Source organism: Micromonospora sp. MP36 (assembly GCF_008119785.1).
Lineage (GTDB): Bacteria > Actinomycetota > Actinomycetes > Mycobacteriales > Micromonosporaceae > Micromonospora.
Map to the genome: position 1 here is coordinate 1 of NZ_VSFA01000012.1, position 113,633 is coordinate 113,633.

Below are 113,633 nucleotides of genomic sequence, written 5' to 3' on the forward strand. Positions count from 1 at the left end.
CTGATCATCGAAGACGACGACGGCACCGTCGAGATCACGGTCAGCAACTTCCGGACCAAGACCAAGGCCTGCGAGGCGTACCTGCCGGGGCCGAAGAACGGCATGTACCTGATCGCCGACGTGACCGCCGAGGTCACCAAGGGCACCGGCACGATCAACCCGTTCTACTTCAAGTGGATCGGCACGGACGGTAGCGAGGAGAGCGGGGTCGCGGGCGCCTTCTCCGGCTGCGGCAAGCTGCTCGGCTCGGGCAACGACCTGGCGACCGGCAGCAAGCGCACCGGTCAGCTGGTCTTCGACGTCAAGGACAAGAACGGCACCCTGGAGTACGAGCACCGGCTGAAGACGGCCGGCTCCTGGAAGCCCTGAGCCGCGACGCCCCGCACGGGGGCCGGTCCCGCCCGGGACCGGCCCCCGTCGGTTTTCCGCCGGAACGGGTGTCACCTGGCGCGTCTCCCAGGAGTCCCTTCCATGACATCCGCCGCTGGCAGGGAGTGCCATTGAACGGAGAACTCGACCTGCGCGACCTCTACGCCGCCACCGCCGGCCGGCTGGTCGCCCAGGTGTACGCGATGACCGGCGACTTCGCCGAAGCGCAGGACGTGGTGCAGGAGGCCTTCGCCAAGGTGCTGGCCCGCCCGAGCCTGCTGCGCCACGTGGACAGCCCGGAAGCTTGGCTCTGCCGGGTGGCCGTGAACGCCGCCCGGTCCCGACACCGCCGGCGGGCCCTCTTCGACCGGATCGCCCGCTCCGGCCGGCTCCGGCCCGCGGAGACCGTACCGCCGGTCTCCCCCGACCGGGTCGCGCTGGTCGCCGCGTTGCAACGGTTGCCACGGGCCACCCGGGAGGCCGTCGTGCTGCACCACCTCGCCGACCTGCCCGTCGCCGAGGTGGCTGCCACCCTCGGCTGCAGCGTGGAGACCGTCAAGACCCGCCTCGTGCGGGGCCGTCGCGCACTCGCCGAACACCTTCGCGACCAGGACAGGGAGAAGAGCTGTGTCTGACCCCCACCTGCGGGACGTCGACGTGACCGACCTCGACCTCCCCGGCCTCTCCCACGAGGTCAACCAGGCGTTCCGGCCCCACTTCGCCGACGTCGAGGCGCGGGCCCGCCGGATCCGACGTACCCGGGTGCTCGGCGCGGCCGCGGTCGCGGTCGGCGTGCTGCTGGCCGGCGGCACGGCGACCGTGGCCGCCCGTCACGACGCCGCGCCCACCCCCGCCACCAGGCCCAGCCCGAGCATCGGCCCGTGGACGGCGGACTGGCACGGCTCGTCCCGGACGCCGGCCCCGCAGCCCAGCTACGTCCAGGTCACCCCCGGCCACTACGACGTGGCCGAGCCGGACAAACCGCTGACCGGCATGTTCACCCGGATGATGGTCGGCGACCTGGATCACCTCTACCTGGAGTACCAGGACTGCCAGGGCGGCCGGTGCACCCGGATGCTCGCCGCGAGCGCGGACCGCGGCCGCACCTGGCGCAAGCTCCGGATGCCTGAGGGACTGATCGTCAACCCGAAGTACGGGACCATCGTGGCCGCGCACGGCACGACGCTGGTGGCGCGGGACAACATGCAAGCCCGGATGCGCCAGCTGCCCGAGGAGCAGCGGAAGACGTTGTTCCTGGAGCCGGACACCTACTGGGTCAGCATCGACGCTGGCGCCACCTGGCGGCGCCCCACGATCCGGACCGCCGACGCCCTTCCCGTTGGCTGGCCGCACCTGAACGCGGGAATGCAACCCCTCCACAAGCCGATGATGGTCGCCTTCGACCCGGCCACCGGTGACATCGCCCTGGCCGCACTGCCACGCGTGGCGCACGAGCCGCCACTGGAGCTGCCGCACGACCTCGGTCTGTGGATCGTCACCGACGAGGCCGAGCCGATCCCCAGCCCCCTGCCGTCGGGCGGATTCACGCGGAAGAGTTGGCCGATCGTGATGGTCAGCCGGGACGGTGGGCGTACCTGGGACAAGCGCCGGCTGCCGGAGGAGATCTCCGCCCCGCCACCCGCCGGCTGGGGCTTCCGCAGCGACTGGCTGCACACGGCCGACGGCCGGACCGTCTACGCGCTGGAGAAACGCGACAAGCGGGTACGGGTGCACGTGAGCACCGACGGCGCGGCCACCTGGCGTACCGGAGCCGAGGTCGACCTGGGCGGACCGCTGCTGACGGTGCTGCCTACCAGGGAGGGTTCGCTGATCCTGGCCAGCGACACGGCGACCTGGCGGAGCACCGACCAGGCAGCCAGCTTCACAAGGGTCGGCCCGTCGCTCGGCAGCGGGGCCTACGCCCTCCCGGGCGGCGGCTACGCGATCACGACCAACAACAACGAGTACAGCGTCTGGCTCTCGCCGGACGGGTCGAAGTGGTCGTACGTCGGGCGGCCCGAGGTGCCCTGACCGTCAACCACCGCCGGGCCGGGTCCCATCCGGAGGCTGGCGACGACGGCGCCCGTCCGGTCACGTGCCGGGCGGGCACCGTCCCATCCCGGGGAGCGGCCCTCGTCGCCCTGCTCACCGTGGCTCAGCCGGCCGGAATCAGGGCATCACAGTTCGCGGACCGGTACGCGCCCTCGTCGCTCTTCGCGCACACCTCGACCCCGTCCACCAGGATCCGGACGGTCCGGGGGCCGGACCAGTGCTCGTCGCGGCTGGCGCTCACCAGGACGAAGTCCACGGGTTGGCGCGGCAACGCGACCCGCCACGGGAGCCGCTGGGCCGGCAGCACCACCGAGGACGGCTGCGCGGGATCGCGGTAGATGATGTATGCCCTGCCCTGGCCGATCACCTCGTAGACCACGGCAGCGACGCGTACGGGCCGGCTCGGCGTGACCGACGGCGCCGACGGGCCGACGACCGGCGAGGCGACTCCGGCCGGCGTGGGCGCATCGCCCGCCACACCGACGTCCGAACCAGCGGAGGTCGCCGCGGGCGGACGGTCCCGGTACGGCCCGTCGGCCGCCACCAGGCCGCCGACGAGGAGGGCGAGCACCGCCCAGGTCACCGGTCGACGGCGGGGACGGGGCCGTTCGGGCTCGGCCACTGCTTGCTCGGCCAGGAACCGCGCGAGCCGCCGGCGGCCGTCCCGGTGCCACAGGTACTCGTCGGCGTCCACCCTGCCGTCGCCCCCGTGCCGGCGCAGCACGGCGATCACCTCTTCCGGCGGCAGCGTGAAGTCGTCGAGGCTGAGCAGCTGGTAGGTGCGGCGGCCGGCCCGCTCCGCACCCCACCGTCGCCGGAGCTTGAAGCCGGGGGCGAGGCGGATCTCCAGGACCGGGCTGGACCAGCTGTCGCCGGCCTTCCGCACGGTCACGGCCTCGACCGCCGCCCAGGGCAGCCTGGTCGTCGCACCGAGGCAGCGCACCGTCAGGCCGGAGCTGTCCACGTCGACGTGGAAGGTCCAGCTGAGCGCGACCAACCCGCAGACTGCCCAGATGAGCAAGCCGATGCCGCCGAGGTAGTAGAACGGCGGCCAGCCCCGGTCGGTGACCTCGGCGAGCCAGCCCGCGAAGACACAGAGGCCACCCCAGCAGAGCATGCCGAGGTGGAAGCGTAGGACCTTCGGGGTGTTCCGATGCAGCCTCAACCGTCCCGTCGCCCCTTCGTGCCGATGGCGCCGGGTCGCACCGTACCCACCACATGCCAGCGATCGGGGTGGTGCCTCCGGCCTAGCCGGTGCCGGTGAGTTCGGCCAGGTCAACTGCGGCGACGAGCTGGGCGAGCGCGGGTTCCCCGGCGAGGTCCAGCGGGAGCAGTTCGCCGGTCCGGGGTCGCGGGTTGAGCAGCAGCTCGCGGCTGGTGTCGTGGACGATCGCGGCGGCGTCGGCCGCCTGCCACTGCACCCCGCGCAGCGCGGTCCGGTCGAACGTCGCCGCGAGCAGGCAGGAGACCCGCGGCCGGCCGTACGCGTCCACGCCGTCGGTGCGCAGCACGGCCACCCGGACGGCGGCGACGCCGGGGGCGACGGCCAGCGCCTCCCGTACGGTGACCAGGACCTGGCCGCAGACGAACAGCTTGTGGTAGGCGGCGCGGTCGCGCTGGGGCAGCTTGCGCAGCGACAGGTTGCCGGCCTGCGTGGTGGTGGGCATCCGCTCGGGGACCACCTGGTCGACGCCGGGCACGAGCACCGCCAGGGAGACCTCGTCGCCGCTGACCCCGACCGCCGCACTGGGCGCCTCGTTGTCCTCGAACGCTTCCTCCAGGGTCTCCAGCACCACCTCGGGAACGTTGGCGCAGAGCTGCTGCCAGCGCTGGTCGAGGTACTGCTGCCAGGCGGCCTGCTGCTCGAGCCGGGTGGCCCACTGCCGGTGCACCTCGGCCTCGGTCCACTGCGCCGCCTGCTGCCTGGCCTGCGCCCGCCGGGCACGCTCGAAGAGCCCGATCCCGGCCAGGGTGTGGCTCTCGTAGTGCTTGCGGATGCTGTCCCGGTCGGGCGGCGCGGGCTCCGGCGCGATCGGCCGGGAGGCGGGCGGGAAGTCCACCCGGTGCAGCTCGAGGATGCGCTGGAAGGCCTGGGCGAGGCGATGCGCCTCCGCCGCCCGTTGCGCCTGCGCCGCCTGGCGCTGCTGCGCGGCGAGCTGCCGCTGGTAGCTCGCCGCCGAGGCGGTCCGGCCGCCACCGGACCGGCCGCGCCGGCCGCCGCCGAGCGAGGTGTAGAAGCCGACCGGCCCGACGCCGGTGGAGAAGCCGGTACGGCCGCCGCCGACGTGGATCCGGGCGGCGCGCGGACCGAGGCTGGTGCGGATCCCCCGCGACGAGGCCCGGATGCGCACCCCTGGCGCCAGCTTGATGGAGAACCCCACCGGCCGACCGTAGACCGGCTCGACCTGGCTCCTGGTCATCCCGCTGCCCGACCGGTACTCCGACACTCGGTCAGCCCGCCCAGCAATCCGGACATCACCCCGCGTCGAAGCGTCGACACAGATGGTGGCCGATTGGCCTCTGGCAATTGTTGAGCCCGCAAGCACACTGGTACGGGTGACGTACCAACCCCCGCAGGACCCCTGGCAGCCGGTGCCGCCTCCCCCGCCACCGCCTCCCTCGTCGTGGCAAACGCCGACCGCCCAGTTCGGACCGGTCCCGCCGTACCCGACGGCGCAGGTCCCGGCTGCCGGCCAGACCGAGGCGCACGGATGGGTAACCGTTCCGGTCGGGGTCGACGGCGGCAACGGTCCGAAGCGACGCATCACTCGCGGGCAGAAGATCGCCGGGGGGTTCCTCGGACTGCTCCTGCTCTGCTGCTGCGGCGGCGGCATCGCCGCCATCGGCAACCCGGGTGACGACAAGCCGGCCACCAAGGAGTCGGCAGCGGCGGCGCGGGCGCTGGCCGAACCGTCCGTCGCCCAGGACAGCCCCGCGCCGTCGAGCGAACCACCGACCGTGGCGCCCACGAGCGAGTCGCCGAGTCCCGCGGCCACGACCAGCCGGCCCAGCCCGGCGCCGAAGCCGACGCGGAGCAGCCCGAAGCCGACGCCGAAGCGCACCACCAGCGCCCCGCGCACCACCAAGCCGACGACGAGCAAGTGCGACCCCAACTACAGCGGCTGCGTGCCCATCGCCAGCGATGTGGACTGCGCGGGCGGCAGCGGCAACGGTCCGGCGTACGTTCAAGGACCCGTGCGGGTCATCGGCACGGACATCTACGACCTGGACCGCGACGGGGACGGCATCGCCTGCGACAAGTGACGGCAGACGCGGTGGCCGCCCCCATCCGGGGACGGCCACCCGTCGTGTCATCCGGCCGGCATGGCGGGCGGGAGGAAGAGGTGTCCGTGCCACGCGCCCCGCACGGCACGCGTCGCGACCGTCGCCAGGCGGCGAGCAGCAGCCCGTACAGCAGCACGGCAAGCGTGGTGAGCATGGCCGAGCCGGACCGGGCGGCCAGGCCGGTGACGCACCAGGGCCCGCGAATAGCGCCGGACACCGGTAGCGTGCGCATCGTGCGTGGGGAGACGGGCGGACGGCAGGTATCCGGTTCGTCCGGCGAGCCGGCGCTTGAACAGCTGAAGGACCTCTTCGCGAGGCGGGGCTACCGGCGTTTCGACCTGCTCGGCGAGGGGATGGAAGGTGTCGTCTTCGCCCTCGGCGACGGGCACGTCGGCAAGCTGTGGTTCCGCCGGCAGCCGGCCGAGCTGCGAGTCATCAAGGACTTCTACGAGCACCTCGGGTCGCAGGATCTCCCCTTCGCCGTACCCCGGATGGTCGACGTGGACGAGGTGCGCGGCCGTGGGGTGACGATCGAGCACGAGCTGCCCGGCCGGAACCTGCGGGACGCGGTGGCGGCGGGTGACATCTCGGTCGAGACGGCGGGCACGTGCATGCTCACGGTGGTCACGGCGCTCGCGCGGACGACGGGCAGCGAGTCGGCCCGCCGGCTGACCGTGCTCGACGAGCCCGCACCGATGTGGCAGGGCAGCGACACCTGGGCCGGCGCGCTACGTGCCCTGGTGGACCGACGGGTCGCTGCCTTCGGTCCGGTCCTGGCAAACGCGGTGGACAGGTTCGACGAGAAGGTCGCCCGCGTCCGCCACCTGGTCGACGGCCTCCGCCCGTGCCGGACCGTCACCATGCACGGAGACCTGGTGCCGGCGAACGTCCTGGTCACCCCGGCCGGCGAGCCGGCGACCCTGCTCGACTGGGGTTTCCTGTCCACCGAGGCGGATCCGGCCTTCGAGGCGAGCATCGCCGCGGGCGTCTTCGACATGTACGGGCCGGCCGCCCGCAGCCTGGACGACGAATGGGTCGAGACCCTGTGCCGGCTGTTCGGCCACACCCGCCACCAACTGCTCGTCTACCGCGCGGTCTACGCGCTGCTGACCAGCAACTCCTACGACGCGGAAGGGAAGGACGGGCACTTCGCCTGGTGTGCCGTGGCGCTCAACCGGCCGGACATCACCGAGGCGCTCTGGTCCGACTGCGGGGCGGCGTAGCACCGACGCCCTGGACCACCAGCGGTGACGGTTCACTGACACGCCGCTCGGATCCGCGTGCGGCATCGTCTGGTGCCTGACGCTTGGACGGTGACAGGACCTGTTCGGGGATCGGGAAGGGCAACACCGTTCGGCATGGAGCCCGACCCTTCGCGGGTCGTCGCGTTCAGCGATGCCGTCATCGCCATCGCCGTCACTCTGCTCGTCCTGGAGATCCGCCCGCCGCAGGACGCCCGGCACCTGTTCCACGACCTGGTCGCGCTCTGGCCGTCCTACCTGGCCTACACCGTCACCTTCATGTTGATCGGGCAGGTGTGGGCCAACCACCACGTCATGTTCGACCAGATCCGCACCGCCGACCGGACGGTGTTGTTCTTGAACACGGTGCTGCTGATGGACATCGCGTTCCTGCCGTTCGCCGCCTCCGTTCTGGCCGAGGCGCTTCGTGAGGGACAGGGGCAGCGGGTTGCCGTCGTCCTCCACGGCATCACGTTCGAACTGGCAGCCATTCTGTTCAACGCCATCTGGGCGTACGCCCGCCGTCACCCCCAGCTGCTGGTGACCACCCTCGACGCCGCCGGTGCGAGAGCCATCGGCCGGCGCTTCCGGCTCGCCCTCACCTGGATCGCCACCGGAACCCTGCTGGGCGCCCTGCTTCCCGCTCTTGGCGTGGCGGTGATCGCCGCGTTCATCCCCTTCTACTGGCTGCCGATCCGGGGCGAGATCGCCAGGGCGAGGCAGCGCCCTGGCAAGGGTGGCGGTCCCGCGTGAACGCGGGTGTCGAGAAGGCGGCCGGGCACCCAGGGTGTCCGGCCGCCTTCGGCATGTCGGTCAGTGGGCGTGGTGGTACTGGTGCACGACGGCGTGGCCCTTGCCCCGCGAGATCAACCACCGGTTGATCGGGGTGGTCAGCAGGAACGCGACCAGCAGCGACGCCGCCAGTGCGGTCCAGAACAGCCGGCTGGTCAGGCCGGCATCCATCGCGCCGGGCACGGCCAGCATGAACGCGTTGTCCAGCAGCTCCATGACGGCGATCGAGATCGTGTCGGCGGCCAGGGCAACCTTCAGCGCAGTACGGACGTCGACCCCGGCGCGCAGCACCCCGCGCATGGTCAGCCCGTAGCCGAACACGAACGCCAACGCGATCGACAGCACCACGGTGGCGCCGTTGTGCAGGCCAATGCCGGTGCCGATGACCATGCCGAGCACCTCACCGATCGCGCAGCCGGTGAGGCAGTGCAGCGTCGCCGCCGCAGCCATCGCCCACGTCGCCGTCGGCTTCTCGGCCTGACCGTGGTGGGCATGAGCGTCGCCCGCCGGCCCCACGACGTGCACGGCTGCCGAGTCGTGTTGCTGGTGATTGTGAAGATCCATGTCCGCACCTCCCTGCGTCGACCTCACCATACCCCTAGGGGGTATGGGTGTCTAGGCGTGCGCCGGCACTCATCGGGCCCGACTGCTGCCGTCAGGCAAGGCGCCGGAGGCGCACCTTGGGGCGTTCGTTCCACAGGTGCTGCGAATCAAGGGGATGACCGAACCCTGCCAGGCGTGGGCGTCTTCGTCGCCGAGTAGATCACCACACGCGTCACGGGAGCGCGTCACCTGTACCTGAGCTGCCTACCTACAGGTCGCCCGCGATCCCGCGAGCAGATCAGCTCCGGCCAACTCAAGGGCGACACAACAGAGCCTCGACACGGCCACCATACTCAACGAAAATGCTTTCATGGGACGCCGGTCGTGGTACCTGTGGGCGATAATTGCGGCGATTGGAACCGTAAGCCTGGTGGGCGCCTCTCTCGTCTGGGGCGGCCAAGCCATAGAGTTCGCGAGCTGGATAGCCGGCATCGGCAGCCTGGCGCTGGCGGCTGCCGCCTTGCTGGCCGGACGACCGGCCGAAAGCGCGGCGGCACCAACCTTGATTGTGTCCGGCATCGAGGATCAAACCGTCAACCCGGATGACGACGCCGTGAGCCTGCGCTACAAAGTTCGACACGACGACGCACGGCTGTTGATTGAGCCGCAGATTCCCTATATCAGCCGCGTACGTGACGGCGGCGAACTGACCCCCCTGGACTATTGGCACAGCCCTTGGGAAGGGTCGTTCCACTGGCCGATTCTTGACATCAAGATCGTCAACAACTCCAACAGGACGGTCCTGTGCCACCAGGCAGTGTTCCACGTCAGGGAGTCGCGACCAGATCTCCGCCCGATACCGGTGCTGCGCGGGGTGACCTATGGAACGTTTTTCACGCTCCTCAATCTGGGCTGGGGCCCCATGACCAACTGCTCTCTGCACTTCCAGCTGAGGCCACCGTCGGACCCCACGGACGGGAAAGGCTTCGAGACGTACTTCGAGGTTCCGGCGGGGGGACACGCTACCGTGCCATTAGAGGAGCAATTCCTTGCGGTGGGCGTCGATGTGCCGCTACTAACGGAGCTGAACCGGCGGGGAGGCGGGTACGGACGTTACGATGCCGAGTACGAGACGTTGCGACGTCGGGCTCTCGGGCCGTTTCCCCGCGGCTGGGTGGAGCTCATCGGGACTCTGCAGTACGATCAGATCGAGATTGATGGATCAAGCGTTCGCCGGGCCAATCCAATTCGATCCCTCATCTCCCTAAACGATCCGCTGGCCGGGGCGCCACTTCCGCCCTCGCACGAGTATCTCGTGCAACTCCGCAGCGATGGCCAGAATTATTCCGAGACTGTCCAGGTTTCCCATTCTTTGGCACCAGGCGAGAGTGACCGCTTCCTTATCAACATCGCGGCGGATCGGTCATCGATACATGAACTCAGTCTGCAATTGCGGTACAACGACGACGGCATGGTCGCCTCCGGTCCGATCAATCTGGCACTCTTCCGCTCGACCGCTGACCAGATGCCCGCCCGGCCGGTCGATCGAGAGCTGTCCGATGGGAAGTGGGACCCGATGCCCAGCTAGGCTCGATCGTCTCCTTACGGGAGGCAGCAGCCACCCGAACAAGCTTCGCTGCTCCCACGCCGCTGCGGGCGATGGCACCATTGGAGCACCTGGCTCGCATGCTTGAACAAAAGGCCGTCTCCGACTGACGGAAACGGCCTTTGAACTGGGGTGGAGCTGAGGGGATTTGAACCCCTTACACCCACAGTAGCGAGAGAACATCATCAATCGGACCGACCGGCGGTGCGACCAGGACAAAGGCTGCCGACACTTGCCAACACCTGTCGCCTGTGGTCGCTCTCCGTTGTAGTGGATTTGTACCCGATGACATCGCAGGGATCGTCCAGAGCCCCGACCCGGGCTCGGCACCACGGCCGCAAGAGCCAGATTGATGCGACGCAAGCTCAGCCGTCAGCGGCTCCGCCATCTGGTCCTGCCCTTCGATGTCCGAGATAGTGCTCAGATGGGCATTGAAGATCCTGTCGAACCGTCTCACGACCTCGCTGGGCCCCACGCCTCGCCCCAGGATCGGAGCTACCTTCTCGGCCAGGTGGTCTCTGAGGCGAGCGAGCTGGAGTACCACCTCCGCGGCCTTTGCTCAGCCCTGGTAGCGAGCAAGTATGGCGCCGTTATTTCAGCAGGCCAGGCCGCATCCTGGCTGATCGATACAAGTCTGGCCCTCGCTCGTGCACACGACGACATCGAAGACTACGCCTATGAAGAGTTGAGAGAGCTGATGGCCCGGTGCAGGGACGCTCTCCGCATGCGGAACCTTCTAGTGCACGGAACCTGGCTATATGGACCGGAAGGCTACCTCGTGTCCACTAGCCGTCTAAGGAACTTCGAGGAGGGCCTACATCCGATCAGCCTGGATGATATTGAAGACCTGGCGACCGAGCTGCGCTGGTGCCAGCACCACATTCATGAATGGATCCATGAGTGGCTGCCCGGCCATGAGGGCAACGAGGTTCAACTGCGATGGGAGACATACCTTCGCTCCTTGACTCCCGAGGAACGTGAAGAGCTCCTGGCTAGGAGAAAGGCAGATGAACTCGATCGCGCTGATTGACGCCAGCAAAGCCGAGAACTCAGAAATTCCGCCTGAAATCCTTCAAATTTGCGGGCGAATAGGCAATAATTAGGAGTCGGACACTTGAGGGAGGATTCGTGGCGGATCATAGCGCTATCGAGTGGACAGAGGCGACTTGGAACCCCACAACCGGGTGCGACCGCATAAGCAAGGGATGTGACAACTGCTATGCTCTTACCTTAGCAAAAAGACTTAAGGCCATGGGCTCGCCAAAGTATCAGGCTGACGGCGATCCTCGGACTTCCGGCCCCGGGTTTGGCGTCACGCTCCATCCCCACGAACTCACCCTTCCGCTTCGGTGGAAAGAGCCGCGCGTGGTATTCGTCAACTCCATGAGCGACCTTTTCCACGCACGTGTCCCGCTGTCCTTTGTTCGCGACGTATTTTCGGTCATAGCCAGTACACCGAGACACACCTATCAAGTTCTGACGAAGCGGGCAAGCCGGCTCGCCAAGCTGGCTCCCAGATTGGACTGGCCAGATAACCTCTGGATGGGGGTGAGCGTGGAGGATCGCACGTGTCTCGAACGCGTTGATCACCTTCGTGAGGTTCCGGCTGCTGTCAGGTTCTTGTCCGCTGAGCCGCTGCTCGGGCCGCTTGGCCGGTTTGACTTGGCAGGGATCCACTGGGTGATCGCTGGTGGCGAGTCAGGCCAAGGCTACCGACCGGTGCACAGGGACTGGATTCGCGAGCTTCGGGATCACTGCAACGAGAGCGGTGCAGCGTTCTTTTTTAAGCAATGGGGCGGGCGCACGCCAAAGGCCGGCGGACGCACCCTTGATGGGCGGACCTGGGATGAGATGCCCCGCGTGCGAGAGCTTCCGCCGCGCCTCATCTCTGTCTAGGCACAACCAACTCACGATAGTAGTGCGATCCGATACCCGAATTCTCGACGACGCCTGCCGCGTGAAGGTTCTTTATTGCTCGTTTGACGTGTTTCCCCCACGCCACGCCGAGGACGGTCCCATAGACCTCAACGACACGATCAGCCAGTCGGAAGGGCCCATCCTCAAGAAGGGTCCGTATATTGAGCTCGATGCAGCTCACCCACCCTGGCGCTCCAGCTCGCTCGTGATCCTCGGGCTGGAAGCGCCAGTCCGGTTTAGAGAATAGATCGAGGACTCCCTGGTTTCCGTCTCGCTGCAAGCGCCGCCCTTCATCTTCGGCTATCCATGCAGCATGCCAATCCAGGCTAGCCGAACCGAGAGTGTCCGCGAAGGCCCAAAGTCCTTCCGGGCTGCGGGTGAAGAGGGCAAGCACGTATTTCGGAAGCAGTTCCGGCCTTGGGCGTATGGGTATAGTAACCGCCCGAAAGCCAGTCTGCTCTCGTACGATTTGTGCGAAACGATCAGAAATCCGGATGGCGATAAGAGTCGCCCGCTCCTCGGTAACGTCTCCTGATTCGGACTTGAAGTATTCCCGCCACCACAGCCCGCCCAAGAACCGATCAACTCTAGTAACTTGCTTCTCTTCGGTCCCGGTGAGTGGTCTATCGCGGGCCTTCCGGAGGATCCCGCCCATCCGCGCCACTCCACTCGCGGTGAAATGCAGCAAAACTTCCGTGACTCCCGGCCTGCGCTGAAGAAGCTGCTGACGCAGGCTTGGGTACGCCAGAGCCGTGCCGAAGGGATCCAAAAACGCGAACAGCGGGGAACCGCCGCATTGCTGGAGGACGCTACCTAAATGGTCATCGAGGTCGCCGGGTATGACTGCATACTGCATTGCGGTCCCACTCTCGGCCAACACCTTCGCAAGCGCTGCGGCGTTCTCCTCGTCTCGCTCTACAAAAAAGCCACGAATTTGGCGACTACCCGCAAGGCCGTCGGCACTCCTAGCCAGTAGCAGCGGAGAGCCTGGCTCACCATCCTTGTATCGGCCGCGTCCGGCGTAGCCATCAAGGAAAATCACCTGGTTATCTCGTGAGGTACTGCCCAACTTTGCCGCAAACACCTTTGGGTAACGCGAGAGGATAGCGTGCTTGAAGGCGGCGGGTGCCTTGCGTTTTTGGAAGAAGTCTGCGCTCACCCAGGGCTCCGAGGGGAAGAGATGACGTGTCCGTGGCGCGTAGGTCGCAGCGTAGTTGATCCGTAGCTCTTTGTAAAAGCGCCAACCTCTCTCCTGTCGCAACATCTCCTTCCCCGCTCCCTCCCGGCTTCGGCGCTCCCTCGCATCCTTCGGCCATCCCGTCGGCCTTCGTCCGCACACTGTGGAGTGGGTGGGGCCTGCCCGGTCAAGGTGGAGCACCCAGCGGCTGAACGACCTTGACCGGGCAGGCCCCACCCACTCGGCTCTGCCCGGACGGAGGTTGTCGGGATGGCGCCACCATCCCGGAGTGCCTGAGGACCCCGCCGGAGGCAGAGCTCTTGTGCCCGATGAACATCAAAGCCCCGGATCTGCCATTGCTCATGGCGGCCCGGGGCTTCTTCGTATGTCGCGCCGCCGGCGGGCTGTCACCGTCGCGCTGGCGGCCGAAGGCCAGAGGCGCGGCGGCGGGCCATCGGCCCGGCCCAGGTTCGGCGGCGTGAGCGGCCTGCGAAGCGGGCCGCCTTGATCTCGTACAGAAACTTCTCACACGCTCGCAATTGGACGTGCGATCGGAGATGATCGCCTCCATGACTCAGCGACGAGGCTGGCGACTAGCCGCGCAGCTCGCGATCTTTGGAGCAGTTGGTGCTGCCTCCTTCGCACTGGCTCTCCGCCTCCACCTCCCTGACTATTTCGCACAACCCGGTCGAGCTGCGAAATTCTGGACATGGGTCGAGCGAGCGTCCTGGGGCCTTGCCTTGATATCGACGGCCCTCGCCTGGGTCTCTAACCGCCAGTCAAACCGCTTGGCCGAGCCACACACCCTTCAGCCTATGCAACCTGACGAGGCAAGACGTCCTGGATCCATCGAGATCCCGTCGGACAATCCAGACGGGAAAACGATTCGTGGGCGCGACAAGCTTGTGAAGGAGCTAGCGAAGCCATTCTCTTGGCGCTATCGACATCGAGAGAGAGTGCTAGTTCTGCACGGCCTAGGCGGTGGTGGGAAGACCGCAACTGCAGCCGTATTCGCCCACCTGATGCGAGACAAAGGCGCCCAGGTCTGGTGGGTGTCGGCGTCATCCGACGCACAGCTGCAATCTGGATTGCGCCAGGTGTTATACCACCTCGGAGCACCCCAGGCAGAGGTGGATAGAGCTTGGGCAGGCGTAACAAGCGCAAGCGATTTACTATGGAGGTGCCTCGCAGAGCAGAAGAGCAAATGGCTTCTTGTGCTGGACAACGTGGACGATCCCAGCATCCTCGCCAGCGCGGATGCCAAGGTGGCCGACGGAACCGGATGGTTAAGGAATCCTCCGACTAGAGATGGTCTCGTTCTTGTAACCAGCAGGGAGGGCAGCCCGCGGCGCTGGGCCCCTTGGTGCAGACTTCAACCTCTCAGCCGACTCAGCCTGTCAGACGCCACTGAGGTGTTGATCGACTACAGCGATGGCCAAGGCGGAAGCAGGCAGGATGCCGAACGGCTTGCCGATAGGCTCGGCCGCTTGCCTCTCGCGCTAAAGCTTGCTGGATCTTACATCAGTGACGCTGCAGAAACGCCCGTCGCCGGCGCAGTTGCTGGGTTCGGGTCTTATTGCGAAGCCCTGGATGCGGGACGCGTCGACATTCTGGACAATCAGGTTGATGGGACGGAATCCGAGGCCAGCAAATCCCGCGAGACGATTACCCAGACATGGAATCTTTCTATTGAGCTGCTGGAGAGGCGCGGCCTTGTCTACGTCCGCCGACTAATCCATTTGCTCGCCAAGTTCAGCGATGCTCCAGTTCCTTACTCTATGCTCCTGGAAGTGGAGGTATTGGCATACCATCCACTTTTTAAAGGGATCAATCCGGAAGATCTGGTCCGACACCTCAAATCACTCTCCCACGTCGGTCTAATCGATCTGGAGTCCGACAATTCCGGCAGCGGTGCGCAGAGCGTGGCGAGAATCAGCTTCTTGTACATGCACCCTCTCGTACGCGACGTCAGCCGGGCTGCGGACACGGACAACGAGAGGCTAACCGCACTTGCTGCGGGGCTCTTGGCAGTAGCGGCGAACAATGAAGGCTTTGACTCCGCTACCGACCCGGCTCAATGGCCAGTATGGCAGTTCCTTGCTCCCCATGCGATCTTCTTCGCAGTCGAGCTGGCCTCAACAGCCCAACCGGATCCGAGATTAGTCGCGGCACTGGGGCCGACTGCCTCGTTGACCGCCAAGGCATTAAGGGTGATTGGCCACCTCTGGGTTGCGGAAGTCCTCCTCTTGACCGCCCTTGAGTTCATGAAACATGGCACAACAAGCTTTGATCGGACCACAAAACTGGACCTCCGCCACGAGCTCGCCATAGTTCTAATCGACCAAGGCCGGGCAAACGAAGCTTCTGTGCACCTTGCCGAAATTCAACAGGAAGTGTCAGCCGGGGGCGCCGATGTCGCGTTCCTTCTCAGCGTACGGCACGAGGCGGCCATCGTCATGATCGACAGGGGTGACCTCGATAATGCAGAGCGCGAATTCAGAGGCATCCTTTCCGATGCGCGGCTCGCCGGACTGCCAGACGATGATCGGAATATTTTAGGCGTCCAACTGGAGCTTGCTCTAGTTCTGATAAAGAAGGAAGAATGGGGGCCAGCAGAAGCGCTACTGAAAAAGCTCATCGAACGGTCAACCAACGCATTCGGTGAAAACAGCGAGCTAACGGTTACGGCAAACTTGCGATTGGGTAGGCTATACCGCGAGACGGAAGATTTCATGAAGGCGTTGAAATATCTGGAGTCCTCCCTATCCGCGGCTCAAGCCGTATACCTTCCCGATAGTCCTCTTATGCTTGCCATACGACACGAGTATGCGATCACGCTTAAGGCAGCCGGCAGCAAGAGGGAGGCGAGATCGGAACTCGAAGACGTCGTGGAAGCTTGCATTCGCGTCCTAGGTGAAGATCACCCCAGCACCCAGGCATCGATTCGGGCCCTCAATGAGCTGAAGTGACCGGGTTGGATGCCTACCATCCTGTACTGAGCTAATCGGGTGCTGACGTGTAGGGCCGGCCGGCGAAGCTGGCCTAGACTGATGTTGTGGACGTGAGGACAGACCAGGCCCGTCAAACAGCTCAGCAGCTGCTGGCTCTGCAGCTGCCCCGAAGGTGGCGACATGTTCAAGCCGTGGCCGCAAAGGCGGAGGCCATCAAATTTGTCGCGGCAGAAGATGCAGAGCTATTAGTCTCGTCCGCTTGGCTTCACGACATTGGATACTCGCCCGCGCTGGTAGATACCGGGTTCCATTCTCTCGATGGCGCTCGTTGGCTACTAAGGAGAGGTTGCAGCTTTCGCCTGGCTGCACTTGTGGCTAATCATTCCTGCGCTTCGTACGAGGCGGCAGAGCGGGGCCTGTATGACGATCTCGTGTCGGCGTTCCCGCTGGAACAGTCAGCTGCCTCTGATGCCTTATGGTACGCAGACATGACGACGGGCCCTGACGGCCAAAACCTCACTGTTGAAGAGAGACTTGCCGAGATTCGACAGCGATACGGCCCTGACGACGTAGTAACGCGGTTCTGGCTGAGAGCTGAGCCGGTTCTTTTGGAGGTAGTGCGTCGAACGCAGGCCCGCATAGCGGCTCAACCAATGTAGGGTGCGACCAGATGCTCGAAGCCGTGCCGGATGCGAAGCCGCATCGACGGGTGGATCAATAAGGCTGCCAACTCGTCCTGCGCGATCCACCGTACGGCCGACGACTCATCACTAGTCGTTGGCTCTCCTCCGATGTAGCGCCCACGGAAGCAGATCGAGAACTGCTGCCGCACCTCGCCATCGCTGTACTCGACCACGTGGTTCGGGTTGGTGTAGATCCCGACCATGCCTGTCACCTCGACGTCGACGCCGGTCTCCTCCCGCGTCTCGCGCACGGCCGTCTCGGCGATGTACTCGCCGAAGTCCTGGGCGCCGCCCGGCAGCGCCCACAGGCCATTGTCGGTCCGCGGGCGAGGGAATGAGACTCGGGGAAGTCCTCGGCCTGGAGGACAGCACGCGGTGCATCGACCCGGAACGCCAGGAGGTCCACGTGGTTCAACAACTGCGGTTTCACAAGGCCACCTACGGCGGCTTCTACCTCGCCCCACCGAAGGCCGGCTCAGTCGGCGACGTGGACCTGGACGACCACGTCGCGGAGGTCTTCGCGGAACACGTCCGCAAGTACCCGCCCGTCCTGGTCGAGCTGCCCGACGTCACGGCCGGCACGCCAGACCCCGGCAAGGAACCCAAGCGACGCTTTGTCCCGCTGCTGTTCACCGACGACCAGGGCCGACCGATCCACGACCAACGCTGGTCCGACCTGTGGCAGATCTGGCGCAAGGCGGCCGGCTGGCCCGACGAAGGCACCTTCCACTCCCTGCGGCACTACTTCGCCACCCGCCTGATCACCTCGGGTGCCGATCCCACGGACGTACAGAACGCGCTACGGCACTCCAGCCTGCGGATCACGCTGGAGACCTACGTCCACTGGTGGCCCAAGAAAGACCGCCGCCGCAACATCATCAGCAGCGCGCTTCACGACGCGAACGCCAAGCGGCAGCGATCCTCGAAAAGCCAAGATCCGCGCTGATTTGTACCGGATATGTACCCGCTGATCTTGCTGGCAGCGTTTCCGCTGCTCATCTGTGTTACTGGTGGAGCTGAGGGGATTTGAACCCCTGACCCCCTCGATGCGAACGAGGTGCGCTACCGGTCTGCGCCACAGCCCCTCCGCTGGCGTACCAGCGTCGGTCCCACCCGGCTTGCACCGGGCGGGCCGGCGACAAGGCTAACAGGTCACCGGCCCCCGGTGCGAATCGCCCCACCGGACGAGGAGATCTTGGCAGGAAAAGGCCCCCAGAGGGGCCGAAATTTACCAAGATCTCCGAGCCACCACAGGTGAGGACGGGAGAGGGCACTAGGCCGGCGCGTATGCGAGGTTCAGTACGCCGCTCTTGAACGTCTCCTGGCTCAGCAGCCGCAGCGGGTACGTCGGCGTCTCCTCGAACAGCCGCTGCCCGCGCCCGACGGCGATCGGGTGGACCAGCAGCCGCAACTCGTCCAGCAACCCGTTTGCCAGCAGCCACCGGACCGTGGTGGCGCTGCCCGACATGGCGATCTCCCCGTCGGTCTGTTCCTTGACCTCCCGCAGCCGCGCCGCGACCTGCTCGGAGTCCCCGGACAGCAGGGTCGAGTTCTGCCAGGTCGCCTCGGTGAGCGTGTTGGACAGCACGTACTTCGGCACCGAGTTGATGAAGGTCGCGAAGTCGGCGTCGAAGCCGTCGCCGGTGTAGTTCGGCCAGTACTCGGCCCACTCCTGGTACTGCCGTCGCCCCATCAGGAACGCCCTCATCTGCTCCACTCCGCGGCTGACGGCGGCGCCCATGTCGTCGTCGAAGTAGGGGAAGTGCCACTGGTCAGGCCGCTCCACGACGCCGTCCAGCGAGATGAAGAAGTTCGACACGATCTTGGCCATGGTGCGCTCCTGTACGTCACTCGTGGCCGGCCCTGCGCCGGCCCTCATCAACGCGTCGCACGACCTCCGCCGGATCCGACACCCGGGTCCAAGACTTTCCGCTCCAGATCGGGGACGTTGCGGTGTCCCGGTCACTCGGACACCGCCACGTCAGCGATGTGGCGCCGGGACACCGCGACGCCGACCAACGCCGACCAGCGCCGGCCGGGTCAGGCCGAGTGTGAGCCGCGGCCGGCCTCGTAGGCGCGGCCGCGGAGGCCGCCCGCCCGGCGGTAGGAGACCGAGCCGCCGCTGGCCGCCGGCGGCAGGTCCGCCGGCCGGTCCAGCCCCATCGCCGTACGCCGGACCGCCTCGCGCTGGGCGGCCAGGCGCCGCTGCGCCTCCCGGCGGGCCGCGGCGCGCCGCGCCTGCTCCCGGCGTACCTCGGCCTGGCGGGCGGCCAGCCAGGCCGCCTCCCGGGCCTCCGCGCGCCGCCGCCGCCGATCGGCCAGGGCCAGCTTCCGCAGGTGTACGACGTACGTCACGAGCAGGGTGCCGGTCACCGAGAAGCTGATCCAGAACCCGGGGCCGACCGCCACCACGCCGATCAGCTCGACGAAGTTGAGCAGCAGCAGCGCGGCCAGCACCCGGCGGCGGCGGTAGATCGCCGGGGTGTGCCGGCGGCGCTTCGGGGGGTGCCGCCGGCGGGACTTCGCGGGGGCGGGCGGCACCGAGCGGAGGCGGCTCGACCGGCGCGGGGCCGGCGGGGCCGAGGTCGGGGAAGCGGAACGATCCGTATCCGCAGACTCACTGAACGTAATCACGAGGTGACGGGGCGGGCGCACCGGTCGCCGTCCGGGCACGGTGCGCTTCCGTCGGCGGCGCTGGAGCACCCGCGCCGTCGACTGCGCCCGCTCCGCCACCAGCCGCTCGGTGGCGTCGTACCGACGGACCAGCGCCGGCGCGAGAGCGAGCAGGCCGGCGGCGGCGAGGACGGCGAGGAGCACCGAGGTCGGCACCCTCACCCCTCCCGTCACCAGATTCGGGGCGAGCGCCACTCGACCGCACCTTGTTCCGCCGTACGTCGTTCACGACGCAGATCGTGCGAGGCCCGCCGCGCTTGCCCACAGCTTGCAGTTACTTGAGGTTACGGGCCGCCGACCGGGTTGACCGTGCGCCGCGCCGGGCGTGGCGGGTCGGACGCGTCACCCGCGGCTGTCACGTACGCGGTGCCAGCGGGCCAGCAGCCCGCCCTCGGCGGCCACTTCCTCGCTGGTCATCGCGTATCCGATGTGGTCCCGCCAGGCGCCGTCGATGTGCATGTAGCGGACGTGGTACGCCTCCTCGCGGAAGCCCAGCTTCTCCACCACCCGCCGGGACGGCGCGTTCTCCGGCCGGATGTTCACCTCGATCCGGTGCAGCCCGCCGGGCCCGAACGCGTGGTCCACGGCCAGCGCCACCGCGGTGGGGATCACGCCGCGACCGGCCACCCGGGAGTCCACCCAGTAGCCGACGTAGCCGGAGCAGAACGCGCGCCGGACGATGCTGCCCACGTTGAGGTGGCCGACCAGCCACTCCTGCCCCTCCTCGCGCAGGCAGACCGCGAACGGCATCCCCTCGCCGATCCGCGCCGAGCGGCGCTGGTCGGCGTGGACCAGGCGGAACGCGGCTGGCGAGTTCATCTCGTCCCATGTGCCCGGCAGGTGGGACTCCCAGGGGGACAGCCAGGCCTGGTTGGCGCGCCGGATCTCCGACCAGGCGGCCGCGTCGGAGCGCCGGTAGGGTCGCAGCACCACCGGACCGTCCACCAGCACCGCCGGCCACCCGGGCGACCGCCGAAACAGGCTCACCTGCGCCTGTCCAGCAGGAGCACGTCCACCGTGGAGCCGGCGGCGGCGGTGGTGACCCGCTCGCCGAGGACCAGCAGGCCGTTCGCCTCGGCCAGGCCGGAGAGGGTGAACGGCCCGCCGGCCAGCGGCTGCACCGTGTAGCCGCCGCCGCGCCGCTCGGCCACGTGCGCGGGGCGGAACTCGCGCAGCCCACCCGGGGACGAGACCGTCTCCAGCAGGTGGGCCCGGACGCTGGGCCGGAACACCGGCTCGGCGCCGGCGAGCAGCTGGATGGCCGGGCGGGCCAGCACCTCGAAGCCGATCAGCGCCGCGCCGGGCTCACCGGGAAGACAGACCACCGGCACCTCCTCGGCGCCGACCGTACCGAATCCGAGGGCCGTTCCGGGATAGAGGGCCACCTCTGTGAAGGTCACCGGTCCGGCGCGGCCGCCCTCCCGGCGGGACAGGATCCGTCGGACCATGTCGCCGGGGCCGGTGCCCGTGCCGCCGGTGGTGATGATCAGGTCGGCCCGCAGCGTCTGGTCCTCCAGCAGGCCGCGCAGCCCCTCCGGGTCGTCGTCGCAGATCCCCACCCGATACGCGAGCGCGCCCGCCTCGGCGGCGGCGGCGGTCAGCGCGTGCGAGTTGGTGTCCACCACCTGGCCGGGCTGGCTGCCCCGGCCGACGTCGACCAGCTCGTCGCCGGTGGCCACGATGACCACCCGCGGGCTGGGCCGGACCACCACGTGCCCGATGCCGGTCGCGGCGAAGACGGCGACCAGAGCCGGCGAGACGTACGTGCCGGCGCGGGCGAGCAGGGTGCCGGCCGGCAGTTCCTCACCGGCACGGCGGACGCCGTACCCGCGCTTGGGGGCGCGGAAGATCTCCACGGCCGCCATGCCCTGGTCGGTCCACTCCACCGGGACCACCACGTCGGCGCCGATGGGCAGCGGCGCGCCGGCCGCCACCGAGAAACACGCGCCAGGGGTGAGCCGGACCGGGCGCCAGCTCGCCGCGCCCAGGTCACCGACCACGTTCAGCCGGATGCTGCGCCCACCGCGCGTACCGGAGGGGGCCGGGACGTATCCCGGCCCCCGGCTCCCTCCGGAGATGTCCTCCCAGCGCGCGGCGTACCCGTCCACCGCCGCCTGGTCGAAGGCGGGGTACGAGTGCGGCGCGACCACGTCCTCGGCGAGGACGTTGCCGTACGCCTGGGTGAGGTCGAGGTCGAGCGGAGGCAGCGCGCGTAACCTGCGCAGCACGCTGCCCAGGTAGTCGGCGAGCGGCGTCAGCTCGTTCGCGGCCGCCTCGGCGTCGGCCGTCGCGGTCATGTATTGGGACCGCCCGACGCGTTGCGCACGCCCTCCAGGATCGCCGAGGTGACCGTCTCGTCGCCCCGGTTGACGAACTCGGCGAGCCACTTGCGGAACTCGGCGCCCAGGTCCTCCCGCTCGGCGGCGATCTGGACGACGGTCTGGAGGTAGCCGAGCGGCATGCCGGTGTCGTAGCGGGTGCCCCGGTAGATGATGGCGTGCACCGGCACCCCCTCGTTGCGCAGGATCTCCATGGCGTCGGTCAGCTGGATCTCCCCGCCGCTGCCCGGCTCGGTACGCCGGATCGCGTCGAAGATCCGCCCCGGGAGCACGTACCGGCCGAGGACGGCGAGGTTGCTCGGGGCGTCCTCCGGCTTCGGCTTCTCCACCATGCCGGTGACCTTGACGATGTCGGCGATGTCGTTGAACTCCGGCTCGGCCGGCTCGACCGAGGCGATGCCGTACCGCTTGGTGTCGGCCGGGTCGACCTCGAAGAACGCCAGCACGATGCCGCCGGTGCGGGCCTGCAGCTCCAGCATGGCCGGCAGCAGCGGCTCGTCCATCTTGACGAACTCGTCGCCGAGCAGCACCGCGAAGGGCTGGTCGCCGACGTGGGACTCGGCGTACCCGACGGCGTGGCCGAGGCCGAGCTGCTCGGGCTGCCGGCAGGTGTAGATCTCGGCCAGCTCTTCGGGGCGGCGTACCGCCTCCAGCAGCTCGGGCTTGCTCTCCAGCCGCGCCTCCAGGTCGGGCCGGCGGTCGAAGTGGTCCACCATCGACGTCTTGCCGCGCCCGGTGACCAGCAGCACGTCGGTGAGGCCGGCCTGGGCGGCCTCCTCGACGATGTACTGCAGCACCGGCCGGTCCACGACCGGCAGCAGCTCCTTCGGGACCGCCTTGGTGGCCGGCAGGAACCGGGTGGCCAGGCCGGCCGCCGGGATCACGGCCTTGACCGCACGGGCGCGACCGGTCGCGGCGGCCGCTGAGGGGTTCGCTGAGTGCTCCGACATGTCGCGAGACTATCGGCCACGGCTCTGCCGCGGCGGGTGAGGACCGGAAGACGCGCCGCCCTGACCCCCGACCGGGGCGTCGGGGGCACCGGCCCGGGGCAGCCCGTCGGGCGGGCTAACCGTGGCGACCACCACGGGGATCTCCCGGGTGGGCGGCGGGTCGGGCGGCTCGGCCAGCCGGTAGCCGTCCCGACCGGCGGCCTTGGCCGCGTAGAGGGCATCGTCGGCGGCGTCGAGCACCTGCTGCCCGCCGGCGGCGTGGTCGGGGTAGACGGCGATGCCGATGGAGACGGTCACCGCCACCCGGACCGGCTCGCCCCCGTGCCCGTCCACCAGCACCGGCTGGTCCCGGACCACCGCGCCGAGCCGCTCGGCGACGATGGTCGCGCCCCGCGCGTCGGTCTCGGGCAGCAGCACCACGAACTCCTCGCCGCCCTGCCGGAACGCCAGGTCCACCTCGCGGATCTCGCCGCGTACCCGGCGGGCGAACTCGACGAGGACGGCGTCCCCGGCGGCGTGCCCCCAGGTGTCGTTGACGTCCTTGAACCGGTCCAGGTCGAGGGCGAGGACGCTGAGCATGCGGCCGAACCGGTTGGCCCGTTCCACCTCCCGCCGGATCGACTCGCGCAGGTAGCGGTAGTTCCACAACCCGGTGAGCGGGTCGGTCAGCGAGAGCCGCTGGGTCTCCTCGTGCACCCGGACGTTCTCCACCGCCACCGCCGCGTGGGCGGCGAACGTCCGCAGGGTGAACAGGTCGTCGTCGTCGAACTCCTCGGCGCCGAGCCGGTCGTAGAGGGCCAGCACCCCCAGCGTGCCGGAGCCCGCCGGCGCCGGCTCGTCGTCGGCCGGCGGGTGCCCGGGCCGGTCCGGGTCGCCGCGCCCGGTCAGCTCCGCCGCCCTCGGCGCGGCGAACGGCACCGCGATGTACGTCTCGCAGGTCGGTTCCCCGGTCGGGGCGTCCGTCGGCTCCCACCGCCCGCACAGCGGCTCCCCGGTGGCGGCCACCGTGCCGACCACCCCGGTCCCGGCCGGCACCCGCAGCGTCGCCGCGTCGTCGCCGGACCAGCGGTCGTCCAGCCCCTCGACGCACTGGCCGACGAGCACCCCCTCGCCGTCGAGCAGCAGCACCGCACCGGCCCGCGCGCCGGTCGCGGCGATCGCGCTGTGCAGGATCACCCGCAGGATGCGTTGCAGGTCGTGGGTGCTGGCCAGGGTGTCGCCGAGCACCGCCAGGTGCCCACGCAACTGGTCCCGGCTGCTGGTCAGTGCGGCCACGTAGCTGCCGGTCTCCCGGGTCATCCGGTTGAACGCACCGGCCAGCCGCCCGATCTCGTCCCGGCTGCGCACCGGCACCCGGGCGGTCAGGTCGCCGTGCGTCACCCGGTCCACCGCGCCGGCCAGCTCCGCCAGGGGGCGCGTGGTCACCCGGGCCAGCCGCCACGCGGCCAGCACCGCCAGCAGGGCGGCCAGCAGCACGGCGCCGACCAGCGCGACGTGCAGGCCGGGCGGGCGCTCCCCCGGCACCGAGAGCACCAGCGGCAGCGGCTGCCCCGGGGACGGGCCGACCCGCCGCACGTACCGGCCGTCGACGGTCTCGGTGACCTGGTCCCCGTCGACCGTGCGGGCGGCGGCGAGCACCGCGGCGCGTACCTGCCGGGTCTCGGTGGTGTGGGTGACCCGGTCGGTGCCGGCGGGGTCGTCGAGGAGGGTGACCGCGACCCCGGTCACCGCGGCGAGCCGCGCCACGAAGGCCGGGTCGACGGGCTGCGCGGCGGCGACCGTGCCCAGGTCGGCGCCGGCCGGGTCGCGGAGCTGGACCTGCGCGGCGAGGGCGCGGACCGGGCCGGCGACGGGCGGCGCGCCGGAGCAGTCCTGCCAGGGCCGGCCCGGGCCGCCGGGAGTGGCGTAGCTGGTCCGGCCGGCGGCGTCGGTGACCAGCACGGCGGCGGCCAGGCCGCGGCCCACCACCTGGTCCGCCGCGCGGGGGCGGGCGGCGGGGTCGGTGACCAGCGCGACCGCGTCGGCCGCCGCGCGCAACTGCTGGCAGAGGGCGTCCACGGAGGTACGCACCCCGGCGGCGGCCAGGCCCAGCCGCTCGGCGGAGCGGCTGTGGTCGACCGCTGCCATCGTGGATCCGACGAAGAAGGCGCCGAGCAGGACGGGGCCGAGCACCACCGCGAGGAAGGCCGCCGTCAACCGCCCGCGTAGCGTCAAGCTTCCCCCTGGAAGTTCTGCGCCCCTTGCTGCGATGCTGACACAGAGCGACGGGGAGACAAGCGTTGCGTCAGGAGTGTTGCGTGCCGGAATTTACGGATGAAGCGGATGCGACGCATGCTGCGAAGCGGGAGTTGCGGGTCGCGCTGCTCGCCCACCGCCGGTCGCTGCCCGCGCCGTCCCGGGCGGCAGCGGCGGCGCGCGTCCAGGCCGAGCTGACCTCCCTGGTACGCCGGCTCCGCCCGGCCCGGATGACCGCGTACGTGCCGGTCGGCTCGGAGCCGGGCGGGAGCGACCTGCCGGCGGTGCTGCGCGCCGCGCTGCCGCCCGCGGGAGAGTTGCTGCTGCCGGTGCTCCGCGACGACCTGGACCTGGACTGGGCCGCGTACACCGACGCGGGGTCGCTGCGGGCCGCCGGTCGGGGCCTGCGCGAGCCGACCGGCCCCCTTCGCGGCCCGGACGTCGTGGCCGAGGCCGATCTGGTGATCGTGCCGGCCCTGGCGGTGGACCGCCGGGGGATCCGGCTGGGCCGGGGCGGCGGCTCGTACGACCGGGCGCTGGCCCGGGTGCCGGCGACGGCCCTGACCGTGGCGCTGCTGCACGACGGTGAACTGGTCGAGGTGGTGCCCGCGCAGCCGCACGACCGACCGGTCCGCGCCGTGATCACCCCCACCGACGGCCTGCGTACGCTGGCCCCGGCGACGGTTGTCTGACGGCACACTTCCGCTGGACGAATCCTCGCCGATGACGCACCATTGGCACTCGGAAGCGTCGAGTGCCAACCGGCCGTGCCAAGATCCGGAGGAGAACGTGCCCACGTACCAGTACGCCTGCACCGCGTGCGGCCACCAGCTCGAGGCGGTGCAGTCTTTCTCTGACGAGCCGCTGACCGAGTGCCCGGCGTGTGAGGGGCAGCTGCGCAAGCTCTTCAACTCGGTCGGCATCGTGTTCAAGGGCTCCGGCTTCTACCGCACCGACTCCCGCTCGTCCGGTTCCGACACCGCCACGAGCACCACGAACACGCCGGCGAAGTCCGAGTCGTCGTCCAGCGGCTCGTCGAGCACGTCCGGTTCGTCGAACGGCTCGACCAACTCGAGCAGCGGCTCGTCCACCAAGGCCCCGGCCGCCAGCACCTCCTCCTGAACCAGACCTATACGGCAGAGGGGTGGGCACCGCGAACGCGGGCCCACCCCTCTGCCGTGCTGGTGACTAGCGTGGCGCGGGGACCGGTGGCCCGCTGCGCGCCGCGGCCCGGCGGCCGGCGAGGAACAGAATCAGGCCGAGGGCCAGACCGAGCAGTCCGAGCCCGCCGCCGATGCCGCCGACGACCAGGTACGACGTGTCCCACGGCTGCCCGATACGCAGTGGGGTGCCGTCGTCGCCGGGGCCGAAGTGGCCGCCCACGCCCTCCTTGCCGACCGGCAGGGCAGCGCTGCCGGGCTTGAGGCGGGCGGCCGCCTTGAGCGCGGCTTCGGCGTCGACCACGCCGTACCCGGTCTGCGGGTTGTGCCCCTTGCGGTAGGTCGAGGCGGTCTGCTCGAGAAGCTGTTCGACCTGGCGCGGCGACAGATCGGGATACTTCGCCACGATCAGTGCCGCAACGCCCGCGGCGAGCGCAGTGGCCGACGAGGTGCCCTGGACCTTCTTGCGCCCGCCGTCGATATTGGCGGAGTAGATCTCCACCCCGGGCGTGACGACGTCGACGTAGTTGTGGACCTGGGAGAACTCCGCGCGCGTGCCCCGTGGGGTGGCCGCGCCGACGGCGATCACCCCCGGGTACGCCGCCGGGTAGGACAACTCGTTGAGCTCGTCACCCGCGTTGCCGGCGCCGGCGACCACCACCACGCCCTTCGACAGGGCGTACGCGATCGCCTCGGCTTCGCGGTGAACGTAGGCCCCGAGAGATGTCTCACTGCCGAGCGACAAGGAGATCACCTGCACGCCCTGGTCGGCTGCGGCACGGATCGCCCGCTCCACCGCCACCCCTTCGCGCGCCTCCTGCTCCGGGTTCTCGCCGTAGTACTCGATCCCCTCCAGCCAGGTCTTGTAGTCCGGATCCTCCCGGTCGCGGATGGCGCGGAAGCCCAGCACCTTGGCGGCCGGTGCCACATCCAGCACGCTGGATGCCATGGAGGTGCCGTGGCGGCCGTACCACGACTCCTTCTGGTCCGTTTCGGCGAGGAAGTCGATGCCCTCCGTGGCTCGGCCGCGCAGCGCCTTGTGATCCGTGCGGATCCCCGTGTCGATGACGGCGACCGTGACCCCTTCGCCCTTGCTGATCTTGTGCGCGGCCGATACGGAGAGCACCGCCAGTTCCCACCCGTTCGGCGCCGCGAGGGCCGGGCTCGGAGCGACGGCGACGACGCCGGCGGTCGCGGCGAGCACGGCCGGGACGGCGACCAACTGGCATACCCGTGACGAAAGCTTGCTCACTGACCCCGCCCCATGATCGTGCTGTCCAGCTCGTGGGCGAACCCTCGCAGCAGAATGTCGGACGTGTTCGAATAGCCTTGCGTCTCTTCCTCGCCGTCCAGCCGCCACTCCCCCGGCAGGACCCCGATGTCCCGGGTGCCGTCGGCCGGGCCGACCGAGATCGCCGCCACGTAGGGCAGATCACCCCCGACCCCGCTCGCGCCGCCGGCGAGGGCCCGCTCCTTGACCCACTTCGCGGCGAGCGTGCCGGGAACCGCTACGGGAAAGACCAGCGGTCCGGGGTCTTTGGCCCAGGAGAACTCCTCAGCGACGGCCTCGGCCTCGCCGGAGGAATCGAGCACGACGAGCGCGATGGTCGCCGCTACATCCCCGCCGATGTGCACGTACGTCGCACGCAGTGCCGTCTTGCAGCCCTTCGCCGCGACGGCTTTCGCGAAATCCTTCCGAAGCGCCTCGTTGCAGGACGCCTCCTTGGCGATCCCCTGTCGCGACCACGCGCGGGTCTCCTCGTCGCCACGTGGCCAGCCGAGGTAGTCGGGGAAGATCTGGTCGGCCTTCAGGTTGTGCCAGGCCACCGGGGCGAAGGCATCGTTCGAGACCTGGATCTGGTGGTTCTTGTAGGCCTGCAGGACGACGACACCGCCGAGCAGCAGGGGAAAGATACTGAGCGCCGCGAACACGATGCCGAAGACCTTGCGCTTCGTCCCCTTCCGCTTGACCGGCGGCGCCGGCAGGCGACCGGGCGGCATCCCGTACGGGGACGCTCCTGCCGGTGACGGTGGCATCGCGGGATAACCCGGTGGGGGCGGCGGCCCCGGAAACGACTGGGGTGGCTGAGGGTATGACAACGCGGTCCTTCCTGCACCGCCCGGCGTACGCCGGGCGCCCGGCCGGCTAGCTCAACCTGACACCTGGCGCGGGCGTTTGGGCAAGATCATGGCAAGCGCCGATTTCCCGTTTCGTCCGGCCCGCCCCGCTGTCGCAGACCCTGGGAACGCCCCGCACCGGCCGACCGGCTCAGACCCACCGCCGAGCAGCACGCCCCGCTGCCCATCCGTGATCAGCAGCTACCACGGGCCGGCGGCGGCCGGAGGTTGTCCACAGGCGGGCGGGTTTTCCACAGGGCGGCCTGCCGGGACAGCGCCACTTCACCCCGGATTCCTAGCCTGCTACCCGTCTGAGCGGATGTCGGGGCGGGAGGGACGCGGGTGGCGGGCGAGGGATCACTGCAGCCGGTGCGCTGGCGCGGGCTGCCGCGCGGCGGGACCCTGCTCCGGGTGGCGGTGGTCGCCGTGCTGCTCGGCCTGGCCGCCGCCGTCCTCCAGACACCCGCCGGCTGTCCGCCGAGCACGGCCCCGGCCGGCCCCACCCCGGCCACGAGTCCGGCGAGCCCTGGCCCCGGGCAGTCGACCGCCGCGCTGCCCCTGCCCAGCGGCTCGGTCGGCGTGCCGGTCCGGCTGGCCGAGCCGGCCGCGCTCGCCGTGCTCCGCCCGGGCGCCCGGGTCGACCTGCTGGTCGTACCGGCCGGTGCGGCCGGCAAGGAGGCGAGACTGCTCGCGCCGCGGGCGCTGGTGCTCGACGTGGTCGGCGGCGGGGCGGTCGACGGCTCCTCCGCGCTCTACCTGGCGCTCCGGCCCGAGCAGGCGCAGCAGGCCGTCGGCGTGCCCGAGGGCAGCCGCTTCGCGGTGGTGGTACGCGGATGACCGGCAGCAGTCACGCCAGATGACGCGACCCGTGGGCGGTCAGCCCCAGTGTGGCGGGCGCTCGGCGAGCAGCCAGTCGTCGTTGTTGCCGCTGGGTCGTTCACCCCAGCCATGGTCCGTGTCGTCGCTGGTCTGCTCGGGCAGCACCGCGAAGTCGTCGCTGAGGTCGACCACGCGGTCGTCGTCGCCGCGTGCGCCACGCATCCCGGGATCGTCCACGAGAGGCAAGGATACCGGCGAACGGCACCAGCTCGACCAGCCCGCGTGCCGGCTCGGCGTGGCTCGCCCGTCGCGTCCGGCGGGCCGTGCGGCCGGGGCGTTGGTAGCGTCGGACGGCGTGACGACGTCGAGCGATGGCAGCCCCGAGGACGAGTTCTGGCGACGCCCGACGCCGGACCAGGCGACCGGCCACGTCAACGGCGGCGGGCGGGCGGCCGAGGTAGTCGCCGCCGCAGCCGAGTCCGGCGGTCCGGCGTCGAGTTCCGGGCAGCCCGCCGCGGCCGACCCGTCCGAGTCCGGCAGTCCCCGGGCCGACGCATCGCCCGATTCCCGGTCCGGCATGAGCCAGGCCGACCGTTACTGGTCCGGCGCGTCGGAGAGTCCGTGGGCCCGGCCGGAGCCGACCAGCGCGCCCGGAGCCGGCCCGGGACCGGCCGACAGCAGCGGCCAGCCCGGCGCGGGCGGCTGGCCGGGCGCAGGCGGCCAGCCCGGTGCGGGCGGCTGGGCGGCGAGCAACGCGGCGGCCAGCGGCTACCCGGGGCCGCCGCCGACCACCCCACCCCCGCCCGGCTGGCGACCTCCGGTGCACGTGCAGCCCGCGCCGCCCCGGCGGTTGCCTCCCCAGGACATGGCCGCCATGGACCAGGCGGAGCAGCAGGCCCAGCGACTCACCTACGGCATCGGGGCGGTCGCCGGGGTGGTGCTGGTGATCCTGACGTGCCTGCTCTGCTCGCGGGTGATCTTCTGAGCCGGCCGTCCGGTGTCAGACCTGACCGCTCCACACCAGCTGGGCACCGCTGTCGCCGGTCAGGTAGACGTACACCAGCGCGAACACGGCGAGGACGACCACCACGCCGGTGAGGACGGGGGCCAGCCACCGGGGCAGGCTGCGGGCCCGAGGGTAGCCACCGGTCACCAGCAGGAGCAGGAGCGCCGCCACGGCCAGTCCGAGGACGAACCAGAGCAGGTTGTCGCCGTACTCGGAGTGCTGGTGGATCTTGTCGAGAAACTCGCCGCCGGCGCCCCTCTCCCGCTGGACCTCCTCGAACGCCTCGCCTGATTCGGTGGCCAGCCAGGTCGCGATCGGGGTCACCACGGCGAGCACGGCGACCGCCCAGCCGAAGCGGGACCGCCACCGTGGCAGCAGCCCGTAGGCGGAGGCCAGCAGCGCCAGCAGCGGTACGAACACCACGACGGCGTGCACGATCAGGACGTGGCCCGGTAGACCGTTGATTTCCTTGAACACCGACACCTCCGGCAGTGGATGCGCCTTCCGCGGCAGTCAGGGTACGTCGATGGCAGGCGCACGACGCAGCTGACGAACCAGTACCACGCGCAACATGTCCCGCCGGTTCAGTCCGCCCCGGCCACGCCCCGCCCGGCCTGTGGTCGGGGCCACCCTTACCAGGCGTCACTTGTCGGTCAACGGCGCCCGTGCTGTCATTGCTGCATGTCAAGCGGCGAGGAACTGCTCCGGTCGAAGGGCCTGCGGGTCACCCGACCGCGGCTCGCCGTGCTGGACGTGCTCGCCGCCGGCGGCCACCTGGAGGTCGACGAGATCACCCGTCGCGTCCGTGAGCGCCTCGACTCGGTCTCCACCCAAGCGGTGTACGACGTGCTCGGCGCGCTCTCCCGAGCCGGGCTCTCCCGCCGCATCGAGCCGGCCGGCAGCCCCGCCCGGTACGAGGCGCGGGCCGGGGACAACCACCACCACGTCGTGTGCCGGGGCTGCGGTGAGATCGCCGACGTCGACTGCGCGACCGGCGACGCGCCCTGCCTGGACCCGAACACCGCGCACGGCTTCGAGGTCGACGAGGCGGAAGTGACCTTCTGGGGTCTCTGCCCCGCCTGCCAAACCCGCCGCTCCGCCGACGACTGACTGCTCGGCGAAGTCGGGGACGCCGGCCCGTCGCCTCGGCGCGCCACGCCACGCCCGACCAGCCCGCCGGCGGCTGCCATCAGGGCACGCGAGGGCGGCCGGAGGCGTGGCACTCTTGGGCCGTGGACTCGGATGACCTCGGCCTCTTCGGTCCCGGATCGGTCACGTGGAAGGTGCACGAGGAGCCGGTCCTGATCGTCGCCGGCCTCCGCTCGCTCTACCTCCAGGCGCTGCACCCCAGGGCGATGGCCGGGGTCGCCCAGAACAGCAACTACCGCACCGACGCGTGGGGCCGGCTGGTGCGGACCGCCACCTACGTGGCGACGACGGTCTACGGCACCACGGCCCAGGCGGAAGCCGCCGGCCGCCGGCTGCGTACGCTGCACGCCCGGATGCGGGCCACCGACCCGGTGACCGGGGAGGAGTTCCGGATCGACGACCCGGAGCTGCTGCGCTGGGTGCACGTCGCCGAGGTCGAGTCCTTCGTGAGCACCGCCCGCCGGGCCGGGCTCGCCCTGACCGACGCCGAGATCGACGGCTACTACACCGAGCAGCGCCGGGCGGCGGCCCTGGTCGGGCTGGACCCGGCCGACGTGCCGGGCACCGCCGCCGAGGTGGCCGACTACTACCGGCGCATCCGTGCTGACCTGCGGATGACCAAGGAGGCGGCGGAGACCGCCCTCTTCCTGACCGCCCCGCCGATCCCGTGGAAGCTCAGCCTGCCGGTGAAGCTCGGCCTGCACCTCGGCCCGCCGCGCTGGGCGTACCTGGGGATCGCCGGCACCGCGCTGGCGCTGCTGCCGGCGTGGGCCCGGCGGCTGTACGGCGGCCTGGGCCTACCCACCACCGCGCTCTCCGCGGACCTCAGCGTCCGGGCACTGCGGCTCGCCCTGACGGCGGTGCCGCGCCGCTACCGGGAGGGGCCGTTGCAGCAGGCCGCGAAGGAGCGCGCCGCCCGTCTCGGCATCGCCGCCTAGACCGCTGGTCCGGCTGCGGCGAACCGCGCCATCCGGCCGCCCGGACAGCCCCGGATACCGCGTCCCGCAGCCCTGGCCGGGGCACCCACCCAAACCGACGTGCCCGGATCTTGGCAGATCGAAGTGCGTGCCACCGGCGACGCGGGGGGTTGGCCCAGGAACCGGGCGAGAAGGAGTCAGCCCAGGTCGGAGGCGGGTTCGGCGGGCCGGTCCATGGCCGCCCACGGGTCCTTGCCGGGGGTCTGCGCACCCGCCGGGCAGCTGCGCCGGTAGTCGCACCAGCCGCAGCGCGGCCCCGGGGTGGCCGGGAATTCCTCGTCCGGGTCGGCGCCGTCGGCGACCGCCCGCTCGGCGGCCACGATGTCCCGGGCGGTCTCCTCGGCCCGGGTCAGCTGCCGCTGCAGCGACTCGGTCGTGTGCTCGTGCGCGGCGACCGTGCCGGTGGGCAGGTGGTGCAGCTCGACCCGGCGGCACGGCCGGCGGAACACCCGCTCGGCCGCGTACGCATAGAGGGCCAGGGCCTGCGAGCCGCGGGCGTCGTCGGCGTCCAGCCCGGCGCGGCCGGTCTTGTAGTCGACGATGACCAGCTCGGGCCGCCCGTCGGGGCCCCGGCGGGAGTCGATCCGGTCGGCGCGGCCGTTCAGGGCGAGCACCGCGGTCTTCACGGCGACGACCCGCTCCACCCCGACCGGCTCGTCGGCCGGGTCGAGGCCGGCGACGTACGACTCCAGCCAGGCCAGCGCCCGGCGGAAGGCGTCCCGCTCCTGCTCCTCGTCGCGGTAGCCCTCGCGCACCCAGGTGCCCTTGAGCAGGGTGGCCAGCACCTCGGGGCGGCGACGGTCCGGCGCGAGCGCGTACCAGTTCTTCAGAGCGGTGTGGACGCTGGCGCCCAGCGAGTTGTGCGCCCACGGCGGACCCTTGGGCGGCGCGGGCCGGTCGACGTACGCGTAGCGGTAGCGCCGGGGGCAGTCCACATACGCCCCGAGCTTGCTGGGGGTGCAGACGAAGAGGCGTTCCGGCATGCCCTCGAAGCCGAGCTGCTCGGCCTGCTCGGCGCGAGGTCGGGGCGGGCGGCCACCGGTCGGTCGTCCGGTCGGGGAGGGTCGTCGCACGCCTGCGATCCTGCCACCCCGGTACGACAGCCCGCCGCCCGCGGGCCGACGACGCGGCCGGCAGCGAGGCGCCGGCGGGTCAGCGCATGGTGATGAAGTGGGTCACGAATGCGGCGATCGCGTCGGCGATGAGCTGCACCGCGATGGCGGCCAGCAGCAGGCCGGCGATCCGGGTGAGCACCTCGATGCCGCCGGGCCGCAGGATCTTGACGATCACGCCGGAGAAGCGCAGCGCCAGCCAGACCGTGACCATCACCGCGACGATCGCGAGGGCGATCGCGAGGTAGTCGGTGGGCCCGCCGGCCCGCTGCACGAAGAGCATGGTGGCGACGATGGCGCCCGGCCCGGCCAGCAGCGGGGTGCCCAGCGGCACCAGGGCGATGTTGGACGTGGTCGGCTGGCTCGGGTCGTCGGCCTTGCCGGTCAGCAGCTCCAACGCGACCAGCACCAGCAGCAGCCCGCCGGCGGCCTGCAACGCCGGCAGGGACACGTGCAGGTAGGCCAGGAGCGTCTGCCCGGCCACGGCGAACACCACGATCACCCCGAGCGCCAGCGCCACGGCCTGCCAGGCGGCCCGGTTCCGGTCCCGGGCGGGGAGCGGGCCGGTGAGCGCCAGGAAGATCGGCAACATGCCGGGCGGGTCGACGATCACCAGCAGGGTCACGAAGACCTCGCCGAAGAGCTTGAGATCCACCCGGACACGGTAGCCGCGCCGTCCGGAGGCTTCAGCCTGAAGCGACTGGGGTCACCCCGCTAGCCGCGGCCACGATCCGCTCGTACGCCCCGGGGTCGGTGGTGTGCGCGCCGAGCCGGAGCGTCTTGTGCGTCCCGTGGAAGTCCGACGACCCGGTGACCAGCAGGCCCAGCTCGGCGGCGAGCCCGCGGACGTGCGCGCGCTCGGCCGGCGTGTGGTCCTCGTGGTCGGCCTCCAGGCCGGCCAGGCCGGCCGCCGCCAGGTCGGCGATCAGCTCGTCCGGCACGATCCGGCCGCGCCGGCTGGCCCGGGGGTGGGCGAAGACCGGGACTCCGCCGGCCGCCCGGACCAGCGCCACCGCCCGAAACACGTCGATGTCCTCCTTCGGCAGCCGGTACCGCTCCCCCAGCCAGTCCGGCCCGAACGCCTCGCTCGTGGTGGCGACCAGCCCGGCCCGGATCAGTGCCTGCGCGATGTGCGGGCGGCCGACGGACCCGCCGGCCGCGCCGGCCAGGATCTCCCGCCAGCTCACCTTGATCCCGTCGGCCTGGAGCAGCCGGACGATCCGCTCGCCGCGCTCCTCCCGGGCGCGCCGGACCCGGGCCAGCTCCGCGACCAGCTCCGGCTCCGCCGGGTCGAAGAGGTACGCGAGCAGGTGCAGCGGCAGCGCCGGCTCGACGCCGTGCCACCGGCAGGAGAGCTCCGCGCCCCGGACCAGGGTGAGCCCGGACGGCAGCGCGCGGACCGCGGCGTCCCAGCCGGCCGTGGTGTCGTGATCGGTGATCGCCACGACGTCGAGACCGGCCCCGGCGGCGGCCCGGACCAGCTCGGCCGGGCTGAGGGTGCCGTCACTGGCGGTGGAGTGGGCGTGCAGGTCGATCCGGGCGGCCGAGGTCACCCCGCCGACGCTACCGCCCGGCCACGCCCCACGCCGGTGCGGGCGGCACGCCGGTCAGGAGCGGATGTCGGCCACCACCACCGGGCGCTCGCCCGGGTCGACCCCGTCGACCGGCGACCCGGTGGGACGCTCGCCGGCCAGCACCCGGTCCGGGCGGACCCGGACCAGTTGGCTGGCGGCGTCGACGTGCAGGGCGACCCCGCCGCGGCTCCAGGCCACCACACCGGTCACCGCCGGTCCGGCCGCTCGGGCCGCGACGGTCGCGCCCAGGGTGCCGAGGTCGACCAGGAGGGCGTTCTTCCGCGTGCCGTTCACCAGCAGCCACCGCCCGTCGCCGGAGACCCCGCCGAGGCCGTCGGTGGCGAGTTGCGGCCCGCAGCCGGTGCGGACGGTGGCGAGGGCGCGGGCCGGGTCGAGCAGGGCCAGGCAGGGGCGCCGGGGCGTGCCGGCGGAGACCTGGCCGACCACCCGGCCGTCGGGCAGCTCGCCGTAGACGTTGAGCACGTCCCGGTTCGCGGCGCCCGGCAACCCGCCCGCCGACCGACGCCAGACGCTGAACCCGCCCCGGCCGGGCTGCCGGATCAGGACCGCGTCGCCGGCGAAGCCGACCGGCACCGCCCCCTGCGGGGCCGCGGCCCGGGTGGTCGCGACGAGCTGGCCGCCGACCAGGCCGGCGGCGTGGAGTTCCGGCCCGTCGCGCCACGCCACCTGCCGCCCGTCCACCGCGACCGCGACGGCGTCCGCGCCGGCCAGCAGCACCTGGGGCGGGCTGCCGTTGGGCGGCACCCACCAGAGGGTACGGCCGGCCGTGGTGGCCGCCGAGGTGATCAACCAGCCGCCGTAGTCGGGGACGCGCTGCGCTCGTTCGATCGGGCCCGCACCGGCCAGCTCCCGGCGCTCGCCCCCACTGGTGTGCAGCCAGGAGCCGATGACCAGGTCCAGTTCGGCGCGGACCGGGTCCGGCATCGGCGACGGGGCGGTGGACGCGGTGGGCAGCGGGGAGGGCGTGAAGCCACGCGGATCGCCGAGCACCACGGTGGGGGTGCGCCCCTGGCCGGCCGGCCCGCCGAGCTGGGCCACGCCGGTGGTGACCAGCGCCGTGGCCATCCCGGCCAGGGCGAGGCCGGTCAGCGTCCGGCGCCGGCCGGTCCGCCGGGCCCGCCGGAGGGCCACCCCGGCCGGGTCGGCGGCGAGCGGGCGTGGCGTCTCGGCACGACGGGTGAACGTCTCCCGCAGCGCCCGCTCCAGCTCGTCCTCGGTCACAGGGAATGAACGCTCCGGGTCGCCCGTCCGGTTGTCGCAGGTATTCGGCGTGCGGCTCATGACGCCCCCCTCGCTGTGCTCGGGACCGCCATGAGGCACCAACGCATTGAGCTTGATGATCCGCTCGCTCATCGGGTCTCCACCGGGACGGTGGCGGCGCGGCGGACGGCGGCTGGGCCGCCGGAGAGGGCGGTCGGCCGGACCACCGGCGGTCGGCTGGCCGCCGGCGGCGCGACGGGTGGCGACGGCGGCGCCGGCGGGGCGGCGGCAGGCCGCGCGGGCCGGGCCGGCGCGGCCGCCGCCGGCTCGGCGGGCAGGCCGAGGGCGGCCTCGGAGCCCAGCCGGCGGCGCAGGGTGTTCAACGCGCGGGAGGTCTGGCTCTTCACGGTGCCGGGCGAGATCTCCAGCAGCGCGGCGGTCTGCGCCTCGGACATGTCCTCGTAGAACCGGAGCACCAGCACGGCCCGTTGCCGGGCCGGCAGCGCCTGCAGGTGTCGCCAGAGCGCGTCCCGGTCGAGCTGCTGCTCGATCTCGTCGACCCCGGCCCGTTCGGGCAGCACCTCGGTCGGGCGCTCACCGTGCCACCGCCGCCGCCACCAGCTCGTCGACGTGTTGACCATGACCCGGCGGGCGTACGGCTCGATGGCCTCGATCCCGCCGAGCCGCTTCCAGGCCAGGTACGTCTTGGTCAGCGCGGTCTGGAGCAGGTCCTCGGCCGTCGCCCAGTCCCCGGTCAGCAGGTACGCGGTGCGCAGCAGGGCCCCGGAGCGGGCCGCGACGAACTCGCGGAACTCCTCCTCCAGCGGGTCCCTGCTCGCCACCGCTCACCTCCGCGCCCCGTCCTGTTTCGCAGGTTGCCACGTGCCGGGGTGTCGGGTCGACGGCAAATGGTGTGCAGTTTCTCCGATGTTCGGACGAAAACCTTCAGGCGCCGTCGTCGGCCTTGGCCTCGTCCGCCTCCTTGCCCAACCGGGCCTCGACGGCCTGCGGCTCGTACATCTCCTCGACGACGCGCAGGTAGAGCTCGTTCGGGTTGGGCAGGCTCTTGATCTCGCGGAGCGCCTGCTCCTGACCGGCCGACTCCAGCACGAAGGTGCCGTAGTTAAGCGCCCGGCCGGCCGGCGACTGCTCGTATTTCATGTCGGTCACCCGGACGAGCGGCATCATGGCCACCCGTCGGGTGACGATGCCGTCCACCACCATCACCCGTTTGTTGGTGAGGATGAAGCGGTTGTACCACCATTCGGCGACCTGCCAGGCGACCCAGCCCATCACCAGGAACCACAGCAGGACGGCGACGGTGGTCAGCGCGCCGGTCTGCCGTCCGGCGAGGAAGCCGGAAAGGTAGCCGAGAATGAACGTCGCCAGGATGCCGATGATCAGCGGCTTGGCGATGTAGACCCAGTGCCGCTTCCACTCGCCCCGGAACCGCTCAGTGGGGAACAGGTAGCGCGCGGCCAGCGGGCTCGGCTCGTCCTCGAGCGGCAGCACCCGACGGGGCGTCCCGCCGGTGGCGTCGGCCCGCAGGCCGGCCAGCTCCTCCTCGCTGATCGGCGGCGGCTGGTAGCCGCCCTCGGGGTCGCGGATCCAGGCGCGGCCGGAGCGGCCCTCGCCGGCGTAGCCGGGGCCGTCACCGAAGGCGGCGTCGTCCGAAAGGGAGGGGCCGTCGCCGTAGCCGGCTCCGGCGGCGAAGCCGGGGCCCTCATCGGGCTCGATCCGGGGGATGGGCTCGGTGTCGCGCTCCCGGCGCTCGCGATCGGGGTCGTCGGGGTCGAACGGTGGACCGGAGGGGCTTCCCATCGGCGGCTAGGCGACCAGGCTGGTGAAGAAGTCGCCGAAGCCCTGCGCAATGTCCATGATGCCGCCGCCGAGAGACTTGAACACGTCGGCGGCGGAGTTCGGCCGGTACGCAACGAAGAAGATCAAGAATGCAATGCCGGCCCAGGTGAGGACCTTCTTGACCATAGCGGGCCATCCTCTCGCGCGGCGCCGGGTTTACCGCAGTGGCACCCAGAGTATCAGTATGGTGTCGTACAGTGAATATCTGCGCACGTTCCCCGACCCGTCCGTGCGGGCCGGTCAGGCCCGCCCGTGCAGGTACGGGGATGGTGCGCCGTACACGAGTTCGGGCGGAGTCCACTCGGTGAGGTCGTGCAGCACGACTTCTTCCGCGAGGAGGTGACCCGCACTCGCCGGCCAGGCTATCGCATGCAGCCACATTCCCCGAGCCTCGCCAGCGTACGCACTTCGATCCGCCGGTGAATTCACGAGCCACAGTGGAGTGGGGTGGCCGCCCACCCGGATCTTGGCGTGGGGCACCCGTTCGGGGTGACCCGGGCCGGGGTCCGTGAGCGCCTCCGCGACCTGCGGTCCCGGGTCGGGACCGGGCAGCCCGGCGAAGCGGGACCCGAGCCCGACGCCCGGCTCCTCGGCCACGAAGAGCAGGTCGGCCGGTCCACCGTCGAGGGGGGCCGGTCCGGCGCAGGCCACCGCGGTGGCGCGTACCCCGCTCCGGTCGTCCCCCGCCCAGGCCACCCCGGTCAGCGTCCACCCGGCGGGCAGCGGCCACGGGCACCACAGCGGCACGCCCCGCCGGTCGGGCGGCTCGGCGTCGGCGGCCACCCGCTCCACCACGCTGGTCAGGATCCCGGCACCGATGCGCTCGGGAACGTGCAGCGGCGGCACGGGACCGCAGCGCAGGCATCGGGACTCACCGTGCATCAGGTCCGGCTCCCGGACCGGGCCCGCGCACCTCGGACAACTCACCGCGACGCTCACGTTTCCACCGTCGCCCCGGGGCGGCGGGGCGTCAAGCGGAGCGGCGGGATCCGGGAAACCGGTCAGTCCGGCGGCGGCCCGGCGTACGACCGGATCCAGGCGTGCATGGCGATGCCGCTGGCCACCCCGGCGTTGATCGACCGGGTCGAGCCGTACTGGGCGATGGAGAAGAGCTGGTCACAGGCGGCGCGGGCGGCGTCGGACAGCCCCGGTCCCTCCTGGCCGAAGAGGAGGACGCAGCGGCGCGGCAGGGTGCTGGTCTCCAGCGGCTTCGAGCCGGGCAGGTTGTCGATGCCGACCACCGGCAGGCGCTGCGCCGCCGCCCAGGCGACGAACTCCTCGATCGTCGGGTGGTGCCGAACGTGCTGGTAGCGGTCGGTCACCATGGCCCCGCGCCGGTTCCACCGCCGCCGCCCGACGATGTGCACCTCGGCGGCGAGGAAGGCGTTGGCGTTGCGGACCACCGTGCCGATGTTGAAGTCGTGCTGCCAGTTCTCGATGGCCACGTGGAAGTCGTGCCGGCGCCGGTCCAGGTCGGCCACCACGGCCTCCCGGCGCCAGTAGCGGTAGCGGTCCACCACGTTGCGCCGGTCGCCCGCGGCGAGCAGCTCCGGGTCGTACCGCGGGTCGTCCGGCGGGTCGCCGGGCCACGGCCCCACACCCACGTCGAGCTGGTCGTCGGTCACGGTTTCCAGAGCGTACGGCCTGGTCCGCGCCGCCCGCGGCGAGGGTTCGGCGGGCCGGTGTCCGGTGTCCGTCACCGCACGGCCCCCCGAAGCGGTCTCCGGTCGCCTACGCTTCTCGGCCATCGACGGGGGTGCGGGATGAGGACACGGGTAGGGCGGACCGCGACGTCGCTGCTGCTCGCCGGCCTGGTGACGGCGGGCTGCGGCCCGACCAGCGGGACGGCCGCGCCGGGCGGCGCGACGCCGACAGCCCCCTCGTCAGGCTCGGGCACCGCCGGGCCGACTCCGGGACCGTGGCCGAATCCCAGCGCCCAGCCGGCGGACCGGGTGCTGCGCACCGGCATCCGGATCGGCGACGACGAGTTGGTGCTCAGCCCCGCCGCCAGCGGCCGCTTCATCGACATCGCCTGGTTCGACACGCGCACCGGCCACTATCTGCCCCGCATGCCCGAGGACGAGAACTTCCGTTCGGCCTACGGCGACACCCAGGCCCTGCCCTTCTTCGAGGTACGCGAGCGCCCCGCCCCGGACGGCCGGCTGATCACATACGGATTCGCCTCGACTCGAGTGGCCCGGGCGACCATCGCCCAGCCGGGCTACCCGACCGCCACCCTCACCCTGGCGCCCTGGGGCGGCGGCTCCGGCGACACGCTGTTCTGGACCGCACGGGCGGGCCGGCCCCTGACCGCGGACCTGCCCGCCGGGCGGCGCGGGGTCTGCACCCTCTATGACCAGTCCGGAAAGGTGATCGCCCGACTGGTGCTCGCCGAGCCGCGGTACGTGCCGAGGGACGGCTGACCGCCCGGCTCGGCGGCCGATCGGGCGGGGCTCCGGTCAGCGCAGGTCGAGCGCGCCGGCGAGCCGGTCGAGGAAGCGCCGGTCGCCGGGGCTCGCCCCGGCCTCCCCGGCCCGGCAGACCCGGGCCGCGACCGACTCCACCCACTGCCGGTAGGCGGCGGCGTCGGCGGGGTCGGCCCGCCGCCGGAGCACCCGGACCGCGGCCCGGCAGGCGGCGAGCAGGTCGACCAGGTCGGTGAGGCGTTCGTCCCGTTCGGTGGCGCCGTCGTGGCGGGCGTAGATCGCGGAGACCACGGCCCGGACCAGGTCGCTGTCGAAGGCCCGGCCGGCGGCTACGGCGTCCAGGCCGGCCAGCCCGGCGGCGACCCCGCGCGGCGGGCGTCCGGGCCCGGGCGAGGCGGCGGCGACGAGGACCCGACCCGGCAGGTCGGTCAACAGATCCCACTCCGCCGTGGAGTAGACGGCGGTGGTCAGGGGCGCGACGCGGCGTCCGGCAGGGGGCGGCTCCCCAGCGACGGAGGGTTTCATGCCGCCGCCCCGCTTCGCTCGGGGGTGGCATGAGGCATCGACGCGCTGAGCCTGATGATTCGCTCGCTCCGCTCGCTCATCGCGGGACCTCCGGCGTCAGCATATGCCGAGGAACAGAAAAAGGACCCCTTCCCCACGGATCGGAAAGGGGTCCTTCGCGCCCTGTGTGGGCAGGTCAGCGCGGCTCGGGGAAGCTGGGCCGCTCCGGGTCGACGCCCTCGGGCACGGCTGCGGCCGCGTACTCCTTCTTGGGGACCATGACCTTGCGGCGGAACACGCAGACCAGCGTGCCGTCCTGGTTGTAGCCCCGGGTCTCCACCGCGACCACGCCGCGGTCCGGCTTCGAGGAGGATTCCCGCTTGTCCAGCACCGTGGTCTCGCCGTAGATGGTGTCGCCGTGGAAGGTCGGGGCGACGTGCCGCAGCGACTCGATCTCCAGGTTGGCGATCGCCTTGCCGCTGATGTCCGGCACCGACATGCCCAGCAGCAGCGAGTAGATGTAGTTGCCGACCACCACGTTCCGCTTGAACTGGGTCGCCGACTCCGCGTAGTGGGCGTCCAGGTGCAGGGGATGGTGGTTCATGGTGAGCAGGCAGAAGAGGTGGTCGTCGTACTCGGTGACCGTCTTGCCCGGCCAGTGCCGGTAGACCGCACCGACCTCGAACTCCTCGTAGTAGCGGCCGAACTGCATCCTTGTCCCCTTCGACGGACGGCGATGGAGTTCGGCACAGCATGCCTTACCGCTTGTTAAGGCGGCGACAGGGGCGCTGGCGATGCGGAAATGTCACACCGGGGTCGATCCGGGTGGAGACGCAATGAGCGGCGGGGCCCTCCCCGGCACCCGCCGCCCACGCTCTGATGCCCATGATTCTGCCGCACGGCAACACCCCACCAACAGAGACGGACATCACATTTATCCTTTTGTAACAATACGGTGCGTGACCAACGCCCGCGCAGGAAGCGATCTCTGCACGTCGGATACCTCCTTGTCAAGCGTCAGATTGCTGATTCACCGGACTCGATCGTGTCGATCTCCTTGGAAGCGCTCCCATCACGGGCGGTCACGCAAATGCGACGTGCACTTGCGATCCGCACGCCTGATGAGACAGATTTCGCTCGATACCTCCCAGCGTCACCGCAGCACTGCGCTGCGTTTCGTCGCGTACGTCACGGGAATGGAAGGACGTCCGCCCTGGTTCCATCGGACGTAGGCAATCCGCGCTGATCGGAGAGAGCAATGGCAACGGTTGAGCTGACCACGGCCAACTTCGACGAGGTGACCGAGAAGGACGGCATCGTCCTGGTCGACTTCTGGGCCGACTGGTGCGGCCCGTGCAAGCGCTTCGCCCCGGTCTACGAGCGCTCGTCCGACAAACACCCGGGCATCGTCTTCGGCAAGGTCGACACCGAGGCGCAGCCGGAGCTGGGCGCCAAGTTCGACATCCGCTCGATCCCGACGATCATGGCGATCAGGGACGGCGTGATCGTCTTCGCCCAGCCGGGTGCCCTGCCCGAGTCCGCGCTGGAGAACCTGATCGAGCAGGTCGAGAAGCTGGACATGGACGAGGTCCGCAAGCAGCTGGCCGAGCACAAGCACTGACCCACTGACGACTCCGGTGACGGCCGGGTCCCCGCTCCGGGGGGCCGGCCGTCGTCGTCTCCCGGGCACCGGGCCGCGCCCAGCTCCGCCGCCCGGCCGGGCTCGCCCGCGGGCCGCGTCGGCTGCCGGCCGGCCGGCGGGACCAAGCGACACGGCCAGCGAGTACTGGACGACGGAAGGAGGCCGTGGGCAGGTCCCGATCCCGTATCGTGACCAGCCGATGGAGACCTTGACCACCCGCGGGCGCCGCGTCCGGCTGGGCGCCACCGTGCTCGGGTTGGCGCTGCTCCTCGCCGGCACCGTCCGAGGCACCGACGACGACTTCCCGTTCGGTCCGTTCCGGATGTACTCCACCTCCGACCCGCCGGACGCGCCCGCCCCGGACACCCGGGTCGAGGGTGTCGACCGCACCGGTGCGCTCGTCCCACTCGGCCAGGACGCCACCGGCATCCGCCGCGCCGAGATCGAGGGCCAGCAGGACCGCTACACCGCCGACCCGAGCCTGCTGCGCCGGGTCGCCGACGCGTACGCCGAGCGGCACCCCGCCGCCCCCGCGCTGGTCGAGGTCCGCATCGTGGTCCGCTGGTACGACATCCAGGGCGGCCGCCCGACCGGGCGCTGGACCGACCGGACCGCCGTACGCTGGCAGGCCACCCCGTGACCCGCTGGCTGACCGAGGCGGTCCCGCGCGGCCGGGTCGCCGCCTTCCGTACCCTCGTCTACCTCTTCGTCGCCGCCGACCTGGTCGTCTTCACCCCCTGGGTACGCACCCGGGTCGACGTGCCCGGCGACCTCTACCAGCCGCTGCTGGTCGGCCGGCTGCTCCCGCTGCCCACCCCCACCCCGGCCCTGGTCGGCGTGATCTTCTGGGTGCTGCTGGCGCTCTCCCTGCTCGCGGCGACCGGGCGGGCACCCCGGCTGCTCGGCTGGGCGGTCTTCGCCCTCTACTTCGAGTGGATGATCGTGGCGATGAGCTACGGCAAGGTCGACCACGACCGGTTCGGGCTCCTCGTCGCGCTGGCCGCCCTGCCCACCGCCGGCCGTGCCCGGCACGGCGACCCGACGCGTACCGAGGCGGGCGGCTGGGCACTGCGGGTCACCCAGATCGCGGTGATCTGCACCTACTTTCTGGCCGCCTGGGCCAAGTTCCGCTTCGGCGGCCTCGACTGGGCGACCGGCTCGGTGCTGGCCCGGGCGATCATCCGGCGCGGCACCGACCTGGCCGACCTGGTCGCCCAGGTGCCGCACCTGCTGATCGTCGCCCAGTTCGGCATCCTCGCCTTCGAGCTGCTCAGCCCGCTGGTCTTCGTGCTCCCGGAACGGTGGCGACTGGCCGCGGTCGGCTTCTTCTACTCCTTCCACCTGGTGACCATCGCGACGATCACCATCTCGTTCGCGCCGCACCTGGTGGCGATGACCAGCTTCCTGCCGCTGGAGCGGGTCCGCCCGGTCAGCCTGCTCCGCCGCCGGCGGTCACCGGCCGCCCTCGGCCAGCTCGGCGATCATCCCCTCGCAGCTGCGGGCGACGACCTGGGCGCCGCGCCGCTGGGCCAGCCGTAGCAGCGGGTCCTCCGCGCGGTTCCGCCACCGCCACTGCGCCTCGGCGGCGACCTCCCAGAGCCGCTGCACGGTCGCGTCGTGTTCGACGCCGAGCCGGGCCGCCAGGCCGACCCCGTCGCCACCGACCAGCCGCTGCGCCTCGGCCGCCAACTCCACGTCGAACCCGAGCCGGCTGGTGCGCAGCGCGGCGAGCAGGCGCAGCTCGCGGAACTCGTGCGCCCCGGCGAGGATCTGCTCGACCCGGCCGAGCAGCTCGTCCGTACCCCGGCCGGGCTCGGCCCGCAGCAGCGCCTCCACGGCGGCCAGCGCCGACCGCGCCTTCAGCGTGTCCCGGCGGTCGATCAGGCAGCGGGCCATCGACTCGCGCAGCTCGGTCAGGCCGCTGCGCCGGATCAGCTCGGCGGAGAGCTTCGCCCGGCTGTCGCAGCCGGTACGGATCAGCGTGGTGGCCAGCCGCAGCCCGAAGAGCCCGAGCCGGTCCAGCAGCGCGGCGCGTACCCCGGCGTCCAGCCGGACCGGCAGCTCGCCGCGGACGAAGCGGTCGGCGGAGAGCAGGTGCGGCTCCAGCTCCGGGCGGGGCACCCGGGCCAGCTCCGCGAGCACGGCGTAGTCCGACTCGCTGAGGATCCGGCCGGCCAGGCCGAGCTGGCCGGTGCACGGGACGACGAGCACGCTGAGCGCGTTCACCCGAGGGTCGCGCTGCAGTCGCCGGGCGAGCTGGCGGGCGGTGAGCAGGCCGTCGATCCGTCCGCCGCCGGTCTCGTCCACCCGCGACAGCACCATGACCACGTTCACCGCGGCGGCCTGCCCGACGGCGCTCTCCCGGCTGGTCTCCAGCACCCGCAGGTCGCTGTCGCGGCCGTCGCGGGTCAGGTAGAGCACCGCGTCCGCGTCCCGCAGCACCCGTTCCATCACCGGCGCCCGGCCCTGCTCGTCGAGGTTGGTGGCCGGCGTGTCGATCAGCGTCACCTGGCGCAGCGTGCGGGTCGGCCACTGCACCACGATGTCCCGCAGCTCGCCCGCCCGCCAGCCGACCAGGTCCACCCGCATCCCGGTCGCCGACTTGGCGATCGCCAGCTCCTGCGGCGGATGGCTGGTCGAGTACGCCGTGGCGCTCGGCTGCGGCCCGTCCTCGTACCAGGTGAAGACGCTGCTGCCGTCCACCCCGTCGACCGGCGCGACCTCCTCGCCCATGATCGCGTTCAGCAGGGTCGACTTGCCCGACCGCCACGGGCCGGCGACCGCGATCCGCAGCGGTTGCTCCAGCCGGGCCAACTGGTGCCGGAGACGGTCGGTGGCCCGCGGATTGTCCCGGTAGAGCTGGAGGGCCTGGTGCAGCAACCCCCACACCGCCTCGTCCAGCCGCAGCCCGACGGTCATGCCCGGGGCCCCAGCGACGCCGGGGCGGCCCGCCCGCCGGTCAGCTGCTGGGCCTGCTCGAAGAGCGCCGCCAGCCGGGTCATCTTCAGCCGGATCTCGCGCTGCCGCTGGTCGCGGACGGCCGCGTCGGTGTCGGCGGCCTGCTTGGCGCTGCGGAACGACCGGATGATGGCCTCCTGCAGCTCCTCGGTGAGCGCGGTGAAGTGGTCGCGGAGCATCCGCTGCACCTGCCGGGCGGTATCCCGGCGCTCCTTGGTCATCCGGACGAAGAAGTCGTCGACGTGCCGCTGGATCGCCGTCTTGACGGTCGCCTGCCGGCGGCGCAGCAGCTGCCTGCTCTCGTCGTGGATGCTCTTGCCACCGAACAGGGCGCCGACGCCGATCGAAAGCGGATTGATCATCGGCATCCCGGCCAGCGTCGTCGCCAGACCGACCATCAGCAGGCCGCCGTACGAGCCACGCATGCCGGTGATCAGCTTCTGGCTCGGGGTGAAGCGGTCGATCTGCGGCCGTTCGATCTCCGGCAGCCGGTCGTCGAGATCCGGCGGTGTCGTCAGCGACCACGGCGGCAGCACGTCATCGCCGTACCGGGCGAAGGTGTCGGCCACCCGGCGGGCGGCCCAGTCGCAGCGCTGGACCAGCCACTCGTGGTTCGCCGCCGCCGCCTCCAGCAGGCTGCGCTCCAGCCACTCCTGGAAGGCGTCCCAGCTGACCAGCGGGTCCGCCTCGTCGAACGCCTCCTCGACCTGGCGCAGGATCTGCCGGGCCCGGTCGCGCAGGTCGTACTCGATGTCGGAGAGCAGGTCGCCCATCTCGTCGGCCAGCGTGTTCTGCCACCGGGTGGAGCAGCGACGCAGCTCGTCGACCTCGCGCTGGGCCGCGTGCAACCGGGAGATCGGCCCGGACTGCTCCTCGGCCTCCTGGCTCGCCAACTCGGCGCGCAGCGGCGCGGCGAGCTGCTCCACCACGGTCCGCGCGATCACGCCGACCGCGGCCCGGGCCAGGCGGTCGGACTTGCCGGCGAGGTCCTGCTGCAACCGGGCGATCAGCACGGGGAAGCCGGATTCGGCGTTGAGCTCCCGGTCGTCGCCGACGGCCGCGCGCAGCCGCAGGACCGCCGAGACCGGGATGACCGGGGCGGGCACGCCTGCGTCGGCCAGGTGCTGCCGGTTGCGTTCGGCGACCGCGCGCCAGTCCGGTACGAGATCCGTCTTGGTCTGCACCACCACCACGTTCGGGTGCGACCGCGCCACGTGCAGCAGCATGGTCAGCTCGCCGGCCGAGAGTTCCCGGGTGGAGTCGGAGACCAGCAGCACGGTGTCCGCCCAGGCCGGCGCGGCGGTCGGGCCGGCCGCGCCGAGCGCGGCGACCTGGTCGGTGCCCGGGGTGTCCACCAGCACCAGTCCGGCGCCGAGCAGGCCGCGGGGCAGTCCGATCTCGACATGGGCGGGGCCACCGCCGGCCCGGCGGCCGAGCGCGCCGGCCACCCCCGCGGCGACCCGGTCCAGCGGTACCGGGATGCGCTCGGTGGTCACCGGGACGGCGCTGCCGGCGGACCGGGCCGGCGTCGCCGGCGGAGTCTGCACCACGGCGGCCGACGGCACCTCGGCGTGCTGCACCACGGTCGGCAGCATCGTGGTGTGGCCGTCGCCGACCGGGCAGGCCGGGGCGTTGATGATGGCGTTGATCAGTTGGCTCTTGCCCTGGTGCGACTCGCCGATGACCAGCACCCGCAACCTGGGGTCCAGCAGTTGGACCCGCTTCCGGCGCACCGTCTGAAGCAGGTCACCTCGCCCGTGTGCGCTGCACGTACGGGCGATCTCGTCGAGCACGTCCAGCCAGATCGCCGCGATCACTGCACCAAGTGTGCGGATTTCGGCTCAATTATCAAGAGGGCCCCGAAGCGGAACAGGAGCGGGAGGCCGTCGAGCCGGCCTCCCGCTCCTGTTTGGAACTCCGTCAGAGCAGGCCGCCCAGCAGGCCGCCGTCGGTGGAGGCGTGCACGTCGCCGTCGACCGAGGCGCTGCCGTGGACCCCGGAGTCGCCGGTCACCCCGGCGGTGAGACCGCCCACCGTGCCGGTCACCCCGTCGACCGTGCCGGTGACGCCGGACACGGCACCGTTCACGTGCTGCGTGACGCCGTCCACGGTGGCCGGCACGTGGACCGGCGGCACCACGCCGGCGGCGCCGTCACCCAGGCCGAGCCCGCCCAGGGTGTGGTCGACGCCGAGCGAACCGACCACGCCGTTGACCTGGGCCTGGGTGCCGGAGAGGAGGCCCAGGTCACCGCCGAGGGCACCGTCGCCGTGCAGCAGGCCGGTGCCGGCGTCGGTGGTGGTGCCGAGCGGGTCGCCGGCCGTACCGGCGAGGTCCCCGACGATCGGGTCGACGGCGTTGTCCACCGTGCCCACCACGTCGGAGTCGAGGGTGTGCGCGACGTCGTGCGCCCCGGTCAGGTCGGTCGCGAGGCCGCCCGGCCCGATGCCCAGGCCGATGCCCGGCAGCACGGCCGCCCCGGCGTACAGGCCGGCGGGGTCGACCGCGATGGCGCCCAGCGCGCCGGCCGAGGCGTCCACCCCGGCGTGGGAGCTGTTGACGCTGATCTGCTGCGGCACGGCGGCGAGCTGGCCGACCACGTCGCTGGTGTCGCTCGCCAGCGGGTCGAGCCCGAGCTGCCCGGCCACCGGGGCCAGCGGCGCGAGCCCCGCCCCGGGGGCGGCGTAGTCGACCACCAGCGGCACCACGTCCTGCACGTCGGCAGCCGTGACGTCGGTGAGCCCCGCGGCCTGCAGCGCGCCCTCGGGGTCGAGGTCGAAGGCCGACCGCGCGTCGGGGTCGGTGAGCAGGTTGAGCACGAAATCGTGCAGCGTCTGGGACGAATCCACCGACTGCTGCGAGTTGACGTGCAGGCTCTGTTGCGAATCCATGGGCCGGTTCTCCTCGAACGTAGCGTCAGCACCGTCGTGCCTCGACACTGACGCTATGGCCGGGGGCGCGCTGTGGTCATCGGGGAGCGACCCGCAACGAGCGGGAACGGATTAGGGCCTTCTCCCCCTCGTGCGTTAGGGGGAGAGGGGGAGGCGGTCCGGCTAGAGTTAGGGTACCGGGACGGGAGCCATCTCTGGTACGAAAGTAGGAGCTCACAGGGCTCGCCGGGGTGGGTCGCCACGGTGTCGACACCGTCGCCAGGGCCACTCTCGGTGGAGGAAGAAACACATGCCGTACGTCCTGGGAATGGACATCGGAAGCACCAGCACGGTCGCAGCCGTCGCCCGGCGGCGGGGCGAGACCTGGGCCCGCCCCGAGGTCGTCCCGCTGGACGCCGGGTCGCCCGCCGTACCGTCGGTGCTGCACCTGTTGCCCGACGGGTCGCTCACGGTCGGCGAGCCCACCACTGACGACCCCGGCCGCACCACCCGCGACTTCGTCCGCCGGGTCGGCGACGACGTGCCCCTGCTGCTCGGCGGCGAGCCGTGCCCGCCCGAGAACCTGGTCGCCGAACTAACGGCGTGGGTGGTGGAGCGGGTCTCCGCCCGGGAGGGCGAGTTCGCCGAGGCCATCGTGCTCAGCCACCCGGCCGCGTGGGGCGCACACCGACGCGATCTGCTGCACCGGGCACTGTGGCACCTCGACCTGCGCAACGTGACGCTGCTGCCCCGCCCGGTCACCGTCGCCGAGAGCCACGCGGCGCGCGGCTTCCCGGGCACCACGGCCGCCGTCTACGCGCTGGGTGGCAGCACCTTCGAGGCGGCGCTGGTCCGCCGCACCCCGCGGGGCACGTACGAGGCGTTCGGCCTGCCGCAGGGCCTGGACCCGCTCGGCGGCACCGACTTCGACGAGGCGCTCGCCGAGCACGTCCGTACCCTGCTGGGGCGGGAGCTCACCGGCACCGCACGACCGGAGACGTACCCGCTGCGCGGGCTGCTGCGGGAGTGCGACCGGGTCAAACGCGAGCTGAGCGTCGCCACGGAGACCGACGTCATGCTGACCCTGCCGACGGGGCCGGTCCGGGTGCCGCTGACCCGGACGCAGTTCGAGGACCTGATCCGGCCAGCCGTGCGGGCGACCGTCGACCTGCTGGTGCGGACCGTGCACTCCGCCGGCCTGACACCGGCGCAGCTCGACGGCGTCCTGCTCGCCGGCGGCTCCGCCCGGATCCCGCTGGTCACCGAACTGGTCGCCGCGGCGTTCCCCGTCCCCGTCGAGGTGGAGCCGGATCCCCAGCTGACCGCCGCCACCGGGGCGGCGCTCGCCGCCGGCCAGGTGGTGTCCCCGCGCCCCCGCCGGCCGGTGTCGGCGCCCCCGGCCACGCCGGTGAGCGGCGCCGGGGCGGCACCGGCCGTCCCGGCGCGGCACCACGAGCACCACCACGCCCGCCACGGCGAGCCACCACCCCGTCCCCCGGTCCGGATCAGTCCGCTGAACCTGCCGAAGGCGTCCCGCCTGGCGTTGGCCCGGGGGCGCGGGCGCGAAGGATGACCACCATGATCATGAGTAGCGTGGCGGAGGCCCGGCTCGTGCTGGGCAAGCGGTCGACGGCCCTGCTCGGGGCGGTCGCGGCAGACCCCGGTACGCCCCTCGCCGTCGGCGTGACGGGTCCCGGCGGCCACGGCAAGACGGCTCTGCTCACCGAGCTGGCGCGGGCCCACCAGCGAGCCGGGGCAACCGTGCTGGAGGGTGTCCCGAGCCGGGCGGGCCAGGTCGACCCCGAGGCGGTGCTGCTGGTCGACGACGCGCACCTGCTCGACGACGCGCGGCTGGAGACGCTGCGCCGGCTGGTGGACGCCCGCCGGTACCGGCTGCTCGTCGGCTACCGCCCGTGGCCCCGGTCGGCGGCGCTGGCCGAGCTGACCGACGCGTTGAAGCGGGACGGGCAGCAGGTGGTGCTCACCCCGTTCACCCCCGAGCAGACCGGCGCGTACCTCGCCGGCGTGCCCGAACTGGGCCGGCGGAACGACCTGGTCGCCTTCGTCCACGCGCAGACCGGCGGCGTCCCGCGCGACGTCGAGCGGCTGGTCCGCGGGCTGCGCGGGCAGGAGGAGCCGGTCACCGTCTCGACCGAACCGCCCCGGCCGGCCGTCCTCCAGTTCGGGCCGGACCTGGATGAGCTGGCATCCGGCGTCCGGCGGCTGCTGCTGGCCGTCGCCGCGGGCGTACCGCTGCCGGCGGACCTGCTCGGCGTGCTGCTCGACCGGACGCCCCACGCGGTGGAGGAGCTGGTCACCGCCACCCGGGCGGCCGGCCTGCTCGGCGCCGACGGCCGGCTCTCGCCGATCGTGCGACGGGCCGTCATCGCGCTCAGCCCGGCCACCGAACGCACCGCGGTCTGGCGCCGGCTCACCGAGCTGCAGCTCGGCCGCGGCGCCGCGGTGCTCCCGCTGGTCCTGTCGTTGCGCGCGGCCGGCGTACTGGGCGACTGCCCCGCCCCCGCGCTGCAGGCCGCAGCCGAGGAGGCGCTGAGCGGCGAGCCCACCCTCGCGGCCGAACTGTTCGCCGCGGCCACGGCGGCGGGACTGCCGGCCGGCGCCCGCCAGGCGGTCGCCGCGGCGCTCGCCGGCGACCTGGACGCCGCCCTGCGGCTGGCGGACCGGCTGCTCGCCGCCGCCGACCCGGAAGACCGGGTGGAGGCGGCGACGGTGGCCGCCACGGCGCTCGCGCACCGCGGCCAGGTGAGCCGCAGCGTCGAGCTGTACCAGTGGTCGGGCAGCCCCTCCGCCGCGGCGTTCGCCGCCGTCGGCGCGCTCGCCGTCGGCCGCCCGGCCGCCGCCGCGGACATGCCCGGCGACGACCGGGCCGGGGGACCGCCCACCCTGCACGCCAGCGCCGCCCGGCTGATGGCCGAGGGCGTACGGGAGAGCCTCACCGGCCCGCCGACCACCGCCCTCTCCACGCTCGTGCAGGCCGCCGCGCTGCTGGAGCCGGACGGGCGGGCGGTGCTCCTGCCGGACAGTCCGGCCGCGCTCGCCGCGTTGACCGCGATCCACTGTGCCGAGCTGGACATCGCCGAGGGGGTGCTGGACCGGGCCGTCTCGACCGGCATCGGCGGGCCGCTGATGGCCCGCCGACACCGGCTGTTGCAGGCCTGGATCCTGATGGTCCGGGGCCACACCGCCGCCGCCGAGGGGCTCGCCGCGGTGGCCGCCGACCAGCGCCCGCTGGAGTCCCGCGACCTGCTCCTGGCCAGTGCGCTCCGGCTGGGCATCGCCCGGCGCAACAGCGACCTCGGGGCGCTGCATCAGGGCTGGGGACCGGCGCTGGAGGCGGTGGTCCGGCACCCCGTCGACCTGTTCACGTTGCTGCCGCTGGGCGAACTCGCGGTCGTCGGCGCCCGGCTGGGCGACCTGGGCCGGCTGGAGCCGTACCTGCGGGAGGCCTGGCTGCTGCTGGACCGGCTCGGCGGCCCGGCACTGTGGAGCGCGCCGCTGCACTGGACCGGGCTGCACGCCGCGATCCTGGCCGAGGAACCGGCGGTCGCCGACGAACACGTCGCCGCCCTACTCGCCGCCGCCGACCACAGCCGGTACGCCGCGGTGGTCTCCGCCGCCGCCGCGAACTGGGTCGAGGTGCTGCGCGGCGTGGTCGACCCGGTCCGGGTGGAGGCCGCCGCCCGCGGACTCCACGACGCCGGGCTCTACTGGGACGCCGCCCGCCTCGCCGGGCAGGCCGCGATCCGCACCTCCGACCGACGGGCGATGACCAGCCTGTTGGAGTGTGCCCGGGTGCTCCAGGGCCGGCCCGCCACGGCCCGGGGCGGGCAGCCACCCACGGGCGACGGGACGGCACCGGTCGCCGACGCCGTCACCGACCCCGCGCAGCACCGGCTCAGCGACCGCGAGCACGAGGTGGCCGAGCTGGTGCTGGCCGGACTGACCTACCGGGAGATCGGCGACCGGCTCTTCATCTCGGCCAAGACGGTGGAGCACCACGTGGCGCGGATGCGGACCCGGCTGAACTGCGCCAACCGGGCGGAGCTGCTGGCGCTGCTGCGCACCGTCGTCGCCGACCGCTCGAGCAGCGCGGGCCGGCAGCCGTGGCCGGAACGGGCCGCACGGTGAGCCAGCCGGCGCCGGCGGACCGGCGGATCCGGCTCAAGCTCGCCACGCTGGCGACCGTGCTGCTGACCCTCTGGGCGTACGCGGCGTTCCTGACCGGTCGGGACGCCGCCGATCTGGTCCGGGTCCGGGCCCTGGCGGACACCCTCGGCCAGCCCACCGACCTGCTGATCCTCAACCTGCAGGCGGAGCGCCGGCTCACCGCCGAGGCGCTGGCCGTGGCCGGCCGGGCCCGCACCGAACTGGCCGCGGCGCGCGACCGGACCGACCGGGCGGCCGACCCGGTACGCGCGTTCCCCGAGGGCCGCGACCTGCGGCTGCTCACCGCCGGCGCGGTCCGGGACCGGGCCGGCGAACTCGTCCGCCGGTTGACCGGGCTGGCCACCCTCCGGGCTGCGGTGGACGACCGGCGGCTCGACCGGGCCGGCGCGGTGGCCGGGTACGACCAGCTGATCGACGCCGCCTTCGCCGTGTACGGCCCGGAGTGGGGCGGGCGCGAGACCACGCTGGCCGGCGAGACCAGCGCGGTGATCGCGCTGGCCCGCGCGCGGGAACTGCTCGCCCGGGAGGACACGCTGCTCACCGCCGCCCTGATCGGCGGCCGGATCAGCGCCGACGACCGCCATCGGCTGGCCGAGCTGGTGGCCAACCAGCGCTACGCCCGGACCACCGCGGCCGCGCAGCTGCCGGCCGCCGGCCAGGACCAGCACCGGCGGCTGGTGGAGGGTCCCCGGTTCGCTGGTCTGCGCGAACTGGAGGACCGGCTGCTCGGGACGGCCGGTGCCGCCACGACGGGGATCAGCGCGCAGAGTTGGCGGGCCGCCGTCGACCCGGCGCTGAGCGGACTGCGCGAACTGGTGATCACCACCGCGCGCACCAGCGTCGAGCGGGCCGCACCGGGGGCCGCCCTGGTGGTCGCGCGGACCGGCGCGGTGGTGGGGCTCGGGCTGGTCGCGGTGCTCGTCGTGCTGTTCGGCTGGTCCGGCACCGTGCGCCGGCTGGCCGGCGGGTCGGACCGGCCGGCCTCGCTCCCCTTCACCCAGGCCCCGACGATCCGGATGCGGCCGGTCGAAGCCGGGCCCGCCGGCGCTCCACCCGCCGGCCCCGGCGACCTGCCGGGTTCCGATGCCGCCGGCCGGCGCGACCCGGCGTCCGAGGCGGCCACCCGCGAGCTGTTCCTGCGGCTCACCCAGCGCAACCAGGCCCTGCTGCACGATCAGCTCAACCTGCTCGACGCCATGGAGCGGCGCGATCGCGCGGCGGAGGAGACCGCCGACCTGTTCCGGCTCGACCATCTTGCCACCCGGATCCGGCGTAACGTCGAGAAGCTGGTCACCCTCGCCGGCGCGACACCGGCCCGCCGCTGGCGACGGCCGGTGCCGCTGCTCGACGTGGTACGCGGGGCGGTCGCCGAGGTGCCGGACTACCACCGCGTCCTGGTCGCACCGCACTGGCCGTGGTCGCTCGCCGGGACCGCCGTCACGGACGTCGTCCACCTGCTGGCCGAGCTGATCGAGAACGGGCTGACCTGCTCACCGGAGCACACCAGCGTGCGGGTCGCCGGTGAGCCGGGGCCGCCCGGCTGCTCGGTGGTGATCGCCGACGACGGGCCCGGCCTGACCGCCGCCGCGCTGGCCGAGGCGAACGACCTGCTGGCCCACCCGCCACCGGACGGCCCGCCCGCCGGCCGGGCCGGGCTGTACGTCGCCGCCCTGCTCGCCGCCCGCTGCGGCGCCCGGGTCTCGCTGCGTCCGGGCCCCCGCGGCGGGACCGCGGCCGTCGTGCTGCTTCCGGTCGGCCTGGTCACCGGGACCGGGCCCGAGGATGGCACTCTTGCCGGGACGCGGCCTCGGGTGTCGGCCGGCGTACCGCACCCGCGGACGTCGGCCGAGGGTGTCCACGGGGGCGGGCTGCCCACCCGGGTGCGCCGCCCCGGGGTCGGCCGGCCCGCACCCGGCACCACCGGCCCCGACACCGCCGGGATCCCGCTCGGGGAACGCAGCGAGAGGACGAGATGACACATCCAGTGGCCACCGTGGACAGCCTGACCGCCGCCCTGGACGGCCTGGTCGACCGAGTGCCCGGGGCCGAGTTCGCCGTGATCCTCTCCCCCGACGGCCTGCTGCTCGCCCGGTCCCGACAGGTGACGGATGACATGGCCGAGCAGATCTCCAGCGTGGTCAGCGGCATGTACTCGTTGGGCCTGGCCGCCACCCGGGTGTGCGCCACCGGCGCGCTGCGGCAGGTGGTCATGCAGATGTCGCGCGCGTTCGTGTTCGTCGCCACCACCCGGGGCGGGGCCATCCTCACCGTCCGGATGGGCGGTGAGGCCGACGTCGGCGATATGGCGTACGAGGTGGCGCTCTTCGCGGCGCAGGCCGAGCGGGACCTGCCGGTGTACCTTCCGGCTCGGGCGGCGACAGTCGGGGGCAGCGGTGCGGACCACTGGCGGCCATGACGAGGCCTGGTACGACGACGACGCCGGACCGGTGGCCCGCCCGTACACGATGACGCGCGGGCGGACCGCGTCCGACCACGGCCAGCTGGACGTCATCTCCCTGGTGGTCGCCCGACGGGCGGTGCCCGACTCCGCGCAACTGTTTCCCGAACAGGCCCGGATCGTCGAGCGGTGCCGGCGTCCACTGTCGGTGGCGGAGGTAGCTGCCGGGCTGGACCTGCCGTTGGGTACCGTCCGGGTACTGCTCGGCGATCTGTTGGGGGCCGGGCTGATCGAGATGCACGAGCCGCCGACGCTGTCCGGGAGGCCGTCGCGGGAACTGCTCGAGGCGATCCTCGCCGGGCTCCGCGCGCTCTGAGCCAGCGGGACCGGAGGACGCGGACGCCGGTCCGAGGGACGATCTCAAAGGGGGAGGGCGCAGTGCCGGCACCACCGTCCCAGCCACGGCGGACCGTGGCGATCATCTTGTTGGACGGGATCGTCGCCGCGGCCCGGACCGCCCGGCGCGCCCTCGCCGGCCGGGGCGGGGGCTCGCGCCTCGCCCAGGTGGCCATCCTCGCCTCGCTGGGCGTGCTGCTGGCGACGGCGTACTCGGTCGTCACGGTGCTGCGTACGCCGGAACGGCTGACCCCGGTGGCCGTCGAGCCGCCACCGGACCTGGCGGTGGCCGACGCGCCGGCCACCGGAACGCCCGGCGAGCAGCCCGAACCGACCAGCGCCACGCCCCGGGCGTCCGCACACGCCACGACCACCGCTCCGCCCGCCGCACCGCCGGTCGGCCGGCCGTCGGGCAGCGCCCCGTCGGCGACCAGCGCCGCCCCGCCCACGCCGGTCGCGCTGCGCGCCGATTTCGCCGTTGAGAACACCGCCCTGCTCAGCTACGGCGCCGCGGTGACGATCACCAACCCGGGCGTGGCCGGGGCGACGGACTGGCAACTGGTCATCGTGCTGCCCCGGGAGTCGCTCGAGGTCAGCTCGGTCACCGGGGCCCGGGCCAGCCGGGACGGCGCGACGTGGACCTTCGTGCCGGAGGGGAGCGCCGGGGCGGTGCCCGGCCGCGGCGCGGCCCGGGTGACGTTCCGGGTGAACGGCGCGGCGATCAGCGCCACGCCCAGGTCGTGCACCATCGACGGCGTCGCCTGCACCGGCCTGCCGAACTGACCGGCCGGCCCGGCGCCGGGGGGCAGGTCCGCCCGGCGGCGGGCGCACGACCGGCGGTCCCGGTCGGCGGCGGGCTCGGCGACGTGGTCAGGGCCGGTCGGCGGACGGCACGGCGCAGGCCGCGGTGCCGCCGGGCAGGCGGTGGCGGTTGCGGGCCACCCAGCGGTACGCCGGCCAGGCGGCGGCCCGGACCGGAGGGAACCGCAGACCGGCCCCGGCGATCCGCCACAGCGGGCCGCTGTCGCCGAGCAGCCGGGCGATGGCATCCGGCCCCGCGGCGCGTACGCCGTCGGCGCCGACCCACTGGACCGCCTCCTCGCACTCCGCCTCGGTCAGGCCGAGCGCGTCGAGGTCGGCGAATTGCCAGGGCAGCACCCGGGCCCGGGTCGGGATCCGGCGCTCGATGAACTCGGCGCAGCGGGTGCAGAACGCGCAGTCGCCGTCGTAGACGAAGGTCGACGTCTCCATGCCCCCCATCCTGCACCCGCCGCCCCGCGTTCGGACCCGGGTGTCCGGCGAGTCACTTGCACTCTCCTCGTACACGTGTTCGAATAGTGCCCGTGCGCTGGGACAACCTTTCCGCTCCCCCGGATGAGGGGGTCCCCGGTCGGGCAGCGCCAGCGACTCCACCCCTGCCGCTGGCGCTACCCGGCGCGGTTGCCCGCACCTTCGACACCCCCGGCTTCGCCGGGATGACCTTCTACGAGGTGCAGGCGAAGTCAATCATCAACCGGGTGCCCGGCACGTCCCGCGTGCCGTTCGAGTGGACGATCAACCCATACCGTGGCTGCAGCCATGCGTGTGTTTACTGCATCTCCGGCGACACCCCGATTCTGATGGCGGACGGGCGGACGAAGCCGATCAGCGAGCTGGAGCCGGGCGACCGGATCTACGGCACCGAGCGGCGGGGCGCCTACCGGCGGTACGTCGTTACGACGGTTCTCGACAAGTGGTCGACGGTGAAGCGGGCCTACCGGGTGACCTTGGAGGACGGCACCACGCTGGCCGCCAGCGGCGATCACCGTTTCCTGTCCGACCGGGGCTGGAAGTACGTGACCGGCGCGATGAACGGTGGTGGACGACGTCCCTACCTGACCACCAACAACCGCCTGATCGGCACCGGCCGCTTCGCGACCCCGCCGAAGCACTCGGCCGACTACCGCCGGGGCTACCTGTGCGGAATGGTGCGGGGTGACGCCCACCTCGGTGCCCACTCGTACGCCCATGGGACGGTGCACCAATTCCGGTTGGCCCTCGTCAACGGCGAGGCGCTGGACCGCACGCAGCGATTCCTGACCGACGCGGGCGTCGAGACCGAGCGCTTCTCCTTCGCCCCTGCCAGTGCAACCCGGCGGGCGGTAACCGCCGTCCGGACGTCGGAGCAGCGCGACATCGAGGCCATCACGGAGCTGATCCGGTGGCCGGACGCTCCCGGTGACGACTGGCGGCTGGGCTTTCTCGCCGGCATCTTCGACGCCGAGGGCAGTTGCAGCCGGGGCATCTTCCGGATCAGCAACAGCGACGACCGGATCCTTGAGGAGACCGGCGCCGCCATGAACCACTTCGGGTTCACCTGGGTGCTCAAGGATCCTGGTCTGCCGAACCAAGTGCGGCAGATCCGGTTGACGGGCGGCTTGCCCGAGAGGCTGCGCTTCTTCCACCTGACCGACCCGGCCATCACCCGCAAGCGTTCCATCGAGGGGGCGGCGCTCAAGTGCCAGGCGGCGCTGCGGGTGGTGAGCATCGAGGACCTCGGGCTGGAGCTGCCGCTGTGGGACATCACCACGGGCACCGGCGACTTCATCGCCAACGGCGTGGTCAGCCACAACTGCTTCGCCCGCAACACCCACACCTACCTCGACCTCGATGCCGGCGCGGACTTCGACCGGAAGGTGATCGTCAAGGTCAACGCCGGCGAGCTGGTCCGTCGCGAGCTGGCCGCCCCGCGCTGGCGCGGCGCGCACCTCGCCATGGGCACCAATGTGGACTGCTACCAGCGGGCCGAGGGACGCTACCGGCTGATGCCGCCGATCCTCGAGGCGCTGCGCGACTTCGCGAACCCGTTCTCGATCCTGACCAAGGGCACCCTGATCCTGCGGGACCTGCCGCTGCTCCGCCAGGCCGCCGAGGTCACCCGGGTCGGGCTCTCCTACTCGGTGGGCTTCGTCGACGAGGCACTGTGGCGCGCGGTCGAGCCGGGCACTCCCAGCCCCCGCCGCCGGCTGGACGCCGTCCGGCAGCTCACCGACGCCGGGTTCGAGGTGGGGGTGCTGATGGCGCCGATCCTGCCGGGGCTCAGCGACGACGACGAGTCGATCGAGGCGACCGTTTCGGCGATCGCCGCGGCCGGGGCGGCCAGCGTGACGCCGCTCGCGCTGCACCTGCGCCCCGGCGCCCGCGAGTGGTACGCGCACTGGCTGGCCCGGGAGTTTCCCCAGCTGGTCCCCCGCTACCGCCAGCTCTACCGGGCCGGCGCGTACGCGCCGCAGGCGTACCAGCGGGAGCTGACCGCGCGGGTGCGGATCGCGGCCCGCAGGCACGGGCTGCACCGGGGCGAGCGGGGCGACAACCGCAGGCTGCCCGAGCCGCCGCCGGCCCCGGCGGAACAGTTGACGCTGCTCTGAGCAGCGGCCGGAGAACGACCGGGTTAGGCTCGCAGCGTGCGCTCAGCCCAGCAACTCCTCGCCGACTCCGCCGTGATCGCCGTCGTGGGCGCATCCCGTGATCCGCGCAAGGCCGCGCACCGCGTACCGGCCGAGATGCAGCGGTACGGCTGGCGGATCATCCCGGTGAACCCGACGGTGGAGGAGCTCTTCGGCGAGCGGGCGTACCCGTCGCTGGCCGACATCCCGCACCCGGTCGACCTGGTCAACGTGTTCCGTCCCGCCGAGGACGCGGTCGAGGTGGTCCGGCAGGCGGTGGCGATCGGCGCGCCAGCGGTCTGGTTGCAGCTCGGGATTGTCTCGGCGGAGGCACGGCGGATCGCCGAGGAGGCCGGCATCGACTACGTCGAGGACCGCTGCCTCATCGTGGAGCGGGCCGCGGCGGGGCTGACCCGGCTCGGCTGAACTGCCCGGTCAGGGCTTCGGCGGGCGCCGGGGCGGCACCGCACGACCGCGCTGGGCCGGCGGCGCAGCGCCGAGCAGCAGGTCCAACTGGGCGTCCAGCGCGGCGAGCGCCGTCTCCGGCGGGTAGTGGCCGCCGAGCAGATAGACGCCCAACCCTTCCATGACGGCGAGCAGCGCCACCGCAGCCCGGCCGGGGTCGACGCGGGCCTGCGCCGCACCGGCCGCCTGGGCGGCCCGGATCTGCCCGGCGATGAAGGCCAGCAGCTCGGCGGTCTCCCGGTGCAGCCCGGCGGCGACTTCGGGGCGTACCGCGGTGTAGGCGAGGAACGCCAACGCCACCCGGCCGTCCGCCTGGCGTGCCTCGTCGAGCGGCAGCAACTCGGCCAGCATGGTCCGCAGCAGCGTACGCGGGGACGGGTCGTCACCCAGCGCCGCGACGGCGCGGGTCACCCGGGCCTCGCTGCGCTCGCGTACCACGGCCAGCGCGAAGGTCATCATCTCGTCCTTGGTGCGGAAGTAGTGCTGCACCATCCCGGAGGAGACCCCGGCCTCCGCCGCCACGTGGCGCAGGCTGACCGCCTCCAGCCCGCGTTCGGCGGCCACCCGCATCAGCGCGTCGGCGATCAGTTTGCGCCGCTCCCCGTGATCGACCCGCTTCGGCATGCCCCCATGCTTTCATAATACGACTGCATTGACACATTCCCTGCCCAGCGTTTACGTTGCAACTGCAATGCAAACGGGGAAGGTGAGGTGACCCGTGCCGAAGCAGGCCGTCGCGATGCTGCGTCGCGTGATCGCGTACGAGGTGGGGATGTGGGTCAGCCTGGGCCGGTGGCTGCTCCGCCGGCCCCCGGCGCTGGAGCCCGGGGCGGCGGCGTTCAGCTACGTCGGCGTGGTGAAGCCCATCCTCATCGCCTTCATCGCGCTCTCCGCGATCGAGATCCCGATCTTCGACCTGATCCTTCGGCACACCTTGCCGTGGCCGTCGGTGCGGCACACCGTGCTCGCGCTCGGCATCTGGGGTCTGCTCTGGATGATCGGTCTCTTCGCCGCCCTGCGGATCCACCCGCACGCCGCCGACGCGGAGGGACTACGCGTCCGCAACGGCTTCTCGGTGGACTTCCGGCTGCCGTGGACGGCCGTCGCCCGGGTCGACGCCCGCTACCGCTCGCTGCCCTCTGGCCGCAGCGTGCAGCTCGAACCGGACGAGGCGGGCGTGGTGCTGAACGTCGCCACCGGCAAGCAGACCAGCGTCGACATCGTGCTGCGCGAGCCGCTGTCGGTCCGGCTGCCCAAGGGGCCGAGCGGGCCGGTGCACGAGATCCGCCTCTACGCCGACGACCCGGCCGCCCTGGTCGCCCGGGCCCGCGAGCACCTCGCGGCACGGCTGCCCGGCTCGAACGCCTGATCGCGAGCCGGGCAGCCTGGTGGGCGAGGCCGGCGCGGGCCCGGGTCAGGGCCGGACGGTGACGATCTGGTCCGACCACAGCCGTCGGGCCGCGACCACTCGGCCGTCCGGGTTGGCCGCGACGAGGAAGACGTCCCTGGGGGACAGCGGAGAAACCCCGCCGGCCCACGGCTCCACTGCGGTCAGCGGGATCTCGCGGGGTGCCAGGCACCGAAAGTCCGCGCAGACCCAGAGCACGGCACGGCGCGGCCCGGACACCTGGGATCCCACCTGAAGCCGGGCACCGGGCGGGCCGGGCATGACCGCCACGGCGTAGCTGCCCCCGCCGGGGCGAGCGGCGGTGGCGCTGACCGCGCTGGTGCACTGCTGGCAGGGATGGACCAGCCGGTCGAAGTGCAGGGCAGCCAGCTCCTCCTCGCTCGGCGTGGCCGGCTCCCCCTGAGGGCCAAGGCGGGCGCTGGTGCAGGCCGGCGATTCGCAGCTGGCGATCCACACCGTCGAGCCGCCCGCGGGGCGGTACGCCACGACCGGCCGGCCACTCCGGTCCACGACCACCAGCAGCTCCCGGTAGTAAGGGGAGGAGGGGCGAGCGAGATCCTCCTGCACCGTTCCGAGCCGGGTGACGGTCGGGTCTGCGCACCGAACGTCACGACAGCGGACGAGCCGCAACTCGCTGTCCTCCCGCACCGTGCCGTGCTGTTTCTCCGCGCCCGACCCGGGTACGGCGACCGCGATGAGGATCTGGCCGTTGGGCGCCAGGGCGATCGCACCCCTCGGCGGCCACGGGATGGCGTCGAGCCGATTCGGGGCCCGCTGGCAGACGCGCTGCGGGTCGCAGTACGCCAGCCGGTCGTCGGTCAGCAGGTAGACGGAACCGTCCGCCGCGACCGCAGCTCTTTCCGTTCCGGAGAGCATGACCGGCAGCTTTGTCCGCCTCGTCGTATGGCACTGGTCGTCGAGGCAGTCCTCCACGGCGGCCTGGGTGACCAGAACGGGGTGGCGCCCGGCCGGCCAGGCCAGCGCGACCAACGTGCCGTGCTCCGGCCGGGTTTGCACGGAGACCTCGGCGAGTTGCCCCGCCGCTGCCAGGCCGCCGGCGAACAGCATCGGCAGCAACAGGGTCAGTGGCGCGAGCGCCCGGGCCGCCCGGTGCCAGCCAGGCGCGGCACGGCGCGATACCGCGTGGGCCAGCGCCAATCGGGGCTGCGGAAGGTTGCGGTACACCCCGACGAAGGTCGCCGCCTGGAGGACGGCCAGCAGCACCAGAAGAGCATCCCGACCGAGCCAGAACGCGAGGCCCGGCAAGCGTCCCGCCACCAGCGCCTCACCCTGGACCACCGCCCAGGCGGTGAGCACCGCCGGGGCGAGTACACCGATCAGCAGCAGGATCGCGATGTGCACCAGGTGGCTACCCACGCCGGAGAACGCCCTTCGGCGGGCGGCCGCCCAGCGCAGGTCCTCGAACACGGCCAGGGGTAGCACGAGGGCCTGTCGGATCAGGAGCAGGACGACCGGCACGGCGAGCAGAACGCCGACGAACCAGACCAGCCCGACGTCCGCCGGCAGTACCTGCCCGAGCAGGAAGAGGGCGGCGAGCACCGTAGCGACGCCGGCGGCGAGCGCGGCACCGACGGTGGGGAGCAGCCGCAGGGCCCGCCGCAGCGGACGGTCGGCGCCGGCCAGAGCGGCCACTCCGGCGGTCACGGCCCAGGTCCACGCCACGGCGACAACCGCGACTTCCAGCCAGCCGGGCGGCGAGAGGACGAGCACTCCGTTGACCAGCCTCGGCGCGTCGGTGTCGGGCATCGGGAGCGACCGCCAGAGGATCTGGAGCAGCGCTAACGGCACGAGCACCAGCAGGATGGGCGGCAGCGGGGACCGGCGGGGCGGGATGGGCACGGGCGTACGGTACGGCGTCGGTGCCACCCCGTCGGCAGCCTTGCTCGCCGCTTGACGGCGCCCCACAAGGGTGGCGGCGGGTCGTACCCTGCGCAGATGCCCCTCCCCCTGCCCGGCCGGCGGCCCTCGCCCGGCGACGGCCTCTGGGCGCGCCGGTTGCTCGCCGCCGCGGCCGCCGCGGCCGTGGCGGCGCCGGTGGCCGCCGGGCTGTTCCGGCTGCCACCGGTCGACACGCTCGCGGCGAGTTGTGCCATCTGGCTGCCGGCCGGGGCGCGGTGGCTGACGAAGCGCTGGTGGCCCCGACGCGACGGCCGTCTGGTGTGGATGCCGCAGGTGGCGGGCCGTGCATCGGTCGAACCCGGCCTGGTGGCACGGCGGTCCCTCGCCGGCTGGGCCGACCTGACGGCCGAAACGGTGGCGATGGCCGCGATCGGGTCGGGACTGATCGGCACCCTTCCCGACGAGTCGGGGTGGGCCGGCCTGCTGCGGCCGCTGCTCGCGGTCGGCGTCGCCGCCGGCATCGGGCGGGTGGTCTACGAGGAGGTCCGGTTCACCGGGCGGCTGGCGCTCACCGCGACCGGCATCCGGCACGGCCGCCGGACGTACGGCTGGACGAACATCGACCTGGTCGTCCCGCACAAGCGGGACGGCCAGGTGGACGGGGTGCGGCTGCGTCCGGCGAGGTGGGTCTCGCTGGAGCCGGCGCCGGTGGTGGGTGGCCGGGACACGGCGGTGCCCGAGGAACGGCTGGTCGCCGCGATCGAGCACTTCCGGTCGCGGCCGGAGATGCTGGCGGTGGGCCTGCCGGTCACCGCGCCGGAGCCGGCCGGCGGGTGACCGGCGCACCGGTCAGAGCTTGTACTCCTTGAGCAGGCCGCGGGAGATGATGGTCTTCTGGATCTCGGAGGTGCCCTCCCCGATGAGCAGGAACGGGGCCTCCCGCATCAGCCGCTCGATCTCGTACTCCTTCGAGTAGCCGTAGCCGCCGTGGATGCGGAACGCCTCCTGGACGACCTCGGCGCAGTATTCCGAGGCGAGCAGCTTGGCCATCCCGGCCTCGACGTCGTTGCGCTGGCCGGCGTCCTTGAGTCGGGCAGCGTTGACCATGAGGGCGTGCGCGGCCTCGATCTTCGTACCCATCTCGGCGAGCTTGAAGGCGATGGCCTGGTGCTTGGCGAGGGGCTGGCCGAAGGTGCGGCGCTGCTGCGCGTACGCGACGGCCAACTCGAAGGCCCGGATGGAGATGCCGCAGGCGCGGGCGGCCACGTTGACCCGGCCGACCTCGATGCCGTCCATCATCTGGTAGAAGCCCCGGCCGACCTTCTCCTCGCCCCCGAGGACGGCGGAGGCGGGGACCGTGACGCCGTCGAGCACCATCTCGGTGGTCTCGACGCCCTTGTAGCCCATCTTGTCGATCTTGCCGGGGATGGTCAGGCCGGGCGCCGTCTCGCCGAAGCCGGGTTCCTTCTCGAGCAGGAAGGTGCTCATGTTGCCGTAGACCGAGTCGGCCCCGGTGTCGGTCTTGACCAGGGTGGCCACCACCGACGAGTACGCCCCGTTGGTCAGCCACATCTTCTGGCCGTTGAGGACGAAGTTGTCGCCGTCGCGGACCGCCTTGGACTTGATCGCCGACACGTCCGAGCCGCACTCCGGCTCCGACATCGAGAAGGCGCCGCGCACCTCGCCGGTGGCCATCCGCGGCAGCAGCCGGGCCTGCTGCTCCGCCGAGCCGTGCTGAGAGATCAGGTACGCGACGATGAAGTGGGTGTTGACGATGCCGGAGATCGACATCCACCCCCGGGACAGTTCCTCGACCACTAGGGCGTAGGTGAGCAGGGACTCGCCCAGCCCGCCGTACTCCTCGGCGATGGTGAGGCCGAACAGCCCCATCTCGCGCATCCCGTCGAGGATGTCGGTGGGGTACTCGTCGGCGTGCTCCAGCCGCTGGGCGTGCGGGATGATCTCCTTGTCGGCGAACTCCCGGACGGTCTCCAGGATCGACCGCTGCACATCGGTCAGGCCGGGCGTCTGGGCGAGTCGGGCCATCTCAGCCTCCGGGGGATCGGCGCATTACTCGTGGGTAACTGAACGCTCGGTCAGTATCGGTCCCGCGACCGGCGGGAGCCAAGGTGACCAGTCCACACAACCGCTGTGAAAAGGTTCACCGCTGCGGGTAGCGTCCGCAAGAGAGAGGGCAGTTCACCTGCGACGGAGGGGGCGAGCGGGCGTGAGCCAACCACCCGGTGAGCCGGACCAGCCGCCGTCGCCGTACGAGCCGCCGTCCTACGGGCAGCCGTACGGGCACCCGCAGCAGCCACCGTGGGGCCAACAGCCGCCGTACGCTCCGCAGCCCCCGTACGGGCAGTACGGGCCGCCCGGGCAGGGACCAACGCGACCGCGCGGCGGCGGGCCCAACGTGCTCGCCATCCTGTCGCTGGTCTTCGCCTTCGTCTTCGCGCCGGCCGGCATCGTCCTCGGTCACCTGGCCAAGCGGCAGATCCGGCAGACCGGCGAGGAGGGCGAGCAGCTCGCCACCTGGGGGCTGATCCTCAGCTACGTCTTCACTGCGCTCGGGGTGCTCGCCTGCTGCGGCTGGATCGGCCTGGCCATCTGGGCGAACTCCGACAACCACAGCTATCGCTGACGGTCAGCGGAACTGCGCCTCCCGGACGCTGTTGCCGCCGTCGACCACCAGCATCTGCCCGGTGATGTACGAGGCGGCCGGCGAGCAGAGGAAGGCGATGGCGGCGGCCACCTCGTCCGGCGTGCCGGGGCGGCCGACCGGGGTGCCCAGCCCCTGCTTGATCTCGGCCATGGTGGACGCCGCGGTGTGGATGATGCCGGGCGCGACCGCGTTCACCGTCACCCCGTCGGCGATCATCTCCATGGCCAGGGCCCTGGTCAGCCCCACCACGCCCGCCTTCGCCGCCGCGTACCCGGCCTCGGTGGGCAGCGCGTTGACCGGGCCGGCGGTGGCGGCGAGGTTGACGATCCGCCCCCAGCCCCGCTCGGCCATCCCGCCGATGAACGCGCGGCTGCACAGGAACGCGGTGGTCAGGTTGCGGTCGATCTCGCCGCGCCACTCGTCGTAGCTGAGCTGGGCCACCGGCCGCAGCACCTCCGGGCTGGCCCGGCTGGCCAGGCCCGCATTGTTGACCAGCACCTCGACGTCGCCGAGCTGCTCGGCCACCGCGTCGGCGAGCGCGCCCACCTCGGCCTCGTCGGTGAGGTCGGCGACGAACCCGGTCACGCCCAACTCGCCGGCGCGCTCGTGGATCCGCCGGGTGGTGGAGACGATCGCCACCCGGGCGCCCAGGTCGGCGAGGCGGTGTGCGGTCGCGTACCCGATGCCGTCCGGGCTGCCGGCGCCGGTGACCAGGGCGACCCGGCCGTCCAGGCGCATGGTGACCGGCTCGGCGAGCGGTGCCGGCTGATCCTGGTCGGCGGGCCCGGCCGGGGCGCTGCCGCGCTGCCGCCGCACCAGCCCTGGACGGCTCACGTCCCGTCGCGACCGACCGCCGCGCGCGTCAAGTGCCATGCCGAGATCCTGCCCGTTGTGGACGTTGCGGGCAACGCGGCACCCGGAAAGGGGGTCCTCGGTGCGGCGGGCCACTGACTACCCTGACCACACCACGTCTACGGAGATGATCCAGATGAGCTATCCCCCACCGTCCGGTGGTTGGCACGACCCGTCCCGGCCGGGTCCGCAGTCGAGCCCGCCGGCCGACCCGACGATGCCGATGGCCGGTAGCCCGATCCCGAGCCAGCCGAGCCCGGCCGACCCCTACGCGGCACCGCAGCCGCCGAGCGCCCCGCCGGCCGGCGACCCGTACGCGGCGCCCGGCTACCCGCCCGCCGGGGGCGACCCGTACGCGGCGCCCGGCTACCCGCCCGCCGGGGGCGACCCGTACGCGGCGCCCGGCTACCCGCCCACCGGGGGCGACCCGTACGCGGCGGGCGGCTACCCGCCGCCGGCCTACCCGCCGTACGGCCACCCGTCGAGCAAGACCAACACCCTGGCCATCGTGGCGCTGGTGCTGTCGCTGGTCGGCTTCGCCTCCTGCATCACCGCCCCGATCGGCGCGATCATGGGGCACGTGGCCCGCAAGCAGATCCGGGAGACCGGTGAGCAGGGCGAGGGCATGGCGAAGGCCGCGATCATCGTCGGGTGGATCCTCACCGCCCTGATGCTGGTGCTGATCGTGGTGTACGTCGGGGCGATCATCTTCGCGATCTCCAACGCCGACACGGGCGGCAGCACGCCCACCTTCTGACCGGCGCGGTGCCGCCCCGCTCCCCGGGGCGGCACACCGGCGGTCAGGCCGCGGGCGGGGTGAAGGACGAGGTACGGGCCATGCCGGCCGCGCGCCCCTTGGCGGCGATCACCAGGGCCATCTTCCGGGACGCCTCGTCGATCATCTCGTCGCCGAGCATCACCGCGCCGAGCTTGCCGCCCGCCTCCGAGGTGTACCAGTCGTACGCGTCGAGGATCAGCTCGGCGTGGTCGTAGTCGGCCTGCGCCGGCGAGTAGACCTCGTTGGCCGCGTCGATCTGGCCCGGGTGCAGCACCCACTTGCCGTCGAAGCCCAGCGCGGCCGAGCGCTTGGCCACCTCGCGGAACCCGTCCACGTCCCGGATCTGCAGGAACGGGCCGTCGATGGCCTGCTTGTCGTGCATCCGCGCGGCCATCAGGATGCGCATGAGGATGTAGTGGTAGGGGTCGCCCGGGTAGCCCGGGATGAGCGCGCCGACCGCCAGCGACTTCATGTTGATCGAGGCCATGAAGTCGGCCGGGCCGAAGATGATCGTCTCGACCCGGGGCGAGGCGGCCGCGATGGCGTCCACGTTGACCAGCCCGGCGGCGTTCTCGATCTGCGCCTCGATGCCGATCCGGCCGACCTCCAGGCCGAGGGTCTTCTCGATCTGGGTGAGGGTCAGGTCCAGCCACTGCACCTGGGCCGCGTCCTGCACCTTCGGCAGCATGATGCAGTCCAGGTTGGCGCCGGCTCCCTCGACGACCTCGATGACGTCCCGGTAGGTCCATGGCGTGGTCAGGTCGTTCACCCGGACCACCCGGGTCTTGCCCGCCCAGTCGCCCTCGTTCAGCGCGGCGACGATGTTCTTCCGGGCGTCCGGCTTGGCCAGCGGGGCGACCGCGTCCTCCAGGTCGAGGAAGACCTGGTCCGCCGGCAGGCCCTGGGCCTTGCCGAGCATCTTGACGCTGGAACCCGGCACGGCGAGGCAGGACCGGCGGGGGCGACCGACAGCGGCCATGGATGTGCTCCTTCCAGCGTGCGGCGGACGCGCCGACGCGACCAGACGGAAAACGGCGAACTTAACGATCCCAAAGGGCGTAGTGACGCCACGGTAACCTCGTGCCGTGACCGGGGTGAATGGACCTGTGGAAGATCTCACTGAGCGTCGGACCGTGGTGGTGACGGGCGCCAGCTCGGGCATCGGGCTGGCCGCGGCCGTGGACCTGGCGCGTCGCGGTGACCAGGTCGTGCTGGTCGGCCGGGACCCGGCCCGACTCCGGGCCGCCGGGGACCGGGTACGCGAGTGCTGCGGCGAGCGGCCCGAGCTCTTCCGCGCCGACTTCGCCGTGCTGGACGACGTACGCCGGCTCGCGGAGCAGCTGCGCGCCGCGTACGACCGGATCGACGTGCTCGCCAACAACGCCGGCGCGATCGTGCTTCAGCCGGTCACCACCGTCGACGGCTTCGAGCTGACCGTGCAGGCCAACCACCTCGCCCCGTTCCTGCTCAGCAACCTGCTGCGGGACCGGATCGGCCGGATGGTGGTGACCGCCTCCGGCGCCCACCGCAGCGGCGTCCTCGACCCGGACGACCTCAACGTGGCGCTGCGCCGCTACCGGCCCATGCGCGCCTACGGCACCAGCAAGCAGGCGAACATCCTCTTCGCCGCCGAGGCGGCCCGGCGCTGGCCGGAGGTGCCGGCGTACTCGTTCCACCCGGGGGTGGTGCGCACCCGGTTCGGCAACGAGAGCCCGCTGGTCGCCCTCGGCATGCGGCTGCTGCCGTTCCGCAGCCCGGAGCGGGGCGCGGAGACGCTGGTATGGCTGGCTAACCAGGACCCGTCCCGGCTGGTCGACGGCGGCTACTACCACGACCGGCGGCTCCGCCGGCCGCTGCCGAAGGCGGCCGACTCTGCGCTCGCCGCCCGGCTCTGGGCCGCCAGCGCGCGGGCCGTCGGCCTCCCGGACTGAGCGGCGCGAACGGGGATCGCCCCGGCGGGCTCAGGCGACACCACCGCGCATTCGGGTGGCGTGGGGCGGCGGCGTGCTGCCAGACTCCGCGCCATGACCACGGCGAAGGACACGGGCATCAGCGACACCGACCCTGCCGAGGGCGCCACTCTTCAGGTCGGTGGCGAGGACGCGGACCTGGAGGCCCGGATCGGGCGGGAGCTGACCGTGTTCAACAACGCGGCGACCGGCGCGGACGACGAGGCCGGCCTGTCGGTACGGGTGGTCGACCCGGACGGCGAGTTGGTCGGCGGGCTGACCGGCTGGACCTGGGGCGGCCGGGCCGGCATCAACACCGTGTGGGTGCGGGCGGACCGCCGCCACCAGGGCTGGGGCGGCCGGCTGCTGCGGGCCGCCGAGGAGGAGGCCCGCCGGCGCGGCTGCACCGAGATCTCGGTGGCGTCGTTCTCGTTCCAGGCGCCGGCGTTCTACCGGCGGCACGGCTACACCGACACCGGGATCCGGGACGGCATCCCGGGCGGCCACGTCGACCACCAGTTCTGGAAGTCGCTGGTCGACGACCCGGCGGGCGTGCTCCGAGTGGTCGCCCTGGTCGGCCTGGGCGCCGACGCCCAGGCCGGCCGGCGGTACGAGGACGGCGTGCTCGCCCTGCTCGGGCGGCACGGCGGACGGCTGGAACGGCGGCTGCGGACCGGGGACGGGCGGACCGAGGTGCACGTGATCCGGTTCGCCGCCCGGACGGGTTACGACGGGTTCCTGGCCGACCCGGACCGGGCCGCGCTCCGCGCCGAGTTCGGCGACGCCGTCCCGACCGCCCGGGCGCTGGAGGTCCAGGACGTCTGACCCTCACTCGGCGACGTGGATCGGGACGCTGGTGACCACCACGCCGGGCAGGGCCCGCAGGGCGGCGCGCAGCCGCTGCTCGGCGCGGCTGTGCAGCAGCCGAGACCAGCGGTGGCGCAGCACCACCTCCGGCACGATCACGGTCAGCGTCAGCTCCGGCCGGCTGGCGTGCAGCGCCTCCAGGTAGTGCGCCAGCGGCCCGATCACCGCCCGGTACGGCGACACGATCGTCTCCAGCCGCAGGTGGTCACCCCAGGCCCGCCACTGGTCGCGGAACCGGTCCGCCTCGGCGTCCTCGGGGGCGATGTGCACGGCCAGCGTCGGCTGGCCCAGCGACGCCGCGTACGCTAGGGCGCGCAGCGACGCCCGGTTCAGCCGGGCCACCGGCACGACCACCAGGTGGCGTACCTCCTGGGGCAGTTCCTCGCCCTCGGTGGCGCCGCCGCGTCCTCCGGGCGCGACACCGGGCGCGGTCCCGGGGGGCGGCGGTGGATGCAGCGCCAGGGCGCTGTCCAGCCGGGCGTAGTGGCGGTGGGTCCCACGGGCGAGCAGCACCAACGTCGGCACCGCGATCACCACCAGCCAGGCGCCCTCTTTGAACTTGCCGATCGCGGCGATCACCAGCACCAGCCCGGAGAGGGTGGCACCAAGCGCGTTGAGCGCCAGCCGGCGCCGCCAGCCCCGGTCCCGGTGCCGGCGCCAGTGCACCACCATGCCGGCCTGCGACAGCGTGAAGGCGAGGAACACGCCGACGGCGTAGAGCGGGATCAGCGACTGGGTGTGCCCGCCGAACGCGACGAAGATGACCGCCGCGGCGACGGCGAGCGCGACCAGGCCGTTGTTGAACGACAGTCGGTCGCCCAGGTGCAGGAACCGGCGCGGCGCGTGGCCGTTGCGGGCCATGAAGAAGAGCAGCCGGGGAAAGTCGTTGAAGGCGGTGTTGGCGGCCAGCAGCAGGATCAGCGCGGTGGTGGCCTGGAGGAACGCGTACCAGGGCCCGGTGGGGAAGGTAAGCCGGCCAAGCTGGGACAGGATCGTCTGGTCCGGCCGGGGCACCAGGCCGTTCAGGTGGATCAGGCCGATCAGGCCGGCGAAGAGCACCACCAGCATGCCGACCATCCAGCCGAGCGTGGTGCGGGCGTTGCGCCACTCCCGGGGGCGGAACGCCGGAATCGCGTTCGACACCGCCTCGATGCCGGTCATCGACACCGCGCCGGAGGAGAACGCGCGCAGCACCAGCAGCAGGCCCAGCCCCTCGGTCGCCGGCACGGGCGGTGGCGGCGCCGGCGCGAAGCCCCGGCCCGCCGCCCGCGCGTAGCCGACCACCAGCACGAGCAGGACCGCGGCCACGAAGGCGTACGTGGGCAGCACGAAGATGTTGCCGGCGGTACGCACCCCGCGCAGGTTCCCGGCGAGCAGCACGGCGATCACCAGCACCCCGAGCGGCACGGTGACCGGCGTGAGCCCGGCCATTGCCGAGGTGATCGCGCTCACCCCCGCCGCGATCGACACCGACACGGTGAGCACGTAGTCGAGCATCAGCCCGGCCGCCGCGGCGAGTCCCGCCGTCGTGCCCAGGTTGTCACCGGCCACGATGTACGAGCCGGCACCGTGCGGGTACGCGGGGATGGTCTGCCGGTAGGACAGCCCCACCGCGATCATCAGCACCACCAGCACTGCGGCCAGCGGCAGGGAGAGCCCGAGCGCGCCGCTGCCGGCCAGCACCAGCACGGCGAGCAGCGCCTCCGGTCCGTACGCCACCGAACTGAGCAGGTCGGAGGAGAGGATCGGCAGGGCGACCAGCTTCCGCATCCGCTCGTAGAGCACGGCGGAGCTGGACAGCGGCGGGCCGAACAGCGTCCGGCGCAGCCGGCTGAGCGCCCGCCCGGTCCGGGAGCCGGGCTCGTGGGCCGGCCCGGTGGCGCACAGCTCGCCCGGCTCCTCGACGGTGAACATGTCGATCGGGGTCAGCCGCCCGAACCGGGTCGGTGTCGGGCCGGGGCGGTTGCGGCCCAGGGCCGGGTCGACGGGCAGTTCGTCGGCGTGCCGCGGGGTGTGCCAGCGCTCCCCGATCCGGCCCAGCGCCGCCCGCTCCTCGGGGCCCAGTGGCGGGAACTCAGCCGAGGGCGTGACGAGCGTGCCCCGATCGGGCTCGTCGCCCTGCCGCTCCGTCTGCGCCCCCACTCCCCGCACTTTCATCGAAAGCGGCGGCTCGGGAGGCGGAATGGCCACACTCCCCGGGAAAGTGTGGCCGCCACGCCACGGGCGGTCGGGGTCAGTCGGCGAGCGGGGCGGGGTCGGCGGGGACCGGGACCGGCTCGATGCGGCGGCCGGCGCGGGCGCCGCCGAGCACGACCACGGCCACGCCGGCCAGCAGCAGGGCGAGCCCCGGCAGGGCGAGCGGGCGGGGCAGTTGGCCGAGCCAGACCCAGGCGATCAGGGCCGCGCCGGGCGCCTCCAGCAGGATCAGCACGCTGACCGTGGTGGCGGAGACCCGGTGAAGGGCGTAGTTGAACATCGAGTGGCCGAGCAGTTGGGCGCCGGCCACCAGGCCGAGGATCGCCAGCCAGGTGCCCGGCGGGTAGCCGTGCAGCCGGATCCCGCCGAGCAGGCAGACGACCAGCAGGACGGCCGCACAGACCCCGTAGCAGATGGTGGTGTAGGTGGTGGTGCTGATGGTGGCCCGGGCACGCTCGCCGAAGGCGGTGTAGATCGCGACGAACAGGCCGCCCGCGACGGCGAGCAGGTCACCGGCGAAGGCCCGGCCGGAGACGGCGAAGTCGGCGCCGGTGGCCAGCACCGCGCCGAGCACCGCCACCGCGATCCCGGCCCAGACCGCCGGTGGGAGGCGGCGGCCCTGCCAGCGGGCGATCAGCCCCTGCCACACCGGCTGGGTGGCGACCAGCGCGGTGGCCGCGGCGACCGTGGTGAGCTGCACGCTCGGCATCCAGGTGGCGAAGTGGGCGGCCAGCGCCACCCCGGAGAGTACGCAGTACAGCCCCTCGCGCCGGCCGGCGCCCACGATCAGCGTGCGGAACTCGGCCCGCCGTCGTGCCAGCGAGAACGGGCCGAGCACGGCCACCGAGAGCAGGTTCCGCCACAACGCGACGGCGAGGGCCGGCGCGGCGGCGAACGCGACCAGCGGGGCCGACGACGAGACGGCGGTGACCGCCAGGACGAGCGCGCTGAGGGTCAGCGCGTCAACCGGGGGGCGGTACGGAGCAGGCGACACGGAGAGCAATCCTCACACGAACAGGGGACACCACGGACAGTCAACACTCCGTTACGATCATGGGCGTCCCGGCGACTCCCCCTCGACGTCCGGAGGCGCGCTCCCCCATGCCCAGCTATCAGGCGGTGCTGTTCGACTTCTTCGGCACCCTGACCCGCTGCGTCCAGCGTGGTTCCGCCCACCAGGCCACCGCCGAGCTGCTCGGCTGCCCGCCCGACACCCTGACCGAGGTGCTCGACCGCACCTACTACGAGCGCGCCAGCGGGCGGCTCGGCAACGCCGAGGCGACCCTGCGCTGGGTCTGCGACCAGGTCGGCGTCCACCCCTCCGACGGGGCGGTACGCTCCGCCGTCGCCTCCCGCCATCGGGCGGTCCGCGCCGACACCCGGCTGCGGGACGAGGCGGTCCCGGTGCTGGCCGCGCTGCGCCAGCGGGGCGTACGCACCGGGCTGATCAGCGACTGCACCCACGAGCTGCCCGCGTTCCTGCCCCAGCTCGCGGTCGCGCCGCTGCTCGACGTACGGGTCTTCTCGGTGCAGGTGGGGTGCTGCAAGCCGCACCCGGCGCTCTACCTGGCCGCGTGCCGCCGGCTCGACCTCGCCCCGGCCGACTGCCTCTACGTGGGCGACGGGGGCAGTCAGGAGCTCACCGGTGCGGAGCGGGCCGGCATGACGGCGGTCCGGCTGGCCGCCCCGGACCTGGCCGGGCATATGGTCTTCAACGCCGACCGGTGCTGGGACGGCCGGGTGCTGACCTCGCTGACCGAGGTGCTCGACCTGCTCGATCCGGTCCCCTGCGTCGTCCCGGTCTGAGGCTCAGCGGCGGCGCACCTTGTGCAGCCGGAACGGCTTACGGGTGGCCCGGACCACGGGGGTCTCCCGGGGCGGCTCGGCCAGCGAGTCGGCCGGCAGGTCGGCGCCGGCGACCGGGGTGCCCGCCGGGGCCAGCCGGTTCAGCGCGCAGCCCCCGGTGGCCCAGCGTCCCACCAGATCGGCGGTGGGCCCGGTGGCGTTGAGCCGCTTCGCCGCGACCAGCGGTGCGACGGCGTCCCACTCCTCGGTGCCCGGTTGCAGCCGGGTCACCCGGGCCGGCCAGGTGACGATCCGGCCACCGTGGTCGCCGCGCAGGGTCACCTGCGCCGCGTCGGCGTCGGCCAGGCCGGGGGCGGACTGCTCGCCGGGCCCGCTGACCACGACCAGCGTCCCCTCCACCGGCAGGCACCAGAGCGCCACCGCCGGCCCGTTCCCGACGCTCACCCAGCAGACGGCCGCCTTCTTCATCGCCTCGTCGACCAGCGCCGGCACCTCGCGGCTGTCCAACTCGTCCGTCACACCGGCATCCTCTCGTACGCGCATGCGTCTGGGGTCAGCCCACGAAGGGCGGGACGGCGATCTCGCCGCGGGCCACCGGCATCACCTGGCCGGAGACGGTCGCGCCCACGGCCACCCCGCCGGCCGCGGTCACCGTGCAGGCCAGCGAGGACGGCCGGTTGATCTCGATGCCCTGGCGGACCGCGTACGTCGAGCGCCCCTCCCCGGGCAGCAGCCCGCTGGCGACCAGCCAGACCCCCAGGCCCAGGGCGGCCGAGCCGGTCGCCGGGTCCTCCGGCACGCCGAGCCCGGGCACGAAGACCCGGGCGTGCGCGGTTTGCGTGGCCGGGTCCCAGGAGAAGACGCTCACGTGTTCCACGCCGTACCGTTCCGCCGCCGCCGGATTCACCTTGGCCCGGGCCACCGCGTCGGGGCGTACCGGAAGGTAGGGGAACTCCAGGCCGCAGCCGGCCACCCGCGGTGCCGGGCCGGCGTGGTCGGCGGCGGTGAGGCCGACCATCTCCAGCAGCGGCTCCGGGTCGAGCTCGGGGCTGAGGGTGGGCGTGCCGCCGGTGAGGGTCGCGCCCGTCCCGGTCACCTCGATCGGCAGCACCCCGGCGCCGCATTCCTGGCTGACCCGGCCCGCCTCGAACATGCCCCGTCGACTGGCGGTCACCGCCGCGCCCACGCTGGGATGGCCGGCGAACGGCAGCTCCGCGGCCGGGGTGAAGATCCGCGCCCGGTACGTCGCACCGACCTGGGTCGGCGGCAGCACGAACACCGTCTCCGACAGGTTGAACTCCAGCGCGAGCGCCTGCATCTGTTCGGTGGCGAGCCCTTCCGCGCCGAACACCACGGCCAGCGGATTGCCGGCGAACGGGCGGTCGGTGAAGACGTCCACGATCTCGTAGGCCAAGGTCGACATGCTGATAGACACTAGGCCCTTAGGCTGGTGCCTGTGAGCACGCCGAACCGGGTCTACCTCGCTCGACTCGCCGGAGTCGCCGTCTTCGACCCGAACGGCGACCAGGTGGGCCGGGTCCGCGACGCGGTCGCCCGGATGCGGCCGAGCCCGCAGTCGCCCGAGGTGGTGGGGCTGGTCGCCGAGATGCCGATGCGCCGGCGCATCTTCCTCTCCATCAACCGGATCACCTCCATCGACCCGGACGCCGTCGTCCTGGGCAGCGGCACCCTCAACCTGCGCCGCTTCGAGAAGCGCCCCAACGAGCTGCTGGTGCTCCAGGAGTTGCTGGACCGGCGGGTGCAGTTGGAGAACGGGCAGCCCGGCACGGTGGTCGACGTGGCGATGGAACGCAGCCGTGGCGGCGAGTGGTCGCTGAGCCGGGTGGCCGTCCGCGAGCAGACCGGCCGGCTCACCCGCCGCGGCCACCTCCAGCAGGTCGAGTGGGACCGGGTACGCGGCCTCGGCGGGGTCGGCGACACCCGGGGTACGGCCAACCTGCTCGCCGTCCTAGAGGACATGCGCCCGGCCGACCTGGCCAACGCGTTGCAGGACCTGCCCGACGCCCGGCGCAACGAGGTGGCGGCGGCGCTGGACGACGAGCGCCTCGCGGACGTGCTCAGCGAGCTGCCCGAGCGGGACCAGGTGGAGATCCTGGCCGCGCTGGACCGGGAACGCGCCGCCGACGTGCTGGAGGAGATGGATCCGGACGACGCCGCCGACCTGCTCAACGAGCTGCCGCCGCCGGAGCAGGACGTGCTGCTGGACCTGATGGAGCCGGACGAGGCCAATCCGGTACGCCAGCTGCTGCGCTACGCCTCCGGCACCGCGGGCAGCGTGATGACCTCCGAGCCGGTCATCCTGCCCCCGGACGCCACGGTGGCCGAGGCGCTCGCCCGGATTCGGGAGCCGCAGCTCTCCCCCGCCGTGGCCGCCCAGGTCTTCGTGACCCGCGCCCCGATGACCACCCCCACCGGCCGCTACCTGGGCATGGTCCACTTCCAGCGGCTGCTCCGGGAGCCCCCGGCCGACCTGCTCGGCGGGGTGGTGGTCAACGACATCGACCCGCTGCGGCCGACCACCCCGCTGCCCGAGATCACCCGCCGGATGGCCACCTACGACCTGGTCGCCATGCCGGTGGTGGACCGCAACAACCGCCTCGTCGGTGCGGTGACCGTGGACGACGTGCTGGACCACTCGCTGCCCCGGGACTGGCGGAACCGGGACGTGCCGGTCCCGGTCGCCGCCGAGGCGGAGACCCTGGACGGTGGCGATGGCTGACCAGCGACGGGCCGAGCGGCTGGACCAGCCGCGCGAGCCCCGCGGCGTCCGGCTGCCCCGGGTCGACCAGGAGACCTTCGGCCGGTGGTCCGAGGGGATCGCCCGCGGCATGGGCACGGCGAACTTCATCGTCTACATGACGCTGGTCATCGGGGCGTGGTTCGCCTGGAACACCCTCGCCCCGCCGAGTTGGCGCTTCGACCCGTACACCTTCACGTTCCTCACGCTGATCCTCTCCATCCAGGCCTCGTACGCGGCCCCGCTGATCCTGCTCGCGCAGAACCGGCAGTCGGACCGGGACCGGATCGCGCTGGAGGAGGACCGGCGGCGGGCCACCATGCAGAAGGCCGAGACGGAGTACCTGGCCCGGGAGATCGCCGCGCTGCGGATCGCCCTGGGCGAGGTGGCCACCCGGGACTTCGTCCGCTCGGAGCTGACCCGGCTGGCCGAGGAGCTGGACGAGGCGGCGCAGCGGCGGCTGCGGCTGGAGCGCCGGCAGCAGGAGGGGCGGGAGGTCCGGCGGCACGGCGGCGGCGAGCCGCTCGACGAACCGCACGACGACCTGGACGGCGACTACGCCCGGGACCGTCGCCCGGAGGGCTGAACCGGGCAGCGAAAGCTTTGAACGCCGCGCGCCTCAAGGGGCCAGGCGAGCGGCGTTCGTCTCGATCGTCCCACTTCGCGGCACGACCCGTCCACCCCTCGGTCGCGCCATCGATTCGCTCACACCGGCCCCCGCCAACGGCGGACGCCGATGACCAGCGACGTAGCATTGCGGGCATGTCAGCACCCGTCAGCACCGTCTCCGACGCGATCCAGGCCGCCCTGGCCACCGTCAACGACCCGGAGATCCGTCGGCCCATCACCGAGCTCGGCATGGTCCGCTCCGCCGAGGTCGGCGACGACGGCGTCGTCCGGGTCGAGCTGCTGCTCACCGTGGCCGGCTGCCCGCTGAAGGACAAGCTGCGTGCCGACATCACCGCCGCCGTCGGCGCGGTGCCCGGCGTGACCGGCGTCGAGATCGAGTTCGGCGTGATGAGCCCGGAGCAGCGCCAGGAGCTCCAGTCGAAGCTGCGCGGAGGCGGCGGCCAGGAGCCGGTGATCCCGTTCGCCCAGCCCGGCTCCCGCACCCGGGTCTACGCGGTCGCCAGCGGCAAGGGCGGCGTCGGCAAGTCCAGCGTCACGGTCAACCTGGCCGCCGCGCTGGCCGCCCGCGGCCTCTCGGTCGGCGTGGTGGACGCCGACATCTACGGCCACTCGGTGCCCCGGATGCTCGGCGCCGAGGGCGCCCCGACCCGGGTCGAGGACATGATCATGCCGCCGCAGGCGCACGGCGTGAAGGTCATCTCGATCGGCATGTTCACCCCGGGCAACGCGGCCGTCGTCTGGCGCGGTCCGATGCTGCACCGGGCGCTGCAGCAGTTCCTCGCCGACGTCTACTGGGGCGACCTAGACGTGCTCCTGCTGGACCTGCCCCCGGGCACCGGCGACATCGCCATCTCGGTGGCCCAGCTGCTGCCGAACGCGGAGATCCTGGTCGTCACCACCCCGCAGACCGCCGCCGCCGAGGTGGCCGAGCGGGCCGGCGCGATCGCGCTGCAGACCCACCAGCGGGTGGTCGGCGTCATCGAGAACATGTCCTGGCTGGAGCTGCCGGACGGCTCCCGGATGGAGCTCTTCGGGGCCGGCGGCGGCGAGGCGGTCGCCGAGTCGCTGACCCGGACCATCGGCGCGCAGGTGCCGGTGCTGGGGCAGATCCCGCTGGACACCCGGGTCCGCGAGGGCGGCGACGCCGGCACCCCGATCGTGCTGGCACAGCCGGACGCGCCGGCCGCCAGGGCGCTCATGCAGGTCGCCGACCGGCTGGCCGTCCGCCGCGAGTCCCTGCTCGGCAAGCCCCTTGGCCTCAAGCCCGCCGGCCGCTGACCCCTACCCCCTCACCGACCCTCCCGGCCCCGGCCGGGAGGGTCGTCCCGTCCCGGCCCCGCCTCGTCGACCATGAGGTTGGCGGTGCGACACGCCGGTCCGTGCGCCGCCAACCTCATGATCGACGGCGCCCTGGGGCGGGGTCAGGTGGCGTCGTCGTAGCTGCGGCGGGGGGCCGGGGCGGAGCTCGGGGTGCCGCCGGTGGCGGTGATCGGGCGGGCGGCGTCCCGCAGGTCGGCCGCCTTCGCGACGTCCTTCAGGTCGTCACGCACGCCGCTGACGTCGCTGCGGATGTTGTCGTACATGCTCTGCAGCGGCTTCCGGATGGCCTGCTCGTCCTCCTCGCTGAGCAGGTGCTTCCGGATGAACGCCTTCGGGTGCAGGTCCTCCAGCTGGATGTCGGTGCCCAGCTCACGGCTCAGGTCGCCGGTGGCGTTCCGGGCCATGTTGCGCAGGTTGCGGACCATCCGCAGCCCGTCGTTGATCACGGCGGGCAGCCGGTCGCCGAAGATCAGCAGCGCCAGGAGCAGCAGGGCGCCGATCTCCCACCAGTTCAGGTTCTCGAACACTCCGGCCTCCTCGTCCGTGTCCACGGCAAGACTACGCACGTCACCGGGCAGTCCGGGAGGGGGAGAGGGGGAGAGGGATGCTCACTTCGCGTCTGCGGCGAGCGTCACCGAGGCGTTCTGCCGGGTCGACCCCCGCCGGTACTCCACCGTCACCACCGAGCCGGGGGCGTACTTGCGGACCAGCGCCACCAGATCCGCCGGATCGGTCATCGGGTGCCCGTTGAGCCGGAGCACCACGTCCCCGGTGCGCAGCCCGGCGGCCGACGCCGGCCCGGACGGCTCGACGGCGTTGAGGCGTACGCCCCCGCCGGTCACGCCGGTGCCGCCCACCTGGGCGCCGATCACCGTACGCCGGGCCTTGCCGGTGCCGATGATGTCCTGGGTGATCCGCTTCGCCTGGTTCATCGGAATGGCGAAGGCGAGCCCGATGTTGCCGGCCTCCTGCCCGTCAGCCACCAGCGACTTGATCGTCGAGTTCACCCCGACCACCCGGCCGCCGGAGTCGACCAACGGGCCGCCGGAGTTGCCGTGGTTGACCGCCGCGTCGGTCTGGATCGCCGCGTAGTAGCGCGTCGGGCCGCCCGGCTCACCGGCCTGCATGGTCCGGTCCACCGCGCTGACGATGCCGGCGGTGACCGTGTTGGCCAGCGAGAGCGGCGAGCCGATGGCGAGCACCGGGTCCCCGACGGCGAGCGCGTCCGAGTCGCCGAACTCCACCGGCCGCAGCCCGGTACGCGTCACCTTGATCACCGCAAGGTCCGACTCCGGGTCCTGCCCGACGACCGTGGCCGGGGCCGAACTGCCATCGTTGAAGATCACCGTGGCCTTGCCGGGGCCGCCCGCGACCACGTGGTCGTTGGTGACGATGTGCCCCTCGGCGCTGACCACGAAGCCCGAACCCTCGCTGGTGCCGCCCAGGCTGGCCACCCGGATGGTCACCACGCTGGGCAGCACCTTCTCGGCGACGCCGGCCAGGGACTCGGGCTTGCGCTGGGCGAGCGCCGGGGCCGACGGGGACGGCGCGCCCAAGGTGGTCACGGCGTGGCCACGCAGGAAGGCGTACGTCAGGGCGCTGCCGAGCGAGCCGGCCAGCAGGGCCGTGATGAGCGAGATCAGCACCACCTGCCGCAGCTTCGGCCGGTCGGGCGCGTCCGGGTCGGTCACCGGCTCCGGTTCGCCGGCGCCGACCAGAGGCGCGGGGACCACCACCGCGGCGGGCGCGTAGGGGTCGCGCCACGGGTCGGCGAGCGCGTCGGACCACCAGGGCGACGTCGCGCCGCCCCCAGCGCCCTGGCTGCCCTGAGCGCCCTGGGTCGGGCTCCCGAAGGTCATGCCGCCTCCGGCGCCCGGTGCGCCCGGGTGGCCCAGCGGCGGGCTCCCGGGGAACGCGCCGCCTCCGGCGCCCGGTGTGCTCTGGGGGCCCAGCGGCGGGCTCCCGGGGATCGTGCCGCCCCCGCCGCCCGGTCCGCCCTGGGGCGGGCTCCCGGGCACCGGCCCTCCCGCCGGTGTCGGGGTCCCGCCGGGCTGGCGCCAGTCCCAGCCGTCGGTCACGTCGGTGCCTCCCAGTCCGTCCCGCACGTCCCGCGCCTGGGGCCGACGGAGCCGGCCGTGCCGCACGGGGACACCGTCCAGGATTACACGAATGCCCCGAACGGAGTCAGGGGTTGCCCGGCCGTGATCGTTGCGGAGCACACTCGCGGCTGCGCGCGTCGGATCTCGCCTCTAGGCTCGTACCGCCAACGACCCCTCGCACCACTCCCACCGCCCGGAGGTGTCCCATCGCCACGGTCGCCGGTTCCGGCAACTCGACGGCCCAGGCGCTCCAGTTCGCCGAGTCGTACGTCACCGAGGACCTCGTGCTGCGGACCGCCCGCAGCCTCGCCCAGGAGGTGGGCGTGGAGGCGGTGACGCCGGGAGCCGGGGCCGCGCTGCGCCTGCTCGCCGCCGCCGGCAACGCCCGGGCGGTGGTCGAGATCGGCACCGGCACCGGGGTCAGCGGCGTCTGGCTGCTGCGCGGCATGCGGCCCGACGGCGTGCTCACCACCATCGACGTGGAAGTGGAGCACCAGCGGATCGCCCGGCGGCTCTTCGTGGAGGCGGGCTTTCCGTCGGGGCGTACCCGGATCATCACCGGCCGGGCCCTCGACGTGCTGCCGCGGCTCGCGGACGGCGCCTACGACCTGATCTTCGTCGACGCCGAGGCGGCCGGCTTCACCGCCTGCGTGGACGCCGCGCTGCGGCTGCTGCGGCCCGGCGGGGTGCTGGCGCTCAACGGCACCCTGGCGGGCGGCCGGATCGGCGACCCCGCCGCCCGGGACGTGGAGACGGTCACCGTCCGGGAGACCATCAAGGCGATCCGGGAGTCGGAGCATTGGATCCCCGCGCTGCTGCCGGTCGGGCACGGCCTGCTCGTCGCCGTGAAGGCCTGACCGCCGCAGCGGCGCCGCCGCGGCTGCGACGGCGCCCGGCAGGGGACCGCCCGCGCCGTCAGCCCAGCGTCGCCAGCCAGCGCAGCAGCCCGCGTACGCCCCAGCCGGTGGCGCCCCGGGTCAGCTCGGCCTGCTCGTCCTCAGACCAGGAGGGGGCGGACATGTCCACGTGCACCCAGCGGTCCCGCAGGTCGCCGGTGAACTCTCGGAGGAACAGCGCGGCCACGATCGAGCCGGCGCCCCGGTCCGGGGAACTGTGCAGGTCGGCCACGTCGCTGCCCAGGTAGTCCAGGTAGTCGGTGGCCAGCGGCATCCGCCAGGCGCGCTCGCCGGCCGCCTCGATCGCGGCCAGCAGGTCGGCGGCGAGTCCGTCGTTCTCGCTGTACAGGGCGCCGTGCCGCTTGCCCAGCGCCACCGCGTTCGCGCCGGTCAGGGTGGCCAGGTCGACCAGCAGGTCGGGGCGGAGCTCGCGCTCCGCGTACGCCATCGCGTCGGCCAGCACCAGCCGGCCCTCGGCGTCGGAGTTGGTGCTCTCGCTGGTCACGCCGCCGTAGTGGCGGATGACGTCGCCGGGGCGGAAGGCCGACCCGCTGACCATGTTCTCGGCGAGCGGCGCGAGCGTGGTGACCCGCACCGGCAGCCGGAGCGCGGCGGCGCCCAGGGTCGCGGCGACCACCGCGGCGGCGCCCGCCATGTCCTTGCGCATCAGCTTCATGGCCGGCACCGGCTTGATCGAGATGCCACCGGCGTCGAAGGTGATCCCCTTGCCGACCAGCACCACGTGGGTACGCGCGTCCGCCGGCCGCCAGTCCAGCTCGACCAGGCGGGGGCCGCTGGCCGAGCCGCCGCCGACGGCGAGGATGCCGCCGAAGCCCTCGGCCGCCAACTCCTCCGGCCCGCGTACCCGCAGGTGCAGGTCGGGGCGGTCGGCCGCCGCTTCCGCCACCTGGGCGGCGAACCAGCCCGGGTTCTTCGTCGACGAGGGGGTGTTGGTCAGGTCCCGGGCCAGCCGGGTCATCTCGGCGGTGGTGCGGGCCGTCGCCAGGGTCGGGGCGAGCCCGTCCGGATCGCTCACCACAACGTCCACCTCGGCCAGCGCGGGCGTCCCGCCGGCCTCGGTCAGCCGGAACCGGTAGGAGCCCAGCAGCAGCCCCTCGACCAGGCCACGCAGGGCCACCGCGGCGTCCGCCGGGAGGGCGACCGTGACGTACGTCTCATTCTTGGCGGCGCGGGCGAGCGCCGCGCCGGCGCCCCGCCAGCCGTGCTCGTCGCCGTCGCCGACGCCGAGCAGCACCAGCCGCGCGGGCGTGCCGCCCGGGCGCAGGTGCTCCCGCACCTCTCCGGCGGCACCGGTCAGCCGGGCGGCGGGCAGCAGCGAAGCCGCCTCGGCCCGGACGTCGTCGGCGGGCGGCGAGGCGGTGGGGACCAGCGCGGGCGGGCTGTCCGGCCCCTCGGGACGAACGGGCAGGACGAGGGTGTCGAGCCGCTCGGGCTCGCGCACCAGACGAATGGCCAGCACGCTGGACCGTACCTCCGGAAAATTCTCAAAGCGGGATACTTCGCCGAATCGAGTCGACGAAGGCCCTGAGCCACCGGCTGGTGCCGGTGGCTCAGGGTAGAACGAACCGTTCGCGCGACAGCCGTCACGCGGACCGCTCCTCAACTCAGCCGGCGGCCGCCTTCAGCGCGTCACCCAGCGCGGTGGCCTCGTCGGGAGTCATCTCGACGACGAGCCGGCCACCACCCTCCAGCGGGACCCGCATGACGATGCCCCGGCCCTCCTTGGTGACTTCCAGCGGACCGTCGCCCGTCCGCGGCTTCATCGCCGCCATGTTGTCTCCCCTCAGACCTACACCAGGGTCGGTGGGTTGCCCCACAGCCACTTCGCCATAACCACCCGCAACCATCGCGGGGGTGTCGACCAACGATTTTCCCTGATGAACACCGCCGGACCCAAACCGAAGCAGCATTGATGTAACAGCATCTAGCTTATCTTGGGTAGGCCTGTCACAATGTGCGGTCATGCAGGCACGGTCGGCACTCTTCGACCTGTACGGCGACCACCTCCGGGCGAGGGGTGGGCGCGCACCCGTGGCCGCCCTGGTCAAGCTGCTGGCGCCGCTCGGGATCGCCCCTCCGGCCGTCCGCACCGCGGTCTCCCGGATGGTCCGCCAGGGCTGGCTCGAACCGCTCCGGCTCGCCACCGGACCCGGTTATTCGATCACGCCGAAAGCGGGCCGCCGACTCGACGAGGCGGCCTCCCGGATCTACCGGACGGGGCGGCACAGCTGGGACGGGCGGTTCGACATGCTGGTGCTGGAGGCCCCGGCCTCCCGGCGCGACCGGCAGCGGCTCGCCGCCAACCTGACCTTCCTCGGCTACGGCCCGCTCGACGACTGCACCTGGGTGGCCACCCGCCCGGGAGAGGACGTCGACGTCCTGCTCGCCGAGGCGGGCGTGCGCTACGAGCGGTTCACCGCCGCCCACGCCGCCGGCAACCCCGGCGCCATGGGGGTGGTCCGTCGGGCCTGGGACCTGGCCGAGATCGGCCGGGCGTACGAACGGTTCGTCGCCGAGCAGAAGCCCCTGCTGTCCGGCGTCACCGTGCGCAGCAGCGACGAGGAGGCGTACGCGGCCCGGTTCCGGCTCGTGCACGCGTGGCGTACCTTCCTTTTCCAGGATCCGCAGCTGCCCCCGGCGCTGCTCCCCGAGCGCTGGCCGGGCACCAGCGCGGCCGGTTTCTTCGACCGGCACGCGGCCCGGCTCCGGCCGGCCGCCGACCGGTACGTCGAGCAGTGCCTCGACGCCAGCAACCGCCTCGCCCGACAGAAGGGTCGTTAGAACGTGACCGAGCCGCTGCTCGTCGACCGCACCGACGCCGTCGTCACCTTGACGCTGAACCGCCCGAACGCGATGAACTCGCTGGACCTGGCGCTCAAGGAGGCGCTCCGCGACGCCCTCGCGGAGCTGGAGACCGACCGGTCCTGCCGGGCGGTCGTGCTGGCCGGGGCGGGCGGCTCGTTCTGCGCCGGGCAGGACCTGCGGGAGCACGTGCAGACCCTCGAATCCGCCGACACCGACCCGCTGGGCACCGTGCGGGCCCACTACAACCCGATCGCCGCCCGGCTGGCCAACCTGCCCAAGCCAGTGGTCGCCGCGGTCCGGGGCATGGCCGCCGGGGCCGGCGCCTCGCTGGCGTTCCTCGCAGACTTCCGGATCGGCGGCCCGAAGACGAAGTTCCTGATGGCCTTCGCCGGGGTCGGGCTCGCCGCCGACACCGGCGCCTCCTGGACGCTGCCCCGGCTGGTCGGCCACGCCAAGGCCGTCGAGCTGCTGATGCTCGCCGAGCCGGTAGGCGCCGACGAGGCCGGCCGGCTCGGCCTGCTCACCCGCCTGGTGGACGACGACGAGCAGGTGCTGCCGACCGCGCAGGAGCTGGCCGCCCGGCTCGCCGCCGGCCCGACCGTCGCGTACGGGGCGATCAAGCGCCAGCTCTCCATCGCCGACGCCGGCACGCTCGCCGACGCCCTCGCCGCCGAGGCGCAGGCGCAGACGATCTGCGGCACCACCGCCGACCACCGGGCGGCCACCATGGCGTTCGTCAACAAGCAGAAGCCGGTCTTCGAGGGCCGCTGAGCCGGCCCCGCGGCTCCGGGACGGCCGGCAGGCGTCAGTCGTCCTCTTCGGGATCCTGGTTGGCCACCACGCCGAGCACGTAGGCCTGCATGGCCAGCTCGTCGCCGCTGGGCGAGACGAAAGCGGGCAGCTCCCGGGGGCCCAGCTCCTGCACGTACGACCAGAAGAGCCGGACCGCCTCGGCGGGCGAGGCCGCCTCGATCGGCAGGTCGAGGCTGACCAGCCAGGACCGCCGGGCGGGCGGCGGGCCGAGCCGGGCCGCCAGCTCCCGCCAGGCGGCCAGGTCCAACCCGGTCACCGGCCCGTCGAGGGCCAGGAGGTCGTCCACCGGCACCGGCTCGTCGAGCACCCGCCGGGTGTACGTCACCACGAGCTCCCCCGGACCGGCCTCGGACTGGGGGTCGTCCGGGTCCTCCCGGGTCTCGGCGGTGGCCAGGGCGACCCGGCCGAGCGCCACCAGCCGCAGCGGCTCGTCGACCAGCACCGCGACCGGGTCACCCGGCCGGGGCCGGACGACGCCCTCCAGCCCGGTCAGCTCCAGGGTGTCGTGGTGCACCAGCCGCTCGGCCTCGTACCGTTCGGCGGGCAGCAGCACCGCCCAGGCGCCGGACGCGGTGGTCTCGCTCGTCCCACTCGTGCGGAGCTCGGTGTCGGTCATGGGTCAATCCCACCACGCCGCGCCGCTGCCGGCCCCAGCACGTCCGCCGGACGCCGCCGGCGTCACGTCCCGGCCGGGTCGAGGGCGACGTGGCAGCCGGCGAGGTGGTCGTCCACCATGCCGGTGGCCTGCATCAGCGCGTAGGCGGTGGTGGGGCCGACGAAGCGGAAGCCGCGCTTCTTGAGCGCCTTGGCCAGCGCGGTCGACTCCGGGGTGAGCGCCGGTACGTCGGCAAACGACCCGGGCCGGGCCGGGCGGGGCGGCGGCGCGTAGGACCAGAGCAGCGCGGAGAGGCTGTCGGGCAACTCCAGCGCGGCCCGGGCGTTGGCGATGGCCGCCTCGACCTTGGCCCGGTTGCGGACGATCCCGGCGTCGGCCAGCAGCCGGGCCACGTCGGCCTCGCCGTAGCCGGCGACCTTCTCGATCCGGAACTCGTCGAAGGCGAGCCGGAACGCCGGCCGCTTGCGCAGGATGGTCAGCCAGGACAGGCCGGACTGGAACGCCTCCAGGGTCAGCCGCTCATAGAGCGCGTCGTCGCCACGGAGCGGCCGGCCCCACTCCCGGTCGTGGTAGACGGCGTAGTCCGGGGTGCTCGCTCCCCAGGCGCAGCGGGGCAGGCCGTCGGCACCGGTCACCAGGTCAGTCACGGCGTAAACGGTAGGCCAGCCCACCGACAACCGACCACGACCGGGCTCAGGGCAGCCGGCCCTGCTCCACCAGCCGGGCGAACTTCTTCAGCGCCTGGGTGAGGCCGAACTTCGAGCCCGGCCAGAGCACCGGCCAGGCCACCCGGCCGGCGGTCCCGCCGGGCAGATGGAACCACTCGTGCCAGACCACCTGCGTACGGTCCCGTTCCACCGGGGTGCAGCGCAGCACCCCGGGCCCGCGCAGCAGCTTGCCGCAGTGCACCACCCCGACCTCGTACGGGGCGTCCACCCGAACCACCCGCATCTCGTCCCGCACCACGGCAGGGCCGAACGCGGTGACCGCCTCCACCAGGCTCCCCTCGCCGCCGTCGCCCTCCACCACGCGAACCGTGGTGAGCGGGATCCAATCGGACTGCCGCTCCCACGCGGTCAGCGCGGCGAAGACCCGCTCGGCCGGCGCGTCGACGATCACCGTCGCGGTGACCTCGGCGGCGCCGGGCTGGGTGGCATCGTCGAGTCCGTCGCCCTCCGGGCCGGTCACGCCGACTCCGAGCGGACCACCGCACCGCGCTTCCGCTCGCCGTCGTCAGCCGGGGCGCCCGTGCCGGTGGAGTCGTCGGCCGGGGCGGGGGTGGGCTCGGCCGCTGCCCGACCCGCGGCCGCCCGGTCGGCTGCCGCCTCGTCGGCGGGCGCCGCGACCGGGGCCGCCGGGCCGGCGGGCGTCGGGGTGTCCGAGGGGAGTGTCGCCTCGTCCTCCACCGCGGCGGCGGCCGGCGCGGCGGCCAGGCCCGCGTCGGCGGTCAGCGGGGCAGCCGACTCGGCGGCCGGTGGGTCGGTCGCCTCCGCGGCCGAGGTGTCGGCGGCCGGGGCGTCGGCCGAGAAACCCGTGCTCTCGTCGCCCGGGTCGCCCGGGGCGTCGGCCGGGTTCGTGCCGGCGGCCTCCTCGCGGGTCCGGCGCAGCGCGTCGGCCTCCTCGGTCCGCCCCGCCCGGAGCGCGGCGACCTCGGCCTCGAGCACGCCGATCAGCTCCGATTTGTAGCCGATGTCGTACGCGGCCCGACGCAGCGCCTGGTCGACCTGCGCCATCCGGTAGCCGCGCAGCGCGGTGTCGAAGCGCACCTCGGCGACGTCCGACTCGTCCAGGGGACGGCTGCCCGGCAGGGGTACGGCCCGCCCGTCCGGCTCGGCCGGCACCAGGCCCGGGTCCCGCCCGGAGACCAGCACCGTCACCCCGAACACCACCGCCGCGACGGTCAGCGCGACGACCAAGAGGAGCAGAACCTCACCCATGGGGAGATCGTGGCATGCGGGCGCGCCTCGGGCGAGCCCTCCACCCGCTCCGACCATGATTCGAAACCCCGCGTACCGGGCGGGCCGATCGGCGATCGACCGGATAGCGTCGGGGGCGGCCGGCGGACGACCGGGGCCGGGGCGGAGATCAGGAGGCGGGCATGGCCGGGGCGCTACGGCTCGGTGGACGGACCTTCTCCCCGGGTGAGCTGGTGGTGATGGCGATCGTCAACCGCACCCCGGACTCGTTCTTCGACCGGGGCGCCACCTTCGCCCAGGACAGCGCGCTGCGGGCGGTGGACCGGGCGGTGGCCGAGGGCGCCGGCATCATCGACATCGGCGGGGTGAAGGCCGGCCCGGGCGACGAGGTGGACGTGGCCGAGGAGATCCGCCGGACGGTGGACACCATCGCGGCGGTCCGGGCCGCCTTCCCCGACGTGGTCATCTCGATCGACACGTGGCGGGCCGAAGTGGCCGTGGAGGCGGTGGCGGCCGGCGCCGACCTGCTCAACGACACCTGGTCGGGGGCGGATCCGGCGCTGGCCCGGGTCGCGGCGGAGACCGGCGCCGGGCTGGTCTGCTCGCACGCGGGCGGGCTCACCCCACGCACCCGGCCGCACCGGGCCACATTCGACGACGTGGTGGCCGACGTGGCCGCGACGGTGACCGGGCTCGCCGAGCGGGCGGTGGCCCTCGGCGTACGTCCGGACGGGATCCTGATCGACCCGGCGCACGACTTCGGCAAGAACACCCGGCACTCCCTGGAGATCACCCGGCGGCTCGCCGAGCTCACCGACACGGGGTGGCCGCTGCTGGTGGCCCTGTCGAACAAGGACTTCATCGGCGAGACGCTGGACCTGCCGGTGCCCGACCGGTTGGAGGGCACGCTGGCCGCCACGGCCGTCTCGGCCTGGCTGGGCGCCCGGGTGTTCCGCGCCCATCAGGTGCGCGAGACCCGCCGGGTGCTGGACATGGTCGCCTCGATCAAGGGAGACCGGCCGCCGACCCTGACCCGTCGCGGGCTGGCCTGAGCCTACGACAACTCCAGCGCGGCGCGTCTGACGCCGCGCAGCGCCCTGGAGCCGTCGGTCAGGTCCAGCGGAGGATGTTCTTCCGCCAGGCGTAGAGGATGCCGAGCGCCACCACGGCGACGAAGACGGCCATCTCCACCACCGTGGTCGCGCCGAACCCGGGCCGGTCGAAGACCAGCGCCCAGGGGAAGAGGAAGACCGCCTCGACCGCGAAGAGCACGTACAGGTACGCGTAGACGTAGTACCTGATCTGCATCTGCGCCCAGTCGCCGCCGACCGGGTCGAGGCCGCACTCGTAGCTGGCCCGTTTTCCCCAGGGGTCAGCCGGACGGCCAGGACGTAACACCCGATTGGCTGAGAACGCCGTGACGAAGAAGAGCACGGCGGCGAGCAGCAGGAGACCGAGGGTGGCGTACGAGCCGAGATATCCGGTCACGGTCGGGAGCCTACCGCTCCGCCCGTCCAGGCGGTCCGCGCGACTTTGTTTCGTTTTTGACCTAACGCCCGATGACAACTATGGCCGAAAGAATGAACCCAGTGAGCCTCACGGAGGACAGATGACGCGCCCCCGCCTACGGCCCGCTCGCCGGGCCGGGCACCGACGTACCTCCGTGCTGCTCGCGTCGGCGCTGGCCGCCGGCCTCGCGGCGGCGGTCGGGCTGGCGCCCGGGTGGGCCACGGCATCGCCCACAGTGACCGGCGTGGCTCGCGCGGCCACCGATCCGGCGACCGACCCCGGCGGCGACCCGACCGACGGCACGCCCACCGGGGGCCCCACCACGACCGAGCCGGCGCCGACCACCGCGCCGCCGACCGAGAGCGCGCCCCCGACGAGCGTGCCGCCGGCACCGACGACGACCGCGCCGGCCCCGACGACCACCACCCCGGGCAAACCCCGGCCCACCACGACCGCGCCGACCACCACCGCCCCGGCTCCCCCGCCGGCCGCCCCGCCCGCGGCGCCCGGCCAGTCGGCCGGCGGCCGGCTCGGCGTGCGGGTCACCACCGAGGACGTCACGCTCACCCCGGCCTACTGGAACGCGGACCGCACGGTGACCACGCTGCGGGTGACCGTGACCAACACCGGCGGCGCCACGGCGCGGGTCCGGCTCGGTTACACGCTGCCGGCCGGCCTGACCGACGCGGGAACCGCCGGCTGCGCGCCCGCCGGTGGCGGCACCTACCGCTGTGGCGGGTGGACCACCGCGCCGGGCACCCGGTTCCGCAGCTCGATCCGGATCCGGGTCGCGGGCACCGCCTGGCGGTCCATGCCGCTAAGCGGCTCGGTCCGGGTCACCGCCACCGCACCCGGGGCCAGCGGGGCGGCCACCGACGACGAGGGCTTCGCCGTCCTCTTCCCGCCCGGACCGCCGGCGCCCGGGATCGCGCTCCACGCCGAGGAGGTGCTGTTCGGCGTCGGCGGTGACCCGACCACCCTGGCCGTACGCCTGGGCAACACCGGCAAGGCCGACGCGGCCGGGCGGGTCGAGGTGGTCCTCCCCGCCGGGGTGACCCCCACCGACCCGCCCGCCGGCTGCACCGCCGTCGCCCCGACCCGTACCCGGTGCGACCTGGGCACGGTGCCGGCGGGGCGCAGCGCCACCCTGCGGCTGCCGGTGGCCGCCACGCCGGAGGCCCAGCGCCGGGCCCCGCTGTCCGGCGCGGTCGCCGGCCGGCTGGAGCCGCGCAGCGGGCGGGACCGGCAGGTGCAGATGAGCTTCCGGATCACCTCCGCCGCCGCACTGGCCCTGCCCGTGGCGGCCGGCTCCGAGGGCGTGCTGGCCCACGCGGGGCGGGCCGCCGACGAGGACGGCTTCGGCCCGGTTCGGACCGCCGTCGTGCTGATCGCCGCCTCCGGCCTCGTGGTGGTGCTCGCGCTGGTCCTGGCGACCACCTCGCTGCGCCGCCGGACGGGCGCCGGTCCGGCCGCCGACCCCACCCGGGAGTGATCCGCCGGACCCCTTCGAGCCTGCGGTGATCTGAGTTACGGTGACGGTACTAAACGCCGCAAAACCGGGCATACGGCGGGCGGATCGGGTCCCATACGTCGGACCTCCACCAAGGTGGCCCTAAGGGGCCGACGTAGGCTCTGACGTGAGAAATGGAGCGGGCCGGACCGGGCTACGGACGGCTCGCGGCAGCAGCGCGTCAAGGAGGGCACGTGGCCGGGCAAGGCGGGGTCACCATCATGTTCAGCCGCCCGTGTGACGGCGCTGAGCGAAGCGAGGTGCGGGCGTGACCAAGCAGATCCGTCAACTGGACCGGGTGGTCATCCGGTTCGCCGGCGACTCCGGCGACGGCATGCAGCTCACCGGTGACCGGTTCACCTCCGAGACGGCTCAGCTGGGCAACGACATCTCCACGTTGCCCAACTTCCCGGCCGAGATCCGGGCCCCCGCAGGCACCCTGCCGGGTGTGTCGAGCTTCCAGGTGCACTTCGCCGACTACGACATCCTGACCCCCGGCGACGCGCCCAACGTGCTGGTGGCGATGAACCCGGCGGCGCTCAAGGCCAACCTGGCCGAGCTTCCGCGCGGCGCGGACATCATCGTCAACACCGACGAGTTCACCAAGCGCAACCTGGCCAAGGTGGGCTACACGACCAGCCCGCTGGAGGACGGCTCGCTCACCGGGTACGTGGTGCACCCGGTCGCGCTGACCTCGATGACGATCGGCGCGCTGGCCGCGCACGACGTGTCCAAGAAGGACGCCGAGCGGGCCAAGAACATGTTCGCGCTCGGCCTGCTGAGCTGGATGTACTCCCGCCCGTACGAGTCGACGCTGCGGTTCCTGGAGCGCAAGTTCGCGGCCCGTCCGGAGCTGGTCGCGGCGAACGTGGCCGCCTTCCGGGCCGGGTGGAACTTCGGCGAGACCACCGAGGACTTCTCCGTCCGCTACGAGGTCAAGCCGGCCAGCATGGTGCCGGGCACCTACCGGAACATCACCGGCAACGCGGCGCTGTCGCTGGGCCTGGTGGCCGCCGGCGTCCGCTCCGGGCTGCCGGTCTTCCTCGGGGCGTACCCGATCACCCCGGCCTCGGACATCCTGCACGAGCTGAGCAAGCACAAGCGGTTCGGCGTGGTCACCATGCAGGCCGAGGACGAGATCGCCGCGGTCGGCGCGGCGCTGGGCGCGTCGTACGGCGGCTCACTCGGGGTCACCACCACCAGCGGCCCCGGCGTGGCGCTGAAGAGCGAGACCATCTCCCTGGCGGTGGCGCTGGAGCTGCCGCTGGTCATCGTCGACGTGCAGCGCGCCGGGCCGTCCACCGGCATGCCGACCAAGACCGAGCAGGCCGACCTCAACCTGGCGCTGTACGGCCGGCACGGCGAGGCCCCGGTCGCGGTGATCGCGCCCAAGTCGCCGGCGGACTGCTTCCACGCCGCCCTGGAGGCGGCCCGGATCGCGCTGACCTACCGCACCCCGGTGATCCTGCTGTCCGACAACTACGTGGCCAACGGCTCCGAGCCGTGGCTGCTGCCGGACGTGGCGAGCCTGCCCGACCTGCGGGTCGACTTCGCCTCCCGGCCCAACGGCGAGGACGGCACCACCTTCCTGCCGTACCTGCGGGACCCGGAGACCCTGGCCCGGCCGTGGGCCATCCCGGGCACCCCTGGGCTGGAGCACCGGATCGGCGGCCTGGAGAAGGCCGACAAGACCGGCGACATCTCGTACGACCCGGCGAACCACGACTTCATGGTGCGTACCCGGGCAGCCCGGATCGAGACCATCCCGGTGCCGGACGTCGAGGTGGAGGACCCGGACGGCGACGCCCGGGTGCTGGTGCTCGGCTGGGGCTCGACGTACGGCCCGATCGGGGCGGCCTGCCGGGGCCTGCGGCAGCGCGGGCTCTCCATCGCCCAGGCGCACCTGCGCCACCTGGCCCCGATGCCGGCCAATCTCGGCGAGGTGCTGCGCGCGTACGACCGGGTGGTCATCCCCGAGATGAACCTCGGCCAGCTCGCCCACGTGATCCGGGCGAAGTACCTGGTCGACGCGATCGGCTACAACCAGGTCCGCGGCCTGCCGTTCACGGCCGCCGAGCTGGAGACGATGCTGGAAGAGGTCCTGAAGAATGTCTGAGCCCATCGCCCTCAAGCTCACCGCCAAGGACTTCAAGTCCGACCAGGAGGTGCGCTGGTGCCCCGGCTGCGGCGACTACGCCATCCTGGCGGCCGTGCAGGGCTTCATGCCGGAGCTGAACATCCCCCGGGAGAACATCGTCTTCATCTCGGGCATCGGCTGCTCGTCCCGCTTCCCGTACTACATGAACACCTACGGGATGCACTCGATCCACGGCCGCGCCCCGGCGATCGCCACCGGCCTGTCGGTGACCCGGCCGGACCTGTCGGTCTGGGTGGTCACCGGTGACGGTGACGCGCTCTCCATCGGCGGCAACCACCTGATCCACGCGCTGCGCCGCAACGTCAACCTCAAGATCCTGCTCTTCAACAACCGGATCTACGGCCTGACCAAGGGGCAGTACTCGCCGACCTCGGAGATCGGCAAGATCACCAAGTCGACCCCGGTCGGTTCGGCGGACGCTCCGTTCAACCCGCTGTCGCTGGCGCTCGGCGCGGAGGCCACCTTCGTCGCCCGGACCATCGACTCCGACCGGAAGCACCTCCAGTCGGTGCTGCGGGCCGCCGCGGAGCACCAGGGCTCCGCGTTCGTGGAGATCTACCAGAACTGCAACATCTTCAACGACGGCGCGTTCGACCAGCTCAAGGAGCCGGCCACCCGGGACGACTACCTGATCCGGCTGGAGCACGGGCAGCCGATCACGTTCGGCAAGGACGGGCAGTTCTGCGTCGTCCACCCGCCGGGCGGCTTCGGGCTGGAGGTCCGGGACACCGCGGCCACCCCGGCCGAGGAGATCGTGGTGCACGACGCCGGCGTCACCGACCCCGCGTACGCCTTCGCGCTGTCCCGGCTGCCGGGTGCGGACCTGCGCAACACCCCGATCGGCGTGTTCCGCTCGGTGACCCGGCCGTCGTACGACAGCGTGGTGCAGGAGCAGGTCGCCGCGGCGAAGGCCAGCGTCGACGAGACCCCGGAGCAGCAGCTCGCCGGCCTCCTGGCCAGCGGTGACACCTGGACGATCGGCTGACGTCGACGCTTCGGCGACCACGGAAAGGGCCCGCGACCACAGGTCGCGGGCCCTTTCGTTCGCAGTGGCGCGATCCCGATCAGAAGACCAGGTTGTAGGCGCCCCAGCCGCCCATGATCGTCTTGCCGCGGGCGTCGATCCAGTTGCCGTACCCGTCGGTGGTGTACATGCGCATGTCGTCGACGCTGTTGACGCCCAGCATGTCCACCATGTTGTCGCCGTTCCAGTCGCCCGGGGTGAGGATGTTCTTGAACCCGCCCCAGCCGGTGCCGATGACCGTGCCCTTCGGGTTGGTCCAACCGCCCTGGCCGTCCGACTGGTAAAGCTTCAGGTCGCCGGTGGTGGTGCGGCAGATCAGCACCTCGAGGCCGTCACCCTTCCAGGCGCCGGGGGTGAGGAACAGGTTGAACGAGTTGTAGCCGGTGCCGATCAGGGTGCCCTTCGGGTTGTCCCAGCCGCCCGCGCCGTTGCTGGTGTAGCGGACGAGGTCACCATTGTCCCGGCGGACCATCAGGCTCGGGCGGTTGTTGCCCAGCCAGTTGTTCGTCACCATCAGGGCGGTGAAGCTGCCCCAGCCGGTGCCGATCAGCTTCGGGGCACCGGCGAAGTTGCCGGCGCCGTCGGTGTTGTAGATCCACAGCTCGTTGGCCGTGTTCACCACCATGATCGACGGCTTGTTGTCGCCGTTCCAGTTGTAGACCCGGAAGACCCGCTTGAAGCTGCCCCAACCGGTGCCGAGGATCCGGTCGTTCGACCAGAAGCCACCGTACCCGTCGTTGCCGAACCCGCTGCCCACGAAGAGCCGCAGCTTGCCGGCCGAGTCCCGGGCGATCAGGTCGGTGTGGCCGTCGCCGGTCCAGTCGGCGTTGACCAGCGGCGGCCGGGTGAAGTCCGCCTTGATCGAGTCGGAGTAGTAGCCCAGCTCCTCGTAGAAGCCCGGGTGCTCACCGCAGTTGCCGTAGCCCCAGTCGGTGAGGCCGACCTGCTTGCCGTTCACCAGCAGCGGGCCGCCGGAGTCGCCGCCGCAGGTGTCGGCGGACGGCGTGGTGGGCGTGCCGTTCCCGGCGCAGAGCATCCGGTTGGCGTCGTACCCGATGCGGGCCTGGTTGGCGTCGGCGGCACAGTAGGTGTCGGTCTGGATCGGCACCGACGCCCTGCGCAGCCGGGTGTCGCCCGGGTCGACGTTCTCGTCCGAGCTGGTGACGCCGTACCCGACGATGTCCGCCATGTCGCCGGGCGCGTACGCCGTCTCGCCCTGCGCGCTGAAGGTGATCGGCGTGTACTCGACCGGCAGGTCCTTCTTGAGGGTGAGGACCGAGACGTCGTCGAGGATCGTGTCAGCCGTCTGGTCGTACTGCGCGGCGATGTTCCAGCCCTGGTGGGTCCAGGTGGAACCGACCTCCGCGACGTAGCCGGCGGTGGTGATGATGTTGCCGTTGGCGTCGAGAAGCTGGTCGTGCCCGGCGATGACCCGGGTCGTGCCCGCTCCGTCAGCGGTGCAGTGCGCCGCCGTCAGCACCTTGTTGGGGGCGACGACGGTGCCGGTGCACCAGCCGATGCCGGTGTCGAGGTAGGTGACGACACCGACGATGTAGGGGTGGTCCGCCGCGCTGACGGTGGTGCCACCGACGATCCGCGGAGTCGCGCCCGTGCCCTTCGACTGGAACCGGGGACCGTACGCGCCCGGGGCGGGCGGGGTGAACTTCCCCTCCCGGAAGTGCGGCAGCTTCGTCGGCCGTTCGGCTTGGACGGTGCGCGCGTCGGACGCTCCGCCGGCCGGGGCCGCCTGGACGGCGGTGCCCGGCGCGACGACCGCCGCGCCGCCGAGCGCGATGCCGGCCAGGATTCCGGCCGCTCGCCGCCGTCGGGTTCCTGCAGTTTCTGCCTCTTGAGCCACTAGTTATCCCGTCGTTTGGTTACCGAGGCACTCGAAACTGCCGTCCTGGCACGGCACCTGGGAGGTCGCGAACGAGACACACGAGGTCGATGAGCTCGCGTGACAGTGAATCCCCCGTGCCCGGGCCAAGGAAGTGGCGCCGGCGACCCGATTGGTTGCCGCGCCTCCGTTGGCAGTTCCAAGCGGCCAAACGCTAGCAAGCAACCACGGAAAGATAAAGATCCAAGTGGTTGTTCATGGATGTCCGACCGTTCACCTGATCAGTGGGGGGCGGCCGTCGCCTGCGGGCGGTCGTCGCGGACGTACACGACCATGTCGCCGGTCTCGATCTCCGCGCCGGCCCGATCGGTGAGCGTCACCACCCGGCCCCGCCGGACCAGCGCGATCACCAGCGAGTCCAGCTCGCGCGGCGACCTGCCCACCTCGTCGCGCTCCGCCGAGCGCATGGCCAGCGCCATGCCCTGCCCCGGGGTGAGCAGGTCCTCCACCACGTCGATCAGCGGCGGGGCGGAGGTGGAGAGGCCGAGCAGCCGGCCGGCGGTCGCCGAGGAGACGATCACGTGGTGCGCGCCGCTCTGCTTGAGCAGCGGCGCGTTCTCCGCCTCGCGTACCGCCGCGATGATCCGGACCTGGCCGGCGGTGAGCTGCCGGACGGTCAGGGCCACCAGCACCGAGGCGTCGTCGCTGTCGGTCGCGATGATCACCGCTCGGGCCGTCCGGATGTGCGCCTCCTCCAGCACGGACGAACGGGTCGCCGAACCCTCGATGGCGACCAGCCCCGCCGAGGTGGCCTGCCGCAGCGCGGCGCCGTTCCGCTCCACCACCACGATCCGGGACCTGTCCGTGCCGTTCTCCAGCAGCGCGGAGACGGCGCTCCGGCCCTTGGTGCCGTAGCCGCAGATGATCACGTGGTCCTTCACGGTCCTCCTCCACCGCGACAGGCGACGGCCGGTCCGGTACTGCTCGGTCAGGACTTCCAGAGTGGTGCCGACCAGGATGATCAGGAAGAGCACCCGGGCGGGGGTGACGAACAGGACGTTGACCAGGCGCGCCGAGGGGGTGCCCGGGGTGATGTCGCCGTAGCCGGTGGTGGAGAGCGAGACCACCGCGTAGTAGAAGCAGTCGAGGAGGCTGAGCCCGTCCTCGTTGACGTCGCGGTAGCCGTCGCGGTCGAGCCAGACCGCGGCCACCACGGCGAAGACCAGGCCCAGGGCGGCGAGCAGGCGCAGACTGAGCGCGCTCAGCGGCCCCCGCCGTTGCGCGGGAAAATGGATCACCGTCGGTCCCGCCCCGCCACCGTCGCCTGCACGAGCACAAGATATCGGTTTCGGCGCGTCCCGGCCTCTCGGGTCGTCGCCGTGGACGCCCACGTGCGCTGGCGGGCCGCCGGACGGGGCATGATGGGGACGTCCCGGTACGACGACCGCGAGGAGGCCCGCATGTCGTTGCTGCGACGGGTGATCGGCGGGGTGCTCCGCCGGGTACGGCTGCGGCAGGGCCGCACGCTGCGCGAGGTCGCCCAGGCGGCCGGGGTGTCGCTGCCGTACCTCTCGGAGGTGGAGCGCGGCCGCAAGGAGGCCTCCTCGGAGGTGCTGGCGGCCATCTGCCGGGCCCTCGGGATCCACCTCTCCGATCTGCTCGAGGAGGCCCGCGACGAGCTGCGGCGGGTCGAGCGGCGGACGCCGGTGACCTCCGGTGTGGCGCTGGCCCGGCTGGACCGGGTGCCGGCCGCGCACGGCTCACGCACCGGCCCGCACCTGCGGGTGGGGGGTGGACCTCGGCTGCACGCCCGGCGTCCCGCCCTGCCGGCGCCGCTCCTCGGCGGGTCGCTGCGGCTGCCCGAGACCGCGTTCCCGCTCAACGGCGCGGGCCTCGGCCACCCGGCGCCGATGAACGTCGGGTCCGGCACCCGGATCTGGCTGATCCCCACGCCGGCCGAGGCGCGCCGTCGTCCGCGTACCTCGGCGACGCTGGCCAGGCGGCGGGTCCGGTCCGGCCGGCGGCGGCTGACCGCCGCCTAGCTTCGGCCGGTTCTGCCCACGGCGGATCTGCCGGGGGCAGAAACCCTGGGTCTCCGGCCACCGTCCGCCGGACGCTGGAGATCGCCGGTTTCCGGGGCGGTCCGTCGCCTGCCGGTGGCACGGAGGGTGGTCAGGTCATGGGGTACGGCATCTGGATGCTTGACGAGGGACAACCGTCCTTCGGCGACCGGGTCTTCGAGCGGCTGCTGAAGGAGCGCATCATCTTCCTCGGCACCGAGGTCACCGACGCCTCGGCCAACCAGATCTCGGCGCAGATCCTGCTGCTCGCCGCCGAGGACCCGGAACGGGACATCTTCCTCTACATCAACTCGCCGGGCGGCTCGGTCAGCGCCGGGATGGCCGTCTACGACACGATGCAGTACGTCAAGAACGACGTGGCGACGCTGGCGCTCGGGATGGCCGGCTCGATGGGGCAGTTCCTGCTCTGCGCCGGCGCGGCCGGGAAGCGGTTCGCCCTGCCCCACTCGCGGATCATGATGCACCAGCCGTCCGGCGGGTTCGGCGGCACGGTCGCCGACATCACCATCCAGGCGGAGAACATGCTGCACGTGAAGCGGACGATGCAGGAGTTGATCGGCCGGCACAGCGGGCGCACGCTGGCGGAGATCCAGCGCGACTGGGACCGGGACCGCTGGTTCACCGCCGAGGAGGCCCGCGAGTATGGCCTGATCGACCAGGTGGTCAGCAGCGCCGAGCAGCTCACCGCTTGACGCTTGCCGGCCGGCACGGGCGACCGGCCACGGCCGGCGTCGGACACGCCCCCTCGATCGCGTCCGACACCCGTCGTGGGTGGCCGCGATGTGCCAGTCCTCGATGCGCATCGAAGCCTATGGGCGGGACGGCGTCCACGCACGGTGGAGCGGGCGCAGCGCCTTCCGGCGAAATTTTGTTACATCACCGGGTGCGCCACGCCCGCGCCCGGCTCACGGGTAACTGACCACCGGGCTGGTGCCGTACGAGCCGACGACCGGGGTGCCGGCCTCGTTGACCGTGCGCTCGATGCCGCCGCTGCCGTCGAGGAAGACGGTGATCGCGTCGTGGAACCGCACGCCGGCCCGGCGCGGCGCCTCGATCGCCCGGTCGCAGCGGATGTCCACGCCCTGGTTGAAGTAGGAGTAGACGCCCAGCCCCCAGGCCTCGTGCGCGCGGACGTGGTCGGCGACGTGGTACGATGCCCAGCCGTTGCCGGTCGGGCTGCGCCAGGCGGCCTGGCTCGGCGGGTCGTACGGCAGTTCGCTCTGGTAGAACACGGTCCGGCCGCGCTCGCCGTTCCAGACGGTCTGCCACCGCTGGTAATGCTCCACGAAGAGCCCGTACGCGGTCACGTCGTCGCCGTTGACCACCACGCCGGTGCCGGCGGTGTTGACGGTCCAGCCGATGGTGCCCGCCTTCCCGTGGTCGCCGCGCCAGGCCCAGATGTTGTCGATCAGCGTGTGCCGGCTGTTCACCACCACGCTGGTGACCGCCTTGCCGGCCGACGGACCGCCGATCCGGAAGAAGACGTCCTGGAGTGAGATCGGGTTGGTGGCGTGCGCCCGGTCGCTGTTCCGCCGGCCCACCTCGACCAGCACCGTCGACTCGACCGGCCCGGCGTCGACCAGCACCCCGGCGATGCGTACGCCGTCCACGTCCTCGATGCGCAGGGCCGCGTCGCCGGTGGTCGGGGCGAGGCTGGCATGCCGAGGCCGAGCACGACGGTGTCCGGGTGCTTGACCCACAGCGCCCGGTCGAGTTGGTAGACGCCCGGGGTGAGCAGCAGGTGCCGGCCCCGGGACAGCTCCTGGTTGATCCGCCGCGCGGAGTCGGTGGGCTTGGCGATGAAGAAGGCGGACAGCGGCAGCGACGGCACCGGCCCGCCGCCCGCGCCCCAGGTGGTGCCGGCGGTGTCGTGCCGGAGCCCGGGTACGGCCACCCGCCAGCGACCCGCGCCGTCCACGAAGAGGTACGGCTTCTCCCGGGTCACCGGGCTGGTGGGCAGGGTGGTGTACGGCGGGTTCGGGAAGCCCTGCGCGGGCGCGCCGAGCACGCCGGAGAAGACCTGGTTCCAGACCCCGTTGGTCCAGTCGCCGCCGAGTTCGCTGTCCCGGGTCAGCCACTGCTGCTGGGAGCCGTTGATGGTGATCCCGTCGACCTTGGAGTCGGCGATGTACCCGCCGCTGGAGTAGCCGCCGTTGCCCGGCTCCAGCCAGAGGATGCCCTTGATGTGCACGCGACGCATCGGGGACGCCTGGGAGACCGCCCACTGGTTCGACCAGTCGGTCGGGGTGACGGCGAGGTTCTCCACCGAGCGCCAGAAGTTGGTGAGGGCCGAGATCCCGGCCGGCGAGTTCGGGTCGGCCTGGCCGATCACGCGTACCGCGCCGTGGACCTCCACGTCGTCGGGGTGGGCACCGAGGCCGGCGACGGTCGTGTAGTAGCCGAGCGTCGCGGTCACCTCGTACCGGCCGGGCTTGAACAGCACGGCGTACCGGTCGGCGCCCATCTCGTTGCGTTCCTGCACGGCGAAGAGGCGGTCCAGGGTGGACTGGATCTCGGCGGTCGGGGTGGTCGGGTCGTACACGAAGACGTTCGGTCCGAAATCGGGCTCGGCGTGGTCGGGATGGTCGGGCGCCGCGGCGGCCGGCAGCGCCGGGAGCCCGAGGGCGGTGAGCGACGCGGCCGACGCGGCGGTGAGGGTGAGGAAGCGGCGGCGGGAGGGATCGAGTGGTCTCATCTGCCTGCCCTGTCGATGGTGGGGTGGGGGACCGACCGGGAGAGCCGTGAGAGCGCTCTCCCGCCGGACGGTCCTGTTCCTACCCCATCGACGTCGATCGCGCCAGGGCGCGCCGGTTCCGGAACTCTCAGCGGGCGTCGTAGCGGGCCCGGGCGGCCTCCACCTCGTCGAGGTGGGTGGTGGCCCACGCCTCCAGGCCGGCGACCAGGTCGAGCAGGCTGCGACCGAGGTCGGTGAGCGCGTAGTCGACCCGAGGCGGCACGCTGGCCTGCACGGTACGGGTGACGATGCCGTCGCGCTCCAGCCCGCGCAGGGTCTGGGTGAGCATCTTCTGGCTGATCCCGTCGATCCGCTCGGCCAGCTCGCCGTAGCGCCGCTCCCCGCCGGCGAGGGTGAGCACGATCAGCACGCTCCAGCGGTCGCCGATCCGGTCGAGGACCTTCCGACTGCCGCAGTTCCGGTTGAACGGGTCCGCCTGCACGGCTTCACTCTCTCTCAGTGCGTATCGAACTTCAAGGTGCTTACTCTCCAACGGGAAGTAAGGCTGCGATGTTCCCGTTGCTGTGCGAAGACAGTGTTCTCAGCACACACAGGGGGTTCCCATGTCCATCGTCGTCACCGGCGCCACCGGCCACCTCGGCCGCCTGATCGTCCAGTCGCTGCTCGACCGGGGCGTACCGGCCGACCAGATCGTGGCCCTCGGCCGCGACGTCGACCGGCTGGCCGGCCTCGCCGAGCGCGGCGTGGTCACCCAGCGCGCCGACTACGACGACGCCGAGTCGTTGCAGGCCGCCTTCGCCGGCGCGGAGAAGCTGATGTTCGTCTCCGGAAGCGAGGTCGGCCGCCGGGTGCTGCAGCACGGCAACGTCATCACCGCCGCCAAGGCGGCCGGCGTCGGGCTGGTCGTCTACACCAGCATCGCCAAGGCGGACACCTCCAGCCTGGTGCTCGCCGCCGAGCACAAGGCGACCGAGCAGCTGATCCTGGACTCCGGCCTGCCCCACGTCTTCTTGCGCAACAGCTGGTACCTGGAGAACTACACCGCCCAGCTCCCCACCTACCTCCAGCACGGGGTCGCGGGCGCGGCGGGCGACGGCCTGGTCAGCGCCGCCACCCGCGCCGACTACGCCGAGGCCGCCGCGATCGTCCTCACCACCGAGGGGCACACCAACCGGGTGTACGAGCTGGGCGGTGCGCCGTTCACCATGACTGAACTGGCCGCCGAGGTCTCCCGGCAGAGCGGCAACACCGTGTCATACCTCGACCTGCCGGTCGACAAGCTGACCGAGCTGCTGGTCGCGGCCGGCGTGCCCGAGGGGTACGCGGCCGTGCTCGCCGACGGCGACCGCGGCCTCGGCCAGGGCGACCTGCAGGTCGGTGACGACCTGGCGAAGCTGCTCGGCCGCAACCCGACCACCCTCGCCGAGGCGATCCGCGCCGCGCTCTGAGGTGCTCGGGAAGCGGGGTCTCAGCACGCGCTGGGCCCCGCTTCCGGGCTCGGCGGTTACGCCCGCTGGGCGTGCCGCCGGACCAGGTCGTCGACGAGCACCTGCACGTAGTCGGCCGTCTCCTGCCAGCAGGTGACGGCGTGGCACTGGATGCCCATCGCCTTCACCGGGTAGTCGTTGCCGCCGTGGTCCAGCCGGTCACCGACGAAGAGCACGTTGTCGTGCTTCAGGTCCAGGCACTCCAGCAGCTTGCGCATGCCGTACGCCTTGTCCACGCCCTTGCGGGTGACGTCGATCGAGGTGGAGCCGCCGCCGCGTACCTCCAGGTCGGGCAACTGCTCGGCGACCGCGTCCCGGAGCCGCTTCTTCTTGCTGCCGTCCGGGTCCCAGCCGTACTTCTCGGCTGGCGGGGCGGATTGACCGAGCGCGGAGAACGTGATCTGACTGCCCCGGTCCTCGATGATGTCGCCCCAGGTCCGGTCCTCCCAGAGGCCGAGCGCCTGCGCCGACTCGGTGAGCGCCGCGACGATCCGGGCCTTGTCCGCCTCGCTGAGGTCCTCGGCGTAGACCAGCCGCCAGTCACCGTCCTGCCACCGGTAGTAACGGGTGCCGCAGGTCGGCATCAGGTGCAACCGGACCAACTGCTCCTCGGTCAGCTCGAGGTGGGCCAGCACCTGCGCCTCGAACTGCTCGAACCGGCCACCGGAGATGATCAGGACGTCCACCTCGGTGAGCAGGTGGCCGAGGAGTTCCGCCATCCGACGATCGATCTGCGACTTGGATACCGCCAGCGTGTCGTCCAGATCGAACGCCACCACTCGAAGATCGTTCATCAACAACCACCATGTCGTCGCGGGCAGGCCAGGACTAGCAGGGTACCGACGGTGACACCCTCCGCGAGCCGCGAGTCCGGAACGTGACGCTACGCAGTCCTCCCTCGCGGAGCGTAACAGCGATCGAGTGGTCGGGGGCCCGGACGACGGGTCAGCAGGCAATCGGCGTCACGCGGTCGAATCGGGTCGAAGTTCCGGAGAGCGCCCGCGTGGCCGCCGCGAAGCTGGAAGGCTGGCGGAGAGCACCGGGCCGGCAGGCCAGCAACCGTGAGGAGACACCGATGGTGGATCGCGACGACCTTCCCGCGCCACGGCAAGGGCTGGTTGTCACGCACTTTCTGACCGTCCGCGACATCGCGGTCTCGCGGAAGTTCTACGCCGACATCTTCGGTGGGCAGGTGGTCCTGGCCGAGAACCCGACAATCGTCAAGATCGCCAACAGCTGGCTCATCATGAACCCCGGCGGTGGACCCACCCCGGACAAGCCCGACATCACGCTGACCCCACCCGAGCCGGGCGACCCGGTGTCCGCGTTCCTCAACGTCCGGGTGGCCGACATCGGCGCCTTCTACGCCGACGCCCGAGCCAGGGGCGCGCAGTTCCTGACCGAACCGCTCGACCGCAAGGCCGAGCTCCGCTGCTACCTGCGCGACCCCGACGGCTATCTCATCGAGATCGGGCAGGCCACCGGAATGCTGCAGGGCGTCTACGCTGACCAGCCCGCCAGTTCGAGCTGAACCCGTTCCCACCCGCGCGGAAGCCGATCGGTGTCCGCCGTGCTTCGGCCCGGCGGCGAGCAGCGGTGGACACGGGACCGGAATCCTCGGCGCTCGCCGGTCGCCATGGCCAGTTGCTGTGCTCGGGATCAGGTGTGTGCGCTCAGGATGGCGCAGTCGTGGTCGGCGGCGGCGAGCAGCGCGGCCGCTGTGTCGAGCTGGCCGGTCTCGCGGCAGCTGACGGCGAGCGCCCTCCAGTTGAACGGATCAACAGTCAGCACCGCCGCAGCCGGATGGTTGACCAGGAGGTCCAGCCGGGTGAGGTCAGCCCCTGACCTGGATGCCTCAGCCAGGCACGCCACGGGTAGCCCGAAGAGGCAGCCCTCGTCGGCAACCGCCGCGATCGCTTCACCCACGGCGAGCGAGCCGTTGGCGAACGCGAGCATCGCGGATGTGTCGAGGATGACCCGGATGGAGCGCTCATTCAGCGGGCGGGTGCGGACGGGCTGGTCCGGATGCCTGGCTCTGGCGGATGAACGGCGCCCGGGTTTCCGCTGCCCCGGGAAGCGCCACATGGGGTAGGTGGTGGTGCCGCCGGGGAGGCTGAATGGTTCGTGGGGGACGTAGCCGTGCCGGGTGTACAGGTCCAGCTCGGCACTGGTTGTCGCCTCGGCGTAGGTGGGGAGCAGAGCGTGGCCCATGCGGGCGTTGCTGGTGGCGAGCAGGGTGGCGGCGCGCCTGGTGCGATGGGGAACGGGTGCCACGCTGAAGAACGCCAGGTGGTTGTGGGGATCGGCGGGCCGGTGGGCGCGCAGGACGTCGTCGAGGTGAAGGAACCGGGCCAGGTAGTCGCCGCAGGCGACGGCGAGCCGCTCCCCATAGCCCTTCGGCGGTGGGACGGGACCATATCGGTGCAGCCACACGGCGGCGGCGGAATGATCCTGCAAGAGGTATGCCTCGCCGAAGAGCAGAGCGTGCTCGGTCCAGACGCGGATGACGGCGGCGAGCACGTCACGCCGGCGTCGTCCCTCGGGTACGAGCCACGCGCCGACGGCGCTCTCGGCGAAGGGGCCGACGACAAGATCGACGATCTCGGGGATGTCTCCCCATCGGGCACGGCAAACGGGCAGCGTGTTGCTCACGGACCTCTCCTGATTGTGGGCGTGACCGGTCACCGGACGGCGGTCGTTGCGGGGTTCATGCGCGCTCTGGCTCGGGCGGGTACGTCATTGCTCTTCGGCCGGCCCCGCTGGCAACCGCGGACGGGTGGCCAGGGACGGCGCCAGCCATGGTCAGGCGTGGCCATGCGGGCGGGTGCCGGGCCGCAGACGGCAGCGACGATTGCGCCTCCTGCCAGCGGCATGACCGGTCATCGCGGCTGTGCTCATCCGGCGGGTGGGGAAACCGGCACCGGAGCTGCCCGGGCAGGCCGCGCCGTGCACACCAGCCGTGCCGTTCCGCCGCTCGCCCGGGCGGCCGGGATTCTCAGGCGGGTCTGGTGTCCGGTTGGCTCGACCGGTGCGCCAGCTTGTCGCACTGGCAGAGGCGGGAGCCGACGAGGTGCAGGTCTGGGGACCAGGAACGAGGTGACGCGTCCACGGGGATGCCCGTCCCGGGGACGGCGGAGCCGGTTCCGGCGGTGCTGGCCGGGGCGGCAGGCGTCTCGCCGGCGGTTCCCCGCGGGTCGCCCGGCCAGGGCACCTGCACCACCTCGCCGACGCCCGCTGGCACCTCATCGCGGCCTGCCAGCTTGGACGGAACTTCCGGTGACGGGGCTTGCGGGTCGACAGCAACGACCGGCAGCGTGGGGCGGACGATCGCGGCAGGGGTGGCGGCCGTCGACGCGCCCCGGACCGGAGTCGGCGCGCCATCGACCGGAGCGCCGGGAGAAGCCGGAGGCGCAGCGGGTGCGCCGATGATCGGCTGGGTCAGTTCGAGAACCGGGGCCAAGGCGGGAGGCAGAACGTCAACGATCGGCTCCGCCACCGGCCAGACGACCTCCCCGACCGGCTCCAACAGCCGTGTCTCGGCGATCTTTTCAACCAGCGGCGATGCCAGGTCCACGACCGGACGCGTCACCGGGATGAGCGCCTCGGCGTCCCTCGCCACGCCCGGCGCTGCCGCGGCATCCTCCGCTCGGTGTGCCTCCGCCCCCGCCAACGGCTTGCCGGTAGGTGTTCTTGCCGGTGTCGCCACGACTGTCAGCGGCTGGCCCAGGTTCGCAACCGTCACCTCAGCGCCGGCGAGGGCTGGTTGACCGTGGGCGGGCGAACCAGCGGGTGCGGCGGAAGGTGTCGTGATCAGGGGACCGTCGAGAATCGCTCCGCCGGCGTCGAGCAGCTGACCGAGCGGGCAAGGCTGGGCCGGCTCGACAGCATGAGCCGCGTCCTCCACCACCGCTTCGTGCACGCCCCACACGACGAACGCGCCGCCAATCAGGAATGCCCCGTGCAGCGTCCACCGAGCCAGTCGGCCTCGACACCACAACAACGGACACCTCCGAGCGGAACGCCTCATCCTTACGCCAAGGCCTCAATTCTGCCTTTGTGGCCGCACGGACACCCGCCGACACACCGACGAATAGATACTCAACGAAGCGCGAGAAGGAAAGCGGCTGGCACGAGGCCGGGCCGCCCTGTCGGTCCCCATGACGAGCTGACGCCCCGCGATCGGTGGTGCGCGCCACATGACCGCGCTGTCACACGGATCGGGTCGCTGGCATCTCCATGTTCGACAGGAGGCCGCGCGAACGATGCACGCGGCGCAACTCCACGAGCGGGAGGCTGGTATGGATGCGCACACCACACACCGGAAGATCGCGCTGATCACCGGAGCGAACAAGGGGATCGGCCGCGCGACCGCCGAGCAGTTCGGTACTCGACATCGCGCCGGTCCTGGTGCCCGTGACCACTACCTGTGTGGCGTTGCTGTTCGTCGGCGCGGCGGCCGTGCGCCTCCGCCGTGGCGAGAAGGTAACGATGTGCCCGACCTGGTCTATCTCGCCCTGGCCGCCTTCCTCGTATGGGCCGTCTCGGCCCCGAGTCCTTCACCGGTTGACCCGGCGCGGCGTCTGACCGCCGCTGCTGGCACGGCTCGACCAACAGCAGGTCCCTGCGACCGTGACCTGTTCGATGTGACAAAGGAGAAACCAATGAGTGACTTTCAGACCATCGCGGATCGCGTCGAGATCGAGGCGCTGCGCGGGGAGTTCACCGACGCGGTGATGATGCGCGACTACGACCGCCTCGCGTCGCTGTTCACCCCGGACGGCGCGCTGCGGATGCCCAACATCCCGGCCGAGCTCATCGGCCAGGCGGAGATCCGGGCCTGGGGCGAGCGGGTACCGGATTTCGTTGATTTCCTGGTGCAGAACACGCACCCGGGCACGATCGCTCTTGACGGCGACACCGCAACCGGCCGCGCGTACATGTCCGAGCTCGGGCGCACCCGCGACGGCCGCCAAGGGCTGAACTACGCCATCTACCACGACCGCTACCAGCGCACCAGCGACGGCTGGAAGTTCGCCGAGCGCGTCTACGAGGTCCGGTACGAGGACAGCACACCGCTGGCGGGCTCGCCGCCCAGCCAGGCGGCCCGCTGACCCTCGGGCCGTGCTGGCACGCACCAAGGGGCGGTGAAGACGGGAGGCGCGACCGTGCGGGCACGAAGGCCGATCGTGGCACAGCCCGTTCATCGCGGGCGCCTCCCGTCCTGGCCCAGTGCTGTCGCCGTTACTTGATCGGGGCGCCCACCCTGCTGGGGCCACACCCCTCGCGGCATCCGGTCCGGTCGCATCGGATCTACCTGCCTCGGCACACGGCCAGTCTGGCAAGCAAGCCGCGAAAAATATCGAGATTTGTCCCCCAATGCAACTCAAGCTTCGGCTGGCTTGGTGACCGGGCCTGCGCTGGTGGGAGTGGTCGGGTGAGGTGGCCGCCCGGACCTGACAGCCGGCCGTAGGCGCCTCGTGTGGTCCAACTGTGGTCATCGCCCAGGCCAGCCGAGCGGGACGACGCAGGTCAAGGCGGGCCACTCCCTGGCATCCCGGGTCGACGGGCAGGTCGCTAGACTGAGCGCTCGCGCCCTCGTAGCTCAGGGGATAGAGCAACGGTTTCCTAAGACGCTGGTCTATCGATTTCCACCGGGCCGCCTGCCTGCGGCTTCTCTCTCTCCAGCCCCGACGCGTCGGTCGCAACAGGCGATTGCTGCGCTCGGTGGATTCAGATCAACAAAGCGATCCGATCGTGGATTCCATCAGTGCGTTGTCTAGGGCGTCGATGCCGGCAACGACGAGGTGGGTGGTGAACCGGAACGACGTGCACTGGACTGCCGGCGTCCGAGTGATGAATCAGCCCCTTCTCGACCGTGTGACCCGCCCGGTCGCGGCGCCACAGGGCCATCTGCAGCGCGTCGAGCACCAGCTTGGTGCGCTTGTTGGTAGCCGCCGACCAACCCACGATCGCCCGCGAGTACAGGTCGACCACGAACGCGACGTACACGATGCCGGCCCAGGTGGCCACGTGGGTGAAGTCGGCTACCCAGCGCCTGTTCGGGGCCGGGCGCTGAAGTCGCGGTGCAGCAGGTCGGCGGCCCGCTCGTGGCGGCCGTCGGCGACGGTGGTACGGACCTTCTTACCGCGGCGGACGCCGGCGATGCCCAGCTGGCGCATCAGTCGCTCGACCGTGTACCGGGCGCCCCGGATACCCTGCCGGTTGAGCTCGGGCCAGATCCTGAACGCGCCGTAGACCTCGTAGTTGTCCTTCCAGACCCGCATGATCTCGTCGCCCAGCTGCGCGTCGCAACCGCCCGCGCCGACGGTGGCCGGATTAAGTGGCCGCCGGTGTGGCCAGTCTTGCTGTGAATCGCCACATCCACCAATTGCATGGGCGCGCAGTCCTGGTGATGGTTCCACGTCCACCTGCCCTTTCTATAGGCCGCGTTGATGCCGGCAGCCTGGTCGGCAAGCCTGAAATCCTTCTGCCGATCGCCGGTCAGCGTAATGCGGACGTCCGGCACAGTCGGGTCCGTCCACGCCGAGAAATCCGGGAATCCCTGCGCGGCGAATGGAATCCCCGTCACCGGGTGGGTACTACCAGCCAGGTGCGCATTGATCGGACCGACCGGCGGGCCACCGGTGGCACAGGTACATACGGCGTCATGACCTCGTACCGATCCTCCGCAGTTATGGACCAACACTGGTTCGTTGCCGGCTACCACATTTTACGTGTGGACGTCGGGACGGTGACATCCCGCGGTCTTGTGATCGAAGAGTTTTTAGACCTTGCCCACGGCCACTAGCGGCGCCCCGGCCAGGGATCGTGCTCTGGTCGGGGCGCCGCTAGTTGGGTGTCAGTCGTCGGTGGGTTGGGGGCCGTCGTCCTGGCCGTGGTCGTCAGGGCGTAGGGCTCGGTTCATGATATTCGTTGCATCGTGCATTTGTGGTCGGGGCGCGCCCCTACGATCTTCCAGAGGACCGCAGATTGGATGGGTCGGGCTCACGAGAAGGCCGTTGGATTGCTACCAAAGTGCAGCTGGGTTGCCTGATAAACCCCCTGAAAGAACCGTCCGCAACTGATTCAACATTGATCTAAACGACCGGTCATCAAGATCATGACCGAACCACCAATCGGTACTCGATCTCTCGTCGAGGAAAACCAGGACAGCCCGCTCAGCGATTTCAATAAGCTCACGAGTGGGAGGGGGAATTGGATTTGATGGACCACAAATGACCGACTTGAAGTCATCACCACCTTCCAACTCGCGGGCCACCAAGGCGGCTGCAGCAACGGCATAGACGCCATCGCGGCCGTCGAAGCGATGCCCCTTCGAGACAACCATCTCGAGCGCGGACTTCAAGCAGGCAGACCGATCTTCCTCGCTGAGGTCATCGAGCTGATAGGAGAAGTTCGCCGCGTCGTCATCATCGAATATGCGCTCGCCCCAGTTACCCACTACATGCACCTACGACAGTCGGCAGAAAGATCGTAACCATGGTGATCAGCTCTCCCCTTCCGGCAAGCGGAAAAGAGGTTTCTGAACAAATCGCCGAAGGCTGTTGTAAACGTTCCTGGTGTTCGGCTCAATTGGACTACTGAGCTTGAATCCATATTCTTGCAGTTGATCTTTGATGATGTATTCCATGACCTTGAGATCGTCCGCGCTGCCGCATACATGAATGCAGACGGCATCCTTGGGATCATTCAGTCGCCCCTTGCCCATATGCTCACCGAAGCGCCTGGTGAAGTTGTTGGTTTGCCCCACATACACGTGACCTGGCTTACTCGCATCGTCAAAAATATAAACGCCCTGATTCTTGTTGCAGTTGTGCACCAGGACCGGGGTGCCGCCCGCCAACACATAGTACGTGTGTATGTCGGAGACGGTGAGGTCTCGCATGGTTTTGTAGCCGCGGTAGTTGTGGACCTTGGCCACCGTCACGAATTCGCCCGATGCGGTCTTCAGCCACTCAGTTGCTTGAAGGTCGCCGGCGTTGATCCACTCGTTCCGACTGTCACTCCAGAAGGGGTGGTGCTGTGTGGTCTTGAGGGTGACGAACTTGCCGTCCTTGGTTCGGACGGACAGGTCGGTCAGGTCCTCGTCCTGGTTGATGTGCAGCGCCTCCACCGTCTCGGCAGTGGTGTCGCCTGTCTCGGGGTCGTGCGCCAGGACTTTGTCGCCTTCGGCCACGTTCGCGATGGGGCGGGTGCTTCCGTCGGCCATCAGGACGTGGGTTGATGGGTCGAAGCTGTGTTCGCACCCGGACTTCTTGGGGGGTGCTTCGACGTTCTTTGTGGGGGGCTTGCCCTTGGTGCCGGGATCCGGCTTTTTCTCGGGCGTGGGTGGGGTTTTGGGGTTGACCGCCGCTCGCTCCTTGGCCCGCGCATCGGCCTTGATCTTGGCGAATTCCTCGGCTTCCTTGCGCGGGTTCATCTTGGGCGTGAGGCGTTCGAGTGCTTCTTCGCCGAGTGCCCTTTCTGCTTTCTTGGCGCCCTGTTGCACGGTCTCCTTGCAGAGACTCTTTGCGAACTTGCAGATTGGCGGGCCAGGGAGGATGGCGATCGCTGCCATCTTCCAGTCGCCCTCGTAGGCGTAGAGAGCGGCGTCTGCGATGTCAGCGGGGGTTCCGATGATGGGAACCGCGGAGACGTAGCCAGCCATGTCGTGGAGGGCCGGGTTGTTGAACAGGCCCGGGTCAACTCGCGTCGAGACGAGGTTTCCCTCCTCCATGTAATCCTGGCAGGCGTAGCCGCCCTTTCCCGCCGCCCAGCACGGCGCCGAGAGGTTTTGCAGGTCGGACGGGTTGGCGTACTCGGGGATGATTTCGCCGCTCGGATCACTGAAGGTGACCGGGTTGTTGGCGGCGTACGTGTACGCCGGCATCTGTTGCGGGTTTCCTGGGTCGTTGATCGGGTCGACGGAGATGAACCGGCCGATCGTTGGGTCGTATTCGCGGGCTCCGAGGTGGGTCAGGCCTGTGGGGTCCTGGTAGCCGCCGAGGAAGCCCTGTTGGTTGGGCCAGCTGACTGCTGCTCCGCGTGGCGTTCCATAGGGGGTTTGTCGGCGTTGGGTGATCGTCTGGTTGGTGTCGGTGCCGACGCTGACCAGGGAGGTGCCTTGGTGGTCGCTGGCCAGCCAGGTGATCCCGGTGACTGTTCGTTGGGCGATGGTCTCGCCGTTGAACGAGTAGTACCGGGTGGCGTCGACCTGGCCGTTGCTCGCGTTCTTGCGCACCTCTTGGTCGCCGAGGAAGAGGGTGCTGCCGGTGGGGTCTGTCGCGATGAGCCGGTTACCGGCGGCGTCGTAGATGTAGGAGCTGGTGCCGGTGCTGTCGGTCACCGACGCCAGGTGTCCTTCGACGTCCCAGGTCAGGGTTTGCTGCCCGGACTTTCCGGGGCGGGTTTTGGTGTTGCCAGCTTCGTCGTAGGTGTACGAGCCGGTCGTGGTGCCGATGTCGTCGGTTCGGCTCCAGCCGTCGAGCCGGTGCGGCTGGGCCGCTCCTGCCGCCGGGTAGGAGTAGGTGGTGGTGACCGTGCCGGTCGGGGTGCCCCGCTCGGTCTGGGTCAACCGGTTGCCGATCCGGCCCTTCGGATCGTCGGGAGCGCCGAAGGACCACTGCTGCCAGTACGGCGCCGGTCCGCCGAGGTCCTCCTCGGTCTGCGGCTTCGTGTTGCAGTCGAAGGAGAGAGGTGTCCAGGCTTCGGTGAGCCGGCGCTGGTGGTCGTAGGTGAAGCATTGGGTGTCCCGTGGGCGGGCACCGGAGTTGTCGTCGATCTTGAGGATGTTGCCGCTGGCGTCGTAGTCGTAGAACGTGTTGGCGATGTACGCCGGGGACGTCGAGCGGATGATCGCGCTGCTGGTGACCCGGCCGGTGCTCTCGTCGTACCGGTTCGTGGTTTGAACGGACTTCGCACCGGTCAGTGCGGTCGCCCGGGTGAGGGTGCTCAGTTCGTACAGGTTGGTGTAGCCGGACTGGACGACGTAGTGGGTGGCGTCTCCGTAGTCGGTGGCGAGCTTGTCGGGCATTGCGTACGTCGAGTCGTACTTGTAGGTCAGGATTTCCTGGCTGAGCCCGCCGGCAGCGGGCAGGGTGACGGTGTTGGGTGAGCCGTCGGCTAGGAAGCTGGCCTTGGAGGTGAAGCTGCAGGTCGCCGCGCCGATGCCGCAGAACCCGGCCTGGGAGGATGGCAGCGTCAGCTTTGTCTGGGTCGGCCGATACAGCGTGTCGACGGTGATGGTTTCGCTGCGGTATTCGTCGTTGCCGATCCATCGGGAGGCGGACTTTGTGACGCCCTTGACCGGTAGGTCGTAGGTGTATGAGATCCGCTTGGCACCGGTGAGGCTGCTTTCCCGGACGGTGTCAAGCCGGCCCATGCGGTCGTAGGTGTACCAGAGGTCCGGGGTGTCGGGCCGGGAGTCGGTTGTCTTCTCCAGGTCGCCCAACGTGTTGTACTGCAGCGTTGACGTGCCGTTGTCCGGGTCGCTGGACGAGATGAGGCGGCCCTGGATGTCGTAGGAGTACGACCAGGTGTTGCCGGAGGCGTCCTTGACGGTGGCCAGCTGTCCGACGGGGTGGTAGGTGTAGCTGGTCTCGTCGTAGGTGCCGGTTGCCGCGTGACCGTGATACTGCCGCAGCTTTTCCACGCGGCCGTGTGCGTCCGTCCAGATGGTGCTCGCCGAGTCACCCTCGGGCGGCACCACGGTGGTGTGGTCGCCGGAGTATGTGGTGGATGTGCGGGCCTTTTCCACCTGCACGCTCGCCTGGGTTCCGAACAGGATCGAGTGGATCGGCCGGCCGGCGGTGTCGTACAGGGTCCGCGTCTGGCTGGGCACGTCCTGGTCCAGGCGTGACTTGATGATGCTGGTGTCGATTGCGCCGGAGTCGTAGTAGGACGCGTTGGCCTTGTAGATGCGGCCTGCGGCGTCGTAGAAGGTGTCGGTCAGGATTCGGCCGGTACCGTACGCGGCCTCCTGTGTCTGCCGGGGTCGTCCGAGCGCGTCCAGCAGGGTGTAGGAGGTGTCGTATGTGCCGTTGGAGTTCAACGACGTCGTGGTGATCGAGGATGGCGCCGTCTTGGACAGGTTGTAGCTGTAGCTCGTTGACGGTGCTGACGGGTAGGTGGCCCTCGGCCGGTTCGGCAGCCACAGGGAGGTGGCCCGGCCCATGGCGTCGTAGCTGATCTCGGTTATCCGGTCGTTGGGGTCGGTGGTCTTGACCGGGACGCCGAACGCGGGGTCGAGGTCGACGGTGTTTTTCCAGAGCAGCGGGTTGGTCGTGACCATCTGGGTGACCGGTCCGCCGGCCGACGGTGTGTAGTCCGTCGTGGTCGTTTCTCCCGCGATGTCCGTGGTCTCCTTCACCCGGCCATACGGGTCGTACTTCGTGGTCGACACCTGTTGATATGCGCGAGTTCCACCGCTGAAGCTCTTGATCGTCTCGACGGCGGTGACCAGGCCGTCCGTCGGCGCGGCCCCATAGCCGAGAGAGTCGAAGCTGAACCGGGTGTCAGCGGTGATCTGGTTTTCCGCCGTGGGGGCAGTGGCGCAGCGGTCGGCCCAGCCGTGGACCCGCCGAACCGGGGTGAGGAGCCAGTCGGCGGTGTTGCGGGCGTACTCGGTCTGCACGCACCCCTCGTCACCGGTCTTGGCGTCGTCCCCGCCGTCCTCGACGCTGGTCGGCATGCCGTAGCTGTCGAAGGTGTAGGTGGTCGTGCGCCGGCGCACGACGGTGTCCGTGGCGGCCCGGCTGTGGACCGCACCGACCCGGGAGTACCGCGCCTCGGCGATCGGCGTTCCGGAGCGGGTGGCGGTTGGGCTGGAGCGCCACATGTCGTTCACGGTCGCGGCGATCACCGTCGAGCCGAGCCACTGGATCCGTTCGCGGGGCGTGCCCGCGAAGTGGTCGTAGTCGTTCGTCGCGCCGCCCTCACGGCCCTGCACCTGAGTGGTGCGGGTGCCGCCGGCGGCGAGTTTGTCGCCGTACATCCCCCG

At 71.9% G+C, this 113,633-nt stretch carries 111 protein-coding genes, 1 tRNA gene and 1 pseudogene (1 of these 113 running past the window's edge); 51 read left to right on the forward strand and 62 right to left on the reverse strand.

Annotation, left to right across the window (positions count from 1 at the left end):
- The 3 genes from FXF52_RS12625 to FXF52_RS12635 all read left to right on the forward strand — a co-directional run.
- The coding region (locus FXF52_RS12625) for a DUF4352 domain-containing protein (protein WP_148796714.1) at positions 1–369 on the forward strand (369 nt) is incomplete at its 5' end.
- A gap of 131 nt (positions 370–500) precedes the next feature.
- The gene (locus FXF52_RS12630) at positions 501–1,004 is read left to right on the forward strand and encodes an RNA polymerase sigma factor (RefSeq protein ID WP_148796716.1); all 504 of its coding nucleotides are present in this window, start codon (positions 501–503) and stop codon (positions 1,002–1,004) included.
- Positions 997–2,400 carry a sialidase family protein gene (locus FXF52_RS12635; protein WP_148796718.1) on the forward strand — a complete coding sequence of 468 codons (1,404 nt, stop codon included), beginning with the start codon at positions 997–999 and terminating at the stop codon, positions 2,398–2,400. Before FXF52_RS12630 ends, FXF52_RS12635 begins: the two co-directional genes overlap by 8 nt.
- Positions 2,401–2,524: 124 nt before the next feature.
- On the opposite strand, the gene FXF52_RS12640 is transcribed toward FXF52_RS12635, so the two are convergent.
- Positions 2,525–3,586, reverse strand: coding sequence for a PH domain-containing protein (locus tag FXF52_RS12640; protein WP_148796720.1), 1,062 nt, complete (start codon positions 3,584–3,586; stop codon positions 2,525–2,527).
- 82 nt (positions 3,587–3,668) lie between these two features.
- Positions 3,669–4,802 carry a DUF4236 domain-containing protein gene (locus FXF52_RS12645; protein ID WP_148796722.1) on the reverse strand — a complete coding sequence of 378 codons (1,134 nt, stop codon included), beginning with the start codon at positions 4,800–4,802 and terminating at the stop codon, positions 3,669–3,671.
- Positions 4,803–4,977: 175 nt separating this feature from the next.
- On the opposite strand from FXF52_RS12645, the gene FXF52_RS12650 reads away from it, so the two are divergent.
- From FXF52_RS12650 to FXF52_RS42460, 3 genes are all read left to right on the forward strand, one after another.
- Positions 4,978–5,685: a hypothetical protein gene (locus tag FXF52_RS12650; RefSeq protein WP_255471869.1), complete on the forward strand. Its 708-nt coding sequence runs from the start codon at positions 4,978–4,980 to the stop codon at positions 5,683–5,685.
- A gap of 80 nt (positions 5,686–5,765) precedes the next feature.
- Positions 5,766–6,929 carry a phosphotransferase family protein gene (locus tag FXF52_RS12655; protein WP_148796724.1) on the forward strand — a complete coding sequence of 388 codons (1,164 nt, stop codon included), beginning with the start codon at positions 5,766–5,768 and terminating at the stop codon, positions 6,927–6,929.
- Between the two features lie 135 nt (positions 6,930–7,064).
- Positions 7,065–7,700, forward strand: a complete 636-nt coding sequence (locus FXF52_RS42460; protein WP_222870500.1) for a TMEM175 family protein — start codon at positions 7,065–7,067, stop codon at positions 7,698–7,700.
- A gap of 60 nt (positions 7,701–7,760) precedes the next feature.
- Here the strand turns inward: FXF52_RS42460 and FXF52_RS12665 are convergent, their stop codons facing one another.
- On the reverse strand, positions 7,761–8,303 hold the full coding sequence (locus tag FXF52_RS12665; protein ID WP_148796726.1) for a DUF4396 domain-containing protein: 543 nt from the start codon (positions 8,301–8,303) through the stop codon (positions 7,761–7,763).
- Positions 8,304–8,712: 409 nt separating this feature from the next.
- On the opposite strand from FXF52_RS12665, the gene FXF52_RS12670 reads away from it, so the two are divergent.
- The 3 genes from FXF52_RS12670 to FXF52_RS12680 all read left to right on the forward strand — a co-directional run bounded on the left by FXF52_RS12670 (position 8,713) and on the right by FXF52_RS12680 (position 11,784).
- Positions 8,713–9,870, forward strand: a complete 1,158-nt coding sequence (locus FXF52_RS12670; RefSeq protein ID WP_148796727.1) for a hypothetical protein — start codon at positions 8,713–8,715, stop codon at positions 9,868–9,870.
- Between the two features lie 442 nt (positions 9,871–10,312).
- Positions 10,313–10,918: a hypothetical protein gene (locus tag FXF52_RS12675; RefSeq protein WP_148796729.1), complete on the forward strand. Its 606-nt coding sequence runs from the start codon at positions 10,313–10,315 to the stop codon at positions 10,916–10,918.
- A gap of 98 nt (positions 10,919–11,016) precedes the next feature.
- Complete coding sequence (locus tag FXF52_RS12680) at positions 11,017–11,784, forward strand: DUF5131 family protein (RefSeq protein WP_148796731.1); 768 nt, start codon at positions 11,017–11,019, stop codon at positions 11,782–11,784.
- Here the strand turns inward: FXF52_RS12680 and tcmP are convergent.
- Positions 11,771–12,964, reverse strand: coding sequence for a three-Cys-motif partner protein TcmP (tcmP, locus tag FXF52_RS12685; RefSeq protein ID WP_187413473.1), 1,194 nt, complete (start codon positions 12,962–12,964; stop codon positions 11,771–11,773). The two genes, FXF52_RS12680 and tcmP, sit on opposite strands and share 14 nt — an antisense overlap.
- Positions 12,965–13,797: 833 nt before the next feature.
- On the opposite strand from tcmP, the gene FXF52_RS12690 reads away from it, so the two are divergent.
- Positions 13,798–15,951 carry a tetratricopeptide repeat protein gene (locus FXF52_RS12690; RefSeq protein WP_187413474.1) on the forward strand — a complete coding sequence of 718 codons (2,154 nt, stop codon included), beginning with the start codon at positions 13,798–13,800 and terminating at the stop codon, positions 15,949–15,951.
- 628 nt (positions 15,952–16,579) lie between these two features.
- Here FXF52_RS12690 and FXF52_RS12700 read toward each other — a convergent pair.
- The gene (locus FXF52_RS12700) at positions 16,580–16,924 is read right to left on the reverse strand and encodes an NUDIX hydrolase (RefSeq protein WP_255471887.1); all 345 of its coding nucleotides are present in this window, start codon (positions 16,922–16,924) and stop codon (positions 16,580–16,582) included.
- A 26-nt stretch (positions 16,925–16,950) separates the two neighbouring features.
- Here FXF52_RS12700 and FXF52_RS12705 point away from each other — a divergent pair, with 26 nt between their 5' ends.
- Positions 16,951–17,562 (forward strand): tyrosine-type recombinase/integrase, encoded by a 612-nt coding sequence (locus FXF52_RS12705; protein ID WP_255471870.1) that lies wholly within the window; start codon positions 16,951–16,953, stop codon positions 17,560–17,562.
- A 62-nt stretch (positions 17,563–17,624) separates the two neighbouring features.
- On the opposite strand, the gene FXF52_RS12710 is transcribed toward FXF52_RS12705, so the two are convergent.
- From FXF52_RS12710 to FXF52_RS12740, 7 genes are all read right to left on the reverse strand, one after another.
- Positions 17,625–17,701 (reverse strand) — tRNA-Ala (locus tag FXF52_RS12710).
- 188 nt (positions 17,702–17,889) lie between these two features.
- The gene (locus FXF52_RS12715; protein WP_148796739.1) at positions 17,890–18,447 is read right to left on the reverse strand and encodes a dihydrofolate reductase family protein; all 558 of its coding nucleotides are present in this window, start codon (positions 18,445–18,447) and stop codon (positions 17,890–17,892) included.
- A 209-nt stretch (positions 18,448–18,656) separates the two neighbouring features.
- On the reverse strand, positions 18,657–19,451 hold the full coding sequence (locus tag FXF52_RS12720) for a hypothetical protein (protein ID WP_187413488.1): 795 nt from the start codon (positions 19,449–19,451) through the stop codon (positions 18,657–18,659).
- A gap of 180 nt (positions 19,452–19,631) precedes the next feature.
- Positions 19,632–20,240 (reverse strand): GNAT family N-acetyltransferase, encoded by a 609-nt coding sequence (locus FXF52_RS12725; RefSeq protein ID WP_187413489.1) that lies wholly within the window; start codon positions 20,238–20,240, stop codon positions 19,632–19,634.
- A 32-nt stretch (positions 20,241–20,272) separates the two neighbouring features.
- Entirely contained in the window at positions 20,273–21,586 is a 1,314-nt protein-coding gene (gene glp, locus FXF52_RS12730; protein ID WP_148796742.1) for a gephyrin-like molybdotransferase Glp, read from the reverse strand.
- On the reverse strand, positions 21,583–22,578 hold the full coding sequence (locus FXF52_RS12735) for a UTP--glucose-1-phosphate uridylyltransferase (protein WP_148796744.1): 996 nt from the start codon (positions 22,576–22,578) through the stop codon (positions 21,583–21,585). The genes glp and FXF52_RS12735 overlap by 4 nt, the downstream gene beginning before the upstream one ends.
- Positions 22,579–22,587: 9 nt before the next feature.
- Positions 22,588–24,792, reverse strand: coding sequence for a diguanylate cyclase (locus FXF52_RS12740; protein ID WP_187413475.1), 2,205 nt, complete (start codon positions 24,790–24,792; stop codon positions 22,588–22,590).
- 83 nt (positions 24,793–24,875) lie between these two features.
- On the opposite strand from FXF52_RS12740, the gene FXF52_RS12745 reads away from it, so the two are divergent.
- Positions 24,876–25,505: a 5-formyltetrahydrofolate cyclo-ligase gene (locus tag FXF52_RS12745; protein ID WP_148796746.1), complete on the forward strand. Its 630-nt coding sequence runs from the start codon at positions 24,876–24,878 to the stop codon at positions 25,503–25,505.
- 97 nt (positions 25,506–25,602) lie between these two features.
- Positions 25,603–25,935: an FmdB family zinc ribbon protein gene (locus FXF52_RS12750; RefSeq protein ID WP_148796748.1), complete on the forward strand. Its 333-nt coding sequence runs from the start codon at positions 25,603–25,605 to the stop codon at positions 25,933–25,935.
- A gap of 66 nt (positions 25,936–26,001) precedes the next feature.
- Here FXF52_RS12750 and FXF52_RS12755 read toward each other — a convergent pair whose 3' ends face one another.
- Complete coding sequence (locus FXF52_RS12755) at positions 26,002–27,225, reverse strand: S8 family serine peptidase (protein ID WP_187413476.1); 1,224 nt, start codon at positions 27,223–27,225, stop codon at positions 26,002–26,004.
- The gene (locus FXF52_RS12760; RefSeq protein WP_148796752.1) at positions 27,222–27,974 is read right to left on the reverse strand and encodes a hypothetical protein; all 753 of its coding nucleotides are present in this window, start codon (positions 27,972–27,974) and stop codon (positions 27,222–27,224) included. The genes FXF52_RS12755 and FXF52_RS12760 overlap by 4 nt, the downstream gene beginning before the upstream one ends.
- A gap of 459 nt (positions 27,975–28,433) precedes the next feature.
- Here FXF52_RS12760 and FXF52_RS12765 point away from each other — a divergent pair, with 459 nt between their 5' ends.
- Positions 28,434–28,928: a flagellar biosynthesis protein FlgA gene (locus FXF52_RS12765; protein WP_255471871.1), complete on the forward strand. Its 495-nt coding sequence runs from the start codon at positions 28,434–28,436 to the stop codon at positions 28,926–28,928.
- Between the two features lie 39 nt (positions 28,929–28,967).
- Here the strand turns inward: FXF52_RS12765 and FXF52_RS41600 are convergent, their stop codons facing one another.
- Entirely contained in the window at positions 28,968–29,132 is a 165-nt protein-coding gene (locus FXF52_RS41600; protein WP_187413477.1) for a hypothetical protein, read from the reverse strand.
- Between the two features lie 133 nt (positions 29,133–29,265).
- Between FXF52_RS41600 and FXF52_RS41605 the strand changes: the two genes are divergently transcribed.
- Positions 29,266–29,895, forward strand: coding sequence for a hypothetical protein (locus FXF52_RS41605; RefSeq protein WP_187413478.1), 630 nt, complete (start codon positions 29,266–29,268; stop codon positions 29,893–29,895).
- A 15-nt stretch (positions 29,896–29,910) separates the two neighbouring features.
- Here the strand turns inward: FXF52_RS41605 and FXF52_RS12775 are convergent, their stop codons facing one another.
- The gene (locus FXF52_RS12775) at positions 29,911–30,393 is read right to left on the reverse strand and encodes a DUF2231 domain-containing protein (RefSeq protein ID WP_148796895.1); all 483 of its coding nucleotides are present in this window, start codon (positions 30,391–30,393) and stop codon (positions 29,911–29,913) included.
- Positions 30,394–30,597: 204 nt separating this feature from the next.
- Between FXF52_RS12775 and FXF52_RS12780 the strand changes: the two genes are divergently transcribed.
- Both FXF52_RS12780 and FXF52_RS12785 read left to right on the forward strand, forming a co-directional pair.
- The gene (locus FXF52_RS12780; RefSeq protein ID WP_148796754.1) at positions 30,598–31,026 is read left to right on the forward strand and encodes a Fur family transcriptional regulator; all 429 of its coding nucleotides are present in this window, start codon (positions 30,598–30,600) and stop codon (positions 31,024–31,026) included.
- Positions 31,027–31,148: 122 nt separating this feature from the next.
- Positions 31,149–32,003 (forward strand): oxygenase MpaB family protein, encoded by an 855-nt coding sequence (locus tag FXF52_RS12785; RefSeq protein WP_148796755.1) that lies wholly within the window; start codon positions 31,149–31,151, stop codon positions 32,001–32,003.
- Between the two features lie 176 nt (positions 32,004–32,179).
- On the opposite strand, the gene FXF52_RS12790 is transcribed toward FXF52_RS12785, so the two are convergent.
- The 9 genes from FXF52_RS12790 to FXF52_RS12825 all read right to left on the reverse strand — a co-directional run bounded on the left by FXF52_RS12790 (position 32,180) and on the right by FXF52_RS12825 (position 39,434).
- Positions 32,180–33,025, reverse strand: coding sequence for a PD-(D/E)XK nuclease family protein (locus FXF52_RS12790; protein ID WP_148796897.1), 846 nt, complete (start codon positions 33,023–33,025; stop codon positions 32,180–32,182).
- A 169-nt stretch (positions 33,026–33,194) separates the two neighbouring features.
- The gene (locus FXF52_RS12795) at positions 33,195–33,809 is read right to left on the reverse strand and encodes a MarC family protein (protein ID WP_148796757.1); all 615 of its coding nucleotides are present in this window, start codon (positions 33,807–33,809) and stop codon (positions 33,195–33,197) included.
- A gap of 31 nt (positions 33,810–33,840) precedes the next feature.
- A complete protein-coding gene (locus FXF52_RS12800) occupies positions 33,841–34,707 on the reverse strand; it encodes a PHP domain-containing protein (protein WP_148796759.1) in 867 nt (288 codons plus the stop codon).
- A 54-nt stretch (positions 34,708–34,761) separates the two neighbouring features.
- Complete coding sequence (locus FXF52_RS12805; protein ID WP_255471872.1) at positions 34,762–36,102, reverse strand: hypothetical protein; 1,341 nt, start codon at positions 36,100–36,102, stop codon at positions 34,762–34,764.
- Positions 36,099–36,791 carry a SigE family RNA polymerase sigma factor gene (locus tag FXF52_RS12810; RefSeq protein WP_255471873.1) on the reverse strand — a complete coding sequence of 231 codons (693 nt, stop codon included), beginning with the start codon at positions 36,789–36,791 and terminating at the stop codon, positions 36,099–36,101. Before FXF52_RS12810 ends, FXF52_RS12805 begins: the two co-directional genes overlap by 4 nt.
- Positions 36,792–36,894: 103 nt before the next feature.
- Positions 36,895–37,770: a PH domain-containing protein gene (locus tag FXF52_RS12815; protein WP_148796761.1), complete on the reverse strand. Its 876-nt coding sequence runs from the start codon at positions 37,768–37,770 to the stop codon at positions 36,895–36,897.
- A gap of 6 nt (positions 37,771–37,776) precedes the next feature.
- Positions 37,777–37,935 carry a hypothetical protein gene (locus tag FXF52_RS41610; protein ID WP_007455302.1) on the reverse strand — a complete coding sequence of 53 codons (159 nt, stop codon included), beginning with the start codon at positions 37,933–37,935 and terminating at the stop codon, positions 37,777–37,779.
- 114 nt (positions 37,936–38,049) lie between these two features.
- Positions 38,050–38,748, reverse strand: a complete 699-nt coding sequence (locus FXF52_RS12820) for a DUF6758 family protein (RefSeq protein ID WP_319993791.1) — start codon at positions 38,746–38,748, stop codon at positions 38,050–38,052.
- Between the two features lie 62 nt (positions 38,749–38,810).
- Positions 38,811–39,434, reverse strand: coding sequence for an RNA methyltransferase (locus FXF52_RS12825; RefSeq protein WP_148796763.1), 624 nt, complete (start codon positions 39,432–39,434; stop codon positions 38,811–38,813).
- Between the two features lie 138 nt (positions 39,435–39,572).
- Between FXF52_RS12825 and FXF52_RS12830 the strand changes: the two genes are divergently transcribed.
- Complete coding sequence (locus FXF52_RS12830; protein ID WP_148796764.1) at positions 39,573–40,232, forward strand: hypothetical protein; 660 nt, start codon at positions 39,573–39,575, stop codon at positions 40,230–40,232.
- A 36-nt stretch (positions 40,233–40,268) separates the two neighbouring features.
- Here FXF52_RS12830 and FXF52_RS12835 read toward each other — a convergent pair whose 3' ends face one another.
- Together FXF52_RS12835 and FXF52_RS12840 are read right to left on the reverse strand one after the other, a co-directional pair.
- Entirely contained in the window at positions 40,269–40,760 is a 492-nt protein-coding gene (locus FXF52_RS12835; RefSeq protein WP_148796766.1) for a hypothetical protein, read from the reverse strand.
- A 175-nt stretch (positions 40,761–40,935) separates the two neighbouring features.
- Entirely contained in the window at positions 40,936–41,451 is a 516-nt protein-coding gene (locus tag FXF52_RS12840) for a MaoC family dehydratase (protein ID WP_148796768.1), read from the reverse strand.
- Between the two features lie 546 nt (positions 41,452–41,997).
- Here FXF52_RS12840 and trxA point away from each other — a divergent pair.
- From trxA to FXF52_RS12855, 3 genes are all read left to right on the forward strand, one after another.
- A complete protein-coding gene (gene trxA / locus FXF52_RS12845; RefSeq protein ID WP_148796770.1) occupies positions 41,998–42,360 on the forward strand; it encodes a thioredoxin in 363 nt (120 codons plus the stop codon).
- A gap of 220 nt (positions 42,361–42,580) precedes the next feature.
- The gene (locus FXF52_RS12850) at positions 42,581–43,021 is read left to right on the forward strand and encodes a hypothetical protein (protein WP_148796772.1); all 441 of its coding nucleotides are present in this window, start codon (positions 42,581–42,583) and stop codon (positions 43,019–43,021) included.
- On the forward strand, positions 43,018–43,920 hold the full coding sequence (locus FXF52_RS12855) for an HTTM domain-containing protein (protein WP_255471874.1): 903 nt from the start codon (positions 43,018–43,020) through the stop codon (positions 43,918–43,920). The genes FXF52_RS12850 and FXF52_RS12855 overlap by 4 nt, the downstream gene beginning before the upstream one ends.
- Here the strand turns inward: FXF52_RS12855 and FXF52_RS12860 are convergent.
- From FXF52_RS12860 to FXF52_RS12870, 3 genes are all read right to left on the reverse strand, one after another.
- Complete coding sequence (locus tag FXF52_RS12860; RefSeq protein WP_222870501.1) at positions 43,834–45,300, reverse strand: dynamin family protein; 1,467 nt, start codon at positions 45,298–45,300, stop codon at positions 43,834–43,836. The two genes, FXF52_RS12855 and FXF52_RS12860, sit on opposite strands and share 87 nt — an antisense overlap.
- Complete coding sequence (locus FXF52_RS12865) at positions 45,297–47,156, reverse strand: dynamin family protein (RefSeq protein ID WP_255471875.1); 1,860 nt, start codon at positions 47,154–47,156, stop codon at positions 45,297–45,299. The genes FXF52_RS12860 and FXF52_RS12865 overlap by 4 nt, the downstream gene beginning before the upstream one ends.
- A gap of 103 nt (positions 47,157–47,259) precedes the next feature.
- Positions 47,260–48,228 (reverse strand): IniB N-terminal domain-containing protein, encoded by a 969-nt coding sequence (locus FXF52_RS12870; protein WP_148796776.1) that lies wholly within the window; start codon positions 48,226–48,228, stop codon positions 47,260–47,262.
- A 289-nt stretch (positions 48,229–48,517) separates the two neighbouring features.
- On the opposite strand from FXF52_RS12870, the gene FXF52_RS12875 reads away from it, so the two are divergent.
- The 6 genes from FXF52_RS12875 (at position 48,518) to FXF52_RS12895 (ending at position 55,972) form a co-directional block, all read left to right on the forward strand.
- A complete protein-coding gene (locus tag FXF52_RS12875; protein ID WP_148796778.1) occupies positions 48,518–49,780 on the forward strand; it encodes an Hsp70 family protein in 1,263 nt (420 codons plus the stop codon).
- A 5-nt stretch (positions 49,781–49,785) separates the two neighbouring features.
- Complete coding sequence (locus FXF52_RS12880; RefSeq protein WP_222870502.1) at positions 49,786–52,356, forward strand: LuxR C-terminal-related transcriptional regulator; 2,571 nt, start codon at positions 49,786–49,788, stop codon at positions 52,354–52,356.
- Positions 52,353–54,371 carry an ATP-binding protein gene (locus tag FXF52_RS12885; RefSeq protein WP_187413480.1) on the forward strand — a complete coding sequence of 673 codons (2,019 nt, stop codon included), beginning with the start codon at positions 52,353–52,355 and terminating at the stop codon, positions 54,369–54,371. Before FXF52_RS12880 ends, FXF52_RS12885 begins: the two co-directional genes overlap by 4 nt.
- Positions 54,368–54,811: a roadblock/LC7 domain-containing protein gene (locus FXF52_RS42465; protein ID WP_222870503.1), complete on the forward strand. Its 444-nt coding sequence runs from the start codon at positions 54,368–54,370 to the stop codon at positions 54,809–54,811. Before FXF52_RS12885 ends, FXF52_RS42465 begins: the two co-directional genes overlap by 4 nt.
- A complete protein-coding gene (locus FXF52_RS42470) occupies positions 54,789–55,169 on the forward strand; it encodes a DUF742 domain-containing protein (RefSeq protein WP_255471876.1) in 381 nt (126 codons plus the stop codon). The genes FXF52_RS42465 and FXF52_RS42470 overlap by 23 nt, the downstream gene beginning before the upstream one ends.
- A 62-nt stretch (positions 55,170–55,231) precedes the next feature.
- Entirely contained in the window at positions 55,232–55,972 is a 741-nt protein-coding gene (locus tag FXF52_RS12895; protein WP_187413481.1) for a cellulose binding domain-containing protein, read from the forward strand.
- Positions 55,973–56,059: 87 nt separating this feature from the next.
- Here FXF52_RS12895 and FXF52_RS12900 read toward each other — a convergent pair whose 3' ends face one another.
- Positions 56,060–56,440: a thiol-disulfide oxidoreductase DCC family protein gene (locus tag FXF52_RS12900; RefSeq protein WP_148796785.1), complete on the reverse strand. Its 381-nt coding sequence runs from the start codon at positions 56,438–56,440 to the stop codon at positions 56,060–56,062.
- Between the two features lie 92 nt (positions 56,441–56,532).
- Here FXF52_RS12900 and FXF52_RS12905 point away from each other — a divergent pair, with 92 nt between their 5' ends.
- On the forward strand, positions 56,533–58,596 hold the full coding sequence (locus tag FXF52_RS12905) for an intein-containing Rv2578c family radical SAM protein (protein ID WP_148796787.1): 2,064 nt from the start codon (positions 56,533–56,535) through the stop codon (positions 58,594–58,596).
- A gap of 36 nt (positions 58,597–58,632) precedes the next feature.
- Positions 58,633–59,040, forward strand: coding sequence for a CoA-binding protein (locus FXF52_RS12910; protein ID WP_148796789.1), 408 nt, complete (start codon positions 58,633–58,635; stop codon positions 59,038–59,040).
- Positions 59,041–59,049: 9 nt separating this feature from the next.
- On the opposite strand, the gene FXF52_RS12915 is transcribed toward FXF52_RS12910, so the two are convergent.
- The gene (locus FXF52_RS12915; protein ID WP_148796791.1) at positions 59,050–59,703 is read right to left on the reverse strand and encodes a TetR/AcrR family transcriptional regulator; all 654 of its coding nucleotides are present in this window, start codon (positions 59,701–59,703) and stop codon (positions 59,050–59,052) included.
- A 94-nt stretch (positions 59,704–59,797) separates the two neighbouring features.
- On the opposite strand from FXF52_RS12915, the gene FXF52_RS12920 reads away from it, so the two are divergent.
- Positions 59,798–60,448 (forward strand): PH domain-containing protein, encoded by a 651-nt coding sequence (locus FXF52_RS12920; protein ID WP_255471877.1) that lies wholly within the window; start codon positions 59,798–59,800, stop codon positions 60,446–60,448.
- A 45-nt stretch (positions 60,449–60,493) separates the two neighbouring features.
- On the opposite strand, the gene FXF52_RS12925 is transcribed toward FXF52_RS12920, so the two are convergent.
- Entirely contained in the window at positions 60,494–62,347 is a 1,854-nt protein-coding gene (locus FXF52_RS12925) for a hypothetical protein (protein WP_148796793.1), read from the reverse strand.
- Between the two features lie 96 nt (positions 62,348–62,443).
- Here FXF52_RS12925 and FXF52_RS12930 point away from each other — a divergent pair, with 96 nt between their 5' ends.
- Entirely contained in the window at positions 62,444–63,184 is a 741-nt protein-coding gene (locus FXF52_RS12930; RefSeq protein WP_148796795.1) for a hypothetical protein, read from the forward strand.
- 12 nt (positions 63,185–63,196) lie between these two features.
- Here the strand turns inward: FXF52_RS12930 and FXF52_RS12935 are convergent, their stop codons facing one another.
- Positions 63,197–64,393, reverse strand: coding sequence for an acyl-CoA dehydrogenase family protein (locus tag FXF52_RS12935; protein ID WP_148796797.1), 1,197 nt, complete (start codon positions 64,391–64,393; stop codon positions 63,197–63,199).
- Positions 64,394–64,574: 181 nt separating this feature from the next.
- On the opposite strand from FXF52_RS12935, the gene FXF52_RS12940 reads away from it, so the two are divergent.
- Positions 64,575–64,991 (forward strand): DUF4190 domain-containing protein, encoded by a 417-nt coding sequence (locus FXF52_RS12940; protein ID WP_148796799.1) that lies wholly within the window; start codon positions 64,575–64,577, stop codon positions 64,989–64,991.
- Between the two features lie 3 nt (positions 64,992–64,994).
- Here FXF52_RS12940 and FXF52_RS12945 read toward each other — a convergent pair whose 3' ends face one another.
- Positions 64,995–65,885: an SDR family NAD(P)-dependent oxidoreductase gene (locus FXF52_RS12945; RefSeq protein ID WP_148796802.1), complete on the reverse strand. Its 891-nt coding sequence runs from the start codon at positions 65,883–65,885 to the stop codon at positions 64,995–64,997.
- Positions 65,886–66,000: 115 nt separating this feature from the next.
- Here FXF52_RS12945 and FXF52_RS12950 point away from each other — a divergent pair, with 115 nt between their 5' ends.
- Positions 66,001–66,621: a DUF4190 domain-containing protein gene (locus tag FXF52_RS12950; RefSeq protein WP_148796804.1), complete on the forward strand. Its 621-nt coding sequence runs from the start codon at positions 66,001–66,003 to the stop codon at positions 66,619–66,621.
- Positions 66,622–66,664: 43 nt separating this feature from the next.
- Here the strand turns inward: FXF52_RS12950 and FXF52_RS12955 are convergent, their stop codons facing one another.
- Positions 66,665–67,621 (reverse strand): CoA ester lyase, encoded by a 957-nt coding sequence (locus FXF52_RS12955; protein WP_148796806.1) that lies wholly within the window; start codon positions 67,619–67,621, stop codon positions 66,665–66,667.
- 127 nt (positions 67,622–67,748) lie between these two features.
- Here FXF52_RS12955 and FXF52_RS12960 point away from each other — a divergent pair, with 127 nt between their 5' ends.
- Both FXF52_RS12960 and FXF52_RS12965 read left to right on the forward strand, forming a co-directional pair.
- Positions 67,749–68,573: an SDR family NAD(P)-dependent oxidoreductase gene (locus tag FXF52_RS12960; RefSeq protein WP_187413482.1), complete on the forward strand. Its 825-nt coding sequence runs from the start codon at positions 67,749–67,751 to the stop codon at positions 68,571–68,573.
- 93 nt (positions 68,574–68,666) lie between these two features.
- Positions 68,667–69,416, forward strand: coding sequence for a GNAT family N-acetyltransferase (locus FXF52_RS12965; protein WP_148796808.1), 750 nt, complete (start codon positions 68,667–68,669; stop codon positions 69,414–69,416).
- A gap of 3 nt (positions 69,417–69,419) precedes the next feature.
- Here the strand turns inward: FXF52_RS12965 and FXF52_RS12970 are convergent, their stop codons facing one another.
- Positions 69,420–71,600, reverse strand: coding sequence for an APC family permease (locus FXF52_RS12970; protein WP_255471878.1), 2,181 nt, complete (start codon positions 71,598–71,600; stop codon positions 69,420–69,422).
- A gap of 91 nt (positions 71,601–71,691) precedes the next feature.
- The gene (locus FXF52_RS12975) at positions 71,692–72,657 is read right to left on the reverse strand and encodes a DMT family transporter (RefSeq protein ID WP_370517956.1); all 966 of its coding nucleotides are present in this window, start codon (positions 72,655–72,657) and stop codon (positions 71,692–71,694) included.
- A gap of 98 nt (positions 72,658–72,755) precedes the next feature.
- Here FXF52_RS12975 and FXF52_RS12980 point away from each other — a divergent pair, with 98 nt between their 5' ends.
- Entirely contained in the window at positions 72,756–73,460 is a 705-nt protein-coding gene (locus tag FXF52_RS12980) for an HAD family hydrolase (protein ID WP_148796815.1), read from the forward strand.
- A 3-nt stretch (positions 73,461–73,463) separates the two neighbouring features.
- Here FXF52_RS12980 and FXF52_RS12985 read toward each other — a convergent pair whose 3' ends face one another.
- Positions 73,464–74,003: a hypothetical protein gene (locus FXF52_RS12985; protein ID WP_187413483.1), complete on the reverse strand. Its 540-nt coding sequence runs from the start codon at positions 74,001–74,003 to the stop codon at positions 73,464–73,466.
- Between the two features lie 10 nt (positions 74,004–74,013).
- Positions 74,014–74,883 (reverse strand): PhzF family phenazine biosynthesis protein, encoded by an 870-nt coding sequence (locus FXF52_RS12990; protein WP_148796820.1) that lies wholly within the window; start codon positions 74,881–74,883, stop codon positions 74,014–74,016.
- Between the two features lie 33 nt (positions 74,884–74,916).
- Here FXF52_RS12990 and FXF52_RS12995 point away from each other — a divergent pair, with 33 nt between their 5' ends.
- The 3 genes from FXF52_RS12995 (at position 74,917) to FXF52_RS13005 (ending at position 78,126) form a co-directional block, all read left to right on the forward strand.
- Positions 74,917–76,200, forward strand: a complete 1,284-nt coding sequence (locus tag FXF52_RS12995; protein WP_148796822.1) for a magnesium transporter MgtE N-terminal domain-containing protein — start codon at positions 74,917–74,919, stop codon at positions 76,198–76,200.
- Positions 76,193–76,804 carry a DUF1003 domain-containing protein gene (locus tag FXF52_RS13000; RefSeq protein ID WP_148796824.1) on the forward strand — a complete coding sequence of 204 codons (612 nt, stop codon included), beginning with the start codon at positions 76,193–76,195 and terminating at the stop codon, positions 76,802–76,804. The genes FXF52_RS12995 and FXF52_RS13000 overlap by 8 nt, the downstream gene beginning before the upstream one ends.
- 176 nt (positions 76,805–76,980) lie before the next feature.
- Complete coding sequence (locus tag FXF52_RS13005; protein ID WP_148796826.1) at positions 76,981–78,126, forward strand: Mrp/NBP35 family ATP-binding protein; 1,146 nt, start codon at positions 76,981–76,983, stop codon at positions 78,124–78,126.
- 143 nt (positions 78,127–78,269) lie between these two features.
- Here FXF52_RS13005 and FXF52_RS13010 read toward each other — a convergent pair whose 3' ends face one another.
- On the reverse strand, positions 78,270–78,695 hold the full coding sequence (locus tag FXF52_RS13010; protein ID WP_148796912.1) for a preprotein translocase subunit TatB: 426 nt from the start codon (positions 78,693–78,695) through the stop codon (positions 78,270–78,272).
- An 81-nt stretch (positions 78,696–78,776) separates the two neighbouring features.
- Complete coding sequence (locus FXF52_RS13015; protein WP_370517963.1) at positions 78,777–80,261, reverse strand: S1C family serine protease; 1,485 nt, start codon at positions 80,259–80,261, stop codon at positions 78,777–78,779.
- 212 nt (positions 80,262–80,473) lie between these two features.
- Between FXF52_RS13015 and FXF52_RS13020 the strand changes: the two genes are divergently transcribed.
- Positions 80,474–81,124: an O-methyltransferase gene (locus FXF52_RS13020; RefSeq protein ID WP_222870506.1), complete on the forward strand. Its 651-nt coding sequence runs from the start codon at positions 80,474–80,476 to the stop codon at positions 81,122–81,124.
- Positions 81,125–81,182: 58 nt separating this feature from the next.
- Here FXF52_RS13020 and FXF52_RS13025 read toward each other — a convergent pair whose 3' ends face one another.
- Both FXF52_RS13025 and FXF52_RS13030 read right to left on the reverse strand, forming a co-directional pair.
- Positions 81,183–82,643: a M17 family metallopeptidase gene (locus tag FXF52_RS13025; RefSeq protein WP_148796830.1), complete on the reverse strand. Its 1,461-nt coding sequence runs from the start codon at positions 82,641–82,643 to the stop codon at positions 81,183–81,185.
- Between the two features lie 145 nt (positions 82,644–82,788).
- The gene (locus tag FXF52_RS13030; RefSeq protein ID WP_013283866.1) at positions 82,789–82,956 is read right to left on the reverse strand and encodes a DUF3117 domain-containing protein; all 168 of its coding nucleotides are present in this window, start codon (positions 82,954–82,956) and stop codon (positions 82,789–82,791) included.
- A 190-nt stretch (positions 82,957–83,146) separates the two neighbouring features.
- Between FXF52_RS13030 and FXF52_RS13035 the strand changes: the two genes are divergently transcribed.
- Both FXF52_RS13035 and FXF52_RS13040 read left to right on the forward strand, forming a co-directional pair.
- Positions 83,147–83,965: a PaaX family transcriptional regulator C-terminal domain-containing protein gene (locus tag FXF52_RS13035; protein WP_148796832.1), complete on the forward strand. Its 819-nt coding sequence runs from the start codon at positions 83,147–83,149 to the stop codon at positions 83,963–83,965.
- A gap of 3 nt (positions 83,966–83,968) precedes the next feature.
- Entirely contained in the window at positions 83,969–84,760 is a 792-nt protein-coding gene (locus FXF52_RS13040; protein ID WP_148796834.1) for an enoyl-CoA hydratase-related protein, read from the forward strand.
- Positions 84,761–84,794: 34 nt separating this feature from the next.
- Here FXF52_RS13040 and FXF52_RS13045 read toward each other — a convergent pair whose 3' ends face one another.
- The 4 genes from FXF52_RS13045 to FXF52_RS13060 all read right to left on the reverse strand — a co-directional run bounded on the left by FXF52_RS13045 (position 84,795) and on the right by FXF52_RS13060 (position 87,355).
- On the reverse strand, positions 84,795–85,418 hold the full coding sequence (locus tag FXF52_RS13045; RefSeq protein ID WP_148796836.1) for a hypothetical protein: 624 nt from the start codon (positions 85,416–85,418) through the stop codon (positions 84,795–84,797).
- Positions 85,419–85,480: 62 nt separating this feature from the next.
- A complete protein-coding gene (locus tag FXF52_RS13050; protein ID WP_148796838.1) occupies positions 85,481–86,065 on the reverse strand; it encodes a DNA-3-methyladenine glycosylase I in 585 nt (194 codons plus the stop codon).
- A gap of 46 nt (positions 86,066–86,111) precedes the next feature.
- Positions 86,112–86,606, reverse strand: coding sequence for an SRPBCC family protein (locus FXF52_RS13055; RefSeq protein WP_148796840.1), 495 nt, complete (start codon positions 86,604–86,606; stop codon positions 86,112–86,114).
- Positions 86,603–87,355, reverse strand: coding sequence for a DivIVA domain-containing protein (locus FXF52_RS13060; protein ID WP_148796842.1), 753 nt, complete (start codon positions 87,353–87,355; stop codon positions 86,603–86,605). Before FXF52_RS13060 ends, FXF52_RS13055 begins: the two co-directional genes overlap by 4 nt.
- Before the next feature lie 161 nt (positions 87,356–87,516).
- Here FXF52_RS13060 and folP point away from each other — a divergent pair, with 161 nt between their 5' ends.
- The gene (folP, locus tag FXF52_RS13065; RefSeq protein ID WP_148796844.1) at positions 87,517–88,386 is read left to right on the forward strand and encodes a dihydropteroate synthase; all 870 of its coding nucleotides are present in this window, start codon (positions 87,517–87,519) and stop codon (positions 88,384–88,386) included.
- Between the two features lie 58 nt (positions 88,387–88,444).
- Here the strand turns inward: folP and ndhC are convergent, their stop codons facing one another.
- The gene (gene ndhC, locus FXF52_RS13070) at positions 88,445–88,822 is read right to left on the reverse strand and encodes an NADH-quinone oxidoreductase subunit A (RefSeq protein WP_148796846.1); all 378 of its coding nucleotides are present in this window, start codon (positions 88,820–88,822) and stop codon (positions 88,445–88,447) included.
- A 121-nt stretch (positions 88,823–88,943) separates the two neighbouring features.
- On the opposite strand from ndhC, the gene FXF52_RS13075 reads away from it, so the two are divergent.
- The 3 genes from FXF52_RS13075 (at position 88,944) to FXF52_RS13085 (ending at position 93,496) form a co-directional block, all read left to right on the forward strand.
- Positions 88,944–90,335, forward strand: a complete 1,392-nt coding sequence (locus FXF52_RS13075) for a hypothetical protein (protein WP_148796848.1) — start codon at positions 88,944–88,946, stop codon at positions 90,333–90,335.
- A gap of 286 nt (positions 90,336–90,621) precedes the next feature.
- On the forward strand, positions 90,622–92,469 hold the full coding sequence (locus tag FXF52_RS13080; protein WP_148796850.1) for a 2-oxoacid:acceptor oxidoreductase subunit alpha: 1,848 nt from the start codon (positions 90,622–90,624) through the stop codon (positions 92,467–92,469).
- Positions 92,462–93,496, forward strand: coding sequence for a 2-oxoacid:ferredoxin oxidoreductase subunit beta (locus FXF52_RS13085; RefSeq protein WP_148796852.1), 1,035 nt, complete (start codon positions 92,462–92,464; stop codon positions 93,494–93,496). Before FXF52_RS13080 ends, FXF52_RS13085 begins: the two co-directional genes overlap by 8 nt.
- A 79-nt stretch (positions 93,497–93,575) precedes the next feature.
- On the opposite strand, the gene FXF52_RS13090 is transcribed toward FXF52_RS13085, so the two are convergent.
- Positions 93,576–95,393, reverse strand: coding sequence for a trypsin-like serine protease (locus FXF52_RS13090; protein ID WP_148796854.1), 1,818 nt, complete (start codon positions 95,391–95,393; stop codon positions 93,576–93,578).
- A 260-nt stretch (positions 95,394–95,653) separates the two neighbouring features.
- Entirely contained in the window at positions 95,654–96,670 is a 1,017-nt protein-coding gene (locus tag FXF52_RS13095; RefSeq protein ID WP_148796856.1) for a TrkA family potassium uptake protein, read from the reverse strand.
- 162 nt (positions 96,671–96,832) lie between these two features.
- Here FXF52_RS13095 and FXF52_RS13100 point away from each other — a divergent pair, with 162 nt between their 5' ends.
- Positions 96,833–97,414, forward strand: a complete 582-nt coding sequence (locus tag FXF52_RS13100) for a helix-turn-helix domain-containing protein (RefSeq protein ID WP_148796916.1) — start codon at positions 96,833–96,835, stop codon at positions 97,412–97,414.
- 137 nt (positions 97,415–97,551) lie between these two features.
- Positions 97,552–98,145: an ATP-dependent Clp protease proteolytic subunit gene (locus FXF52_RS13105; protein ID WP_148796858.1), complete on the forward strand. Its 594-nt coding sequence runs from the start codon at positions 97,552–97,554 to the stop codon at positions 98,143–98,145.
- A 213-nt stretch (positions 98,146–98,358) separates the two neighbouring features.
- On the opposite strand, the gene FXF52_RS42985 is transcribed toward FXF52_RS13105, so the two are convergent.
- The 3 genes from FXF52_RS42985 to FXF52_RS13115 form a co-directional block, all read right to left on the reverse strand.
- Positions 98,359–98,889 carry a hypothetical protein gene (locus tag FXF52_RS42985; RefSeq protein ID WP_255471882.1) on the reverse strand — a complete coding sequence of 177 codons (531 nt, stop codon included), beginning with the start codon at positions 98,887–98,889 and terminating at the stop codon, positions 98,359–98,361.
- Positions 98,880–100,148, reverse strand: a complete 1,269-nt coding sequence (locus tag FXF52_RS13110) for a hypothetical protein (protein ID WP_255471883.1) — start codon at positions 100,146–100,148, stop codon at positions 98,880–98,882. Before FXF52_RS13110 ends, FXF52_RS42985 begins: the two co-directional genes overlap by 10 nt.
- 127 nt (positions 100,149–100,275) lie before the next feature.
- Positions 100,276–100,629, reverse strand: a complete 354-nt coding sequence (locus FXF52_RS13115; protein ID WP_148796860.1) for a helix-turn-helix domain-containing protein — start codon at positions 100,627–100,629, stop codon at positions 100,276–100,278.
- A 121-nt stretch (positions 100,630–100,750) separates the two neighbouring features.
- Here FXF52_RS13115 and FXF52_RS13120 point away from each other — a divergent pair, with 121 nt between their 5' ends.
- Positions 100,751–101,596, forward strand: coding sequence for an SDR family oxidoreductase (locus FXF52_RS13120; protein ID WP_148796861.1), 846 nt, complete (start codon positions 100,751–100,753; stop codon positions 101,594–101,596).
- Between the two features lie 56 nt (positions 101,597–101,652).
- Here the strand turns inward: FXF52_RS13120 and FXF52_RS13125 are convergent, their stop codons facing one another.
- The gene (locus FXF52_RS13125; protein WP_148796863.1) at positions 101,653–102,429 is read right to left on the reverse strand and encodes an HAD-IIB family hydrolase; all 777 of its coding nucleotides are present in this window, start codon (positions 102,427–102,429) and stop codon (positions 101,653–101,655) included.
- Positions 102,430–102,710: 281 nt separating this feature from the next.
- Between FXF52_RS13125 and FXF52_RS13130 the strand changes: the two genes are divergently transcribed.
- Positions 102,711–103,166, forward strand: a complete 456-nt coding sequence (locus FXF52_RS13130) for a VOC family protein (protein ID WP_148796865.1) — start codon at positions 102,711–102,713, stop codon at positions 103,164–103,166.
- A gap of 128 nt (positions 103,167–103,294) precedes the next feature.
- Here the strand turns inward: FXF52_RS13130 and FXF52_RS42990 are convergent, their stop codons facing one another.
- Positions 103,295–104,287 carry a hypothetical protein gene (locus FXF52_RS42990; protein ID WP_255471885.1) on the reverse strand — a complete coding sequence of 331 codons (993 nt, stop codon included), beginning with the start codon at positions 104,285–104,287 and terminating at the stop codon, positions 103,295–103,297.
- A gap of 343 nt (positions 104,288–104,630) precedes the next feature.
- Positions 104,631–105,254, reverse strand: coding sequence for a hypothetical protein (locus tag FXF52_RS13140; protein WP_148796867.1), 624 nt, complete (start codon positions 105,252–105,254; stop codon positions 104,631–104,633).
- Positions 105,255–105,831: 577 nt separating this feature from the next.
- Here FXF52_RS13140 and FXF52_RS42995 point away from each other — a divergent pair.
- Positions 105,832–106,746, forward strand: a complete 915-nt coding sequence (locus FXF52_RS42995) for a nuclear transport factor 2 family protein (RefSeq protein ID WP_255471886.1) — start codon at positions 105,832–105,834, stop codon at positions 106,744–106,746.
- 619 nt (positions 106,747–107,365) lie between these two features.
- Here FXF52_RS42995 and FXF52_RS13150 read toward each other — a convergent pair.
- The 5 genes and pseudogenes from FXF52_RS13150 to FXF52_RS13170 all read right to left on the reverse strand — a co-directional run.
- Entirely contained in the window at positions 107,366–107,665 is a 300-nt protein-coding gene (locus FXF52_RS13150; protein WP_148796869.1) for a DDE-type integrase/transposase/recombinase, read from the reverse strand.
- Positions 107,666–107,679: 14 nt separating this feature from the next.
- Positions 107,680–108,063, reverse strand: a complete 384-nt coding sequence (locus FXF52_RS43000; RefSeq protein ID WP_370517961.1) for an IS3 family transposase — start codon at positions 108,061–108,063, stop codon at positions 107,680–107,682.
- Positions 108,018–108,362: pseudogene (locus FXF52_RS44035) on the reverse strand (HNH endonuclease); the annotation flags it as partial. The pseudogene FXF52_RS44035 and the gene FXF52_RS43000, both read right to left, overlap by 46 nt.
- 300 nt (positions 108,363–108,662) lie before the next feature.
- Positions 108,663–109,097, reverse strand: coding sequence for a DUF4259 domain-containing protein (locus FXF52_RS13165; RefSeq protein WP_187413485.1), 435 nt, complete (start codon positions 109,095–109,097; stop codon positions 108,663–108,665).
- Between the two features lie 45 nt (positions 109,098–109,142).
- Positions 109,143–113,633: the 3' portion of a polymorphic toxin-type HINT domain-containing protein gene (locus tag FXF52_RS13170; RefSeq protein ID WP_187413486.1), read on the reverse strand. Its footprint extends 2,061 nt past the window's final position; 4,491 of the gene's 6,552 nt are visible here — the last part of the coding sequence; its start codon lies beyond the right edge, outside the window; it ends in the stop codon at positions 109,143–109,145.

Bases quoted from the DNA above. Each gene is read 5' to 3' on its own strand.
- FXF52_RS42460 (WP_222870500.1), top strand. From the start codon at position 7,065: ATGGAGCCCGACCCTTCGCGGGTCGTCGCGTTCAGCGATGCCGTCATC.
- FXF52_RS12665 (WP_148796726.1), bottom strand. From the start codon at position 8,303: ATGGATCTTCACAATCACCAGCAACACGACTCGGCAGCCGTGCACGTC.
- FXF52_RS12675 (WP_148796729.1), top strand. From the start codon at position 10,313: ATGGGCATTGAAGATCCTGTCGAACCGTCTCACGACCTCGCTGGGCCC.
- FXF52_RS12690 (WP_187413474.1), top strand. From the start codon at position 13,798: ATGCAACCTGACGAGGCAAGACGTCCTGGATCCATCGAGATCCCGTCG.
- FXF52_RS12705 (WP_255471870.1), top strand. From the start codon at position 16,951: ATGAGACTCGGGGAAGTCCTCGGCCTGGAGGACAGCACGCGGTGCATC.
- FXF52_RS12715 (WP_148796739.1), bottom strand. From the start codon at position 18,447: ATGGCCAAGATCGTGTCGAACTTCTTCATCTCGCTGGACGGCGTCGTG.
- glp (WP_148796742.1), bottom strand. From the start codon at position 21,586: ATGACCGCGACGGCCGACGCCGAGGCGGCCGCGAACGAGCTGACGCCG.
- FXF52_RS12735 (WP_148796744.1), bottom strand. From the start codon at position 22,578: ATGTCGGAGCACTCAGCGAACCCCTCAGCGGCCGCCGCGACCGGTCGC.
- FXF52_RS12760 (WP_148796752.1), bottom strand. From the start codon at position 27,974: ATGCCGCCCGGTCGCCTGCCGGCGCCGCCGGTCAAGCGGAAGGGGACG.
- FXF52_RS41600 (WP_187413477.1), bottom strand. From the start codon at position 29,132: ATGCGTGGCGCACGCGGCGACGACGACCGCGTGGTCGACCTCAGCGAC.
- FXF52_RS12780 (WP_148796754.1), top strand. From the start codon at position 30,598: ATGTCAAGCGGCGAGGAACTGCTCCGGTCGAAGGGCCTGCGGGTCACC.
- FXF52_RS12790 (WP_148796897.1), bottom strand. From the start codon at position 33,025: ATGCCGGAACGCCTCTTCGTCTGCACCCCCAGCAAGCTCGGGGCGTAT.
- FXF52_RS12805 (WP_255471872.1), bottom strand. From the start codon at position 36,102: ATGAGCGAGCGGATCATCAAGCTCAATGCGTTGGTGCCTCATGGCGGT.
- FXF52_RS12815 (WP_148796761.1), bottom strand. From the start codon at position 37,770: ATGGGAAGCCCCTCCGGTCCACCGTTCGACCCCGACGACCCCGATCGC.
- FXF52_RS41610 (WP_007455302.1), bottom strand. From the start codon at position 37,935: ATGGTCAAGAAGGTCCTCACCTGGGCCGGCATTGCATTCTTGATCTTC.
- FXF52_RS12830 (WP_148796764.1), top strand. From the start codon at position 39,573: ATGAGGACACGGGTAGGGCGGACCGCGACGTCGCTGCTGCTCGCCGGC.
- FXF52_RS12835 (WP_148796766.1), bottom strand. From the start codon at position 40,760: ATGAAACCCTCCGTCGCTGGGGAGCCGCCCCCTGCCGGACGCCGCGTC.
- FXF52_RS12840 (WP_148796768.1), bottom strand. From the start codon at position 41,451: ATGCAGTTCGGCCGCTACTACGAGGAGTTCGAGGTCGGTGCGGTCTAC.
- trxA (WP_148796770.1), top strand. From the start codon at position 41,998: ATGGCAACGGTTGAGCTGACCACGGCCAACTTCGACGAGGTGACCGAG.
- FXF52_RS12850 (WP_148796772.1), top strand. From the start codon at position 42,581: ATGGAGACCTTGACCACCCGCGGGCGCCGCGTCCGGCTGGGCGCCACC.
- FXF52_RS12860 (WP_222870501.1), bottom strand. From the start codon at position 45,300: ATGACCGTCGGGCTGCGGCTGGACGAGGCGGTGTGGGGGTTGCTGCAC.
- FXF52_RS12870 (WP_148796776.1), bottom strand. From the start codon at position 48,228: ATGGATTCGCAACAGAGCCTGCACGTCAACTCGCAGCAGTCGGTGGAT.
- FXF52_RS12875 (WP_148796778.1), top strand. From the start codon at position 48,518: ATGCCGTACGTCCTGGGAATGGACATCGGAAGCACCAGCACGGTCGCA.
- FXF52_RS12880 (WP_222870502.1), top strand. From the start codon at position 49,786: ATGATCATGAGTAGCGTGGCGGAGGCCCGGCTCGTGCTGGGCAAGCGG.
- FXF52_RS42465 (WP_222870503.1), top strand. From the start codon at position 54,368: ATGACACATCCAGTGGCCACCGTGGACAGCCTGACCGCCGCCCTGGAC.
- FXF52_RS12900 (WP_148796785.1), bottom strand. From the start codon at position 56,440: ATGGAGACGTCGACCTTCGTCTACGACGGCGACTGCGCGTTCTGCACC.
- FXF52_RS12915 (WP_148796791.1), bottom strand. From the start codon at position 59,703: ATGCCGAAGCGGGTCGATCACGGGGAGCGGCGCAAACTGATCGCCGAC.
- FXF52_RS12930 (WP_148796795.1), top strand. From the start codon at position 62,444: ATGCCCCTCCCCCTGCCCGGCCGGCGGCCCTCGCCCGGCGACGGCCTC.
- FXF52_RS12935 (WP_148796797.1), bottom strand. From the start codon at position 64,393: ATGGCCCGACTCGCCCAGACGCCCGGCCTGACCGATGTGCAGCGGTCG.
- FXF52_RS12945 (WP_148796802.1), bottom strand. From the start codon at position 65,885: ATGGCACTTGACGCGCGCGGCGGTCGGTCGCGACGGGACGTGAGCCGT.
- FXF52_RS12950 (WP_148796804.1), top strand. From the start codon at position 66,001: ATGAGCTATCCCCCACCGTCCGGTGGTTGGCACGACCCGTCCCGGCCG.
- FXF52_RS12955 (WP_148796806.1), bottom strand. From the start codon at position 67,621: ATGGCCGCTGTCGGTCGCCCCCGCCGGTCCTGCCTCGCCGTGCCGGGT.
- FXF52_RS12965 (WP_148796808.1), top strand. From the start codon at position 68,667: ATGACCACGGCGAAGGACACGGGCATCAGCGACACCGACCCTGCCGAG.
- FXF52_RS12980 (WP_148796815.1), top strand. From the start codon at position 72,756: ATGCCCAGCTATCAGGCGGTGCTGTTCGACTTCTTCGGCACCCTGACC.
- FXF52_RS12985 (WP_187413483.1), bottom strand. From the start codon at position 74,003: ATGCGCGTACGAGAGGATGCCGGTGTGACGGACGAGTTGGACAGCCGC.
- FXF52_RS12990 (WP_148796820.1), bottom strand. From the start codon at position 74,883: ATGTCGACCTTGGCCTACGAGATCGTGGACGTCTTCACCGACCGCCCG.
- FXF52_RS13000 (WP_148796824.1), top strand. From the start codon at position 76,193: ATGGCTGACCAGCGACGGGCCGAGCGGCTGGACCAGCCGCGCGAGCCC.
- FXF52_RS13005 (WP_148796826.1), top strand. From the start codon at position 76,981: ATGTCAGCACCCGTCAGCACCGTCTCCGACGCGATCCAGGCCGCCCTG.
- FXF52_RS13030 (WP_013283866.1), bottom strand. From the start codon at position 82,956: ATGGCGGCGATGAAGCCGCGGACGGGCGACGGTCCGCTGGAAGTCACC.
- FXF52_RS13035 (WP_148796832.1), top strand. From the start codon at position 83,147: ATGCAGGCACGGTCGGCACTCTTCGACCTGTACGGCGACCACCTCCGG.
- FXF52_RS13045 (WP_148796836.1), bottom strand. From the start codon at position 85,418: ATGACCGACACCGAGCTCCGCACGAGTGGGACGAGCGAGACCACCGCG.
- FXF52_RS13060 (WP_148796842.1), bottom strand. From the start codon at position 87,355: ATGGGTGAGGTTCTGCTCCTCTTGGTCGTCGCGCTGACCGTCGCGGCG.
- folP (WP_148796844.1), top strand. From the start codon at position 87,517: ATGGCCGGGGCGCTACGGCTCGGTGGACGGACCTTCTCCCCGGGTGAG.
- FXF52_RS13075 (WP_148796848.1), top strand. From the start codon at position 88,944: ATGACGCGCCCCCGCCTACGGCCCGCTCGCCGGGCCGGGCACCGACGT.
- FXF52_RS13085 (WP_148796852.1), top strand. From the start codon at position 92,462: ATGTCTGAGCCCATCGCCCTCAAGCTCACCGCCAAGGACTTCAAGTCC.
- FXF52_RS13100 (WP_148796916.1), top strand. From the start codon at position 96,833: ATGTCGTTGCTGCGACGGGTGATCGGCGGGGTGCTCCGCCGGGTACGG.
- FXF52_RS13105 (WP_148796858.1), top strand. From the start codon at position 97,552: ATGGGGTACGGCATCTGGATGCTTGACGAGGGACAACCGTCCTTCGGC.
- FXF52_RS13110 (WP_255471883.1), bottom strand. From the start codon at position 100,148: ATGAGACCACTCGATCCCTCCCGCCGCCGCTTCCTCACCCTCACCGCC.
- FXF52_RS13120 (WP_148796861.1), top strand. From the start codon at position 100,751: ATGTCCATCGTCGTCACCGGCGCCACCGGCCACCTCGGCCGCCTGATC.
- FXF52_RS13125 (WP_148796863.1), bottom strand. From the start codon at position 102,429: ATGAACGATCTTCGAGTGGTGGCGTTCGATCTGGACGACACGCTGGCG.
- FXF52_RS13130 (WP_148796865.1), top strand. From the start codon at position 102,711: ATGGTGGATCGCGACGACCTTCCCGCGCCACGGCAAGGGCTGGTTGTC.
- FXF52_RS42995 (WP_255471886.1), top strand. From the start codon at position 105,832: ATGACCGCGCTGTCACACGGATCGGGTCGCTGGCATCTCCATGTTCGA.